The organism is Amycolatopsis sp. NPDC043889 (assembly GCF_056435645.1).
On record NZ_JBWKEC010000016.1, the window covers coordinates 55,710 to 171,052 of the forward strand.

General features: G+C 70.0%; 97 protein-coding genes, 1 pseudogene and 1 riboswitch (2 of these 99 cut by a window edge). Of the genes and pseudogenes, 53 read left to right on the top strand and 45 right to left on the bottom strand.

Annotation, left to right across the window (positions count from 1 at the left end):
- The 3 genes in view from AC0685_RS26495 to AC0685_RS26505 are tightly spaced (at most 9 nt apart) and all read right to left on the bottom strand, a layout consistent with a single transcriptional unit that may run on beyond the window.
- A protein-coding gene (locus AC0685_RS26495) for an ABC transporter substrate-binding protein (RefSeq protein ID WP_478227980.1) crosses the window boundary here: on the bottom strand, window positions 1-695 show its start. Its footprint begins 904 nt before the window's first position; the window shows 695 of its 1,599 coding nt (coding positions 1-695); its start codon is at window positions 693-695; its stop codon lies beyond the left edge, outside the window.
- Window positions 696-704: 9 nt separating this feature from the next.
- Window positions 705-1,607, bottom strand: a complete 903-nt coding sequence (locus AC0685_RS26500; protein ID WP_478227981.1) for a serine hydrolase — start codon at window positions 1,605-1,607, stop codon at window positions 705-707.
- Window positions 1,604-2,995, bottom strand: coding sequence for a serine hydrolase domain-containing protein (locus AC0685_RS26505; RefSeq protein WP_478227982.1), 1,392 nt, complete (start codon window positions 2,993-2,995; stop codon window positions 1,604-1,606). The genes AC0685_RS26500 and AC0685_RS26505 overlap by 4 nt, the downstream gene beginning before the upstream one ends.
- Window positions 2,996-3,323: 328 nt before the next feature.
- Here AC0685_RS26505 and AC0685_RS26510 point away from each other — a divergent pair, with 328 nt between their 5' ends.
- From AC0685_RS26510 to catC, 4 genes are read left to right on the top strand one after another with little or no spacing between them, the layout of a single operon-like run.
- Complete coding sequence (locus tag AC0685_RS26510) at window positions 3,324-4,217, top strand: LysR substrate-binding domain-containing protein (RefSeq protein WP_478227983.1); 894 nt, start codon at window positions 3,324-3,326, stop codon at window positions 4,215-4,217.
- Window positions 4,217-5,320: a mandelate racemase/muconate lactonizing enzyme family protein gene (locus tag AC0685_RS26515; RefSeq protein ID WP_478227984.1), complete on the top strand. Its 1,104-nt coding sequence runs from the start codon at window positions 4,217-4,219 to the stop codon at window positions 5,318-5,320. Before AC0685_RS26510 ends, AC0685_RS26515 begins: the two co-directional genes overlap by 1 nt.
- A 26-nt stretch (window positions 5,321-5,346) precedes the next feature.
- A complete protein-coding gene (gene catA, locus AC0685_RS26520) occupies window positions 5,347-6,198 on the top strand; it encodes a catechol 1,2-dioxygenase (protein WP_478227985.1) in 852 nt (283 codons plus the stop codon).
- Between the two features lie 24 nt (window positions 6,199-6,222).
- Window positions 6,223-6,504: a muconolactone Delta-isomerase gene (gene catC / locus AC0685_RS26525; protein WP_478227986.1), complete on the top strand. Its 282-nt coding sequence runs from the start codon at window positions 6,223-6,225 to the stop codon at window positions 6,502-6,504.
- Window positions 6,505-6,507: 3 nt separating this feature from the next.
- Here catC and AC0685_RS26530 read toward each other — a convergent pair whose 3' ends face one another.
- The 4 genes from AC0685_RS26530 to AC0685_RS26545 are packed head-to-tail and all read right to left on the bottom strand — an operon-like array spanning window position 6,508 to window position 8,657.
- Window positions 6,508-6,813: a hypothetical protein gene (locus tag AC0685_RS26530; RefSeq protein WP_478227987.1), complete on the bottom strand. Its 306-nt coding sequence runs from the start codon at window positions 6,811-6,813 to the stop codon at window positions 6,508-6,510.
- Window positions 6,814-6,826: 13 nt separating this feature from the next.
- Entirely contained in the window at window positions 6,827-7,519 is a 693-nt protein-coding gene (locus AC0685_RS26535) for an ABC transporter permease (protein WP_478227988.1), read from the bottom strand.
- The gene (locus tag AC0685_RS26540) at window positions 7,516-8,328 is read right to left on the bottom strand and encodes an ATP-binding cassette domain-containing protein (protein WP_478227989.1); all 813 of its coding nucleotides are present in this window, start codon (window positions 8,326-8,328) and stop codon (window positions 7,516-7,518) included. Before AC0685_RS26540 ends, AC0685_RS26535 begins: the two co-directional genes overlap by 4 nt.
- A complete protein-coding gene (locus tag AC0685_RS26545; protein ID WP_478227990.1) occupies window positions 8,325-8,657 on the bottom strand; it encodes a PadR family transcriptional regulator in 333 nt (110 codons plus the stop codon). The genes AC0685_RS26540 and AC0685_RS26545 overlap by 4 nt, the downstream gene beginning before the upstream one ends.
- Window positions 8,658-8,997: 340 nt before the next feature.
- Here AC0685_RS26545 and AC0685_RS26550 point away from each other — a divergent pair, with 340 nt between their 5' ends.
- From AC0685_RS26550 to AC0685_RS26565, 4 genes are all read left to right on the top strand, one after another.
- Complete coding sequence (locus AC0685_RS26550; protein WP_478227991.1) at window positions 8,998-9,432, top strand: DUF2243 domain-containing protein; 435 nt, start codon at window positions 8,998-9,000, stop codon at window positions 9,430-9,432.
- A gap of 37 nt (window positions 9,433-9,469) precedes the next feature.
- Entirely contained in the window at window positions 9,470-9,949 is a 480-nt protein-coding gene (locus tag AC0685_RS26555; RefSeq protein WP_340688082.1) for a hypothetical protein, read from the top strand.
- Window positions 9,950-10,132: 183 nt separating this feature from the next.
- Complete coding sequence (locus AC0685_RS26560; protein WP_478228104.1) at window positions 10,133-10,408, top strand: RecQ family zinc-binding domain-containing protein; 276 nt, start codon at window positions 10,133-10,135, stop codon at window positions 10,406-10,408.
- Window positions 10,409-10,510: 102 nt separating this feature from the next.
- Window positions 10,511-11,005, top strand: a complete 495-nt coding sequence (locus AC0685_RS26565; RefSeq protein WP_478227992.1) for an ATP-binding protein — start codon at window positions 10,511-10,513, stop codon at window positions 11,003-11,005.
- A gap of 10 nt (window positions 11,006-11,015) precedes the next feature.
- Here AC0685_RS26565 and AC0685_RS26570 read toward each other — a convergent pair whose 3' ends face one another.
- Window positions 11,016-12,221 carry a PP2C family protein-serine/threonine phosphatase gene (locus tag AC0685_RS26570; RefSeq protein WP_478227993.1) on the bottom strand — a complete coding sequence of 402 codons (1,206 nt, stop codon included), beginning with the start codon at window positions 12,219-12,221 and terminating at the stop codon, window positions 11,016-11,018.
- A gap of 135 nt (window positions 12,222-12,356) precedes the next feature.
- On the opposite strand from AC0685_RS26570, the gene AC0685_RS26575 reads away from it, so the two are divergent.
- From AC0685_RS26575 to AC0685_RS26600, 6 genes are all read left to right on the top strand, one after another.
- Window positions 12,357-12,833 (top strand): MarR family transcriptional regulator, encoded by a 477-nt coding sequence (locus AC0685_RS26575; RefSeq protein WP_478227994.1) that lies wholly within the window; start codon window positions 12,357-12,359, stop codon window positions 12,831-12,833.
- 97 nt (window positions 12,834-12,930) lie between these two features.
- Window positions 12,931-13,800, top strand: a complete 870-nt coding sequence (locus AC0685_RS26580) for an STAS domain-containing protein (protein WP_478227995.1) — start codon at window positions 12,931-12,933, stop codon at window positions 13,798-13,800.
- Window positions 13,797-14,183, top strand: a complete 387-nt coding sequence (locus AC0685_RS26585; RefSeq protein WP_340688076.1) for an STAS domain-containing protein — start codon at window positions 13,797-13,799, stop codon at window positions 14,181-14,183. Before AC0685_RS26580 ends, AC0685_RS26585 begins: the two co-directional genes overlap by 4 nt.
- A complete protein-coding gene (locus AC0685_RS26590) occupies window positions 14,173-14,610 on the top strand; it encodes an anti-sigma regulatory factor (protein WP_340688075.1) in 438 nt (145 codons plus the stop codon). Before AC0685_RS26585 ends, AC0685_RS26590 begins: the two co-directional genes overlap by 11 nt.
- On the top strand, window positions 14,607-15,617 hold the full coding sequence (locus AC0685_RS26595; protein ID WP_478227996.1) for a SpoIIE family protein phosphatase: 1,011 nt from the start codon (window positions 14,607-14,609) through the stop codon (window positions 15,615-15,617). The genes AC0685_RS26590 and AC0685_RS26595 overlap by 4 nt, the downstream gene beginning before the upstream one ends.
- Window positions 15,617-16,831: a PP2C family protein-serine/threonine phosphatase gene (locus tag AC0685_RS26600; protein ID WP_478227997.1), complete on the top strand. Its 1,215-nt coding sequence runs from the start codon at window positions 15,617-15,619 to the stop codon at window positions 16,829-16,831. The genes AC0685_RS26595 and AC0685_RS26600 overlap by 1 nt, the downstream gene beginning before the upstream one ends.
- 596 nt (window positions 16,832-17,427) lie before the next feature.
- On the opposite strand, the gene AC0685_RS26605 is transcribed toward AC0685_RS26600, so the two are convergent.
- Window positions 17,428-17,847 carry a MarR family winged helix-turn-helix transcriptional regulator gene (locus tag AC0685_RS26605; protein ID WP_478227998.1) on the bottom strand — a complete coding sequence of 140 codons (420 nt, stop codon included), beginning with the start codon at window positions 17,845-17,847 and terminating at the stop codon, window positions 17,428-17,430.
- 56 nt (window positions 17,848-17,903) lie between these two features.
- Here AC0685_RS26605 and AC0685_RS26610 point away from each other — a divergent pair, with 56 nt between their 5' ends.
- Together AC0685_RS26610 and AC0685_RS26615 are read left to right on the top strand one after the other, a co-directional pair.
- Window positions 17,904-18,428, top strand: a complete 525-nt coding sequence (locus AC0685_RS26610) for a DUF6790 family protein (protein ID WP_478227999.1) — start codon at window positions 17,904-17,906, stop codon at window positions 18,426-18,428.
- Between the two features lie 19 nt (window positions 18,429-18,447).
- Window positions 18,448-19,080: a TMEM175 family protein gene (locus tag AC0685_RS26615; protein WP_478228000.1), complete on the top strand. Its 633-nt coding sequence runs from the start codon at window positions 18,448-18,450 to the stop codon at window positions 19,078-19,080.
- Window positions 19,081-19,099: 19 nt separating this feature from the next.
- Here the strand turns inward: AC0685_RS26615 and AC0685_RS26620 are convergent, their stop codons facing one another.
- On the bottom strand, window positions 19,100-19,843 hold the full coding sequence (locus AC0685_RS26620; RefSeq protein ID WP_478228001.1) for a class I SAM-dependent methyltransferase: 744 nt from the start codon (window positions 19,841-19,843) through the stop codon (window positions 19,100-19,102).
- 38 nt (window positions 19,844-19,881) lie between these two features.
- A riboswitch (cobalamin riboswitch) is annotated at window positions 19,882-20,033 on the top strand.
- An 80-nt stretch (window positions 20,034-20,113) separates the two neighbouring features.
- On the opposite strand from AC0685_RS26620, the gene AC0685_RS26625 reads away from it, so the two are divergent.
- The 4 genes from AC0685_RS26625 to AC0685_RS26640 are packed head-to-tail and all read left to right on the top strand — an operon-like array spanning window position 20,114 to window position 24,717.
- Window positions 20,114-21,622, top strand: coding sequence for an ABC transporter substrate-binding protein (locus AC0685_RS26625; protein WP_478228002.1), 1,509 nt, complete (start codon window positions 20,114-20,116; stop codon window positions 21,620-21,622).
- Window position 21,623: 1 nt separating this feature from the next.
- Window positions 21,624-22,565 (top strand): ABC transporter permease, encoded by a 942-nt coding sequence (locus tag AC0685_RS26630; protein ID WP_478228003.1) that lies wholly within the window; start codon window positions 21,624-21,626, stop codon window positions 22,563-22,565.
- Entirely contained in the window at window positions 22,559-23,344 is a 786-nt protein-coding gene (locus AC0685_RS26635) for an ABC transporter permease (protein WP_478228004.1), read from the top strand. The genes AC0685_RS26630 and AC0685_RS26635 overlap by 7 nt, the downstream gene beginning before the upstream one ends.
- Window positions 23,341-24,717, top strand: a complete 1,377-nt coding sequence (locus AC0685_RS26640; RefSeq protein WP_478228005.1) for an ABC transporter ATP-binding protein — start codon at window positions 23,341-23,343, stop codon at window positions 24,715-24,717. Before AC0685_RS26635 ends, AC0685_RS26640 begins: the two co-directional genes overlap by 4 nt.
- A gap of 826 nt (window positions 24,718-25,543) precedes the next feature.
- Here AC0685_RS26640 and AC0685_RS26645 read toward each other — a convergent pair.
- From AC0685_RS26645 to AC0685_RS26720, 16 genes are all read right to left on the bottom strand, one after another.
- Window positions 25,544-27,193 carry a polyketide antibiotic transporter gene (locus AC0685_RS26645; RefSeq protein WP_478228006.1) on the bottom strand — a complete coding sequence of 550 codons (1,650 nt, stop codon included), beginning with the start codon at window positions 27,191-27,193 and terminating at the stop codon, window positions 25,544-25,546.
- Window positions 27,190-28,098 carry an ABC transporter ATP-binding protein gene (locus AC0685_RS26650; RefSeq protein WP_478228007.1) on the bottom strand — a complete coding sequence of 303 codons (909 nt, stop codon included), beginning with the start codon at window positions 28,096-28,098 and terminating at the stop codon, window positions 27,190-27,192. Before AC0685_RS26650 ends, AC0685_RS26645 begins: the two co-directional genes overlap by 4 nt.
- 174 nt (window positions 28,099-28,272) lie before the next feature.
- Entirely contained in the window at window positions 28,273-29,310 is a 1,038-nt protein-coding gene (locus AC0685_RS26655; protein WP_478228008.1) for an ion channel, read from the bottom strand.
- A 292-nt stretch (window positions 29,311-29,602) separates the two neighbouring features.
- The gene (locus AC0685_RS26660; protein WP_478228009.1) at window positions 29,603-30,886 is read right to left on the bottom strand and encodes a cation:proton antiporter; all 1,284 of its coding nucleotides are present in this window, start codon (window positions 30,884-30,886) and stop codon (window positions 29,603-29,605) included.
- A 36-nt stretch (window positions 30,887-30,922) separates the two neighbouring features.
- A complete protein-coding gene (gene cysC, locus AC0685_RS26665; RefSeq protein ID WP_478228010.1) occupies window positions 30,923-32,743 on the bottom strand; it encodes an adenylyl-sulfate kinase in 1,821 nt (606 codons plus the stop codon).
- Window positions 32,743-33,657: a sulfate adenylyltransferase subunit CysD gene (gene cysD, locus AC0685_RS26670; protein ID WP_478228011.1), complete on the bottom strand. Its 915-nt coding sequence runs from the start codon at window positions 33,655-33,657 to the stop codon at window positions 32,743-32,745. The genes cysC and cysD overlap by 1 nt, the downstream gene beginning before the upstream one ends.
- Window positions 33,658-33,714: 57 nt before the next feature.
- Window positions 33,715-34,464 (bottom strand): SDR family NAD(P)-dependent oxidoreductase, encoded by a 750-nt coding sequence (locus AC0685_RS26675; RefSeq protein ID WP_478228012.1) that lies wholly within the window; start codon window positions 34,462-34,464, stop codon window positions 33,715-33,717.
- Entirely contained in the window at window positions 34,461-35,840 is a 1,380-nt protein-coding gene (locus tag AC0685_RS26680) for a class-II fumarase/aspartase family protein (protein ID WP_478228013.1), read from the bottom strand. Before AC0685_RS26680 ends, AC0685_RS26675 begins: the two co-directional genes overlap by 4 nt.
- 14 nt (window positions 35,841-35,854) lie before the next feature.
- Window positions 35,855-37,021: a Glu/Leu/Phe/Val dehydrogenase dimerization domain-containing protein gene (locus AC0685_RS26685; protein ID WP_478228014.1), complete on the bottom strand. Its 1,167-nt coding sequence runs from the start codon at window positions 37,019-37,021 to the stop codon at window positions 35,855-35,857.
- Entirely contained in the window at window positions 37,018-38,397 is a 1,380-nt protein-coding gene (locus tag AC0685_RS26690) for a pyridoxal-phosphate dependent enzyme (protein ID WP_478228015.1), read from the bottom strand. Before AC0685_RS26690 ends, AC0685_RS26685 begins: the two co-directional genes overlap by 4 nt.
- A gap of 47 nt (window positions 38,398-38,444) precedes the next feature.
- Window positions 38,445-40,079 carry a thiamine pyrophosphate-binding protein gene (locus AC0685_RS26695; RefSeq protein ID WP_478228016.1) on the bottom strand — a complete coding sequence of 545 codons (1,635 nt, stop codon included), beginning with the start codon at window positions 40,077-40,079 and terminating at the stop codon, window positions 38,445-38,447.
- A complete protein-coding gene (locus AC0685_RS26700; protein ID WP_478228017.1) occupies window positions 40,079-41,272 on the bottom strand; it encodes an ABC transporter substrate-binding protein in 1,194 nt (397 codons plus the stop codon). Before AC0685_RS26700 ends, AC0685_RS26695 begins: the two co-directional genes overlap by 1 nt.
- A gap of 57 nt (window positions 41,273-41,329) precedes the next feature.
- Window positions 41,330-42,484, bottom strand: a complete 1,155-nt coding sequence (locus AC0685_RS26705) for a sulfotransferase family protein (RefSeq protein WP_478228018.1) — start codon at window positions 42,482-42,484, stop codon at window positions 41,330-41,332.
- 596 nt (window positions 42,485-43,080) lie between these two features.
- On the bottom strand, window positions 43,081-43,998 hold the full coding sequence (locus AC0685_RS26710) for an EamA family transporter (RefSeq protein ID WP_478228019.1): 918 nt from the start codon (window positions 43,996-43,998) through the stop codon (window positions 43,081-43,083).
- Between the two features lie 52 nt (window positions 43,999-44,050).
- Complete coding sequence (locus AC0685_RS26715) at window positions 44,051-45,100, bottom strand: L-histidine N(alpha)-methyltransferase (protein ID WP_478228020.1); 1,050 nt, start codon at window positions 45,098-45,100, stop codon at window positions 44,051-44,053.
- 32 nt (window positions 45,101-45,132) lie between these two features.
- Complete coding sequence (locus tag AC0685_RS26720; protein ID WP_478228021.1) at window positions 45,133-45,420, bottom strand: hypothetical protein; 288 nt, start codon at window positions 45,418-45,420, stop codon at window positions 45,133-45,135.
- A 222-nt stretch (window positions 45,421-45,642) separates the two neighbouring features.
- Between AC0685_RS26720 and AC0685_RS26725 the strand changes: the two genes are divergently transcribed.
- From AC0685_RS26725 to AC0685_RS26755, 7 genes are all read left to right on the top strand, one after another.
- A complete protein-coding gene (locus AC0685_RS26725) occupies window positions 45,643-46,122 on the top strand; it encodes a MarR family winged helix-turn-helix transcriptional regulator (RefSeq protein ID WP_478228022.1) in 480 nt (159 codons plus the stop codon).
- Window positions 46,123-46,151: 29 nt separating this feature from the next.
- Window positions 46,152-46,493: a winged helix-turn-helix transcriptional regulator gene (locus AC0685_RS26730; protein WP_478228023.1), complete on the top strand. Its 342-nt coding sequence runs from the start codon at window positions 46,152-46,154 to the stop codon at window positions 46,491-46,493.
- A gap of 62 nt (window positions 46,494-46,555) precedes the next feature.
- Complete coding sequence (locus AC0685_RS26735) at window positions 46,556-46,963, top strand: DUF6924 domain-containing protein (protein ID WP_478228024.1); 408 nt, start codon at window positions 46,556-46,558, stop codon at window positions 46,961-46,963.
- Window positions 46,953-47,105, top strand: a complete 153-nt coding sequence (locus AC0685_RS26740) for a hypothetical protein (protein WP_478228025.1) — start codon at window positions 46,953-46,955, stop codon at window positions 47,103-47,105. Before AC0685_RS26735 ends, AC0685_RS26740 begins: the two co-directional genes overlap by 11 nt.
- Window positions 47,106-47,716: 611 nt before the next feature.
- On the top strand, window positions 47,717-48,022 hold the full coding sequence (locus AC0685_RS26745; protein WP_478228026.1) for a hypothetical protein: 306 nt from the start codon (window positions 47,717-47,719) through the stop codon (window positions 48,020-48,022).
- A gap of 197 nt (window positions 48,023-48,219) precedes the next feature.
- Window positions 48,220-48,678, top strand: coding sequence for an SPW repeat protein (locus AC0685_RS26750; RefSeq protein ID WP_478228027.1), 459 nt, complete (start codon window positions 48,220-48,222; stop codon window positions 48,676-48,678).
- Between the two features lie 94 nt (window positions 48,679-48,772).
- Complete coding sequence (locus tag AC0685_RS26755) at window positions 48,773-49,192, top strand: CBS domain-containing protein (protein WP_478228028.1); 420 nt, start codon at window positions 48,773-48,775, stop codon at window positions 49,190-49,192.
- A 381-nt stretch (window positions 49,193-49,573) separates the two neighbouring features.
- Here AC0685_RS26755 and AC0685_RS26760 read toward each other — a convergent pair whose 3' ends face one another.
- The 11 genes and pseudogenes from AC0685_RS26760 to AC0685_RS26810 all read right to left on the bottom strand — a co-directional run bounded on the left by AC0685_RS26760 (window position 49,574) and on the right by AC0685_RS26810 (window position 61,144).
- Entirely contained in the window at window positions 49,574-50,083 is a 510-nt protein-coding gene (locus AC0685_RS26760) for a phosphatase PAP2 family protein (protein ID WP_478228029.1), read from the bottom strand.
- A gap of 63 nt (window positions 50,084-50,146) precedes the next feature.
- Window positions 50,147-50,661 (bottom strand): annotated as a pseudogene (gene ligD, locus AC0685_RS26765) (non-homologous end-joining DNA ligase LigD); the annotation flags it as partial.
- Window positions 50,662-50,913: 252 nt separating this feature from the next.
- On the bottom strand, window positions 50,914-52,377 hold the full coding sequence (locus tag AC0685_RS26770) for a class I adenylate-forming enzyme family protein (RefSeq protein ID WP_478228030.1): 1,464 nt from the start codon (window positions 52,375-52,377) through the stop codon (window positions 50,914-50,916).
- On the bottom strand, window positions 52,374-53,747 hold the full coding sequence (locus tag AC0685_RS26775) for a CoA transferase (RefSeq protein ID WP_478228031.1): 1,374 nt from the start codon (window positions 53,745-53,747) through the stop codon (window positions 52,374-52,376). The genes AC0685_RS26770 and AC0685_RS26775 overlap by 4 nt, the downstream gene beginning before the upstream one ends.
- Window positions 53,744-54,535, bottom strand: a complete 792-nt coding sequence (locus tag AC0685_RS26780) for a class I SAM-dependent methyltransferase (protein WP_478228032.1) — start codon at window positions 54,533-54,535, stop codon at window positions 53,744-53,746. The genes AC0685_RS26775 and AC0685_RS26780 overlap by 4 nt, the downstream gene beginning before the upstream one ends.
- Window positions 54,526-56,019, bottom strand: coding sequence for a class I adenylate-forming enzyme family protein (locus tag AC0685_RS26785; RefSeq protein WP_478228033.1), 1,494 nt, complete (start codon window positions 56,017-56,019; stop codon window positions 54,526-54,528). Before AC0685_RS26785 ends, AC0685_RS26780 begins: the two co-directional genes overlap by 10 nt.
- Entirely contained in the window at window positions 56,016-57,320 is a 1,305-nt protein-coding gene (locus AC0685_RS26790) for a protoporphyrinogen/coproporphyrinogen oxidase (protein WP_478228034.1), read from the bottom strand. The genes AC0685_RS26785 and AC0685_RS26790 overlap by 4 nt, the downstream gene beginning before the upstream one ends.
- Window positions 57,317-58,240 carry a UbiA family prenyltransferase gene (locus AC0685_RS26795; protein WP_478228035.1) on the bottom strand — a complete coding sequence of 308 codons (924 nt, stop codon included), beginning with the start codon at window positions 58,238-58,240 and terminating at the stop codon, window positions 57,317-57,319. Before AC0685_RS26795 ends, AC0685_RS26790 begins: the two co-directional genes overlap by 4 nt.
- Window positions 58,237-58,878, bottom strand: a complete 642-nt coding sequence (locus tag AC0685_RS26800) for a class I SAM-dependent methyltransferase (RefSeq protein WP_478228036.1) — start codon at window positions 58,876-58,878, stop codon at window positions 58,237-58,239. Before AC0685_RS26800 ends, AC0685_RS26795 begins: the two co-directional genes overlap by 4 nt.
- Window positions 58,878-59,999, bottom strand: coding sequence for a DegT/DnrJ/EryC1/StrS family aminotransferase (locus AC0685_RS26805; protein WP_478228037.1), 1,122 nt, complete (start codon window positions 59,997-59,999; stop codon window positions 58,878-58,880). Before AC0685_RS26805 ends, AC0685_RS26800 begins: the two co-directional genes overlap by 1 nt.
- On the bottom strand, window positions 59,996-61,144 hold the full coding sequence (locus AC0685_RS26810; protein ID WP_478228038.1) for a DegT/DnrJ/EryC1/StrS family aminotransferase: 1,149 nt from the start codon (window positions 61,142-61,144) through the stop codon (window positions 59,996-59,998). Before AC0685_RS26810 ends, AC0685_RS26805 begins: the two co-directional genes overlap by 4 nt.
- A 167-nt stretch (window positions 61,145-61,311) precedes the next feature.
- Here AC0685_RS26810 and AC0685_RS26815 point away from each other — a divergent pair, with 167 nt between their 5' ends.
- Genes AC0685_RS26815 through AC0685_RS26840 form a run of 6 tightly spaced genes read left to right on the top strand, consistent with a single transcriptional unit; the run spans window position 61,312 to window position 66,677 of the window.
- On the top strand, window positions 61,312-62,331 hold the full coding sequence (locus AC0685_RS26815; protein WP_478228039.1) for a Gfo/Idh/MocA family oxidoreductase: 1,020 nt from the start codon (window positions 61,312-61,314) through the stop codon (window positions 62,329-62,331).
- Window positions 62,321-63,139 (top strand): sugar phosphate isomerase/epimerase family protein, encoded by an 819-nt coding sequence (locus tag AC0685_RS26820; protein WP_478228040.1) that lies wholly within the window; start codon window positions 62,321-62,323, stop codon window positions 63,137-63,139. The genes AC0685_RS26815 and AC0685_RS26820 overlap by 11 nt, the downstream gene beginning before the upstream one ends.
- Window positions 63,136-64,356 (top strand): M20/M25/M40 family metallo-hydrolase, encoded by a 1,221-nt coding sequence (locus AC0685_RS26825; protein ID WP_478228041.1) that lies wholly within the window; start codon window positions 63,136-63,138, stop codon window positions 64,354-64,356. The genes AC0685_RS26820 and AC0685_RS26825 overlap by 4 nt, the downstream gene beginning before the upstream one ends.
- Window positions 64,353-65,402, top strand: a complete 1,050-nt coding sequence (locus tag AC0685_RS26830) for an Ldh family oxidoreductase (protein WP_478228042.1) — start codon at window positions 64,353-64,355, stop codon at window positions 65,400-65,402. The genes AC0685_RS26825 and AC0685_RS26830 overlap by 4 nt, the downstream gene beginning before the upstream one ends.
- Window positions 65,399-66,343, top strand: coding sequence for a Gfo/Idh/MocA family protein (locus AC0685_RS26835; protein ID WP_478228043.1), 945 nt, complete (start codon window positions 65,399-65,401; stop codon window positions 66,341-66,343). Before AC0685_RS26830 ends, AC0685_RS26835 begins: the two co-directional genes overlap by 4 nt.
- Window positions 66,276-66,677: a DUF6917 domain-containing protein gene (locus AC0685_RS26840; protein ID WP_478228044.1), complete on the top strand. Its 402-nt coding sequence runs from the start codon at window positions 66,276-66,278 to the stop codon at window positions 66,675-66,677. Before AC0685_RS26835 ends, AC0685_RS26840 begins: the two co-directional genes overlap by 68 nt.
- Window positions 66,678-66,722: 45 nt before the next feature.
- Here AC0685_RS26840 and AC0685_RS26845 read toward each other — a convergent pair whose 3' ends face one another.
- The 3 genes from AC0685_RS26845 to AC0685_RS26855 all read right to left on the bottom strand — a co-directional run bounded on the left by AC0685_RS26845 (window position 66,723) and on the right by AC0685_RS26855 (window position 68,932).
- The gene (locus tag AC0685_RS26845) at window positions 66,723-67,259 is read right to left on the bottom strand and encodes an EF-hand domain-containing protein (RefSeq protein WP_478228045.1); all 537 of its coding nucleotides are present in this window, start codon (window positions 67,257-67,259) and stop codon (window positions 66,723-66,725) included.
- A gap of 81 nt (window positions 67,260-67,340) precedes the next feature.
- On the bottom strand, window positions 67,341-68,588 hold the full coding sequence (locus tag AC0685_RS26850; RefSeq protein ID WP_478228046.1) for a nucleotide sugar dehydrogenase: 1,248 nt from the start codon (window positions 68,586-68,588) through the stop codon (window positions 67,341-67,343).
- 35 nt (window positions 68,589-68,623) lie between these two features.
- Window positions 68,624-68,932 carry a hypothetical protein gene (locus AC0685_RS26855; RefSeq protein WP_478228047.1) on the bottom strand — a complete coding sequence of 103 codons (309 nt, stop codon included), beginning with the start codon at window positions 68,930-68,932 and terminating at the stop codon, window positions 68,624-68,626.
- A 590-nt stretch (window positions 68,933-69,522) separates the two neighbouring features.
- Between AC0685_RS26855 and AC0685_RS26860 the strand changes: the two genes are divergently transcribed.
- The 15 genes from AC0685_RS26860 (at window position 69,523) to AC0685_RS26930 (ending at window position 101,049) form a co-directional block, all read left to right on the top strand.
- Window positions 69,523-69,930 carry a hypothetical protein gene (locus AC0685_RS26860; protein WP_478228048.1) on the top strand — a complete coding sequence of 136 codons (408 nt, stop codon included), beginning with the start codon at window positions 69,523-69,525 and terminating at the stop codon, window positions 69,928-69,930.
- Window positions 69,931-70,249: 319 nt separating this feature from the next.
- A complete protein-coding gene (locus AC0685_RS26865) occupies window positions 70,250-70,561 on the top strand; it encodes a hypothetical protein (RefSeq protein ID WP_478228049.1) in 312 nt (103 codons plus the stop codon).
- A gap of 396 nt (window positions 70,562-70,957) precedes the next feature.
- Complete coding sequence (locus AC0685_RS26870; RefSeq protein ID WP_478228050.1) at window positions 70,958-71,830, top strand: peptidase inhibitor family I36 protein; 873 nt, start codon at window positions 70,958-70,960, stop codon at window positions 71,828-71,830.
- A 165-nt stretch (window positions 71,831-71,995) separates the two neighbouring features.
- Window positions 71,996-72,337 carry a helix-turn-helix domain-containing protein gene (locus tag AC0685_RS26875; RefSeq protein WP_478228051.1) on the top strand — a complete coding sequence of 114 codons (342 nt, stop codon included), beginning with the start codon at window positions 71,996-71,998 and terminating at the stop codon, window positions 72,335-72,337.
- On the top strand, window positions 72,334-72,849 hold the full coding sequence (locus AC0685_RS26880; RefSeq protein WP_478228052.1) for a hypothetical protein: 516 nt from the start codon (window positions 72,334-72,336) through the stop codon (window positions 72,847-72,849). The genes AC0685_RS26875 and AC0685_RS26880 overlap by 4 nt, the downstream gene beginning before the upstream one ends.
- Before the next feature lie 38 nt (window positions 72,850-72,887).
- Window positions 72,888-74,759 (top strand): trypsin-like serine protease, encoded by a 1,872-nt coding sequence (locus AC0685_RS26885; RefSeq protein WP_478228053.1) that lies wholly within the window; start codon window positions 72,888-72,890, stop codon window positions 74,757-74,759.
- A 50-nt stretch (window positions 74,760-74,809) separates the two neighbouring features.
- A complete protein-coding gene (locus AC0685_RS26890) occupies window positions 74,810-78,232 on the top strand; it encodes an ALF repeat-containing protein (protein WP_478228054.1) in 3,423 nt (1,140 codons plus the stop codon).
- Window positions 78,233-78,819: 587 nt separating this feature from the next.
- A complete protein-coding gene (locus tag AC0685_RS26895) occupies window positions 78,820-81,267 on the top strand; it encodes an ATP-binding protein (protein ID WP_478228055.1) in 2,448 nt (815 codons plus the stop codon).
- Between the two features lie 133 nt (window positions 81,268-81,400).
- A complete protein-coding gene (locus AC0685_RS26900; protein WP_478228056.1) occupies window positions 81,401-89,494 on the top strand; it encodes an amino acid adenylation domain-containing protein in 8,094 nt (2,697 codons plus the stop codon).
- Window positions 89,491-96,423, top strand: a complete 6,933-nt coding sequence (locus AC0685_RS26905) for an amino acid adenylation domain-containing protein (protein WP_478228057.1) — start codon at window positions 89,491-89,493, stop codon at window positions 96,421-96,423. The genes AC0685_RS26900 and AC0685_RS26905 overlap by 4 nt, the downstream gene beginning before the upstream one ends.
- A 5-nt stretch (window positions 96,424-96,428) precedes the next feature.
- A complete protein-coding gene (locus AC0685_RS26910) occupies window positions 96,429-97,367 on the top strand; it encodes a threonine ammonia-lyase (RefSeq protein WP_478228058.1) in 939 nt (312 codons plus the stop codon).
- The gene (gene sbnA, locus AC0685_RS26915; protein WP_478228059.1) at window positions 97,354-98,358 is read left to right on the top strand and encodes a 2,3-diaminopropionate biosynthesis protein SbnA; all 1,005 of its coding nucleotides are present in this window, start codon (window positions 97,354-97,356) and stop codon (window positions 98,356-98,358) included. Before AC0685_RS26910 ends, sbnA begins: the two co-directional genes overlap by 14 nt.
- Before the next feature lie 9 nt (window positions 98,359-98,367).
- Window positions 98,368-99,291 carry an ornithine carbamoyltransferase gene (locus AC0685_RS26920; RefSeq protein ID WP_478228060.1) on the top strand — a complete coding sequence of 308 codons (924 nt, stop codon included), beginning with the start codon at window positions 98,368-98,370 and terminating at the stop codon, window positions 99,289-99,291.
- Window positions 99,288-100,334 (top strand): ornithine cyclodeaminase, encoded by a 1,047-nt coding sequence (locus AC0685_RS26925; protein ID WP_478228061.1) that lies wholly within the window; start codon window positions 99,288-99,290, stop codon window positions 100,332-100,334. Before AC0685_RS26920 ends, AC0685_RS26925 begins: the two co-directional genes overlap by 4 nt.
- A gap of 160 nt (window positions 100,335-100,494) precedes the next feature.
- Window positions 100,495-101,049 carry a hypothetical protein gene (locus AC0685_RS26930; RefSeq protein WP_478228062.1) on the top strand — a complete coding sequence of 185 codons (555 nt, stop codon included), beginning with the start codon at window positions 100,495-100,497 and terminating at the stop codon, window positions 101,047-101,049.
- Between the two features lie 72 nt (window positions 101,050-101,121).
- Here AC0685_RS26930 and AC0685_RS26935 read toward each other — a convergent pair whose 3' ends face one another.
- A complete protein-coding gene (locus AC0685_RS26935; RefSeq protein ID WP_478228063.1) occupies window positions 101,122-103,608 on the bottom strand; it encodes a tetratricopeptide repeat protein in 2,487 nt (828 codons plus the stop codon).
- 263 nt (window positions 103,609-103,871) lie between these two features.
- On the opposite strand from AC0685_RS26935, the gene AC0685_RS26940 reads away from it, so the two are divergent.
- Window positions 103,872-106,406, top strand: a complete 2,535-nt coding sequence (locus AC0685_RS26940; protein WP_478228064.1) for an ATP-binding protein — start codon at window positions 103,872-103,874, stop codon at window positions 106,404-106,406.
- A gap of 7 nt (window positions 106,407-106,413) precedes the next feature.
- Here AC0685_RS26940 and AC0685_RS26945 read toward each other — a convergent pair whose 3' ends face one another.
- Genes AC0685_RS26945 through AC0685_RS26955 form a run of 3 tightly spaced genes read right to left on the bottom strand, consistent with a single transcriptional unit; the run spans window position 106,414 to window position 109,489 of the window.
- Window positions 106,414-107,232 (bottom strand): carbohydrate ABC transporter permease, encoded by an 819-nt coding sequence (locus AC0685_RS26945; protein WP_478228065.1) that lies wholly within the window; start codon window positions 107,230-107,232, stop codon window positions 106,414-106,416.
- Window positions 107,232-108,200 carry a carbohydrate ABC transporter permease gene (locus AC0685_RS26950; RefSeq protein ID WP_478228066.1) on the bottom strand — a complete coding sequence of 323 codons (969 nt, stop codon included), beginning with the start codon at window positions 108,198-108,200 and terminating at the stop codon, window positions 107,232-107,234. Before AC0685_RS26950 ends, AC0685_RS26945 begins: the two co-directional genes overlap by 1 nt.
- Entirely contained in the window at window positions 108,197-109,489 is a 1,293-nt protein-coding gene (locus tag AC0685_RS26955; RefSeq protein ID WP_478228067.1) for an ABC transporter substrate-binding protein, read from the bottom strand. The genes AC0685_RS26950 and AC0685_RS26955 overlap by 4 nt, the downstream gene beginning before the upstream one ends.
- A 133-nt stretch (window positions 109,490-109,622) precedes the next feature.
- On the opposite strand from AC0685_RS26955, the gene AC0685_RS26960 reads away from it, so the two are divergent.
- Together AC0685_RS26960 and AC0685_RS26965 are read left to right on the top strand one after the other, a co-directional pair.
- Window positions 109,623-110,657 (top strand): LacI family DNA-binding transcriptional regulator, encoded by a 1,035-nt coding sequence (locus AC0685_RS26960; RefSeq protein ID WP_478228068.1) that lies wholly within the window; start codon window positions 109,623-109,625, stop codon window positions 110,655-110,657.
- Complete coding sequence (locus AC0685_RS26965; RefSeq protein ID WP_478228069.1) at window positions 110,654-112,948, top strand: beta-xylosidase/alpha-l-arabinosidase; 2,295 nt, start codon at window positions 110,654-110,656, stop codon at window positions 112,946-112,948. Before AC0685_RS26960 ends, AC0685_RS26965 begins: the two co-directional genes overlap by 4 nt.
- A gap of 45 nt (window positions 112,949-112,993) precedes the next feature.
- On the opposite strand, the gene AC0685_RS26970 is transcribed toward AC0685_RS26965, so the two are convergent.
- Entirely contained in the window at window positions 112,994-114,292 is a 1,299-nt protein-coding gene (locus AC0685_RS26970) for a phytase (protein WP_478228070.1), read from the bottom strand.
- A 190-nt stretch (window positions 114,293-114,482) separates the two neighbouring features.
- Between AC0685_RS26970 and AC0685_RS26975 the strand changes: the two genes are divergently transcribed.
- Together AC0685_RS26975 and AC0685_RS26980 are read left to right on the top strand one after the other, a co-directional pair.
- The gene (locus AC0685_RS26975) at window positions 114,483-114,926 is read left to right on the top strand and encodes an HIT family protein (protein ID WP_478228071.1); all 444 of its coding nucleotides are present in this window, start codon (window positions 114,483-114,485) and stop codon (window positions 114,924-114,926) included.
- A gap of 170 nt (window positions 114,927-115,096) precedes the next feature.
- A protein-coding gene (locus AC0685_RS26980) for an MFS transporter (protein WP_478228072.1) crosses the window boundary here: on the top strand, window positions 115,097-115,343 show its 5' portion. The gene runs 959 nt beyond the window's last position; the window shows 247 of its 1,206 coding nt (coding positions 1-247); its start codon is at window positions 115,097-115,099; its stop codon lies off the right edge, out of view.

Here is a 115,343-nt window from a genome sequence, read left to right on the forward strand (position 1 = left end):
GGCAGGCCCTGCTGTTCGCTCTTCCAGTCACCGGGGCCCCAGGTGTAGTCCTTGCGCCGGGTGAGGGTGTAGTGGTCGTTCGGCACGATCTCGGTCATGGTGAACATGCCGGTGCCGTGCTGTCCCTTCGCGACGGACGCCCGGTCCGCCATCCCCTTGGCGCAGACGATCGGCACGGCCGCCACGTTGCGCAACAGGAACGAATCCGGTGCCCCGCTGGTGACCGTGACGGTCCTGGCGGAGTCGTCGACGACCGCCTTCGTCCCCGCTTTGACACTGACGCCGGTCAGCGGGGACTTGGTCGCCGGATCGCCGACGTGGTTGATGTTCGCGGCCACGTCCCGTGCGGTCAGCGGTGAACCGTCCGCGCATTTCACCCCGTCGCGCAGGGTGAAGTTCGCCGTGGTCGTCGTGGCCTCCCACTTCTCCGCCAGCCCCGCCACCGGCTTGCCCGCGGAATCGAGGTGGATCAGGCCGTCGTAGAGGAACCGGCCGATCTGCCGGGCGATCGACAGCACGGTGACGGCCGGGTCGAGCGTCCCCGGATCGGTCGGAAGGCCCATCGTGAAGGTCTTGCCGTCGGTCAGTTTCTGGTTCGCGGTCCGGTCCTCCCCGGATTGCGACGTCCCCCCGCACGCGCTCACGGTCAAGGCCACCACGCCCGCCATGGCGGCGGTGAGCCGAGCTGTCTTCATGCGGTTCTCCTACGGTTTGACGGAAAGGGCGCGAAGGTGGTCCACGGCAAGGCGCGCCGCCGTGCCGATCGAGGCGTCGACCGCGGGCAGGCGGTCGGCGAGGGATTCGGCGCGGGTGAACACCGCGACGGCGTACCGACGACCGTCCACATCGGACACGACACCCGCTTCGTTGCGGACGGCGGGAAGCGTCCCGGTCTTGGCCGCGACCGCCACGCCGGCGGGGAATCCGGACGACATCCGGTGCGGCCAGATCTGCTGGGCCATGATCCTCCGCACGCGTTCACAGGCGGCCGGGTCACCCGCGCGGTCGGTCCAGAGCGCGTCCAGCAGCGCGGTGATCTCCCGCGGGGTCGACGACGTCGTGCGTTCCGGGTCGAGTACCGAGAGCTTCCACAGCTGTTCGGGCGTGGCGGCGGCGAAGACGGCTTCCAGATCGTCGTCCGGTTTCGCGCCGAGATCGGCGATCACCGACGCGAAGAGGTCCTCGCAGCAGCCGATCAACCGTGTCCTGGCGAGCCCGAGATCGGCGAGCACTCGGTCGACGGCCTTCTGCCCGACCCGGTGGTAGACGAGGTCGGTCGCGGCGTTGTCGCTCATCGTCAGCATGAAATGGGCCAGGTCGCGCCAGCTCATCTCGACGTCGTCCGCACAGCCCGCGGTGCCGATCCCCCCGATCCGGTACCGGGCGGTGACCCGGGTCCGCTCGGTCTCGTCCAGCCGCCCGGCCACCACTTCCCTGGCGTAGGCGACCGCGACCGGGATCTTGAACACCGACGCGAGCACGACCGGATCGTCCGCGCCCACGGCGACTTCGGGTCCGTCGGAGACGCCGACCTCCCGCGCGTGCACGAATCCCCGCGCCCCGGCGGCCGCGAAGACCGCCTCGATCTCGTCGGCGATCCGGCTCACCGGCTCACCCGCCGGTCGGCGCGCCCGGTGTGGAGGTACAGCGCCCGGCCGTTGCCGTCGTCGCCGACGAACGCGTGCGGCATGTGCAGGCCGGGCAGCGTCTTGTAGGCCGCGACGAGCGTGTCGTCCTTGTAGGCCAGCAACTCCGTCTTCTCGGCTTCCCCGCCCGTAGCGGCCATGACCCCCTTCGGAACACGCTCGATCCACAGCTTGCCCTCGTCGTCCTGGCTGACCACGGTGTCGGCCACCCGCGACGAGTACTCGCCGACGTACCGGGACGGATGGGCCGGGGCCGCCGCCGCGTTCGGCTCCGGCAGGGCGGGGACCTCGACGTCGGCGAGGTCGCCCAGCACCTTCCGGAAGATGTCCGCGTACAGGTGGAGCGGACGGCCGCCGTTGGTCAGCAGGGCGACCGCGACGTTGCGGCCCGGGACCACCCGCAGGAAGGCCGACTGGCCGATGGTGCCGCCGTCGTGGCCGATCACCGGGCCTCCCGGCCAGTCGAAGAGCATCCAGCCGAGACCCCATGCGCCGCCCAGCAGGCCGAGGTCGGGCAGCTCGACCTGGCGCTCCCACATCGATCGCACGGTTTCCGGCCGGAGCACCTGGGTGCCGTCGTCGGCCCTGCCTTCGGACAGGTGCATCCGCGTGAAGGTGAGCAGGTCGCGCGGGCGCATCGAGAGCATCGATCCGGCGGGGGCGTTCGACCGGGCCAGTGCCCAGACTCCGGCGGGCCGCGGTTCGTCGCCGGGCGACGGCGCGAGATGCCCGATCGCGGCGCGGTACCGGATCGCGTCGTACGGCCCGGCGGCCGCGTGCGTCAGTCCCAGCGGGGCGAAGAGATGGTCACGCAGGCAGTCGTCGTAGGACTTGCCCCGCAGCACCTCGACGACGCGGCCGAGCACGCAGTAGGCGGCGTTGTTGTACGAGAACATCTCCCCTGGCGGGAACAACTGGGGCACGTCGGACAGCGTCGCGACCAGCTTCTCCACGCAGTCGTCGCCCACGCCGGTGTCGGTGAAGATGTCGCCTTCGAAACCGGACGTGTGGCAGGTCAGCTGCCGGACGGTGATCCGCGACGCCGCGTCGTCGTCGGCGAGGACGAACTCCGGCAGGTAGCTCCGGACCGGCTTGTCGAGGTCGAGGAGGCCTTCGTCGACGAGCTGCATCGCCAGCGTCGTCGTCCACACCTTCGTGATCGAGCCGATCTGGAACACCGAATCCACTGTGGACTCGACACCGGCGTCCTTGTTCAGCACGCCCGCCGCGTGGTCGATCACCTCGCCGCCGGCGAGGACCGCGACGGCCGCGCCGGGAACCCCGTGTTCGGCCAGCAGGGCGGAAAGGTTCTCTTCCAACCAGGCGTCGATTTCGGAAAGTTTCGCCATGTTCCACCTCGTGTCCGGGAAAGCGTCGGCCGCAGTTCCCGGGATGCTATGCCGGTGACCGGCGTCACCGATTCGTGCGGAACGACGAGAGCGGCGGAAAAGTTCATCCGGGCATACGAATCAATCCGGCCAGGTCCAATGACCGGAACCGCCCCAAGTCCTAAAAGGACGGTTCGCGACGGGCGGCCACTCACGTCCACCCAACCTGACCTATGCTGCGATTGATAACCGCTGTTTATCAATAGACCGGAACCAAGTCTTTGTCTTCGATGAGTCCGCTTCGTACCGTGAACGGATCGGCGGCAGAGGCAACGGAGGGAGGCATCTCATGGAACTTCGTCACCTGCGCTACTTCGTCACCGTCGCCGAGACCTGTCACTTCGGCCGGGCGGCCGAGCGGCTGCACGTCGCGCAGCCCGCGCTCTCGCACACCATCCGTCAGTTGGAGGAGGAACTCGGCGTCGTCCTCCTGGCTCGGACGACCCGGCAGGTCCGCGTGACACCGGCGGGCGAGTTCTTCCTGGCCGAAGCCCGGCGCGTCCTCGCGGGGCTGGACGTGGGAGTGCGCGGTGTCCGCCGGATCGGCGAGGGCAAACGGGGCCTGCTCCGGGTCGGGTTCACCGGTACCGCGGCGTTCTCCCATCTGCCGCGGCTGGCCAGGGCGCTCGCCCAGCGGGTGCCGGACGTGGAGCTGGAGATCCGCGCCGATCTCCTGACCGCCGAGCAGTGCGAGCGCCTGCGCACGGGGACGCTGGGGATCGGGGTGCTCCGCCCGCCGGTCACCGGGGACGACATCGGCTTCCGGGTGATCGAGCGCGAGCCGCTGGTCCTCGCCGTCCCCGCCGACCACCGGCTGGCCGCCGAACCCGTCGTCGCGATGGCGGAGCTGCGGACCGAACCGCTCGTGACCTACGACCGGCGCAACTCCGTCGTGTACGACGCCGTCGCCCGCAGCTGCCGGGAGGCGGGGCTCACGCCCCCTCAGCTGCACGAGGCCTCCGGGACCGCGGTCCTGCTGGCGCTGGTCGCCGGCGGCCTGGGGGTCGGCGTGGTGCCCGCTTCGGCCCGAGCGCTCCCTTTGGCCGGTGTCGTGTTCCGAGACCTCGCCGGAGCGGCGACCGTGGAGCTGGCACTGGCCTGGCACCGCGAAACTCCGTCCCCGCTCGTCACGACCGTCCTCGACGCGCTCAAGGACGTCTTTCCCACCACCGAGGGCACCTGATGAAGATCACGCGAGTCGAGGCGATCCCGTTCGCCATCCCGTACCGGAAGCCGTTGAAATTCGCGTCGGGCGAGGTGCACGTCGCCGAGCACGTCCTCGTGCGGGTGCACGCCGACAACGGCGTCGTCGGCGTGGCCGAAGCGCCCCCGCGGCCGTTCACCTACGGCGAGACCCAGGCGGGGATCGTCGCGGTGATCGACTCCCTGTTCGCCCCGCAGGTGGTCGGCCTCAGCCTGCTCGACCGCGAAACGGTGCACACCCGGCTCGCCCGCACGGTCGGCAATCCGACCGCGAAATCCGCGATCGACATGGCGATCTGGGACGCGCTCGGCCGCAGCCTCGACGTGTCGGTCACCGAACTGCTCGGCGGCTACACCGACCGCATGCGCGTGTCCCACATGCTCGGCTTCGACGAGCCTTCCGCGATGGTCGCCGAGGCCGAGCGGATGCGGGAGACCCACGGCATCACCACCTTCAAGGTCAAGGTCGGCCGTCGTCCGGCATCGCTCGACACCGCCGTCGTGCGCGCGCTGCGGGAGCACTTCGGCGACGCCGTCGACCTCTACGTCGACGGCAACCGCGGCTGGACCGCCGCCGAATCGGCTCGGGCGATGCGGGAGATGGCCGATCTCGGGCTGCTCTTCGCCGAGGAACTGTGCCCCGCCGACGACGTCCTCGGCAGGCGCTGGCTCGTGCGGCAGCTCGACGTGCCGTTCATCGCCGACGAATCCGCGGTGACCCCGGCCGACGTCACCCGCGAGATCCTCGGCGGCTCCGCCACCGCGATCAGCATCAAGACCGCCCGCACCGGCTTCACTCGCTCGCAGCGCACCCACCACCTCGCCGAAGGACTCGGCCTCGAAGTCGTGATGGGCAACCAGATCGACGGCCAGCTCGGTTCACTGTGCACGGTCGCGTTCGGCTCGGCCTACGAGCTGACGTCCCGCCGCCCCGGCGAACTCTCGAACTTCCTCGACATGAGCGACGACCTGCTCACCGAGCCGTTGCGTGTCGTCGATGGCGAACTCACCGTCCGCCCCGGCGCCGGCCTCGGTGCCGAAATCGATCCCGGGAAGCTCCGGAACTACCGCCAGGACCACTGACGCCCACCACGAATCAAGGAGGATTCATGACCGCCATCCCCGAGACGGCCACCGCGGCCGCGTCCGGTGCCAACGCGACCGAACGGTTCAAGAGCGACAAGTTCGCCGGCGTCGCCGGAACGCCGAAGGAGCGGGTCAGCCTGCTGGCCCGCGAGGTGCTGGAAGCCGTGCACGGCACGATCCGGAAGCACAAGGTCACCTACGACGAGTACAACGCGCTCAAGTCGTGGCTGATCGGCGTCGGCGAGGACGGCGAGTGGCCGCTGTTCCTCGACGTCTGGGTGGAGCACGTCGTCGAAGAGGTCGCCACCGAGCACCGTGAGGGCAACAAGGGCACCATCGAGGGGCCGTACTACGTGCCCGGCGCGCCCGAGCAGGGTGCTCACGGTTCGGTCCCGATGCGGGACGACGAACCCGGTACGCCGCTCGTCTGGACCGGTCAGGTCACCTCCACCGACGGCACGGCGCTGGGCGGGGCGAAGGTCGAGCTGTGGCACGCCGACGCGGACGGCTTCTACTCCCAGTTCGCGCCGGGCATCCCGGAGTGGAACCTGCGCGCGAGCTTCACCGCCGACGCCGATGGCAGGTTCGAGATCCACACCGTGCGCCCGGCGCCGTACCAGATCCCGACCGACGGCTCCTGCGGCAAGCTCATCGCCGCGGCGGGCTGGCACGCGTGGCGTCCGGCGCATCTGCACGTCAAGGTCTCGGCCCCGGGGCACGAGCTGCTCACCGCCCAGCTGTACTTCCCCGGCGACGAGCACAACGACGACGACATCGCTTCGGCGGTCAAACCGGAACTGGTGCTCGACCCGCGCCCGTCAGGCCATGGCGAGACCGTCGAGTACGGCTTCGTCCTCGACCCCGAACGTTCCTGACCAGTGTCCCTTTTGGAGTGACCGATGCTCTACCACGTGCGCATGGACGTTCGCCTGCCGCCGGATCTCGATCCGGTGGAGCGGGCCGACCTCGTCACGCGCGAAAAGGCGTACAGCCAAAAGCTTCAGCGCGAAGGCAAGTGGCCGCAGCTGTGGCGGATCGCGGGCGAGTACGCGAACTTTTCGATCCTGGACGTCGCCGACCACGACGAGCTGCACACGCTGCTGTCCGGTCTGCCGTTGTTCCCGTACATGGACATCGCGGTCACGCCGCTGGCTACGCACCCGTCCAAGGTCGGTCTCTGAGGATCACTCGGCTCTCTTCGCGAAGAGGGGCCCCTTCGAAGCGATCATCCCGATGCCGAAGCCCAGCACCGAAATCCCGAACATGATAAGTATGAAGCCGCCGATCTTCGCCTCGGCGTCGGTGTCCGGGCTGCGCGCCGACTTCGAGGAACGGGCGACCACGGCGTCCGGATCGGCGATCGCGTCGACCCCGACGTAGAACAACGCGATCGAGGCGAGGATCAGGAAGATGCCGCCGGCGATGCGCTTGCCGGACCGGCGCGGTGGAGCGGCGCCTTGGCTGTCCTCAGTGGAGTTGGACTCTGACATGGGCTGCAAGATATCAGCGGCCGCCGACGAACGTGAGGTGAGAACGGCGACGCAGGCGGAACCCCGACGCGAGGGCCACCGTGGCGAGCAGGAGCACGAAGGCCGCCACGCCGTGCGCGAAACCTCGGGTCAGGTAGCCGATGTCCGTGTGGTCGATGGCGTAGGTGCCGATCTCACGGCTCGACCAGAACGGCAGCAAGCGCGCGATCAGGCTCGACGGATCGGCCATCATCTGGAGACCGACGACCGCCAGCAGCACGAGCGTGCCTTCGAGTTCCCTGGGCAGCACCGCACTGAGCAAAAGCCCGAACGGCGCCGACACGGCGACCGTCAGCACCATGACCAAGGCGACCGAGCCGTACCGGACGTCGTGCTGGTCGACGAGGATCAGCACGAAGTACGGCGCGGACAACAGGAACCCGACCGTCCACAGTGCACTCAAACGACCGAGGTACAGGTCGTGGGAACGGTAACCCGAAAGCCGCAGCCGAGGCTCCATGGCACGGCTCGCGCTGCCCGCGAACAGCGCGGCGGTGCTCAACGCCCAGCCGAGGCCGAGGCAGACGAAGCGGATCGACTGTCCGAGGTGGTCACCACGCCTGCTCAGATAGAACACCAACGGCAGCAGCAGGAGGATCAGCAGGACCGACCGGCGGCGCAGCAGTTCGCGCAGCGACATCTCGGCGACCGTCAGGATCTTCTTCACGCGACAGCCTTCCTGGCCGGGGAAAGTTCGAGCACGGTGTCGACGCGGTCCAGCTGGTTCAGCAGGTGGGTCACCACCACGATCGCCTTGCCTGCCTCGCGCCACTGCCAGACCTGATGCCAGAAGTCGAGGTACGTGCCCTTGTCGAAACCCTGATAGGGCTCGTCGAGCAGCAGCACGTCCGGGTCGCCGAGCCCGGCGAGCACGAGGTTCAGTTTCTGCCTGGTCCCACCGGAAAGGTGCCGGGCCTGTGTGCCGCGTCCGGGCGTCCAGTCCAGCGCCGCGGCGCGGGCGGCGCCGATCCGTGCCGACTCTTCGCGGGCCATCCCGCGCCCGGCGCCGATCAGCACGAAATGCTCACCCGCGTCGAGGAAATCCGCCGTGCCACCGTCCTGCGGGCAGTAGCCGAGTGAACCGCGCACGCGGACCTCGCCCTTGTCCGGGCCGGTGATCCCGGCGCAGATACTCAGGAACGTGCTCTTGCCACAGCCGTTCGCCCCGATCACCGCGGCGATCTCGCCCGAGCGCACCACGAGGTCGACACCGTCCAGCACCGTCCGCCTGCCGTATTTCTTCGTGATACCCCTGGCTTCCAGCAGCACTTCGCCCGGCCGACGCCGGGGACGTCCCACACTGTCGGCCACGGCCGAGGCGTACGCGGCGGGCGGCCCGAAGACCCGGATCGGGTCTCCGCCGCTTTCCCGCAGATGCACGGCCGCCTCCGCGACCACTTGCCGCGCCGCGTCCCCGCCGACGCCCCGGCGACGCAGTTCGTGCGTCAGCGCGGAAAGCCATCCGTCGTGGTTCATCTTCCCTCCCGCAAGATCGAGGCCACCCCGGCGGAGAACTCCTGCCAGTCGGAGGTGGCGTGCCGCAGTGTTTCCCGGCCTTTCGCGGTGATCCGGTAGTACTTGCGCGCGGGCCCGGCCGTCCCGTCCCGCCAGCTCGCGGTGACCAGGCCGAACCGCTGCAACCGCAGCAGTACCGGATACAGCGTGCCGCCCTGGATGGGGCCCAGCCCGGCGGCGTCGAGCGACTGGGCCAGCTCGTAGCCGTAGGACTCACGCTCGGCGACCAGCGCCAGCACGCACGGCGCCAGCACCCCCCTCAGCCACTGGCCTCGCCGGTCCTGATCCACGTCGAGCAATGTAGCAGTCCTACCTAGATAGCACTACAAGCTAGTTCTGTCTCTGTGCTTGGAGCCGGATCTCGCGTGTCTCGGGACGGATGACACGGAGGGTGCGAGTTCCGCTTCCAAGCACGCGAGATCCGTCTCCAGTCACGCGAGATCCGTCTCCGATCACGCGACTTCGGCCGCGAGGCGAGGCAGTGGTTTCGTTTGCGCGGCACCAAGCCCGGGTATGCGGCGCCATGCCGGAAACCAACGCCGTCGCCGCGGAGATCGACCTCGAAATCATGGGATCCATCCCCGAACCACGCCACCGTCTGCGAGGAAAACGGCCGGAACGAGCGTCGTCGTGAACCGGGCGGCAGTACTGCTGGGGCTGGGTCTCGGCGGCTTCGTCGACGGTATCTTCGCCCATCAGATCCTGGGCTGGCATCACCTGCTCTCGAGCTGGTATCCCCCGGTCACCCCCGCGAACCTGCATCTCAACATGGTGGGTGACGGGTTGTTCCACCTGCTGTGCTTGATCTTCGTGGTCCTCGGTGTGGTGCTGCTGAACCAGGGTGATCGCCTGGCTCCCCGGAGGCTCTGGGGTGGGCTGGCGGTCGGCTGGGGCGTGTTCAACCTCGTCGAGGGCACCGTCGACCATCTGATCCTCGGCGTGCACCACGTCCGCGCCGGTCCCGGCCAGCTGGCGTACGACCTCGGTTTCCTGCTGCTCGGCGTCTTCCTGGTGGTGATCGGTGTACTGCTTTCCCGATCGGCTCCCTCGCTCGCGCGCGACTGATCCGGGTTCGAGCCGTGGGCGCGGGGTACCCGGTGGCATGGACAGATTCCTGAGCATCTACCTCAACGACCAGCTCGCGATGGGCGTCGCCTGGCGGGAACTGGCTCGCCGGTCCCGGAAGGCGAATCAGGGCACCGAAGTCGGTGAGGCACTGACCCGCGTCGCGTCGGGCATCGCCGAAGACGTCGAGACCTTCCGGGACATCATGCGCGAACTGGGAATCCGGCGGAATCCCGTCAAGAGCACGCTGACCGCGCTGGCGGAGCGCGCCGGTCGACTCAAGCCCAACGGACGGCTGAGGAGCTATTCCCCGTTGAGCCGCTTCGAAGAACTCGAATTCCTGATCATGGGTATCGAGGGCAAGAAGCAGTTGTGGGAAACGCTGGACCGCCTCGCGGGACTGCGCTCGCGCCTGCCCGGCGTCGACTTCGCGCGGCTGATCGAGCGGGCGGGGGAACAGCGCGCCCTTCTCGAGCCGCACCGCGTCCGGGCGGGAACCGAGGTCCTCCAAGGCTGAGGTCGCACGCCGGCCACGTTTTCCCGTGCGGAGCGGGTCCGAGCTCACCGGCGAGCGGCCCGGCGGACCAAGGCGGTGAATCTCCTCGAGGAAGCCGGGCGGTCGGTACCACCGCCGACGGACGGCTGGAGTACCTCGATTCCGGCCTCCCGCCCGAGCAGGCGGTTCAGCAGGGGTGTCGAGGTGGCCGAGCGGCATCAGCGCCTGGTCCGCTCGCGTATCGACATGGTCCGCGGCTATGCCGAGACCTTGGGATGCCGTCGCCGGTACCTGCTCGGCTATTTCGGCGCACAGCTGCCCGAGCTCTGCGGGAACATTCGCCGTCCCGCACCCCGAACGGGGGCGAGGCATGGTGATGTCGGTGGACCGGGACCGGCTACAAGACCCTTGCCCGGTCCGCCGTCGACGAGCACGATCTGCTCTCCACCGACGAGACCTCTTGACACACTTCGCGAATAGGAAATGGACATCGTGGGTATTCAGTGCCATGACGCCGGCGGCCATGGGGCGCTGTCGACGAGGAAGGAGTAGATCGTGTATCGACATACTCCAGACCCGAGCATGGAGAGGAGCGACTCCGACGCCGACGTGGCTGATACGGAGTCCGGAGCCGTCCTGGGCGCACCGATCGACACCGCCGTGAGGTCGGCTTTCGAGGAGCTCGTTCCGGCACAGGCAGGCGAAGCCGCCCTGCTCCGCCGGAAACTGAGGGACTGGCTGGACGTGTTGCCCATCGACGCGAACAGCAAGTACGACATCACCATCGCCACGTACGAGGCGATGGCCAACACGGCGGTGCACGCCTACCCCGGCAGGCGAGGCTGGGTCCGCCTTTACGCCGACTGGGCGGGTGACGCGATCACGGTCACGGTGACCGATACGGGGGACGGCATTCCCGCGGCGCGGTCGCGTACGGACAAGCCCGCTTCCGGTGGCCGTGGCCTGAGCCTGATCGACGAGGTCACCGACCAGATGACCATCGACACCGGTGCGCACGGCACGCGGGTGGCCATGGTGTGGCGGCCTGCCGCGCTCCGCCAGAACACGGCGTCCTGACCGGACCGCCCTAGCGCGCCCCCACCGAGACGGCGGGACTCGGACCCGGGCCCGAAAGCGGAGTCGGCCCGAACCAGTCGAGGCACACCACCATCGCGTCGTCTTCGGCCTGCTCGCCGTGGCGGCGGGTGGTGAGTTCCCTCAGCACGGAGCCCGGGACGTGGGCGGCGGGCAGATCGGCGGTCGCGACGACCGCCTCGGCGAGTTCGCGTTCCCCGTAGCGTTCACCGTGTGGCCCGGCCGCGTCGTAGACGCCGTCGCTGACGAACACGAACCGGTCTCCGTCGACGGCCTGGAATCGCTGGGCGGTGTAGAGCGTGTCCTCGAACGTGCCGAGCGGCAGCTGTTCGTCGAAGTGGACCTGCTCGGCTTTTCCGTCCCGCAGCCGCCACAAGCGCGGCGATCCCGCGTCGACGACGTCGGCCGTTCCGGTGGCGAGGTCGAACTCCAGCAGCAACGCCGAGACGTGCTGGGCGCCGCGATAGTGCGCGTAGAGTGCTTGGTCGGCGAGTTCGGCCTGGGCGTCGAGGGCGACTCCGGCGCGGCGGGCGTTGCGCAGCGCGTTGACGGCGAGATTGGTCAGCAGCGCGGCTTCACTGCCCTCCCCCATGCCGTTGATGAGCGTGACGGCGAGTTTGTGGGCGGAGGCGGACCAGTCGAAGCAGTCGCCGTAGATGGCGTACGCGGGTTCGAGCTGGCCGCCCAGCGCGAACTCAGCGCGTGTGCAGGCCCGGCCGGGCAGGAGCTGCCATTGCATCTCCGCGGCCAGCGTCAGCCGGGAGGAACGCCGGGCCTGGATGTAGAGATCGGTGTCGCGGTCGGCGACGAACAGTTCGTGCGCCAGCGCTTCGGCGAACCGCTCGAGTTCGGCCCACACCGGTGGTTCCGGCTCCTCGGGCAGGGTCACCGCGAGGATCCCGAGCCGGTCACCACGGACGCTGACCGGCAGGTACCCGGTCACGCTCGCGCCGTCGTGGCCGAACGTGGCGGCCTGCGTGACGAAGGCCGCCCCCGGCGTCGTGCCCTCGACCGGGATCGGGTCCGACGTGTAGGGCAGCGTGCTCACCCGGCACAGCTCGGTGAGGGCGTAATCGGCCATCAGGAGCTCGACCGCCCGTGCCCCGAAATGCTCGGAAAGCGCCGAGCGCAGGGCGGCGGGCAGGTCGTGAGGAGGGACGTCCCGCAAAAGACGCTCCACCGCCAGGGATCTGTCCAACGCCCCGCCTCCCGCTCACCGGATCGCGCACCGGGCAGGCACACGTTGAGTCTGTTGAGTCTGCGCCGTCCCGGCGTGCCGGTCTACGGCGATTCGCGCGAGCTGTGCTGCAGGAACGAGCATAAGGATGCCAGAGTGGACACCGTGGATCGGTCCCGCGAGCAGCCAACCCCGGACGGGACGGCTGCGGTGTTCGACCTGCCCGGCCTCGTCGAGCTCGTGGTCGAGCGGATGCAGGACGTTTCCCCGCGGCCGCTGTCCACCGCCCAGCTGCGCGCGGTGATCGCCCTGGACCACCACGACGGGCTGAACCTGCGCACCCTGGCCGAGTTGCTCGGCTCGACCCCGCCACTGGTGAGCCGTCTCTGCGACCGGCTCGAAGCGGTCGGTTTCCTCGAACGCCTGCCGAGCACCCGCAGCCGCCGCGAACTCATGTTGCGGTTGAGCGAGCGCGGGCGCGGGTACCTGCGGGAGATCCGCGCCCGGCGGCGGGAGAACGTCGAGGCGGTACTCGACAAGATGACCCCCGCCGGGAGGGCCGCGCTGGCCGCCGGACTGCGGGAATACCACGCCGCCGGCACCGGGGACGAGGTCGGCCGCGGGGCGCCGTGAGGCCCCGCTATTGCGGGGGTACTCTCTCAACTGTTGTCATATGACAATAGTTCACCGGCGTACAGCAGAGCGCGCCCCAAACCGCAGGAGGACAACGGTGCTGGGGACGGACGATGCCCCCGTTCGGGAGCTGCTGACGCGGGCCCTCGACGACGACCACGCCACGCTGGTGGGCGAATGGGTCCATCGGCAGCTCGAGCCGCCCGCCGTGGCGCACACCGAGCAGGATCTCCGCCGCGAGGCCGCCGAACTGCTGGAAGCGCTGCGTGCCGCACTGGGCACGACGATGCCCGCCGACCGGATCGTGGCGCGGGACGGCGCGGTCCGTGACGCGCTGACTTCGCTGTCGGAGCGCCGGGCTCGCGCGGGCGCCGAACCGTCGGCCACCGCCATGGCGATCCTGTCGCTCAAACGCATGATGCTGGCCGCCGTCGAGCGGCACACCGATGACGCGGAACTGCGCTACCGGGCGGCGCTGCTGGTCAGCGAACTGCTCGACAGCGCCGGCATGCTGACCTTCGCGGTCTACGCCACCGGGCGCGAACAGATCATTCGCCAGCAGCACCACCAGATGCTCGAACTGTCCACCCCGGTCGTGCGGCTGTGGCGGCACGTGCTGGCGGTGCCGCTGATCGGCACCCTCGACAGCGCGCGCACGCAGGTCGTGATGAACAACCTCCTCGAGGCGATCCAGACCCACGAAGCCCGGGTCGCGATCATCGACATCACCGGCGTGCCGACCGTCGACACCGCGGTGGCCCAGCACCTGTTGCAGACCGTCAGCGCGGTCCGGCTCATGGGCGCGGAATGCGTCGTCAGCGGCATCCGGCCGTCGATCGCGCAGACCATCACCCAGCTGGGCATCGACCTGTCGCATATCGTCACCCGCGGCTCCCTCGCCGACGCGCTGGCCACCGCGATGCGGCTCATCGGCGACAGCACCCACGCGGGCGCGGTGACGGAGTGAGCGCCGAGGCGGGACTGCCGATCCTGCGGCTCGGCGACATCCTGCTCACCGGCCTGCTCAGCGACCTGGACGACAAGACCGCCCTGCGGTTCACCGAAGAGCTCACCACCCGCATCTCCGACGAAGGCATCCGCGGCGTCATCATCGACATCTCACGGCTGGAGATCATCGACTCCTTCGTCGCGCGGGTCCTGATGCAGCTCGCCGACACCGGACGCCTGCTCGGCGCCACGATGATCGTCGCCGGGATGCGCCCCGCGGTCGCGATCACGCTGTCCGAACTAGGGCTCCAGCTCACCGGCGTCCGGACCGCGCTCAACGCGGAACAGGCGATGGAACTGCTGGGCTGGCGCCGCCCCGCCGAGGCGCCTCATGCTCCCTGACGAACTCACCGACCCCGGACGCGACGTTCCGCCCCTCGAACACGCCGTCCGCGCCGAAGAGGATCTGCTCACCGCCCGGCACGCCGTGCGGTCCAGCGCGGTCGCCGCGGGGTTCTCCATCGTCGACCAGACGAAGATCGTCACCGCGGCCAGCGAACTGGTCCGCAACGCCTACATCCACGGTGGCGGTGGAACCATGACGATCACCGTGCTCCGCGACGACCGCGGCCGGATCGGGTTGCGGCTGCGCGTCCGGGACGACGGGCCCGGCATCGCCGACGTCGACCAGGCGATGACCGACGGCTTCAGCACCGGCGCCGGGCTCGGGCACGGCCTCGGCGGCACACGCCGCCTCGTCGACGAATTCACCATCGACACCGCCCCCGGCCGCGGCACGACCATCACGATCACGCGCTGGAAGCCATGACCGGCATCGTGGTTCCCCCGCCCTCGCGCCACCTGCGCGTCGACCACGCCAGCGCCGTCTACGCCGCCGCACGGACCGCCCGTGAGACCGGGCGGGCAGGCGGGCTGCCCTCGGTGCTCACCGAACGCGCGGCCGTCGTGACCTCCGAGCTGGCGGGGAACCTCGACCGGCACGCGATCAACGGTTCGATCGTCGTGCAGCGGCCCGCGATCGGGCTCGGCATCGACGTCCTTGCCGCCGACGACGGCCCGGGGATGGCCGACGTCGGACATTGGCTGCTCGACGGCAACACCACCACCGGCACGCTCGGCACCGGCCTCGGCGCGGTCGGCAGGATGGCCACCGTCTTCCGGATCCGCTCGGCGCCCCGGTCCGGCACCCTCGCCGCGGCCCGGATCCTCCTCCCCGGGACACCGGCCGGACCCGCCGCCGCGGTCGGGCATTTCTGCCTCCCCCGCGACGGGGAAGACCACTGCGGCGACGCCATCGCCCTCGCCGAACTGACCGGCGGCTGGGCCGCGGTCGTCGTCGACGGCCTCGGGCACGGGCCCGACGCCGCCGAAGCCGCCGACACGGCGATCCGCGTGTTCCGCCAGAACCCCGACCGCCCGTTCCCCCATCAGCTGGCGACCATGCACCGCGCCCTGCGCACCACCCGCGGCGCCGCCGTCGCGCTCGCCCGGATCGCGGCGGGCAGGCTCGAATTCTGCGGAGTCGGCAACGTCAGCGGCACGACGATCAGCGGGGACGGCCGGTCGCGACTGCTGCTCAGCATCCCCGGTGTCGTCGGCTACGCCCTGCCCGCCGCTCAAGTCCGGCACACCGCGCTCACCGCCGGCGACCTCGTCGTGCTGCACACCGACGGCGTCGACCACACCTGGCGCACACCGGCGAGCGCGACGCAGCCGTCGAACGCGCTGCTTCTCGCCGCCGATCTCTCCCACCGTCACCGCAACCCCCGCGACGACGCCGCCATGATCGCCCTCCACCCGGACCAGCTCGGCTGATGCATCCACACCTCGCCCGGCTCCGCCGCCGCCTCCGCGCCGCCTGCGCCGTAGCCGGCGTCCCCGTCGAAGACCGCGCCCGTCTCGTCATGGCCGCGACGCTGCTCGCCGAACCGGCCTTCGGCACGGGCACGGAAGTCACGCTCGAAACCACCACCACCGACGGCCTCCTCGCGGTCACCGTCCGGCTCCCCCACCCGGTCGAACGACCGCGGCGCAACACCCTCCCGCTGCTGCCCGACGCCGAAGACGACACGAGCCTCACCTGGCACCTCCCCACGGGAACCGTCCGGCATCCCGTCCCGGCCGGCGACGACCAGGCCACCGATGAGGAAACCCTCGCGCTCATCGCCCGCGCCGACGCGCTCGCGCAGGAACAGCGGGAGCTCAAGCACGAACTCGCCGAAACCAACAGCGGCGTGCTGGCCATGTACATCGAACTCGAACAGCGCGACGAACAACTCCGCCGCGCGCATTCCGTCATCTTCCGCGAACTCGAAGACGCGCTACGGCCCGGCCCGCCCGCCGTGCCGGGGCTCGAACTGGCCGTCCACTACTCGCCGACCGACCAGGACTCCCCCACCGGCGGCGACCTCTACGACTGGTTCGTCCTTCCCGGCGGTCAGCTGCACATCACCCTCGTCGACGCAGTCGGGCACGGTGTCACCTCTACCCGCCATGCCCTCACCGTCACCCACGCGATCCGCACCCTCGCGCTGGAAGGCCACCCCTTCCGCGACCTCATCGCCCGTACCGCGCGCACCCTCGCCACGATCGAGCCCGACCTCATGGCGACCGTGATCCTCGCCAGGATCGACCCCGCGACCGGCGAACTGACCCTCGCCAACGGCAGCCACCCCGCCCCCGTACTGGCCACTGTGGACGGTCGAGCGCGGCTGCTGCGCTCCCCGGTCGTCGGCCGCGGGATCGGCTTCCCCGATCCCGGCAGCCCCGAACTCCGCCACCACACCCTCGACCACGGGGACACCCTGCTCCTCTACACCGACGGCCTCGTCGAAAGCCGCAAGGACTATCTCGAAGGCCAAGACCGGCTCCTGGATCTCGCCCCCGCGTACGCCACCCTCCCCATCACCGAGCTTCCCCGGGAACTGGCCGGCCGGATGCACGACGTCGTCCTGCACGCCGACGACACCGTCGTCCTCGCCGTCCGACGGCCACTTCCCGGGGGGAGCCTCAGCAGGCAGGCGGAGTGAACGTCCCGTTCTGCGCGACGACGTCACCGATATCCGCGAAGCCCACGTGATTGTTCTGATGGCTGAGGAGAAGAACCCAGTTCCCGCCCCGGGGACTCTTCCATCCCGGGAACTGGCAGATGGCCGCCACGTCGTCGGCGGGCAGGGGAAGCCATCGTTTACTTGAGGGGAAGGTCAAATGTGGCGTGCTGCGTGCTGGAGGCACGGCCTGCCGGGCCGATCGCGACCCCACTGTCCACAAGGGACACAAAGACTCCCCTGAATGCCTGATTTGGGCGTTTTGCGTGGGGGTCGTGAGTGGCAATGATCGTTCTTACCGTCTTTGCCACTCACGACCCGGGCGAGAAGCGGACATCATGACATCAATCGGGCGCACAATCGTCGTGAAGCGTCCCAGGCGTTCTCCTGAACTGCCTTCTCTGCCGGAATCGCACAGCCCCGGGCGGACCGTCCCTGTGCCGCAAGGCACGTCGTGGAAGTCGCCGGCGCCGTTCAGTGACCACAGTGGACAGTGGGTGGCGACGCGGGACATCGTCGTGGCGGCCACGGTGCCGCTCCGCGGAGACGCCGAGGTGCTCGAAAAGACAGGGTAGGGCTCAGTCTGCCGCGAGGATTTCGGCCAGCCGGAGAGTGTCCCGGAGATAGCGCTCGTAAGGAAAGCCGGCCGCGATGAGCCCTTCACGCAACTCGTCATAAAGTGGCTTTCCCGCGGCATGGAAGGCTTTCCGGCCGAGGTCGGTGATCCGGACCAGCCGGCGCCGCGCGTGTTCGGGGTCGACGGTGATCCGCACCAGCCCGTCCGCTTCGAGTGGTCGCAGGGCCCGGCTGATCGCCGGGTCGGAGACCGACAGCGCCTGGGCGAGCCGGTGCTGCGTCGTCGGCTCGATGTCCTCGAGCGTGCCCAAAAGCCGTATCTGGCTGTAAGTCAAACCATCGGGGCCGTCAGCGCGCCGCCGGGCCGCTTCGCCCATCAGCATGACCACCCGGTGCAGCAAGTCCGCGAGTCCGTCGTCCACGATCTCACCATACCAGAGTGTTGACGAGTTAATATTAACTAGGTAAGACTGAAGCCATGGACACCTTCGCTTACCTCGCCCAATCCGCCTTCCCGCTGGTCTGGATCGTCGTGCCCGCCGTCGGAGCCTTCCTCCGTGCCCGCCACGCGACGTCATCTCAGGAACGACTCGAAATCTGGCAGCGCTGGTGGGCCATCGGCGCCTTCGGCTGCGGCAGCCTGTGGATGACGGTCACTTTTCTCGCCTTCCCGGAGGTCATGGCCACGGCGATCGGCTTCGACCGGACGCCGTTCATGTTCGAGATCGCCTTCGCGAACCTCGCGCTGGCCGTGATGGGCTTCCGGGCCGCCTCGGCGTCCGCGCGCGAACGCGTCACCATCGGCATCGGCGGCGGGATGTTCCTCTGGGGAGCCGTGATCGGCCACGTTTACCAGTGGTTCGCCAACGGTGACCACTCCCCCGGCAACACCGGCGGAGTCCTCGTCAACGACATCCTGATCCCGGCGGTCATGATCATCCTTGCCGTGCGATCCCGGCGGCTCGCGACCGTCCCGCGGCCCGCCGCGGAACTCGCCGCTTGAGCCCGCGGGAGCTGTCCTCATGACGACGACACAGACCGACCAAGCGACCGGAAAGGCCGCCGAGCGGCTCAGCGTCTTCGTCGACGCGGTGATCGCGATCGCGCTCACCTTGCTGGCGCTGGATCTCCCGATCCCCCACGGCGACACCACCGGCGCCATGCTGAGCTCGATCTCGGACCACGGCAAGGAATACTTCGCCTTCGCGCTCGGCTTCGCGGTGATCTCCGCCCACTGGCGCGCGCACCACGAGATCTTCCCCTACGTCCGCTCGCTGAGCGGCCGCCTGATCAGCCTCACCCTGGTCTGGCTGTTCATGCAGGTCCTGATGCCGTTCGCGACGCGGGTCATCACCGCCGAGGGAGCGTTCCCGCTCCGGTTCAGCCTGTACGCGATGGTGCAGGTCCTGGCCTCCGCGTCGTTCGCGCTGATCATCAGGGAGATCCGGCGCGAACACCTGTACGTGACCGACGGACCGCCCCGGGTGTTCGCCCAGAGCCTGACGCGCAGCATCTGCTTGGCCGCGGTGTTCGGGATCTCCGTGCCCGTCTCGTTCCTGACGGACGACGCCGTCGCCTACCTGTGCTGGCTCGCGGCGCCTGTCACGCTCGCCGTCGCCCGCCGCGTCCAGGACCGCAGGTCGTCCGGCACCTGAGCGGCCTGACCGGACCGGGTCAGCGCAGCGCCGTCAGGACGTAGTCGTCGCCGGACTGCCACACCGGCGCCACTTCGGCGAAGCCCGCTTCCCGGAGCAGCCTGGTGTGTTCCTGCGGGCTCAGCCGGTTGCCGTAGCCGGTCGAGATGCCGCGCAACTCGTCGGCCGTGAACCGCTCCCGCAGCGCGGGATCGGCGGCGACCGCCGCCCACCAGGCCTTCCATTCCTCGTTGGCGCCGACCCCGGCACGGACCGCCCGCCGGTTCTTGACCACCTCGGCGAGGTCGCGGACACCGGGTTGTTCGTCGTAGAGGTGGTCGCCGTTGACGAGCGCTCCGCCCTCCCTCAGCGCTCCGGCGAGGTCACGGTAGACGTCGGCGAGCCGCTCGGGACGCAGCCAGTGCAACGCGGTCGTCGAGACTGCGGCGTCGACCGGCCCCCATTTCAGCCAGCCGCTCTCGGCGAGGTCGGCTTGGAGGTACTCGATGTCCGCCTGCCGCGGCCGGGTGGCCCGGGCGAGGGCGAGCAGGAACGGGTCGTTGTCCACGCCGATGACCCGTGCGCGAGGCAGCCGCCCGGCGAGCCTCGTGGCCAGCGATCCCGGGCCGCAGCCGAGGTCCAGCACCAGCGGCTCGGCGACGTCACGGCATACGTGCTCGACGACGTCGATCAGCACGGCGAAGCGTTCTTCGCGGTCCGCGACGTAGCGTTCCTGCTGGATGTCCCACCGGCGCACCCAGTCCGCCGCGAGCTTCTCGTCCACCGGCCTCCCCTTCGTGATCTTGATCCTGTGTAGCACACCCCTGGCATGGGTTACCGTGGGCGCCACAACGCAAGAAGGTGCCCGTCGGGGGAAGCCGGTGTGAATCCGGCGCTGACCCGCAACCGTGAACGGCCTGGGAAGACGTCTCAGCGCCGTGAGCCGGACTGCCCGCCGGGTACCGCCAGCCCCAACTGTCGTGGAGTACGGAGCGGGGTCCCGTTCACGTGCGGCCGCGCGCCCGGGACAGTGCTCGATGTCCCGGAGGTTCCTATGACGCGCCATCCGCTCACCCGCCGGCGGCTGCTCGCCCTGGCCGCTCTCACGCCGCTGGCCGCGTGCGGGACCGCGCCGGCGGATACCGGCCGGTTGAGGGTCGCGTTCGCCGCGGGCGGCTCGAAGGAGACCCTGGACCCGTCTCAGGTCTCCCTTTTCGTCGACCAAGCGCGGGCCAAGGCGCTCTTCGACACGCTGGTCGCCTACAACGCCGACACCTCGTTGCGGCCGCGGCTGGCCGAGTCCTGGGAAAGCGACGATTCCGGCACACGCTGGCGGATCCGGCTGCGGCGGGCGGCCTTCCACGACGGCCGTCCGGTCACGGCGGACGACGTGCTCTACACCTTCCGGCGGATCGCCGATCCCGCACTGGCGTCCTCATCACGGCAGTACTTCGCGAAGGTGGACTTCGGCCGCAGCAAAGCGGTTTCCCCTGCCGAAATCGAGCTGACACTGACGGCTTCCGACTTCGAGTTCCCGTCTGGCTGGGGCGCTCCCGGCGCGGAGATCGTGCCCGCCGGGACGACGGATTTCACGGCACCGGTCGGCTCCGGTCCGTTCCGTTTCGTCTCGTTCACCCCCGGCGGGCCGGCGGTGTTCCGCAAGAACGAGTCCCATTGGGACGGCGCGCCGGGCATCGACGAGCTGGAATTCGTACCGGTCAACGAGGAAGCCGCACGCGTCAACGCCTTGCTGTCCGGGCAGGTCGACTACGCCCACGATCTCGCGGCCGGTACCGCGGCCCGCTTGGCCGGTGACGGGCGCGTCTCGTTGCTCGAAGCCAAGGGAACGACGATGCAGGGCATGATGCTGCGCGTGACGCGGCCGCCGTTCGCCGATCCGAGGCTGGTGCGCGCCGTACTGTCCGGAGTGGACAGAGAAGCGCTGAACCGCGTCGCACTGGCCGGACGCGGCGAGATCGGCAACGACCTGTTCGGCAAAGGACTCCGCGGGTACGCCACCGGCATCCCCCAGCGCGGCCGCGATGTCGAGGCGGCCCGCTCACTCGTCCGGGAGGCGGGCGCGGAGGGGCTGGCCTTCGCCGTCGAAACCAGCGACGTCGATCCGGGCTTCGCCACCGCGGCCACCCTGATTTCCCAGCAGCTCGGGGAAATCGGGCTGAAGGTCACACCGAACACTCGCGCGTCGAGCACCTATTTCAGCGAGATCAAGACCAAGGGGGTCGCCGCGCTCACCCGTACGGCGACCCTGCCGGTGCCGACGTTCCTCAATCAGCGCTTCCGGACCGGCGGTTCGAACAACGTCAACGGTTTCGCCTCGCCGGAGTTCGACGCCCTCATGGACCGGGCCGCGGCCACCCCGGACGAGAGTGCCCGGCTGGCGCTGTTCGGTGACGCCCAGCGGATCGTGCACGAATCCGGAGGTCTGCTCGCCTGGGGGTTCAGCACCTGGACGATCGGCGTGTCGAAGCGGGTGTCCGGATTGGTGTCCGCGCCGCCGAACACCTTCGACTGGGCGAGGTTCGACCGCGCCCGGCTGTCCTGACGTGCCGGGTTACGCCGCCCGGCGGCTGGGCTTCGCCGTTCTGCAGGCGATGTTCGTGCTGATCGCGACGTTCGCCGTGACCGCGCTGCTCCCCGGCGACGCGGCGTCGGTCGTGCTCGGCGAGCAGGCCACCGACGAGCAGGTGGCGACCGTGCGCCACCGGCTCGGCCTCGACCAGCCGATCCTCGACCGGTTCGGGCACTGGTTTTCCGGGCTGCTCACCGGTGATCTCGGCCGGTCGCTCGTGACCGGCGCCCCGGTGACCGAGGAGATCGCCCGCCGCTTCGCCGCCACCGCCCTGCTCGCCGGGGTGACCCTGCTCGTGCTCGTACCGCTCGCGCTGGGCATCGGGGTGACCTGTGGGCTGCGCGAAGGGTCGAGGATCGACCGGGTGCTCACCTCGGTCACGCTGTTCCTGCACGCGATTCCCGAGTTCGTCCTCGGTCTGCTGCTGGTCGCCGGATTCGCCGTCTACACCGGTTTGCTCCCGGCGACCGCGGCCGGAACCGAGCCGGCCGCGCGCCCCGAAGTGCTCGTACTGCCGGTGATCGTGCTGGTCGCCCGGCAGCTGTGCGATGTCGCCCGGCAGCTCCGGATCGGGATCGCCGAGCAGACCCGGGGTCAGGTGGCCGGGCATCTGCGCCTGCTCGGCCTGTCCGAACGCACAGTGGTGCTGCGGCATCTCCTGCCCGCCGCCGCGGCCCCCGCCGTGCAGCAACTCGCCCGCGCCGTCGAAGGGCTGCTGACCGGCACGGTGATCGTCGAATCCCTGTTCGCGATCACCGGTCTCGGCACAGGTTTCGTCGAAGCCGTGCAGAACCGGGACATCCCGCAGGTGCAGGGATACGTGCTGACGTTCGCCGTCGTGGTCGTGCTCGGGAACCTGGTCGCCGACCTCGTGGCGCATCGGCTCACGCCGCAGCGGGAGCCCGCGACATGGTGAAGCGGACGTTCGGATGGTCCCTCCTCGCGGTGCCGCTGGTGCTCGCGATGGCCGGGCCGGTGATCGCGGGCCCCGTGGAGTCCGTCGGCGCGCCGTGGCAGGCACCGGACGCCGCTCATCCGCTCGGCACCGACGTCCTCGGCCGCGACGCGCTCACGGTGATCCTCGCGGGCGGGTTCCCCGTGATCGGCATGACGGCCGCCGCACTCGGGCTCGCCTACCTGATCGGGGTGCCGCTCGGTCTCGTCGCGGCCGGGCGGGGACGGCTGGCCGACGAGGCCGTGATGCGGTCCCTCGATCTCGTACTGGCCTTCCCGTCGCTGCTGGTGCTCATGGTGCTCGCCGCGACCGGGCACCGTGGGCCCGGCGTGCTCATTCCCGTCGTCGCCGTACTCCAGTTGCCCGCGATCACCCGCGTGGTGCGGGCCGCGGCCTTGGCGCCTGGCTGCCGCACAGCCGTGGAAGCCCTCACCTTGCAAGGACAACCGTGGTGGCGCGTCCAGCTCGGGTACGTCGCCCGGCACCTCGCCGGCCCCGTCGCGACCGACGCCGGCACACGGCTCGGCGTGGTGCTCTACCTGCTGGCGTCGGCGAACTTCCTCGGACTCGGCCTGCCCGCCGATTCCCCGGACTGGGCCGTGGTCATCGAACGCAACAGCGAAGCCCTCTACACCTCGCCCGCGGTCGTCCTCGTTCCCGCCGCGCTGCTGATGGCGTTGTGCGTCGGCACGAACCTCGTCACCGACCGGCTGCTCGCCGCCCGGCGGGTGATCCCGTGACCGTCCTGGAGATCACCGGCCTGTCCGCCCGCGCCGGCGAGACCGTTCTGCTCGACGACGTCTCACTGTCCCTCGAACCGGGCCGGGTACTCGTCGTGCTCGGCGCGTCCGGCACGGGAAAGACCACTCTGGGTCTCGCCGCGACCGGACAGGCCCGCCCGGGGATCACGCTGTCCGGGTCGGTGATGCTGGCGGGGTCCCCGCTGCTGGGCCGAACCGCTTCCGAACTGCGACGGGCCCGGGCCGGCGTCGTCGGCCACCTGCCGCAGCAGCCGTCGGCGGTACTGGACCCGGTCCGCCGCTGCGGTCCGGTGCTGGCCGAACTCGCCGCCCTCCGCCACCGCGGCCGTGCCGCGCGCCTGGCGGCGGCCCGCACCGCGCTGGCGGAATCGGGACTCGAACAGACGTTGTGGCGCCGGTTCCCGCACCAGCTGTCCGGCGGGCAGCAGCAGCGCATGGCCCTCGCCACCACTCTCGTGAACCGGCCACGGGTGCTGGTCCTCGACGAGCCGACCAGTGGTCTCGACGCGGCGAACAGGGCCGTGCTCACCGCCCGGCTCGCGGAGCTTTCCCAGGCCGGGACGGCATTGCTGATCCTGACCCACGACCTCACGCTGGCCCGTGCCCTGGCCGGCGAAGTCGCCGAACTCCGCGACCACCGCTTGGTGCCGTCCCCGACGGTCCCCGAACCCGTTCGCATCGATGGCCCGCCGCCCCCGTCGCCGTCCTCGCCGGTGCTCGTCGTTCGCGGGCTCACCGTGCGCGCCGGGCGGACGACGCTCGTCGAGGACTTCGACCTGGAGCTGGCGGCGGGCAGCCGGACCACGCTCGCCGGCACGTCGGGCGCGGGCAAGACGACCCTCGCCCGCGCGCTCGCCGGATTGACCCCACCGAGCGCGGGCACGATCGAAATCGACGGTTTCCGGCTTCCCCGCCTCGCCCGTCGTCGCACTCGCGCGCACCTGCGCGCGGTCCAATACGTCCACCAGGACAGCCGCGCGTCCTTCGACGAATTCCGCGACGTGCTCGACCAGGTGGCCGACACCGCCCGTCTCCTTCGCGGCCTCAGCCGCGCGGACGCCCGGCTCGAAGCGACGGAGACCCTGCGCTCCCTCGGTATCGAAGCGGCCGACCGCCGCCCCGGCCTGCTCTCCGGCGGCCAGCTCCAGCGCTGCGCCGTGGCCCGTGCGCTTCTCGCCCATCCCAGGGTGCTGATCTGCGACGAAGTGACCTCGGCGCTCGACGCGGCCAACCGCACGCGGCTGCTGGACGTTCTCGCCGCCGCTGCGAATCGGCACGCCACCGCGCTGCTCATGATCAGCCATGACGACGCCTCGGCTCCGCTCACGATCACAATGAGGGCTATGCCGTGATTCACCGGCTGATCATGGCGCCTCTCGACTGTCCATAAGGGACAGTTTCGGAGCGGCGCACTTTCTCATGTCGCGAAAGCCACTTTCAGGACACCCAGCCCGCCGACCACCCGCCCCCGACGTTGCCGCCCGATTGGCCCTGTTTGAGCGATTTCACTGTTGTGAGCGATAAAGACGGTTATTGAGGGAAGGTCAAATGTGGCGTGCTGCGTACTGAAGGCCCGACCTGCCGGGCTGATCGCGACCCCACTGTCTACAAAGGACATAAAGACACCCCCGCGTGCCCGATTTGGGCGCTTTGCGTGGGGGTCGCGAGTGGCAATGATCGTTCTAACCGTCTTTACCACTCACGACACTTCACGCCGGAGTCGGCCGGCAAGTCAGTCCGGAACCCTGTTGTCCAGGGCGGCGATCTCATCACGAAGTCGGCGAAGACGGCCCGCGTGACAAGGAGTCGATCACGCCACGCTTGCCCTTCCCCTCGATAGAACCACCCTTATCACTCACGACCCGACTTGAAAGCCGTACATATAAGCATCAAGCGGACATCCGGCCGACAAAAGCGTCCTTTGTGGACACTCGGGGAAGGCGGTCGGACGTTCCTGGGCCCTTCGCGAGCGTCGCGGATGTCCGTGAAGGCCTCCTTCCCTACCTTGAGGGTAGGGAAGGAGGCCTTCACGGATCCGCGGGCATAACGGATCGTCCGCAACGACAGCCCGGTGCGTTCGGCCACCTCGCCGATCTGCATCCGCTCGCCCACACCGGTTCCTTCCTCAGCGCACCCACCACCCTCTCACGTAACAGTACTGTCGCCTCTCCCGCCGGATCAGCCGCTCAGGTCCCGGCGGTGATAGCCGAGGACCCCGAGTGCCAACAACGCTCCGGTGATGAGCAGGAGAAGAACGGTCGCGACCCAGTCGGGTGGCACCTCGGGCACGGCGGCCAGGTGGGAGTACGGGGACAAGTACGTGAGCCACTCGGGAGCGTGAGTGCTCTGCAGGATCACGGTGAACAGGAACCCGCCGGCTACGGGAAGCGCCCCCACTGCCGCGACCGCGCGCGGTGCCCAGCCGAGCGCTAGAGCGGCGGCACCGAGCGAGAGCAAGGCGACCGGCGCGGCGTTCCCCGCTCCGGCGAGGGCCGCCGTGACGGACAGCGGTGCATCCACGATGGCCGCACCGCACCAGATCATCGATCCCGCGGCGGCCAGCAGGCCCAGCACACCCAGCCCGGTGACCAGGAGTTCGGTGAGCACGATGCGATGCCGGGAAAGGGACAGAGCCAGCAGCGGGGTCAGCCGCCGATCGGTCTCCGCCGCGGCGAAGGCGGCGATCCGCGTCGCGGCGTAGAGACCGACGGGGATCGTGAGCAGGCTGAACATCGCCGCCGCGAATCCCTCGGCGGTGCCGAGGCCTCCGAACCCCGCGGCCGCCGCCAATTCGGCGAACCGCGGATTCTCCCCCAGGAAGCGCAGAATCGACGCGATGAGCACGCCGACGAGCAGGAAGTAGGCCCCGATCGCCAGCGACCAGGCCGCGATGGGGCGCACCGCGCGCCGGACGGCGAAGCCGGTGACCGAACCCAGCAGCCGTATCCTCGGCCGCCGCCTGCCGCTCGAAGGGTTCAGCACTCCCCGGCCGACGTCCCGGCGCGAGCAGGCGAGCACCGCAGCCGTGGTGAGCAGCACCGGGAGCACGGCGAGGACGAGCAACGGAGTAATCCTGTCGTCCGCGTAGGGCGCGGCCAGAGCGGTCAAGCCGAAGGGCGTGCCCCACGAGGCCCAAGACAGCGCGCCGACCCCGTCAGCGAGCATGCGCAGGAACAAGCCGCCGCCGAGCGCCGCGACAGCGAGCCCGGTGGCGGTGGAGCGGGCGGGCATGAGCTGCGCGGCGAGGACGCCCGCCGCGGCGAAGGTCATGGTCACGCCGAAAAGTCCCGCGGCGTGGATGAGCGCTCCCGCGGGCCGGGTACCGGTGACCAGAAGCGCCAAGGCCACCGCCGCGGCGATCGCGGCCGCCGCGGCACCCAGTACGACCAGAACCCGCCTGACCTGATCGACCGCGCGCAGACGGCCCGCGAGCAGCAGATCAGCGCGGCCGGCATCCTCCTCGCCGCGGGTGAGCCGGGTGGCGGTCAGCAACGCCCACACCCCGGTCAGGATCTGGACGGGTGTGCCCGTGCGCCAGACGGTGAATCCGCCCGGATCGTCCAGTGCGACCGGCGGCCCGAACAGAATCCGGATGGCGGGGTTCTCCGCCAGTGCCCGCAGCGCCGCACCGTTGAGCTCGCCGGCGAAGGTGGCTTGATACTGGCCTGCCACGACGGCCGACATCCCCGCGGCCGCGAGGCCGACGAACAGTGCCCCTCGCCGGGTCCGCCGAGCGAAGTGCCGCGTGACGGCTCCGCCCGCACTCCCCCGTGCCGCGATCTCCCGTTCCGACCGCGGCCTCATCGTTTCCGCTGGTGTCGTGGTCATCGCGCGGTCTCACCGTAGTAGTCGAGGAAGATCTCCTCGAGCGTCGGTTCACGCATCGTGAGCATGGTGACCTCGGCGGCGGCGAGCGCTCGCAAGGCCGGGCCCGGTGGCCCGGACAGGGTGAACCGCAGGCGCCCCTCGTCCAGTCGCTCGATGTCCATCACCCCTGGAACGTCCACAAGAGACGGTTCCGGGCCCCGATGGCCGATCTCTACCGAAGTACGGTGCAGACGGCGCAACTCGGCGATTCCCGAGATCTCCACCAGCCGTCCGGCCCGGAGTATCCCGACCCGGTCACAGACGGCCTCGACCTCGGCGAGCTGATGGGAAGAAAGGAACACCGTCTGCCCCCGCTCTCGCGCCTCGGCCACGCATCGCCGGAAAACCTGTTCCATCAACGGATCGAGTCCGCTGGTCGGCTCGTCCAGCACGAGCAACGGCGCCCGGCGGGCGAAGGCGGCGACCAGAGCAACTTTCCGGCGGTTGCCGGTCGAGTAGGTCTTGGCGGGCTTTCCGAGATCCAACTCGAAGCGGCGCACGAGTTCGGTGCGATAGCCCGGATCGACGCCCGGCCCGACCCTGGCCAGCAATTCGAGGATCTCGCCGCCGGTCAGGTCGGGCCACAACGCGACATCGCCTGGCACGTATCCCAGCAGGCGATGTGCCCGCCGGACATCGGCGGCGGGAACGCCGAACACCGTCGCCGTCCCCGCGGACGGGCGGACCAGGCCGAGCAGCAGCCGGATGGTGGTGGACTTGCCCGCGCCGTTCGGACCGAGGAAGCCGAACACCTCGCCGGGAGGCACGGTCAACGAGAGATCGTCGACGGCGAGCGTGCGGCCGAACCGTTTGGTCAAGCCATCGACGCGGACCGCTGGGGGACGTGACGGTGCGGCGGAAGACATGGGAAGCCTTTCGTGGTCGGCGAATTCCGTTGCCGACCAGACTTCCCGGCGCACCTGCGGGAAATGTACTCCCGCAGGTGCGCGGGCACCAGAGGAGTCGTCAGGCAGTCGTCAGGTTCGGTCCCGCGCGAAACCGGAAGAACGACCGGAGGTCGAGTGCACGGGAGGCATGGATCAACGGCCGAGTCCTCGCAGAGCCGTTTCGATCTCCGCGCCGGTGAGGCGCCGGGGGCTGACGTAGTAGAGCACTGAGCCTGCCGGGAGATCGTCGTCCCACGAAGGGTTGACCACCAGGTCGTCGTCGGTCCGTGCGGCCAGAACCGTGGCACCGAAAGCACGGCCCAGCGCCAGCCGGCATTTCTCGGTGCTCAGCCGCCCCAGCGACTCGGGCAAGACGACCGAGTACGTCCCCGCCCCGCCTGCCGTCATCAGCTCGGAGTAGACCTCGGCGATTCCCGGGGAGGTCAGTTCTTCCGTGACCATCCGCGGTGTGTGCCACTGCACGCACTTGATCCGGGGGTCCACGTAGCGGACCAGCTCGGACTTCTCCATGTCCCGCAACGTCACCACGACATGCGCCGACCGGTTCGCGTGGTCAACGGTCACCGCGACGGCCAAGGCCTCGTTGTCGTCGCCCATGTCGACCAGGATGGTGCCCGCCTGCGCGACGGCGGCCCGAGCGAGCACGTCGGCCGCCGTCGGCTCACCACGGACGAAGTCCACCGGCTGCGACGGCATGGGGTGCACCTGCACTTCGTCGCTCGCGCACAAGACGAGTCCGGTCATGCCGTCGGCGATGAGTTGCGCGACGATGCGCTCGGTGCGGCCTGGTGTATAGCCGATCAGGAGCGTGTGCCCACTCGCCCGCACGGCTTCCATCCCCTGCATCCGCCGTCCCTTCGCCTGTTCGAGCCTGGAAGCGAGCTTGGTGAACACCGTGGTGAGCGTCGCGATCCCGCCGATGATGACATAGGCCCCGACGAAATGCCCCGCGGTCGTCTCCGGCGAAAAGTCGCCGTAGCCGACCGTCGCGGCCGTGACCACGAAGTACCACCAGTAGTTCCCGGGCTGGACGAGTTCACTGCCCGCGGGTTCGGCCAGCACCATCAGCGGCCAGCTGGTCGCGAAGACGAAGATGACCACGACGACAGGAAGCATCCAGCCCTGCTGCAACACCCAGCGGGCCAGCAGCCGCGCCAAGACGAACGACACCCCGCCTCCTCACCGGCCGCGCTCCACCCGACCGCGGATCCCGATACCAGACCACACCGTTCCCATCGGCGCAACGGACGTTACCGGACCGCTACGGCGGATATCACCAGGTGGAAGTATGTGTCTGCAAAGGACTGTCCAAGGGCGACCGGCTGTCGTCGAGCGCGCCGGCCACGGCCGAATGGTCACCGGCCGGAACGGAACCCCCTAGACATCGACCACGGTCGCCACAGATCGGCTGGTTGTCGACCGGAGGTCCGAGACGCGGTCAGGTCCATCCTTTGCCAGGTGGTCAGGACCGGGCGCGGTCATGCTCGGCCTCGGCCGGGTTGCCGCCGGCTCGACCGGCGCCGTGTCGATCCAGGCGGGCGGCAGCGGGTGGATAGACCACGCGGAGCAACGCCCCCGTCATCGCGGTGGTCACCAGGGCCATGACGACCATGAGGGAATAGAGGTTCGCGTCCAGCACGCCGATCTGCACCCCGACGTTCAGCAGGATCAGTTCGGTGAGACCGCGAGTGTTGAGCAGAATGGACATCACGGCCGAATGACGTCGCCGGACGCCGCAGATCCGCGCCCCGACATAGCCGCCGATTCCCTTGCCACCGACGGCGGCGAGCAGGATCAGCCCGAACTCACCAAGCCCGGCTAAGTCCATAGTGGACAGATTGACGCCGATCCCCGCGCTGGCGAAGAAAACCGGGATGAGCAAGGTCTCGGTGCCCCGTTCCACCTTGGGCAGGACGCGCTCGCGCAGGAACGCGGCGCCCCCCTCAGGCATGGCGACGCCGAACATGAACGCGCCGAAGATCAGGTGCAGTCCCATCCAGTCGGTGGCCAGCGAACACGCTGTCGCACCGGCCGCCAGGAACACGAACAGGAGACATCCGGGCAGGATTCCGTCCATGGGGTGCCGTCGCAGCCATCGCTTCGTCAGCGGGCGCACCACCGTGAGAAGTACGACGACCAGTGGCACCACGAGCAGGACCCGCGTGGGATCGGTGCCCGCTCCGGCGATCGCCGCCACCACCGCCAGCAGCGACCAGATCAGGACGTCGTCGAGTGCCGCGCAGGCCAGGGCGAGCCCGCCGATGGGCGTGTCGAGCAGGTGACGGTCGCGGAGGATCCTGGCCAGCACCGGAAACGCGGTGCAGGCGAGCGCGGCCCCCATGAACAGGGTGAACACCAGGCCGCCACCGTCGGCGTGGCGGTCGGCGAGCACCGACGCCAGCAGTACACCGGCGAGGAACGGCACCACGACGGCGCTGATCGAGATGGTCGACATGATGCGGCCGTGCCCGCGCAACAGTCCGCGATCGACGTGCAGGCCGACGAAGACCATGAACACGCAGATGCCCACGTCGGCCAGTACCGTCATCGCCGGGCGCACTTCGAGCGGGAACAGGGCTCTGGTCACCGCTCCGTCGGCCAGAGTGGGACCGAGCAGGATCCCGCCCAAGATCTCCCCGATCACAGGTGGCTGGCCGAGCCGCCGGGCGAGGACGCCGAGCAGCCGCGCCGTCGTCAAGATCGTCACGAGCGCGACGGCCAGCGCCACGAAACCCGGGGCGGTCACCGTTCCCCGCGGGCACCACGAGTGCCGCGCCGTTCCTCACGCACGGGCGCTCCACTGACCGGTCAACGCGAGAATCCGGTCCACCAGCTCGGCGGGCGTCGACCGGTGCGGAAAAAGGGTGAGCTCCGGGTCGGCGGGTGTCTCGTAAGGAGCGTCGATCCCGGTGAATCCGATGATCTCGCGTGCCCGTGCACGGGCATAGAGTCCCTTCGGGTCACGCTGTTCGCACACCCACAGCGGGGTGTCCAGGAAGACTTCGGCGAAGGGCAGCCCGTCGGCCTCGTGCAGCCGCCGGGCGCGGTCCCGGTCGGCCTGGTAGGGGCTGATCAGGGAGACGATGGCGACCAGGCCGGCGTCGGCGAACAGCCGTGCGACCTCGGCGACCCGGCGCACGTTCTCGGCCCGGTCGGCGGCGCCGAACCCGAGATCCCCGGTGAGACCGTGGCGCAGGTTGTCTCCGTCGAGGCGATAGGCGGCCTGGCCCCGGGTGACGAGCCGTCGTTCCAGCTCGGCGGCGACGGTGGACTTCCCGGAGGCGGACAGGCCGGTCAGCCACACGGTTCCCCCGGTGCCCGCCCGGTCCTCCCGGCTCACCGTCGAGGGATGCCACCGGATGTCCGTCGTGCTGCCGACGCCCTCCTGGATCATCCCGGCGGCGACGGTGTTGCCGGTGCTCTCGTCGACGAGGATGAAGCTGCCCGTGTCGCGATTGCTCCGGTAGGCGTCGAAGTCCAACGGCTTCCGTGTCCGGATGGCGACCCGGCCGATGTCGTTGAGCACGAGGCCGGTCGCGGTGGTGTCGTGGTCCAGCGTGTCGATGTCCAGCCGGTAGTCCACCTCCCTCACCTCGGCACGGACCGAGCGGGTCGTATGCCGCAGCCGGTAGCGCGACCCCGGGGTCAGTTCGCCGTCGTCGGTCAGCCAGCAGACCAGTGCGTCGAGATCGTGTCCGGTCGCAGGCCGGTCGCACGGCCCGCACAGCAGATCACCGCGGCCGACGTCCAGTTCGTCGGACAGGCGCACGGCGACGGCATGCGGCGGGAAGGCGGTGGCCAGCTCGGTCCCGCCCGGACCGTGAAGGCTCTCGACGGTGGTGCTCAAGCCGGAGGGCTGGACGACGATCTCGTCACCGGGACGCAGGACTCCCCCGGCCATGGTCCCGGTGTAGCTGCGGCGGCCGTCGGCGTCCCGGATCACGTACTGCACGGGAAGACGCACATCGGCCAGGTTGCGGTCGGAGGCGATGTGCACCTCCTCCAGGTGCTGGAGCAGCGGCACGCCCTCGTACCACGGCATCTCCGTACCGCGGTGGACGACGTTGTCCCCGCGCAGGGCGGAGACGGGGATGACGGTCAGGTCTGGGATTTCGAGCCGCTCGGCCATGCGCAGGAACTCGTCGCGGACCTCCTCGAAGCGTTTCCGGGACCAATCGACGAGGTCCATCTTGTTCACGCACAGCACCAGATGACCGACGCCGAGCAGACCGGCGATCAGCGCGTGCCGCCGGGATTGCGCGAGGACACCGTGTCGCGCGTCGACCAGGGTCAGCGCCAGGTCCGCCGTCGAGGTACCGGTCACCATGTTGCGGGTGTACTGCACGTGTCCCGGCGTATCCGCGATGATGAACTTGCGCTTGTCCGTGACGAAGTACCGGTAGGCGACGTCGATCGTGATCCCCTGTTCGCGTTCCGCGCGCAGGCCGTCGGTGAGCGCGGCGAGGTCCGGTCCGGTGTCCGTTCCGATCGCGGCGAGCTGGTCCTCCAAGACCGCCTTCGAGTCCAGGAGAAGCCTTCCGATCAAGGTGGACTTCCCGTCGTCGACGCTGCCCGCGGTGGCGATTCTCAACAAGGGAGCCATCAGAAATACCCCTCCCGTTTGCGGTCCTCCATGCCTGCCGCCGATATCCGGTCGTCCGCGCGGGTGGCACCGCGTTCGGTCACGGTGCTGGCCGCCACTTCGGCGACGACTTCCGCGGGGGTCGCGGCCACCGACTCGACGCATCCGGTGCAGGTCGCGTCGCCGATGGTGCGGAACCGGACGGACGCCTCGAACGGCTCCTCGCCCGGTAGGGGACGCACGAATTCGTTGTGTGCCATCAACATCCCGTCGCGTTCGAGCACGCTGCGCCGGTGTGCGTAGTACAGGCCGGGCAGTGCGATCCGCTGCTGGTCGATGTACTGCCAGATGTCGAGTTCGGTCCAGTTGGACAGCGGGAATATCCGGATGTGCTCCCCCGGACCGTGCTGCCCGTTGTACTGGCGCCACAGTTCCGGGCGCTGCGCACGCGGATCCCATTGTCCGTATCGGTCCCGGACGCTGAACACCCGTTCTTTCGCGCGGGACTTCTCCTCGTCCCTGCGCGCTCCACCGAACACCGCGTCGAAGCGGTGCTCGGTGATCGAGCGAAGCAGCGTGACCGTCTGCAAACGATTCCTGCTCGCTCGCGGCCCGGTTTCCTCCACGGCCCGGCCGGCGTCGATGTCGTCCTGCACTCGCGCGACCAGAAGGCGCACTCCGAACCGTTCGACCGTCCGGTCGCGGAAAGCGAGGACCTCGGCGAAGTTGTGGCCGGTGTCCACGTGCAGCACCGGGAACGGGACCGGCCCCGGCCAGAAGGCGCGTGCGGCGAGGTGCAGCAGTACCACCGAGTCTTTGCCGCCGGAGAACAACAGCACCGGCCGCTCGAGTGTCGCCACCACCTCCCGGAGGATGTGCACGGACTCGGATTCGAGGTACTGCAGGTAAGTCAGCTCATGGGTTTCGGACGTCACGGGATGACCCTCCGGTGCTCGCTCGATCGCGTCGGCGCGGTGACTTCACCGACGCCGTCAGGTACGGGGCAGCAGCGCACCACCGTTGACGTGCACGATCTGTCCGGTGATGAACCCCGCTTCGGGAGCGGCGAGGTGGCAGACCGTCGCGGCGACCTCGCCGGGGCTCGCCCCGCGGTTCATCGGTGACTGCCGCGCACGGCCGTCGTGGAATTCCTGGGACATGCGCTCGCCGTAGAATTCCGTGTCCGTCACGTACCCCGGGGCGACGACGTTGACGGTGACCTGGTCGCGGGCCAGCCGGACGGCGAGCTCGGTCGACCACGGGTACAGCGCGGCCTTCGCCCCGCCGTAAGTGGCCGGCCCCCGCTCCGCCGCGACCGACCCCACCGTGACGATCCTGCCGCCGGGCCTGCGCAGCAAAGGAAGAAGTGCCTGGGTGAGCAGGACGGCGGGAAGCACGTTGGCGCGCAGGTTCGAGTGCCAGGCTTCGGGCAGTGCGTCCAGTTCCTGCACCCGTTGTGGATCGACGTTGCCACCGGCGTTGTTCACCAGGACGTCGACGACGCGGCCGCCGACCGCGGCCAGCACCGCGCGCGCTCCCCCGGGCTCGCTCAGGTCGGCCGTCACCGGGACGACGTGCGGCCCCAGCTGCTCCGCGACGGCCGCGAGCCTGTCCGCGCGACGCCCGACGATGACGACCTCGCCGATGCCGCGGTGCTCGCCGATCCGCGCGGCGACGGCACGGCCGATCCCGGTCGCGGCGCCGGAGACGACCGCGACGCCGCCCTTCGCCGCGGCCGTCACGAGATGACGGCCCGCGCGCGTTCCACGACCCGCATCGTCAGCTCGGGTGACTCCCCGAGGTAACTCACCGGCTCGAACAGACGCTCCTGTTCGGCGTCGGTGAACCGCTCGGTGATCGCCGGATCCTCGGCCGCGAGTTTCCGGACAGGGATGCCGTCGGTCTGGGCCCGCTGGGTGAGCTTGTAGACGTATTCGTGCGCCTGCTGTTTGCCGATGTGCTCACCGAGGGCGAACATGAGCCGTTCCGACATCACCTGGCCGGTCACCGTCTCCACGTTGGCGCCGAGCCGGTCGGGGTGCACGATCAGCCCGGTGACGACCTCGGTCGCGATCTCCACCGCGGCGAGGCAGTAGTGCGACACGTCCGGGACGCACGCCCACTCCAGTCGCAGCGAGCGCGCGTCGCGCTCGTGGTCGCCCACCATCGCGGTCAGCGCGAGCCCCGACTGCGCCGCGGCGAGCCTGGCCAGGACCACGATCTGTTCACATCGCTCCGGATTGCGCTTGTGCGGCATGGTGCTGCTGCCCACCTTGCCGTCGCGCCATGCTTCCTCGACCTCACCGAACTCCGGACGGGACAACGTGCGGATCTCGTCGGCGATCCTGGCCAGCGTGCCGGTGATCATCGCCAGCGTGCTGACGAATTCGGTCACGCGGTCGCGGGCGACGTGCCACCCGAGTTCGGGGACGACGAGCCCCAGCCGCTCGGCGAACCGTTCCAGCGTCGCCCGGCCGTGTCCGCCGAAGCTCGCCATCGTCCCGGCGCCGCCGAACAGTTGCGCGGTCGGGGTGTGCGCACGGAGGTGGACGAGCCGGTCACGCTGACGGAGCAGTTCGTCGAGCCAGCCCGCCACCTTGAGCCCGAAGGACATCGGCAGGGCGGGCTGCGCGTGCGTGCGGGCGAGCCCGATCGTCCTGGCGTGCAGTTCGGCCGTGTGGGTCAGGCTGCGGATGATCCGGTCGAGCGCGGGCGCCAGGGTGTCGAGTACGTCGCGGACTTCCAACGACTGACCGGTGTCCTGGATGTCCTGGGTCGTAGCGCCGTAATGGATGAACTGTCCCGCGGTGTCCCCGCATGCGGTCTCCAGCGCACGGAGCAGGCCGATGAGCGAGTGCCCGGAGCGTGCGGTCTCGACCCGGACCTGGTCGAGGTCGATGTGATCGAGGTCGGCGACGGCGGCGATCCGCTCGGCGACGTCCGCCGGAATCACCCCGAGCTCTGCCTGGCTCAACGCCAGCGCCGCCTCGATGTCGAGCCAGCGTTGTTTGCGGCAGACATCGCAGAAGATCCCCCTGCTGGCCGCGGTGGCGTATCGGTCACCGTAGAACTGCGAGTCCGTGATGTGACCGCGTTCGTGACGACAGTCTTCTGACATGGCAAACCTCCGGTTCAGCGAGCGGTGGGCACGAAGTCCCGCAGATAAGGACAGCCGCCGTACGGCAGCGCGTCCGGGTCGGCGGTGCCTGTTGCGGCCAGCCGCAACGCGGCTTCGCGGGAACCGACCTTCCCGCGGCGCGATTCCTCGGTTATGTCGGCGAGGAGATCGCTCATCAGACGGGCGAGCGCGTCGAGTACCTGTCTCGGAGCCGGACACTCGCGCGGACCGAACAGTGCTTCCATCGACGCGGACCCGCCGATTCCGCCGATGAAGTCCGGGATGACCACCACGCCCCGCCGCTCCAGGTTCCGCTCGACGCGTTCGGTGAGCCCGCAGTTCGCGCCGACCGTCACCGCCGGGACGGCGACACGCGCGGCCTGCGCGTGGCTCATGGCGTCCGCCGGGCCGGCGAGGATGAGCAGGTCGGCGGGAACGGTGAACAACTCGGCAGGGCGGCCGCCAGACGGCATCGCGGGAACGGGGGTTCCGGCGGGACGGCCGAGCATGGCGGGAACGTCGAGACCGGCGGGCGTGGCGACGGTGCCGTGTTCGTCGCCGATCGCCACCACGCGGGCGCCGTACTCGTACAGGGCACAGGCGGCGCCGCGGGCGAGATTCCCGAAGCCCTGCAACGCCACGGTGAGCGGCCCGGTGCACCGGGCCGCCTTGGCCGCGCCGATACCGGCGTAGGCCAGGGCGTGTCCCGCCCGGCGCGCGGAAACAGGGAGCCCGTCGACAGGCGCTTCGAGCACCGCCATCCGATGCGCGAACTGGTCGGCATCGAGCCGCTGGGCGGTCTTGATCGCGTACTTGATCGACGACAGGCCGACCGCCGCCGCGTGCCGGTTGAGCTCCACCCACCCGGTCCCCATATCCGGCCCCATGCTGTAGCGAGTGGCCAGCTCGTCACGGAGGAACGCGAAGAACCGCCTGAGTATCGCGTCCTTGTCCGGCGAGGACGGGTCGAGGTCGAGCCCGCATTTGGCTCCGGCGACGTTGAGGCCGAGCACTCGTTGCTTGACTGCCATCCGTTCGGCGAGCGTGCTCAGCGTCCGCGCGTCGATCCCGGCCCGCACCCGGCATCCGCCCGCCGCGAGTCTCCGCCGGGCCCCGCGGTATGCGAGGTAGCCCTTGGTGCCGTGGACGGGGTCCACGAACTCGATCACGTTCTTCGTCACAGTGCGCTCCCTGTCCGCGGGTGATCCGGCGCGAGCGCGCTCGCGACGTCGGCGGCGGTGAGGATCGCCGCCGGGACACCGTCCCTCAGCACCACGCACGCGCCGTGTTCGGCGATGAAGGCCGCCGTGGTGTCGAGTTCCTGCCCCCAGCCGACCCGGGGCAGGGAGGTGACGACGACGTGGTCGGCGACCGGGGCGTCCCATCGGGCGCGCCCGGACGCGATGCGCACCGCGATGTCGTGTTCGGCGACGAATCCCGCGATCTCCGGGAGCCGCACCGGCGCGGCGGCGGAACTGACCGCCAGATAACCGATGCGGGTGTCCCGCATGCGTTGCCAAGCGGACGCGAGGCTCTCCTCCGGGGCTATCACGGGCAGGCCGGGCCCGAGGACCGCGGCGGCCACCGGCACCCCCTCGGCGGGGGCGGTGAACCCGTGCACGGCCAGCCAGTCCTCGTCGAAGATCGTGTTCAGGTACCCACGGCCCGAATCGGGGATCAGGACGACGATGACCGCGTCGGGACCCGAACGCTCGGCGACCCGTAACGCCGCGGCGACGGCCATTCCGCCCGAGCCGCCGGTGAGGATCCCCTCCTCCCTGGCGAGGCGCCGGGTCAGCGCGATGGCCTCCGCGTCGCCGACGGTGACGATCTCGTCCGGGACGTCCGGGTCGAAGGCCGCCGGGAGACTCGGCTGGCCGACGCCTTCCAGGTAGTACGGGCGCAACTCGTCGCCGTTGTACACCGAACCGTCCGGGTCGACGCCGACGACACGGACCGTGCCACCGGACACCTCGTGCAGATAGCGGCCGGTCCCGGTGACCGTGCCGCCGGTTCCGAGCCCGGCCACGAAATGCGTGACCCGCCCCGTCGTCTGCTCCCAGATCTCCGGTCCGGTCACGGTGTAGTGGGCCTCGGGGTTGGCGGGGTTGTTGTACTGATCGACGCAGTAGGCGCCGGGGGTCTCCGCGGCCAGCCGGGCGGCCACGTTCCGGTAGAACCGGGGGTCGGTCATGGACACGGTCGCCGGGCAGACCACCACCTCGGCCCCGTAAGCCCGCAGCGCGGCGATCTTGTTGTGCGAGACCTTGTCCGGGCAGGTGAACACGCACCGGTAGCCCCGCTGCGCGGCGACCATGGCCAGCCCGATCCCGGTGTTGCCGGACGTGGGCTCGACGATGGTCCCACCGGGACGCAGCAGGCCGTCTCGTTCGGCCGCCGTGATCATGCCGACCGCGATCCGGTCCTTGGCCGAGCCCCCGGGATTGAACTGCTCCAGTTTGGCCAGCACCAGCGCGCCGGAACGGGCGGCGACCGTTCTCAGCCGTACCAGGGGCGTCGATCCGATCAGGTCGAGCATCGAGTCGTGGAATCGCATGGCTGCCTTCTCCGAGGGTGCGGGTTGACGTCGGCTCGGGGAACGGGTCATCGCGGAACGGCCGCCGGGGTGAGGTACTCGCGACTGGTGCGCACCGCGACGAGCGACGGTCCGGGATGTTCGAGCGCCTTGGCCAGGCAGGTGCGTACCTCGGCGGGAGTGTCGGCGGAAAGCCCGAGCGCGCCGTGTGCCTGGGCGAGCAGCCGGAAGTCGGGATTGGCCAGGTCCGTGGCGATCTCCCGGTCCGGGTAACGCCGCCGCTGGTGCAGCCGGATGGTGCCGAGCGACGCGTTGTCCGACACGACGAACACCACCGGGAGACGACGTTCGCAGATGGTGGCGAGCTCTGCGCCGTTCATGCCGAACCCGCCGTCGCCGATGATCACGACGGTGGGCACCGCAGGGTCCCGCGCGGCCACCGCCAGTGCTGCGCCGGGTCCGAAACCCATGGCGCTGGAATCGATGCCCACCAGCCTGCCGTTGCCGGCGAACCGCAGGTATCGGTACGTCCAGCCGGTGAAGGTGCCGGAATCGACGACGACCGTGACGGCGCCCCCGGTCAGCTCGTCGAGCGCCGCGGCGATGTCCCCGGCCGTGACCACCTCCGGGTCCGACGGCGGATTCCAGCGGGCTCTCTCCTCCTCGATCCGGTGCAGCCGCAGGCACCATTCGTCGCGGCGCGGGCGCTGGACGTCGGTGTCGGCGAACTGCGCGAGGAAGTCCACCGGATCCATCGCGAACCCGGCGGTGACTTGGTGGTATCTGCCGATCCGGGCGGCGTCCGGATGGACGTGGACCAGTGGCTGGCCGGGCTCGGGGCCGCGGGGGAACCGCAGCTGCCTGGTCGTCGTCTGGCCGAGCCGGGTCCCGATCGCGAGGACGAGGTCGGCGCGGTCGAACTCGGCTAGTTGCCCGGGTCCGGTGGCGTTGTGCAGATGACCGGCGTAGCAGGCATGCCGGTTGTCCAGCAGATGCTGGTTCTTGTTGCTGGTGAGCACCGCGACCTCGTGCCGCTCGGCGAACTCGCGGAGCAGGGTACGCCCCCGCGGAGTGTCCAATGTGGATCCGGCCAGGAGCAGCGGACGCCGAGCCGAGCCGAGCATGCCGCGTACCGTGTCGAGCTCACGACCGTCGGCCACCACACGGCCGAGCACGCCCCGTGTCGCGGGGCCGTCCGCACCGTCCCTGTCGAACACGTCCTCCGGTACGAATACCACGACCGGCCCCGGCGTCCCCGATTCCGCGACCCGGAACGCCCGCCGCACGGTCTCCCCGGTCGACGAGGGATCGTGCAGAGTCCACACAGCTTTCGCGCGGTCGCCGAGAGGACGACCGGACTGGAACGTCTCGCGATCGAGATCCGGCAGGGGAACGTCCCCGACGAAGAGCACGAGCGGGGTGGCGTCCTCGGCGGCGGCATGTACCGCGATCGCCGCGTTGGCGGCGCCCGGGGCGCGACTGACCAGGCACACCCCGGCGCGGCGGGTGAGCTTGGCGTCCGCCAGCGCCGCGAACCCGGCCGAGCCCTCGTGACGGCAGCCCACCACGTCGATCTCGGCACAGTCGTACAGCGCGTCCAGCAACGGGAGGTAGCTCTCCCCGGCCACGCAGAAGACACGGTCCACGTCGTGGGCGCGGAGGCTGCGCAGCATGGTGTCGGCGACGGTCGTGACAGCGGGCATCAGACGGTTTCCATGGCGGCAGGCGGCAGGTACTCCGCCGTCACCTTGTCCGGTGGATAGATGATCGCCGACTCGTCGAACCCCTGGTCGCGCTTCTGATACTGCAGCAACACCAGTTCCGGACAGCAGTGGTGCCAATGGGCGGGCCCGCGCTCGTAGCGGATCGGCCCTCGCCAAGTCGGGAACTCCATCGCCTCCAGCGCGTCGATGAGGTCTTCCCGCTCGGCGGACCGTGCCGCACGACTCGCGGCCGCGATGATGGTGACGTCGGTGAAATGGGTCAACGCGGTGTCGGGCGGGAAGTCCCCGTACCGCTCCCGGTACCGTTCGGTGAACCAACGTCCGATGTCGGTCATCCCCGGCCACGACGGGCGGTACTGCATCGCGGGCCACATCGTGCCGACCCCACTGTCCCCTGTGGAGCGCCAGAAGTCTTTGGACCGCAAGGGATAACTGAAAGGGACCATCAACGGCGTACCGGGCAGAAGGCCTGCTTCCGCCGCTGCGCCGAAGATCTGGTAGTTGGTCCGGATGACACCGCCATTGATCAGCAGGTCCGGTCCGTAGTCCCGGATTCTACCGAGCAGGGCGGGGAAGTCCGTCGTGCCGTCCTGTTCGAAGTCGAACCGGCAGAACTCCATGTCGTGTTCGGTGCTGCCATAGCTTTCCAGACTGTTACCCGTGTGCAGACCGAACGCGGTGTCCGCGCACACCATCCCCACTTTGCGGATGCCCAGCTCCGCCGCGAAGTCCAGCATCAGCGGCACCCGGTCCTCCACACTGAAGTAGGACCGGAAGACGTTGCGCCGCTTCTGCGCCGTGATCTCGCTGTATCCGTTCTCGACGAAGATCGGCACGTCGTACTTCGTGGCGATGTCGACCACCCAGGGCGTGGTCCGCAGGTGCCACTGCCCCATCGCGGCCACGACCTCGTCCACCAGTGCGAGCTTGGCCATCTGGCCTGCCGCGGAACGGAACATGCCTTCCGTCCGGGCGGTCGCCTGGTCGTCGTAGAGGACCAGTTCGATCTGCCGGTTGTCACGCGCGCCACCGTGCTCGCGCACGTACTCCACCCCGAGACAGGCGCCGCGAGTGACCAGTTCCCCGGCCGTCGCGTCTCCCGGCTCGCTCAGTGGTGTGATGATGCCGATCCGCAGCGGATCCGTACCCGCGTCCTTGTTCACATCACGCACGAGCGCTTGTGCACGTTCCAGGTGAGTAGGCTCCGGCACCCTGTTGCTCCCCTTCTGTCAGGCTTCCTTCGGGACGGCGAATTCCTCGATGTAGCCAGAGAATCGTCCGGCCAAGGCACCGGCCGACAGCCCGAACCGTTCCGCGCGGTAGGAGTGCCCGCCGGAAGTGCGGTTCGCGGCCAGATAGCGGTCCATGCGCGCACGCACGTCCTTGGTGAGCGGAAGATCCGCGGCCTCGCAGATACGGGTGACGACCTTCATGGGATCGCCGATCAGATCCGCGTAGCGCACATCCAGCAACGGCTGCCGGAACGGCCCGTCCTCCCGGCGAAGACCGTCCAGGACGGGCGCGACCCGGTTCAGCCAGTAGTCCCCGATCTCACGGTCGTCCACGTCCGCGGAGCTGGCCCCACGCACGGCGGACGTCAGGCTGCAGACACTCGCCACCGCCACCGCCGGGGACCGGTGCAGGCGGATGACCAGCGCGTCCGGGTACACCTTGGCGAGGTCGTCCAGATACCACAGGTGAGACGGCCCTTTCAGGAGAATCCGGTCGCCGGGCACGCGGTCCAGCAGGACCGACAGCTGGGTGCGGTGATACCGGTACACCGGGACCATCGACCGGCCGTCCAGCCATTCCGAGTACCGGGGAACGTGGTATCTCAGCGCGAAAATCGGGTCGTGGAAAGTGTTGGCCGTCAACCGATGACACTCTTCGGGCAGCCCGGCACGCAACGGATGGATGCGCTCGAACTCCGGCGCCAGCCGGTGGTACTCCGCGACGTAGGCCTCGCACTGCGCGATCAGGTCATCCGGCGGATCGCGCCGGGCGGGCGCCATCATTTCCCACAGTGCCGGCGCACGAAGCAGAGGGTGTTGCGCGAGCAAGTGCTGCAGGAAGGTGGTTCCCGTACGCAGGAGCCCGGTGATGACGACCGGCCGGATCCGTCTCCGTTCCAGCTCCGGTTTCTCCGCGACCCGGCGAGCCGTCTCGATACGTTCGACGAGCGAGCGCACAAGTGACTTCCTCGCTCTACTGTGTCCCGCGGGACTCAGTCGTCCTTCTTCATCGAGCGAACGCACGAGCTGTTCCAGCGCCGTCGAATGCGGGAGTTCGGCTTCGTCATCACCGGAGACACGCCGCGCGGAATTCGCCAGACCCACTGGATCCAATGATTCCCGCTTGACCGAGACGTCCTGGTTCGACTTCACGCGACCTCCCCGCTCACGGTACGAAGAAATGACGACAGCGTTCACCGGTGCGACTGTGGCAATTCAGTCGACTATGCTGTTTCGGCCGACTGAAGAGGGTTCATCGGCGCACGACAGGCACTCGCTCCACAGTGAAGGCATGAACGAATCACGCCTTCCATTCCCGTGTCATCCGGAACCCCCAGAAGATCCATTGCCTGCGAGTGTAGCAGACAACGGTGCTATTTCGTGAAATTCTGACGCCATCACACCTTGAGCCGAACGAACAAGATCAATATGATGATTTCGCAGTCACTACGTCCGATCACCATTGATTCTATTGCGCTCAACGCAGGCTTGCCATTCCGCAGGGCGCCATGATCGCAATGAGTCATAATCACACCCTCGACGCATTGGCAAAAAGGTGAACACGGCAAAGCGGGAGCCGGCGACGAACACACTCGGCGATCGGATTTATTTCAGCCGCTCGCACGCAATGTCGATGACGGGAGTCCACCATGACGAGCCACTCGCCACATTAAGAGCAAGCGACAGAAAGATGCCCGAGCCAAAGCTTTTGCCGTAACGGCGAGAACATCAGAGCGACAGCTCTGAACTCATCTTCCGCGCAACTCGAGCGCGACCGCGCCCAGCACCAAAGAGCCGCCGACGAAAGCGCCGATCCACAGCGGTTCATCAAGCACGGTCGCACCGATCGCGGCGCCGACAAGCGGCGTGATGTAGGCATAGGTACTCACCAGCGGCGCCGGTGCGCTCTCCAGCAGGCGCGTGTAAAGCATGAAGCCGACAAGCGAATCGAAAACGAGGAGGAAGACCGCCGCACCTGCCGACGTCCAGCTGATATCCGCCCAGCGACCCGGATCGAGCTGACCGAGTGCCAGCGCGACCAGCAACAACACCGTTCCACCGGCCAGCAATTGAACCGCACTCGCGACGACTCGATCGAGCGGACGCTCGACATTGGCCGTCAGAAGACTTCCCGCCGCCCACAGGATCGGTGCGACACAGAACGCCGCCACCGCCCAGGGAGCGCCGCCGATGGCACTGCCCGGTGCCGTCAGCACGACGATCACGATCCCACCGAAGCCTGCCACGAGGCGGATCCAGGACGCGATTGTCGACCGGACCCCGGTCAAACCGCTGAGAAGCACCACCCACAGCGGGATCGCCGCGGCGAGGATCGCACCGAGGCTGGCGGTCACCGCGGTCAGCGCCACGGTGGCGAGCCCCTGCCCGCCCACCAGCAACAGCACCCCGGCGATTGTCAGCGTCCGCACTTGCCGGCGCGTGGGCCGCGGACGCTTGCGTGCCACACCGGCGAGCACGATCCCGGCCAGCAGGAAGACCAGCGCCGCTCCGCCGACCGGCGGGATCGTGTCGACCATCAGCTTCATCGCCGGGATCGCCGAACCCCAGCACACGTAGAGCGCGAGCAGCAGAAGCACGGTGCGATCGGAAGGCACTGCCGCCCTCCGATCGCCGCCCGGACGCCGGGTCGTTCTGCCGGTGATCATCGTGGGATCCTCGTACTCTCTCGATCCGCATCGCCCGCTCGCGCGAGCGACGTCAGGTCATCTCCACCAGCAAGAGGGCGTATTTCACGGACGGTTCCTCGTAGGATTCCATGATACGCATTCCCACCGCATCCAGCAGTTCGTCGAGTTCGTCCTCCTTGAACTTGTGCGAAGTGTCGACGGTGACACGCTCGTCCGCCTTGATCACACCGCGCAGATTCAACTCGGAAAGAGTGAACGTGACGTCCACCTTCGGCCATATCTGCGCTTCCATACGGCAGGCGTCCGTGTTGTAGTTCAGCCTGCTCTGGAAGACGGACGGGTCGAAGTCGCCACCGAAAAGCCGGTTCAAGCAGGCCAGCCTGTTGGTCAGGAAGTGGTGCCACAGGTCGTGACCGGGAGGGTCGTTGTACGCGGTTTCGAGAGCCGGACGCGACTTGTCGAAATCGACGCCGACCATCAGGACGTCGCCGCGGCTGCCTGCCGACCTTATTCCGGTCAGCAGTTCGTGCCGCTTCTGTTCACTCATATTGCCCAGCGAACTGCCCATGAACATGAACAACCGAGATGCTTCAGGCCGCTGCTCCACGACCTTCAAGCCACTGTGGTAGTCGCCGGCCACCGGCCAGACCTCGAGGCCGTCGATGGAACCGGCGAGCCGGGCGGACGTCCTCATCAACATTTCTTCCGAAACGTCGATCGGCACGTACCTCAGCGACTCGGACGGCATGGAAGACATTCGGCGCAGCAGCAATTCGGATTTCGTGGCGGTACCACAACCCAGTTCGACTATCTCGTCTCGTTTCACGAGACCGCAGATCGAGTCGATGTTGCCCGCCAGCAACTCCCACTCGGTGCGATACGGGTAGTAGGTTTCCAGATCACAGATCCGCGCGTACAGGTCGGAGCCTCGCTCGTCATACCCGTACACGGTGGGGATCACGCGCGGAGCTTCCGAAAGGCCCGCTATCAGCTCCTGAATCTCGCTCGTGGCATCGTCGACGCGCACGTCGATCAGATCGTTCACCGCACCCATTCCGCCATCCAATACGTAGATTTTCAAGAACGGACAAGCTTTGTCGATCTCACCGGAGAGCAGCACGGGCCGGCGCCGTCGAACGCCGCATGCCCGCGTCAGCGGGCCGAAGCCAGGCCCGCGGCAGCTATATGCGCGTTTTCGATCGCTTGCCTTCCCGCCACCGAGGCGGCTCGCGCCTGCTCGACCCAAAGCTGCATCGTGGCCAGGGCTTGTGCGGGCTCTCCCGCAAAGGGACCGTCGGCCACTTCGAGCGCGTCCGCCCCGGCTCGTCGCTCCAGTTCCCGGACAAGGACTTCGAGCATTCCGTCGATGGCGCCGAGCGTGTGCCCCAGAAGCCCCAGTTCCTCGACGAGCATCGCCGTGGCGACCCCGTTCGCCGGCATAGCCGCAGCCCGGCGCGTCGCCGTGCGGGCCACCCTGAGCAAATCCCCGTGGTTGCACTGATCCAGAGACTCGGTGCGAAACGGCATAGTCACGGCTCGACCTGTCGCTTCACGGAGCAAGAGCTCTGAAATCGGCAGGTACCCGACCTGTTCACCTCCCCACGACAGTATACTGCCATCGGCGACAACATGCTGTCAACGCGAAGACAAGGTGATGTGACGGTGAGCGGAGCAGTGGAGGCGTACCGGCTGCTGATCGCCGACGTGTACGAACTGGCCGGGCTGAGCCGCAGGATCGGTGAGCGTGAGGCCGTCGGCGAAGGAACCACCGTCGCGCGCTGGCACGTCCTGAGCGTGGTGTCGGAGACACCGTCCGCCGTGCCGGAAATCGCGCGTCGGCTCGGACAGGTACGCCAGGGTGTGCAGCGCGTTGTCGACGACCTCGTCGAGTCGGGACACCTGACTCGGCATCCGAACCCGGGTAACCCCCGGTCGCCCAAGGTCGGCGTCACGCCGGCAGGTCACGCCCTGCTCGAGAAACTCTGGGAAGTCAGCGAACGCTCACGTCAGCGGGTCACCTCGACTGCCGACCTCGACGAGCACACGCTCCAGGAGACGCGCAGCGTCCTGCGCCGGTTGACGCTTTCCCTGAAGGAACTCGAAAGCCTCCAGAACGATGGCCGGACCACCGGACCGTCGTGAGGCATGCCCATACGTTCCGGATGACCAGCGTGACCACGCGTCTGGTGCTCGAACATGTCACCAGCCGCTGGGGCACACTCCTTCTGATCGCACTGCTGGATCGCCCGTACCGCTTCAACGAGCTGCGACGGCAGATCGGCAAGGTCAGCGAGAAAATGCTCGCCCAGACACTCCAAACGCTGGAACGTGACGGACTGGTTCACCGCGACGCCAAGCCGGTGATCCCGCCCAGGACGGACTACTCCCTCACCGAACTCGGCAAGGAAGCCGCGGACCAGGTGAACGGCCTCGCTCACTGGACGGAGCGGCGGAGGACGGCCGTGCAGAAGGCGCGAGCGGATTACGACGCCGCGAAAGCGCGGCTCGGCTGAGCACGTCGCGGCGATTCGTCGAAGCCGTCCGCGTTCGGGCCTGCCGCCGCTAGGGTACGTGCATGGCGGAGTTACCGGTCGGCTCAGTCTTGGTCCGCACTTGGTTCGGTGACGACAGTGCCTGGGATTCTCTGGTCCACGAGGTACGGACACCCAGCGATGAGGAATTCCAGGCGAGTGTCGCAGTGGTGAACGATCCAGCTTTCGCGGGTTTGAGCGCCGAAGCGTTGAAGGCAAAGCAGACGGCTGGAACGATCGTTTCGTTCCTCGCGGACAAGACGACCCTCACGAACGCCGAACATCCCATCCTTGCCGTCTGGGTTCTTCCGCTCCGGGGCGTTGATCATCAGCCGTTCCGGGTGGTGTCCGCCGAGCTGCCGAGCGTGGAGAACAACATCAACCTGGGAAACATGGACTGGGAGGACTTCACGGGTTCGGTGAGCGCCGACGGTGTGTTCCGTGGATTCTGACACCGAGGTGGCGATCACCCGTGTCGACGACTCCGTGTTCGAGGGCACGGGAACCGGGTCGAGCGAGTGCTACACCTGGGTCATCCAGTTCATCCGTCTCGACTGGCGAGGACTGCTGGACCAGCTGAAATCCCTGCCCTGACCCGATCCGTACTCCGTCCAGGTCCTCGTCCCGGGCGATCATCGGAGCAGCACCCCAACGGCCGTCCCGAGCGCGAGGCTCCGCCGGTCGAACGGGGTCGTCATGACCCGGTACCGGCGACCTCCGCCGTGCGGACGGTGAGCGGAGTGCCTTGCATACACGTTGTCGGCGTTCCGGGCCGGAGCGAGCCCCGCACGACGGCCTCCACGCCCGGCTTCAGCTCGGGCACCGGACGCACCAGGAGATACTCGCGGTCAGGTGCGGCGAGTACCAGGCACCCGGGTTCCACGCCGTTTCGCACGGTGCCTCGTACGGTCACTTCCGTTCCCGAAGGCGCAGGCGCTGTGGGTGTTGCCGACACTCCGCCGGGCGGCACCGGAGAGGGCCGGTCCGAAGGCGCACATCCGGTGGCCACGGCCAAGACCACGGCCATCGCCACCACACCGATACGCATTTTTCCTCCTCTGGAAGAGATCGCGGACTCCGCGGGATCAGAGTCCGGTCGTCGCACACCGTCGAGGGGAAGTCGAGGTGTCGTTGCACCGCCCAGATGTCGTCGTGGCGCTCCGGAGGCAGGATCCCGTGCCGGATCGCCCACTGCCACCCATCCGATGGGCACGACCGTGTCGGCGGCGAGCACCGTGTTCGCGTGCACCACGGCGTTGTCGCGCACTTCGACGTGCCCGCCCAAGCGCGCCCCGGGGAAAACCGCGCAACCGGTGGCCGGGAAACAACCGTCGTCGCCGATCCGCGCCGGATACGCGGCCCGTCCCCGCACGAGGGCGTTCTCCCTCACCACCCAGCGCCTGCCGACGCGGACCTCACCGTCCTCCGCCGTGAGCACGGCCCCGAAGAGCACTCTCGCGTCCGCCCCGACCCGCACATTCCCGCACAGCACCGCGGTCGGCGCCACGTAGGCGCTCTGATGGGCCTCCGGGCGACGCCCTCGATGTTCGTACAGCGGCATCGTCGCCTCTTCCTGGTCGCACTTCGAACGTGACGCGTACCCGGCCAGGGCGAGCGGGAAACACGGCCGTCACCCGGATCGGCGGTTTGTCCGCCGAGGTGCCGGGTAGCCGACAAGTTCGGAGAACCGACGCGGAGGTGAACGAGCATGACGATCCGGACCACCACACGCCAGACCGCGCAGGACCCCGCACGGACACAGGAAGGGGCCGTCGGATCCACCGGCTCCTCCGAGGTCTCGATCGGGCTTGTCCTGCTGGCGGGTGTGTACTTGATCTTGTCACCCTGGGTGATCGAGTTCACCGGCACCTTCGGCATGGCCGCGACCAACATGATCAGCGGTATCGTGCTGGCGCTCTTCGCCGCCGGATGCGCCCGCTCCGTCGGCCTGCGCACCGTGGCCTGGGTGATTCCGGTCCTCGGCGTCTGGGTGATCGCCTCGCCATGGGTGATTTCCCGGGGCCGTGGCCTGGTGCCGCTCGACTATCCGGGTATGCCGGAACTGAACACGGCGACCTGGCTGAGCAACGTGATCGCCGGCGTGACCGTGCTGGTCGCCGGAATCGCGCTCGCGCTGTCGGCGCGGCGACGCCCGACCCACCGGTGACGACGGCAAGCACGCATATCCGAAAGCGGATCGGGTACCCCGGAGCCATGGCCTCCGCTGATTCGAATCGGAAAGGGACAGGAAGGAAGCCATCATGGGCCGGCTCGTCCGCGATCTCATGACCACCGCCCCGGTCGCCCTGCCCGCCGACACACCGGTCCGCCGGGCGGCGCAAGCGATGCGCGACAAGGACATCGGCGACGTCCTCGTCCTCGACGGAGACCGGCTCGCCGGGATCGTCACCGACCGCGACATCGTCATCCGTGCCGTCGCCGGCCAGGACGACCTCGCCGATTGCCGCCTCCGGGACGTATGCAGCTCACAGGTCGTCACCGTCTCCCCCGACGAGGACGCCGACACCGCCATCGCCCGGATGGCCGGCAACGCGGTGAGACGCATCCCCGTCGTCGACAACGGCCGCCCGGTCGGCGTGTTGTCCCTCGGCGACGCCGCAATGGAATACGACCCGAACTCCGTGCTCAGCGAAATCAGCGCCGCCGAAGGCAACCGATGAGACCCGGCTTCGCCGAGTCAGCCCGTTCACCGCCCCGGGCTTCCCGCGTCCGCGACGCGGTTCGTCCTGTCTCGCGAACCGCGGAGTACCTGGTGCCCGCTCACACCGCCTGCACGCCTGCGCACAGGCCGCCGTACACGCCTCGAGGGTGTAGCGGATGGTGGCGTACACCGTGTGCCGGGACAATAGACGTCCGGTGGTGTCGCGGAGATCGGCACAGTCGAGAGTGCACCGGACGCACCGGTTCCTCGCCCGGCTCGCGGGGCAGTTGATCCGGTGCGGGCGGCGCGGCCTGCTCGATCTCGGACATCGGCGCTCCTTCCGGCGATTCGCAGGCACTGGTCTTCAGGTGCCCCTGGCCGCTGAGGGCGGTCTGACGTCTCAGTGGCGGCCGCGGAGTCGATACGCCACCGCGAAACCCAAGGCGACCCCACCGAAAACGTCGGTCGGCCAATGAACATGCGTCCTGACCCGGCCGTAGCAGACCACGAACGCGAGCGGAGCGACGGCCACGCCTGCCTTCGGCGAGCGAAGGGCGACCGCGGTGGTGAACGCGGCAGCCGTCACCGCGTGCTTCGACGGGAACGAGGACGAAGTCGGCCGTTCCGGCAGGGATTCGCGGGCGGGCAGGCGACGCGTGGCGGGACGAGGACGGCGGATCAGCGCGCTGAGCAGATGCCCGCTCAACATGCCCGCACCGGCGGCCACCAGCCCGCATACCCCGGCCCGGCGGGAAGATCCCCGGCGCACCGCGAGCAATCCCGCGACGACGAACCACAGCAGGCCCCCTCGCGCCGCGGTCGTCGTCGCGACCACGACCGGATGCGCCCGCGAGGTCGGCAGGCCATGGTCGTCCAGTTTCCGTAGCGCTTCTTCACCTACCGGCCACATCGGTTGTGGACACCTCCTGCCGATGACTTACCCCGAATGGGCGAAGATCATTCGGGGTAAGTCCTAAGGCAGAGACGCCCGTTTGCTGTCGAGATCGGCGAGCAGGTCACCGTATTCGACGGCGCGGTCGCGCACGTCGTCCGCGGTGAACACCAGCTGTGTCGCGCGGCGGCAGGCGCGGACCTCGTCCCAGTTCACCGGGGTCGAGTCGGTGGGACGGTCGCGGCCGCGCAGCGAGTACGGCGCCACCGTGGTCTTGGCGGGGTTGTTCTGGGACCGGTCGATGAACACCCGCCCGGCCCGCTGGGCTTTGGCCATCACGGCGGTCACCCGGTCCGATGTCTCGCGGGCCAGGCGCTGGGCGAGTTTCTTGGCGTAGGCCGACGGGGGGCCGCGGGGTCGTCTGTGGTGATGGCGCAGTAGAGCTGCATGCCTTTCGAACCAGATGTCTTCGCCAGCGGGGAAAGTCCGTCTTCGGCCAGTGCGTCGTGCAGTCGTTCGGCGACGCGACAGCAGTGCACGATCGAGGTTCCCGGACCGGGGTCGAGATCGAACACCAGCCGGTCCGGCGGACGGCGGCCGAGCGCCGCGCCGTTCCGCCGAACTGAGACCGTGCCGGCTACCGATCAACTATGGAGGTCCTTGTGCGAGGGCAAGGACCATCACGCGGTCGGGCGCCCCGAGTGTCCGCCCGCACTCGATCTTCACGCCGCCGCCGCGGCCCGGCGCGATCACGCCGGTAACAGGACCGGGCCAACCGGCTCGTATCGAGAATGTTCGTCAGCGGATTCCTCGCCACGATTCCGCCGGTGAGGCACGTCAGTGTCACCTCAAGACGTACTCCGGTACAAGCGAGCCGCGAGATCGGCCAGCGTGCGGTGGCAGGTCTTACCGGTGCGGCCCAGCGGAAGTTCGGGAAGGGTGACCAGGAACTCCGGCAACTTGCGCACGGCGAGGCCTTGGGCGGTGAGGAACGCCGCGAGTTCGGGCAGCGTCGGCGTGTGGCCGTTCCGGGTCGCCACACAGGCGCAGAGCCGTTCGCCCAGTTCGGTGTCCGGTACCGCGACACAGGCGACCTCCCTGATCGCGGGATGGTCGCCGAGCGTGCGCTCCACCTCCGCCGGGCTGATCGTGTACCCACCGCGGATCACCACGCGTTTGCTCCTGCCGGTGACGTGGAGCCCGCCGCGCTCGTCGAAACGGCCGTTGTCGCCGGTCCGCACCCAGCCACCGTCCGGCCGGTATGCGGCGTCCAGCTCCGGCGCGGCGACGTGGCACAGCGGTGTCATCGGACCTCGGGCGTGGATTTCGCCGTCGGTGATCCGGATCTCGCACACCGCGGGATCCGGTACGCCCACACCGTTCTCCGGTCGCGTCGTATGACAGTTGACACCGTCCGACGAGCCGTAGACGTCGATCATCTCGACGCCGAACCGTTCACGGCACGCGGCCAACGTCGACGGAGGCAACATGTCGCCGCTCGACACGATGGCCGCGAGCCCGGCGGTGTCCACGGTCGCGGGATGGTCGGCCATGCGCCGCCACATCGCGGGTACGGCGAACACGTGGGTCGGGCGGTGCTCGGTGATCAGGCGCAGCGCCGCGCCCGCCTCGAACCGGCGCGTCGAGATCAGCGTGCCACCGAGGCGGCACAGCGTCACCGGCGCCCCGAACGAGCCGAATCCCGACGTCGGCGAGACCAGGACGAGATCGCGGGGAACCTCCGTCCCGCCGTGGACGGCACGGAGGTAGTTCGCCCGTCCGCCGGCGAAGGCGTTGTGCGAGTAAGCGACCATCTTCGGCGCCGACTCCGAACCGGAGGACACCAGAATCCGTGCCGGGGCCTCCGGATTCGGACGGACGATACGCGTCGCACGGCTGGATTCACCCACCACCCGCCCGTTCTCGACGACGAACCGCACACGCGCGCGTTCGAGGAGATCGCCCGAGCCCGGCGGCAACGGCAGCACGACGGCGCCGAGCGCGAACACGGCCAGTTCCGCGACCACCGCCGCTCGTCCGGCTGGTTCCCGCACCCCGACGATGTCGGTCGAGCCGCATCCGGCGGCAGCCAATCGGGCTGCCAGCTCGCGTACGGCGGCGTCCAAGCGCGCGTAATCGAGCGATCCCTCGTCGTCGATCACCGCCGTGCGAAGCGGATGTTCGCGCACCCGGTCGCCGAAGAGCGAGTACAGATCCCTGTCCGGGCAGTGTCCACATCGGACCCATTCGCGGCGGAGCCCGGCCGGCACGAGGTCGCGCAGCACCACCCCGGTCGCGGACACCCAAGTCATGACGTGAATTCCCACGGCGACGCGACGAGTACGCAGTCATCGTGGATCAGCGCGCGGGAAAACCGGGGGTCCGCGGCGAGCGCGGCGAGGTCGTCACACACCGGCACGCTCACCGGACGGGCGCAGCGCCGCCGGGCGCCCGCGTTGAGCCTGCTCGCCGCGGACAGGAGCGACGAGTCGGCCCGCGTGGCGCCGCGGGCCAGGGCCGTCACGATGCCGTGCGCGCAGACGACCCCGCCGAACACGTCGACGATCGTCATCAGCGTCGGCGGAACGCCCGCGTAGGCCTGCACGACGAAATCCGTGCCCACCGGCGGTTCCGGCCCCAGCTCGGCACCCCACCCCGACGCGTGCGCGTACAGGATTCCGGGCCGGGCACGCGCCAGGTCGAGTGCGCTCAACGCCCACTGCCCTGCCTTTCCGGGCGCCCAGTTGTGCAGGAAGACGTCGGCGCCGACGGCGAGGTCGAGCAAATGGCCTCTGCCGTCCCGGGTGCTCAAGTCGATCTCGATGACTTCCTTGCCGTCGTTGAGCGCACGGAACCTGGCCGACGCGTCGCCGGCGATCGGCGGGACCCACCGCAGCGGGTCGCCACCCGGCGGCTCGATCCGCAGCACCGTGGCACCGAGCAGCCGCAGCAGGTGACCGGCCAGCGGGCCCTGTACCCGGCGGCATGATTCGAGGACCACCAAACCGGACAACGGGAGCGGCACCGACGGCCGGGCCTGCCGGTGCCCGCGGCCCAGCCCGCTCACCGCGAAGGCGGGCAGCCGGTCGAGCCTCCGATCCGCCACCCTCACCAGCGTCATCCCGGTACGGACCGCGATCCGCTCCGCCTCCGCGACCGGCCGTGCCGCGAGAGCTTTCACCAGCCCCGGTGGCAGCGGGCAGGTCGCGGTGGCGAACCGGAGCAGGAACGGCCGCCAGGCATTCGAGATCACCCGCCCGTCGATGCCGAGTGTCCTCCAGAACCGTTGCCACACCGCCGGATCGAGTGTCTCGATCTCGTACGCGACACCGTCGGACGAACGGAACGGCGGCCCGCCGGGGAAGAAGTCCTCGGCATGGTCGTCTTCGGCCGTCGCCGCGGCCAGATACTGGGAGACGGCCAGCAAAGCCGCCTGCGCCATCGAGGTGGACACGCCGCGCAGCGGGATCCCGCGATCACGAGCGAGCCCCAATGCGACGCCGCCCAACTCGGCGAGTTCGGCCGCGAGGATGGACGCGTAGTCCAGTCCGAGCGGGGTCGGTTCGCCGAAGCGCCGGCCATGTACGTGCATGATCCCGCAGGCGGCCTGCACGTCGAGCTCACCGGCCAGCGGCAGGTCGATCGGACCCGCGACGGTCACGGTGTCCACCTCGGTGATCATGCGGGGCGCCTCCCGTGCACGGAGTACAGCACGCACGACGAGGCCCGGAACCTCGGATCCGCCATGACCGAACGCACCTCGGCGAGTTCCTCGTCGGTCATCCCCGCGGCGATCAGCCGGTCCCGCAGATGATGGGTGTGGTGGATCAGCAGCCGCAGGCCGGGCGATCCCGCCCGCCACGGGAAGACCAGCGGTACCGGGTCGACGTCGACCAGGCCCGCGTCGGCCATCGACGCGGCGACCCTGCGGCCCCACGTGCCGTCTCCGCCCGCGGTCCTGAACGTCTTTTCCTTGGCCGCCAGGAAAGCCTCGTAGACACCCGCCGCACGGGCGTCGGGTGCGAGCAGCACCGGACCGTAGGAGATGTCGAACTCGTCGATCTGCATCCAGCCACCCGGCTTCAGTGCCTGCGCCAGCTTCCGGAGGACGGCCTCCCGCTCCGGCAGATGCTGCAGGACCAGCCGGGCGTGGACGAGGTCGAACTCGCCACCCGGCAACGGATCGTGGACGACGTCGTGCCGGAGGACGGTCAGCCCCGGCCCGGTTCCGATGTGGTCGGGTTTGATGTCGGTCGCCAGCACCGATCCGGTCGGTGCCACCCTGGCGGCGAGCCACCGCGCGACGCCGCTGCCGCCCGCGCCGACTTCGAGGCAGGACCAGCCCTCCCGCACGCCGGTCCGCTCCAGCCGCGCGAAGGTGGCCGGGTCGTACGCCTCGGAGAGGCACCGATGCTGCTCGGTCGCGTGGTCACTGTGGTTGTCGAAGACGTAGGCCGTCGTCACGTCCACCTTCCCGATCCGTTCGTGGCGGCCGTCCCGGTCAGCCGCTCCAGCAGTTCCAGCCGCCGCACCTTCCCGGTGCCGGTGCGCGGTACCTCGTCCCACGTGAGCGTCACCGGCTCCCCCATCGGCGGCAGATCGGCCACGGCCGCCCGCCACCGCGCCGGCTCCAGTCCGGTGTCGGTCACGACGACCGGGATCGGCGCCCGTCCCGCCGCGGAAAGCACGACGCATTCGGCGATGGCCGGAAGCCGGTCCTCGATCGCGTCCTCCACCGAGAGACAGCTCAGCCCGGGGACGCTGTCGACCTCCCGGTCCAGCAACGTCACCGCGCCGGTCCGGCTCACCACGCCGAGATCGCCGGTGTTCCACCACGATCCGTGTGCCTTGTCCTCCCAGCGGTCCTGTTCGCCCACGTAGGCCACACAGCGAGCACGGGTGCGTGCCAGGAGGAGTCCCGGAGTGCCGCGCGGGACCGGTTCGGCGGTCTCCGGGTCGACGACCCGCAGTCTGGCGAGGCCGGGCAGTGGCCTGCCGATGTCCCGCGTCGCCCGCACGGAGCGCCTGGTGAAGAACCGGAACGAGAGGGGGCCGGTCTCCGATTGACCCCAGCCTTCCATCCACAGTGGACGTTTGCGGCGGGTGGCGTTCAGCATCGTCCTGATCACCGGTGGGTGCACGGCGTCGTAGGTGCTGACGAACCGCCGGACCCGGCGAAACGGGTTCTCCGGCGAGTGCGCGAGTGGCCGCCAGCGCACGAACGTCGACGGGAGGGCTTCGATGACCGTCGGCCGATGCCGTCCGAACACCCGCTCCGCCGAGGTGGGCTCGCTCAGGATCACGATCTCCCGTGGCGCGAGGCACAGCGCCGACGCCGTCCAACAGAAGGTCCGGCCGTGCGCGTAGGCGCTGGCGTTGCCCAGCACGTCGTCGCGCCGGACGCCGAGGACAGGCCAGCGGACCGCCTCCGGCCGGGCCAGCCGGTCGATGATCGTCCGCGTCGTGTGGACCACCAGTTTCGGTGTCCCGGTCGTCCCCGACGTATGGCAGATGAGCAGCGGTTCGTCGGCGTTCCTTCGGTACGGCTCCGGCGATGGGGCGGCGGCGAAACCGTCGATGGGCAAGACCCGGTCTCCGCGCAGGGAAGGCCGATCGGTGACCACGACCGCGGCGTCCAGCCGTTTCAGCAGCACTTCCAGCGTGTCGTCCGGCAGGTGACCGGACAGCTTCGCCGCGACGGCACCGATCCGCACCGCGGCACACGCCAGCAGGTCGTAGTCCCAGTGGTTCCGCTTGACGATGGCGACCCGGTCCCCCGGCCGCACACCGGCTTCGGAGAGCCATCCCGCCACGTCCCGCACCAGCTCGGCGAGCCCGGCGACCGGGTACACGGTTCCGCGCTCGGGCGCGATGTCGAAGGGCCGGTCGAGGCGCACCGTCGTCCGCGTATGCGCGCATTCGTCGAACAACTTTCCCATGTCGTGCGGTTTCATCCGGCTCGTTCCTCCTTCACGGGGCACGCGATCCGATCGGTCAAGCGCCGCGCGGCCCGCACGCCGGAGCGGACGGCCGCTTCGCTGCACGGGCTCAGGAAAACCCAGTCGCCCGCGTAGTCGACAGCGCTCCGGCCGAGGCCTGCCTCGAAGGAAGCACGCAAGGCGAGCGCGCGGGGCGTCGCCTCGGGCGCAGCGTGCCGCACCCGCCGGACCAGTGCGCGGCGGGTCGCCGCCCGCAGGCCGGGGACGAGACGCTCGGCCGCGCCGGTCAAGCGGGTCACCGCGTCCTCGTCGGTGGCGGTCAGCAGCTCCGGCACCGCGTCCGGATGGGCCATGACCGTGACCAGGCCGCGGCCCGCGGGCGCGCGGCCAGGGTGCTTCAGGTGGTCGAAGATGATCGTGGCCACCGTGCCGTTCTCCGCCGTCGGCACGATCAAGGCGTAGTCGGGACCGCCGAGCGGACGATCGAGCAGCAGATGGGCCTTGACCACCGGCGTGAACGAGCAGGCGGCGAGGAAAGCCGACCCGTGCCGCGGATTCAGCTCGGCCGCGGCAGGGGCGGGCACGGCCAGCACCACGGCTTTCGCGCTGATTTCGCGCGTACCACCGATGATCCGCGCCACGGAGCCGTCGTCGACGACCTGATCGACACGAAAGCCGGTGCTGACGTCGACCCTCTCGGCGAGGGCGCGGGCGAAGGTGTCCATTCCGTCGCGGTACGCCCGCCACGTCGGCGGCGGGCCGACCGAGGTGAGCAGGGCGAGCAAGGGCGCGGCCGCCGAACGCGCCGGATCCCAGCCGAAGAACCCGGAGACGACCGGTTGCAGCAGGTAGTCCAGCAGATCCCGGTGGTGGGGCGCGGCGAACTCGGCGACGGTGCGCCCGCCCAGCCGGGAGACCTCCGGCCGCTCGGTGTCGAACTCACCCCGCATCGCCCGTACCCCGGCCAGCCGTGCCCGGAGGGACAACCCCGCTCCGGTGAGCAGCCCCCTCGTCTCCGCGACGCCGGACCTGGGTCTGCCCCGCCACATCGCGATGCCGCGGCCGATCCGGGGAGCGGCGGCGTCGTCGATGCCCAGCTCCGCCAGCAGCCGCCAGGTCTCGCGATAGCCCTGCTCGGCCATCTGTTCGGCGCAGGTGTCGATCAGGAAGCCGTCCTCGCGCAGCGTCGTCATCCGGCCACCGACCACGTCGGCCGCTTCGAACACCCGTACTTCGCGCCCGGACTTGCCGAGCTGGTACGCGGTGGTGAGCCCGGCGACGCCGGCGCCGACCACCGCCACCTCGACATCGGTCACGCGATCACCACCAGGTTCACCACGACCAGGCTCAGCACGGTGATCCGGTGGATACGGATGCCGAGCAGCCGGGCCCGCATGATGTCGCCCAGCGCGAACCCGAGCCAGAGTTGCCAGACCCGCGACACGAGGGTCGGGAGCAACGCGAGGGGGAACCACCACGGGCCACCGAGCGCGGGCACGGCGAAGATCAGGGCGAACTCCGCGGCCGACACGGCGATCACGAAGAACATGTTGCCTCGCGGCGAGGTCAGCGCCGCGACCGTCGGCCTGCCGACCCGCCGGTCACCGTCGACGTCGTTGGTGTTGGAGTACACGCCGAACAGCAGCGGCCCCAGCCCGAAGAGCAACGCCTGGGCGAGCGCGAAACCGGTGAACTCGCCGGACGCGAGGCCGTACGGCGCCAGTACGAGCGCCCAGCCGAGCGCGGCGATGAAGAACTCCTGGAAGCCGTGGTAGCTGAGCTTCACGCCCCAGGAGTACTGCAGCGAGAAGAAATAGGTGACCACGATCAGCACGACAGTCCACACAGGACGGTGCGGCGCGATCGCGATGGCCGTCAGCCAGAGCAGGGCGCCGACGACGGCCGTCGCCCACGCGAACCGCAGCACCTGGCCCTCGTCCAGGGTTCCCGCCACCAGCGGTTTGCGGTACCGCTTGCGCTGGGGGTCGTCCGGTGAGTAGTTCGTGATGTCGCTGCCGTCCCGGTATCCCGTGAGATCGTCGAGGGCGACCATCGCCGCGATCACGAAGACCTCGCCGAGCAGGAACACGCCGACAGAGGCCAGGACTCCGCTGTCGAACCTCACCGCCGGCGCGAGCAGCGTCCACACCACGACCACGCCGAGGTAGTAGTCGACGATGTCGAGTTTCGCGAGCCGGAAATACGCCTTGCCGCGAGTGGCGGCCAGTGTCGTCATCGCCGGTCGTCCAACGCGATCAACGCGGCGAAGGACCGGTCACCGCCGTAATGCAGGTCGTGCCGTTCGAGCAGGCGGGAGCCCGGGAGCAGGGCCAGGTACTCCTCGACGGTCCGCAACCGCGAGAACCTGCCGACAGGGATGTCCGCTTCCTCGTATTCCACGAGAACGAGGTGACGGGCCGCCGCGGCGATCGCCCGGCACGCTTCGACGATCTCGTCGTCGTCCAGTACATGCATCAGCACCCAGACGCAGACGGCGACGTCGAACCGCTTGTCCTGCCACGGCAGCCGCTGGACCGTCGTCCGCACGAATTCCACAGTGGACAGATGTGCGCAGTTCTCCCTTGCCAGCGCGAGCATGCGCGGGGTCATGTCGATCGCCGTCACCGTACGGGCCCGCGCCGCGATCGCCGGGGTGATCCGGCCCATCCCGCAGCCGATCTCCAGCGCGGCCCCGACATCGCCCAGTGAACGCAGAAGGCCGGTGACGAGCCGGATGGTGCGGGTGGTCGTCTCGGCCGCGAGTTCGGCGGGCTGCGAAGCGCGCATGACGCGGGACAGCCCGGCGCGTTCCGCACGCCTGTGCCACTCCTCGGCGACCTCGCTCGGTGCGGGCGTCCGGGTGATCTGCTGCATCACGACTCCTTCGCGAACTCGCACACCGCGTCCGCGATGCGTTCCACCTGTTCGTCCGTCAGATGGGGGTAGATGGGTATGGCGAGAGTGCGCCGCGCGGCCAGGTCCGCCGCGGGCCAGGTGTCCGACGGGCGGGTGTACCGCGCGAACGCGGGTTGCCGCGGCAGCGGGGCCGGGTAGTAGACGTGCGAGCCGATCCCCCGCGCCGCCAGATGGGCACGGAGTTCGTCCCTGCGCTCGGCGAGCAGCGAATAGACGTAGTAGCACCGCCCGTCCTTCGCCGGGGGCGGCGCCAGCACCCCGCAGCCCGCCAGGTCGGCGAAGCGCTCGGTGTAGTACTCCCCGATCCGTGCCCGGCGTGCGAGCCGCCCGGGAAGACCCGGGAACCGGTACAGCTGGAACGCGGCCATGATCTCGTCGAACCGGCTGTTGTAGCCGACCCGGTGGTACAGGAACCGGTTCTTGCCGTCCTGGCCGTGATTGCGCAGCATCCGCACCGCCGAGGCGAGTTCCGGATCGTCGGTCACGACCATGCCGCCCTCACCCGGCATACCGAACGTCTTCACCTGGACGAACGAGTACACACCCGCGTCGCCCCATCTCCCGGCGGGCGTGCCCGCGAGGGTTCCTCCTTGCGCGACCGCGGAATCCTCCAGCAGCCGCACGCCCGCGCCGGACGCGATCCGGCGCAGCGCGGGCATGTCCGCCATGACCGAGAACATATGCGCCGGCATGATCACTTTGGTCCGCGCGGCGACCAGCCGGGCGACCGCTTCGGGATCGACGACCATGGACCACGGGTCGATGTCGGCGAACACCGGCGTCGCGCCGAGCGAGGCGGGCGCGGCCGCGAGCGGTGCGCAGCCGAACGCGGGCACGATCACCTCGTCGCCGTCGCCGACGCCCATCGCGCGCAGCACCAGCGTCAGCGCCGAAGTTCCGCTGCCGCAAGCGATCGCGTCCGCCGCGCCGACCGAGTCACGGATCGCCGCTTCGAAACGGGCCGTCTGGTCGCCGAGGATGAACTTCTGCTCCGCCGCGAGGCCGACGCGGCGGACGATGTCCAGCAGTTCGGCACGGTCCTCGTCGAAGAGATCGGGCGGGAAGAACGGCAGTGTCATCCACGCCGCCCGCGGTAGAACGCGCGGATCGAGTCGCAGACACGGTCACAGTCCCCGGTGGACATGTCCGGATACAGCGGCAGCGCGAGGGTACGACGACAGGCGTTCTCGGCGTTCGGGAAATCGCCCTTCCGGTGGCCGAGCCCGGCGAAGCAGGGTTGCAGAGGCAGCGGCGACGGGTAATAGACCTCGGTCCGCACACCGTCGGCCGACAGATGCGCCGCCAAGTCGTCGCGCGACTCGACCTCCACCACGTAGACGTAGAACACGCTGTCCGGACGCGCCGACGGCAGCTTGCGCACCCCCTCGACGTCCGCGAGCGCCGCCGTGTACCGGGCGGCCAGTTCCGCGCGGCGAACGATGTCGAGATCCAGCCTGGTGAGCTTCGCGAGGAGGACGGCGGCCTGGATGTCGTCCATCTTGCTGTTCACGCCGGGCAGGCCGGTCGCCGTGGCGATGGCGGGGAAATCGGCGATCGTGCCGCCGAACCGGCCGTGGTGGCGGAGCGCGTCGGCGGTCTCGGCGATCCGCCGGTCGTCGGTAAGGACCGCGCCCGCGTCACCGAGCGCGCCCAGCGTCTTGGTCGGGAAGAACGACAGCACCCCGCCCGCCCCGAAAAGCCCGGCGTGCTTGCCACGATGGCGCATGCCGATGGCCTCCGCGCTGTCCTCCACCACGGTGAGCCCGAGCCGCTGAGCCACGGCGAGGACGCCGTCGATGTCCGCGAGCCGCGAGAACAGATGCGTCGGCATGACGAACCGGGAGCGCTCCCCCGCGGCGTCCGCCACCGCGGCGGGGTCGATGCCGTACCCGTCCGGCTCGATGTCGGCGAAGACCGGCCGGCCGCCCGCGAGCACGACCGAGGTGGCCGACGCACCGAAGGAGAAGGCGGGGACGACCACTTCGTCACCCGGCCGCAGACCCGCCGCCCGCAACAGCAGGACCAACGCGTCCGTGCCACTGTTGACCCCGATGACGAACTTCGCGCCGGTGTAGCCGGCCAGCGCGGATTCCAGCTCGGCCACCTTGCGGCCGTGCGAATACTTGCCATTTTCGATGACATCGAGAATATGTCGTCTGGCACTGGGCCACGTTCGCTCGAATGTGCTCGATTGGTTGAAAAATGACACCGACAGCGTACCCACCTCCGATGGCGTTGAGACCCGTTCCCGAGCGTAGGTCAGGAAAACCGGTCACTCGGCAGGTTCGCACTTCCTGGTCAACTCACGCGGAAAGTATTGACACTCGATCATCGCGGATGTCAGTTTTGCGATGTATTCCGAATGGGAAACTCCGAGGAGCAGGCTCACCAGTGCGTTCACTCATTGTGGGACTCGGCCGGGCAGGCGCGGGTCTGCATCTGCCGGTCTTGGCCAAACTCCGTACCCGAACCCCGCAGCTCTTCGACGACGCTCCCATCACCGCGTGCGAATTGCGACCGAACGTCGCCGCACGGGCAGGTCTCGAGGTCATGTCGACCATCGAGGCCGCGGCCGCCGGGCTCGACCCCTCCCGCACCGTCGCGCACGTCTGCACACCGCCGACCGAACGTCTCACCGTGCTCTCCGAACTGGCCACGCTGGGCTTCCGCAAGGTGATCGTCGAGAAGCCGCTCGCCGCCGACATCGACGACCTCGCGCGGATCATCCGCTTGCGCCGCAAGTACAAACTGCATATCGAGGTCGTCGAGCCCTGGCTCGCCAGCACGCTCACCGCGCGGTTGGCCGAGCTGATCCGCAGCGGCCGCTTCGGCGCTCCGAAGTCCATCGGCATCGTGCAGAACAAACCGCGCTTCCGCCGGTCGCTCGTGACGCCGGGACATCCGACCGCCTTCGACGTCGAGCTGCCGCACGGAGTCGCGCTCGCGCTGCGGCTCGCGGGCGCCGCGCGGGTCACCCACGCGTCCGGGACCGATCTCGAGGTCGCCGGGAACGTCGGCCCCCGGATGGGCGGGGCCACCGTCGGTCTCCGGCACAATTCGGGGATCCACACGGAGATTTGTTCGGATCTCACCTCACCGGTACGTGAGCGGCGGGTCACCGTCGACTTCGAAACGGGTACCGCGGTCGGGCATTTCGCGGTGAGCGGCGACGACCACCATTCGCAGCTGACCCTGCGGTCGAGCGGCCGGTCCCAGCACGTCGTGCTGCGCGACGACGCCATGACGGAGTGGATGTCCGTGGCCTACCGGAAGTTCCAGGTGGACGGGGAGCAGACGCAGGGGTTCACCTTCGCCACCGAGGTAGTGCAACTGCTGTCGGTGGCCAAGAACATCTGCGCGGAACCGGTCTCGCGCCCCGAACCCGGCGCGGTGGCGGCCCATGCCGACTGACCCGGTGTTCGCCGGCATCACCGATGAGGCGGCCGACGACCTCGGCGGCCAGATCGCGGCGCTCGACGCACTGGGCTGGCGGATGATGGAGCTGCGCACCCTCGATCGGATCCCCGTCGCCGACCTCACCGACGAGCGGTTCGACGAGGTCGCGACGACGCTGGCGGACAAGGCGATGAGCGTGGTCTGCCTGGCGTCCCGGATCGGTGGCTGGGGCAGGCCGATCACCGGCGACTTCCGGCACGACCTCACGGAACTGGACGTCCTCGCCAGGCGAGCCCGGTCGATCGGCACCCGCTACCTCCGGATCATGTCGTATCCCGATGACGGCCTGAGTGAGCACGACTGGCGTCGCCGGGCCATCGCGAGGATCACCGTTCTCGCCGAACGCGCCGAACACCACGGCGTGACGCTGCTGCACGAGAACTGCTCGGGCTGGGCGGGCACGAGTGCCGAGCGGATGCTCGAACTGCTGGACGAGGTCGCGAGCCCGGCACTGAAGTTGTTGTTCGACACCGGAAACGGCGTAGCCCACGGCTACGATGGATTCGACCTGCTCGCCGATATCGCCGACCATGTCGAGCACGTGCACGTCAAGGACGCGGACGAGCACGGCTTCACCGTCCCCGGCGAGGGTGAAGCACTCGTGGCGGACTGTGTGAAGTTTTTACAGGCCAACGGATACAGCGGCGCGTGGTCGCTGGAGCCGCATCTCGCGATCAAACCCCACGAGCCGGGTGTGCTCGCCAGGGACGCCGCGGCCACGTTCGTCGCCGCGGGCCGGGCGATGGCCGGGCTGTTCCGGTGATCCGCGAGGACCGGGATCTGCTGCTACGGCTGCTCGCCCTGCCGACGGCCGGTCCGCTCGAAACGTCCGGCGAAATCCGCCTCTGGGAGGCGATGCGGGACTACGCCGACGCGGCGGCCGGGATCGGTTTCGAGACGCTGTACCTCGGCAGCCCGGAACCCTCGGTGCTGGACCGGCCCGGTGTCCCGGTCGCGGTCCGCGAAGCCGGACCGGAATTCCTCCCCTGTCAGCCGAGCCTGGTCCTCCGGCTCGGCCCGGCCACTCCCGCCGTGATGTTCAACGTCCACCTCGACACCGTGGCGCCGTTCGAACCGGCGGGTTTCGACGGGGTCCGGTTCACCGGCCGTGGCGCGATCGACGCCAAGGGGCCCGCGGTGGCGCTGCTGGCCGGGGTCCGGGCCGCCGTGGCGGCGGATCCGACGGTGGGCAGGGACGCCGGCGTGCTCATCCAGGCCGTGTCCGGTGAAGAGGGCGGCGCGATGGGCACGTTCGGCACGCGGCCGCTCGTCGAGGCCGGATTCCACGGCGAGCTCAACATCTTCTGCGAGCCGACCGGCCTGCGCTACCTGCCCCGCTGCTCGGCGTCGATGACCGCGTGCGTGCGAGTGCGCGGGGACGACGCGATCGACGACGAACCGCACCGGGGACACAACGCCACCGTCCTGCTCGGCTTCCTCGCTCAGCATCTGGCGCTCGACCTGGCGGAACACGGTCGAGTCTGCCTAGCGGGGCTGCACACCGGCCGCCTGCACAACAGGGTGTACGGCAGCGGAGAGCTTCTGCTCAACATTCCTTACGACAGCCGGGAAGCGGCGTCGAAGATGACCTCCGCGCTGGAGGACGGCCTGCGGTCGGGGCTCGCCGAGTTCGGCACCCGGTTCCGCGAAACACCCGCCTTCGCCCGTACCGCGGCCGACGCCGTGGCGATCACCGAGGTCCGCTGGCTCAAACGCGACCTGCCCGTCCTGACCGCGCGGGACATCCCGCTGCTGGACGGGCTGGCTCCCCGCTGGCCCGACGACGAGCCCGGCTTCACCTGCGACGCCCTCTGGCTCGCCGACGTCCCCGGCACCCGGACGGCCGTCCTCGGCCCCGGTTCCCTGGGCGGCAACAACGCGCACTCCGCCGGGGAGTACGCCGGCGTCGAAGAACTCGACAGGTTCAGTGATCTCGTCCGCGAGATCGTCGTGCGATTCAGCCGGAACGAAGGAGCTTGACCGTGCTGATGCCCTATCCGGAGCTTCTCTCCCTGGTCACCAGGATCTTCGTGGACCGTGGCGTTCCCGGGGACCGGGCGGCGATCGCGGCCACCGCGTTGTGTCATGGTGACCTGACCGGGGTGACCTCACACGGACTGGTCAACCTGAGGCGGCTGTACCTGCCACTGCTCGACGACGGACGCGCCGATCCGGCGGCGGATATGGTGATCCAGACCGATCTCGGGGCCTGCGTCCTCGCCGACGCCCGGCGCACACTGGGGTTGTGGTCGGCGTCGCAGGCCATGGAACTGGCGTGTGCCAGGGCGTCACGGTACGGCATCGGGATGGTGTCCCTGCGGGGCGCCACGCATATCGGCTGCGCCGGTCACCACGCCGCGCGCGCCGTCACCCACGGCATGATCGGCCTCGTCGCGTCGAACTGCGGCGGGCAGCGCATCGCCCCGCCCCCGGGCGGCGCGGCTACGATGCTCGGCACGAACCCGCTCGCGCTGGCCTGCCCCGCCGGTGACGCGCACCCGTTCGTCCTCGACATGAGCACCACCGTCGTGCCGACCGGGCGCGTGCGGGCCGCGGCGAGGGAAGGCCGGGCGATCCCGCCGGGGTGGCTCGCCACCGACGACGGCGCACCGGTGACCGACGCCGCCGCGTTCGACCGAGGGGACGCCCACCTGCTGTGGCTGGGCGGCGACCCTGAAACGGGCGCCTACAAGGGATTCGGGCTGGGCCTGCTCGTCGAAGTGCTCGGCGCGCTGGTCTCCGGCGCCGCGCTCGGCGCGCTGTCCGCCGACGGGAACCGTGACGACGACATCGGCGTCCTGACGCTGGCGATCGCACCGGAACTCCTGCGCGGCGGATTCGCCGCCGACGCGACCGCGCTCTTCGCCGCCGTGCGTGGCTGGCCCGCCCGTGACGCCGCCGTCCCGGTCGTCTATCCCGGCTGGCACGAGGGTGAACGCGCGGCCCGCTTCCGTGCGCACGGAGTGCCGGTGCCCGACGAGGTCTACGCGGAACTGCACGCGGTGCGGGAAAAGGCGGCCGGATGATCCGGGTCGGTGTCGTGGGGCTCGGTGTCATCTCGCGCTTCTACCTCGCCGCGGTGGAAAGGTCCCGGGCGTTCGAGCTCGCCGCGGTCTGCGATCTCGATCCGGCGGCGCTCGCCGGAATCACCGTGCCCGGCTACCGGGATCACCGGGAGATGCTCGCCGCCGGAAGGCTCGACGCGGTGATCGTGACCGCGCCCAACGACGTCCACGCGTCCGTGTGCCGGGAGGTGCTGGACGCCGGCCTGCCGGTGTGTGTGGAGAAACCGCTCGCCACCGGGCTCCTCGACGGCGAGGATCTCGTGGCGAGAGCGGCGCGGCGGGATGTCGCCCTGTTCACCGCGTTCCACCGCAGGTACAACGCCAACGTGCGGACGCTGCACGAGGCCCTGGCGGGCCGGGCACCGATCGCTTCGCTGACGGTGCGCTATCTGGAGCGGATCGAAGAACACGTCGGCGGTGATCGCTGGTACCTCGACACCGCGCGCTGCGGTGGCGGCTGCGTGGCGGACAACGGCCCGAACGCGCTCGATCTCGTCCAGCTGTTCCTCGGATCGGTGGCGCTGCGGAGCGCGCGGATCACGCGGGACGTCAACGGCGTCGACAGGCAGGCGACACTCGTGCTCGAGAACGCGGTCGTGGAACTCGACTGGTCGTTTCCCGGAGAAGTCAAGGACATCGAAGTGACCCTGACCGATGGCACCGTCCTGCGGGCCGACATGCTCGACGGCTTCCCGGAGTTCAAGGAATCGCTCTGGCACGAGTACGACGGGTTGCTGCGGGACTTCGAGGAAGCCGTGCGCAAGGGCGGGGCCTGGCGCGACAGCGGTCTCACCACTCTGTCCATAGTGGACGAGTGCTACCGGAAGGAATGCGATGCGCGAGGACGGGCCGAAGCGGGAGATCACCGGCACGGTGGTGAAGGTGCTGGTGCATCACCGTGACGATCGGGGAATGAGCCTCGAGCCGTTCGCCAGCCGATGCGTTCGCGCCGGTGAGATCCACGAACTCGTCACGACCAGCCACGACGACACGGAGCCCGGAGCGCCGATCGATCGTGTCGGTTTCCTCGGCTTCGCCGAAATAGACCGGGCAGGCGTGCTCGACCGAGGCGACGAGCTGTGGATCGGCGGCGAACTCGTCGGCACCGTGCTCGGCTTCGACGGATGCCATTTTCCCAATCACTACAACATTCTCATCAGCGTCACGCGGCCCGTCACCGGCGAAGAGCTCGGCTTGAAGCCGGAACTGGAAGTGCGTTTCCGCGGCAGGTGGTGAGCGGCCCGGAGCCGGGCCGCTCACCATATCGCCGCTACGTCACCGTCACTTGCCCAGCAAGGGCACGTCCGATTTGCCGAGATGGTAGTCGCGTACCGCGTGCACGAGTTCGTCGACGGTCAGTTTTCCGTTGCCGTTCACGTCGATGGCCCGGAACGCGGGGGCCACGGCCGAGGACTCGACACCGATGGCCGCCAGCCACTTGGCGAACTCCTGCTGGCTGACCTCGCCGTCGCCGTCGGTGTCGCACAAGCCGACGATCGCCGCGATGGTGGGACGGACCACACGATCGAATCCCGAGTCGCCCTCCTGGAAGATCTGCGCCTCGATCACCTCGGTGAACTGCCTCTCGCTCAGAGCGCCGTTCGGGCCGGCACCCGCCTTACCGGCCAGGTACTCGTACATCGCCACGAAAGAGTCTTTCACCGCACGAGCTTGGGGCGACGCCGGGTCTTCGCCGAACGCGGTGATGATCCGGCCGGCTTCGGCCTCGAGATCGGACTTCTCGATCTTGCCGTTACCGTTGACATCCCACTTCTCGAAACGCTTCTTGAGCCTGTCGTTCTTGACCGCCGTGGTCATTCGTGCACACTCCTTTTCGCGTGGACTCGGAAGAATCTGCGGTACGCGTGTGTCGGCCGGCTCTCGACCCGGCGGACACGGTCAAAGACGGACGACCTCCTCTCCGGGAACCTGTCCCGTCACGTCGAACAGCAGCCTGGCCGTCGAGGTCAGCCGGCTGAGGTCGTAGGCGCGGTGCGCCACCAGCAGGACGGTGACGTCCGCGGCGAGGAGCACCTCGTCGAGGTCGGCGGCCGGTGGCCCCAGTTCGGGTACGGCGCCGGCCACCGGATCGTGGTAAGACACGTCCGCACCGAGCGCGCGCAACCGGACGGCGATCCGGATGGCGGCGGACTCGCGGGTGTCCGCCACATCGGCCTTGTACGCGACGCCGAGCAGCAGGACTTTCGCTCCCCGCAACGCTTTCCGCTGTCCGGCGAGCAGGCGCGTCACCCGGTCGACCACGTGCTCCGGCATCCGGTCGTCCACGAGGCGGGCGGCGTGCACGACGCCGAGTGAGGTTCCCTCCCGATCCGCCTTGTCCAGCAGGTATTTGGGGTCGACCGGGATGCAGTGCCCGCCGACACCCGGCCCCGGCACGAAGGGCATGAACCCGAAAGGTTTGGTCGCGGCGCAGTGCACCACGTCCCACACGTCGACCCCGATCCGGTCGCAGAAGATGGAGATCTCGTTGACGAGGGCGATGTTCACGTAGCGATAGGTGTTCTCCAGAAGCTTGGCCATCTCCGCTTCCCTGGTGCCGCGCGCCACCACGACCGTGTCGACGAAGCGCCCGTAGAACGCCGCGCAGTATTTGGCGCACAACGGGGTGTGCCCGCTGATCACTTTCGGCGTGTTCCGGACGCCGAAGCGGCGGTTGCCCGGGTCGACGCGCTCGGGCGAGTAGGCGAGCGCGAAGTCCTCGCCCGCGGTCAGGCCGTACTTCTCCAGGATCGGCCGGACGATTTCGTCGGTGGTGCCGGGAAAACTCGTCGACTCGAGCACCACCAGCGTCCCTGGCCGCAGGTGTTCGGCCACCGTCTCCGCCGCGGAGCGGACCGCGGCGAGATCCGGCCCGCCCGCCGGGTCCAGACCGGTCGGGACGCAGAGCACGATCGTTTCCGCGGTGCCGACTACCTCGGGATCGGTCGTCACCGTGAAACCGCTCGCCCGCATGGCCCGCAAACGGCTCGCGGTCACGTCGGGCACATGCGAACGCCCCTCGGCCACGGCGGCCGCGACCCTCGGCGAGGTGTCGTAGCCGGCGACCGACAACCCCGCCCCGCAGGCGGCTTCGGCCAATGGTAACCCGACGTATCCGACTCCGATTACGACAAGATCGACGGACACGGGACCCCCTCAAGTCTCGATGTCGTGCGAACCGATCAGCTGACCGAGAACGAACCGGTTCCCGCCGGGACGTGAGAACCGAACCCTGCTTGGACCCGTATCCCGGGCATCAAGCAGAGCGGATCGCCGTAGATGACCACTTCGGCCGAGGTCAGATTGGCCAGGACATGGGCAGCGATGGGGAGTTTGTGGCAACCCTCGGGGTTCCGGTAGGTGTCCAGACGCTGGAACTCCGTCGAGAAGACCACCACTTCCCCCGCCGCGGCCTGGGCAGGCGGACTCGCGACGATCAGCAGGGCACCGGCGGATGCCGCGCTCAACGCGGCGATGACAAGACGGTTCATCGAATGCCTCCACATCCAAGATCACGACTTCACTCCGCACGCTAACAGTCACTCTTGGCAAAACCGGTGCCCCGCCGGAACTTCACGCGCGCAGGTTGCGGTCCGTTCGGCCGGATCATTCGGATGGCGGCTTCAAGCACTCTGCGCGTGTTCTTCGAGCGCGGGCGGTTCACATGAACGAGTGGTGCGAGCAATGAAGTCAGGGATGATCGGCGGAGATTCGAGACGCTGAGTGTCCCGGGCCCGTTCGGCCGGAAAGGGCTTGTGCGGCCGGGTGTTCCCGAGTCCGGTCGGGTCGCCGACCGAGTCGGCAGCGCGAGCCACCCCCCGACCGTCCACAAAGGACAATACCCGCGATCGAAGTGCCGGCTCGGTTGCTTTTCGCGACGAGGGGTCGTGAGTGATAAGGACGGTTAGAACCGTCCTTATCACTCACGACCTCAACACAGAACCGTACATACATGCATCAATCGGATATTTCGCCAGGATTCACGGACCGACCGCATCCGGGGACCACTCGGCGAGCGCCCCCGGAAGGTGACCGCGCACCGGGGCGGACCGTTCCAGAAGCCGTCGTCGAACGGGGCCCGATGTCCGCGGACCCGGCCATGCGCGACTCGCACGCGAACACGCCCTGGTCCAGTTCGGCCAGCCGGTCCGCGATCGTCCTGTTCGCGGCCGAGGAGAGCGACCCCGGCATCCTCGCCGCCTGGAAAGCCGAGGCCGAACGGGTCATGGCGGGGCACGGCCAGGTCCTGATCATCACTCGCGGCCATCTGCCGACGAGTCCCACGGACGGCGTCATCGCCGACATACGGAGCGAGGCGCACAACCGCTACGGCGTGCGCCGGCGGGAGAACCCGGACACAGCACCGCGAGTGCGGTCGTCGGCGCCGGCTGACGACCCCGGTCGCCATGGTGCGGCCGACCGCCCGCTCCGTTGGGTAAGCCGACAATGGTCCGGTACTGCTGGAAATGTTCCCTGTCCGCAATCATGATGGAGTTTTGTACGCGTTTACCAGCGCGTCCGGACGCTCAGGGAAATGGGCAAAGAAGGCCTTTCTTTTCGGACCGTCCAGCAGCGGCGGCGGTCATGTTTTGTGGTTCGAATGACCCCTGCGCTCGGTACCAGGCCCTCGTTGGCATCGGTCTGCGGCAGCAGGTTACCGCAGACCGATCCGAAGGGAACGCAATGCGCCGTTTTTCGCGCCTTCTTGCGCCAGTCTCGGCGACAGCGCTGGTTTTCTGTCGCAGGTGTTCGCCACGAACAATATCGCCGCGGCCGACTACACGAGTATCGATGTAGGACCTGTCAGCATGGCCACATCGATGGACTGCCTGGGTGAACGGAAGTCCGTGGGTGACGCCTGGGTCACTCTCGACGGGGACCGAATCACCGTGCGAGACCACTGCGCCGACGGGAATCCGGTCATGGCACGGGTGCAGATGACGGTCAACGGCGCCACCCGGTATTGGATGTGCTACAACAACGCCGGCGCCGGAACCACAAAAGTGTGCAACAACGATTGGCCCGAAGGATTCGCCGGATTCAAGACCGTGATCTTCTTCGCCTGGGACGGTATCCGCGAATACAGAATAGGGACGCTGAGGCACTGGCGGGACGGATAAGCGGTCGACCATCGCCACAACGACACGTGCGGGCCGATGATACCGGGAAAACTTCATGTTCCGCACCGTGAACCCTTCTGACTGCGAATGCGTGGTGCCCCGGTCGAGTGACTCCCTGGACACCACTCTCAGCTCGAGTTCCATCTGGGCCTGACCGTCGCCGACGTCTCGGCCGTATCCGATCCCATGGAGGCAGGCGGGCAATGCTCCCACGCCTGCGCAAACGGTGGCACCGCCGGTGTAGATGTGCTTGTAGTTCGAAGTTCGGGCACGGCGAACTCGCTCCTCCCATCGAATGAGCGGCAGTTTCCCCTTTACGACTTCCCCTGGCGCCCATCACGTCCGTAGCGTCGTGCACTGGCTGATTCGCCGCATTCAAGGAGAAAGGGAACGTCGTTGAGAAGATTGATGGTCGCACTACTCGGCGCGGCACTGGCATTGGGCAGCACTCTCCTGGCCGCCCCCTCGGCGCAGGCCGCGACGGCACGGAACGGCGTCTGCGAGGACGGCGAGTTCTGCTTGTACTACAACAGCAATCAGCAGGGGTCGGTCAGCGATTTCGACGCGTCGGTCGGTAACTACGGCACGGGTTCCGACTGCTATCACTTCCTCGGCGCGGGTGCGGGGAAGGGCCTGTGCGTGAAGAACAACGCGGCCTCGGTGTGGAACCGGAGGGACGCGGTGGTCACCGTGTTCTTCAAGGGTGGCTGGACCGGCCCGATCGACTCGTTCACGCACGGCGCCAAAGGCAACTTGACCTCGACGTACAACGACAACGTCGGGCACCTGCTCGGCCTGGTGGGGAACGACTGGCTGGAAACCGGGCTGTACCACAGCGACTCCGGCCGCATCACCTCCTATTTCGACGGCTACGTGAACACGTCGGGCAGGCACGAGGGGATCGACTTCGCGCGCGGCTTCGGCGTTCCCGTGTACTCCATGACCCAGGGGTCCGTGATCAGGAAGACCGAGGGCAGCAACGGCAGCGGCGGCCTGTCCACGTTGGCGATCTACAACCGGGATCAGGATTTCACGATCATCTACCTGCATCTCAACCCGTCGAACGGGCTCGCGGTCGGTGAGTTCGTCAGCCGCGGCCGGCAGATCGGCACCGAGGAGTATCGCGGCGCCAGCGCCACGCACACGCATGTCGAGTACCGGCCGGGCAGGCACGAGAGCGCGTCGGACAGCACCGGCGACCCGGTTCTCGACAACCCGAGCCCGTCACTGTTCTGGCGGAACCACGGCTACAACATCTGCTGCGGATAAACGTCGTCAAGCCCGCTCTGCTCGCCCGAGCCGAGCGGGCACCCGACGTCCTGACGTCGAACCGGCACTTCTTCGCGGAAGTTTCCGGTTGTCCGCGCCCTGCCGCTTTCCGACCATGATGCGGCATCGGTGACGCGAGTCGCTGAGCGAACGCGGAGGACGCCAGTGACTCAAGGTGTTCACACCATCCTGCCCGGCAGGCAAGCGACCGTGCCGTACGCGCTGGAGGCGACGATCCCGGCGGATGAGAGCCCGGCCCGCTTCGGCAAGTTGCTGCGAAGCCACCGGCACAGTCTCGGCACGACCCAGCGGCTTCTCGCCGCCCGCTCCACCGTCAGCGTCCGAGCGATCAGAGACCTCGAGCACGGCCGGGTCGGCAGGCCCCGCCGCGACACGGTCCGGCTCATCGCGGCCGGGCTCGGCCTGTCCGGCCAGGCTCGCGCCGAATTCGAACGAGCAGCGGTTTCGTATCGACCGACCACCCACCGCAAGAGGAGACCCGTATGAAGCTTCCGTTGAGAGCGGCGATGGCCGCCACGCTCGCCGCTCTCGCCGCCTTCGCCATCGGCGGCGCGCCCGCCGGTGCCGACGTGACCCCGCAGGCCGACGACCTGCCACCGCTCGCGATCGAGGACTTCAACTACCCGCAGGCCGCGCAAATCCAGGCGGAGCGCGGATTTCTGCTCAAACGCGGTGACGGCCACATCGTGCTGCTCGCCACCTGCCCGGCCGACACGACGGATCCGGATCTGCTGCGGATCGCCGAACGGGGTCAGCCCGGCTCCGGTTACGTGTGCTTCCGCGTCTCCGGGAAGACCGGGCACCTGACCGTCGAGATGCCGTCCGTTTACGGCGTGAGCACCGGGAACTTCACCAGCGACGTCGTGCTGACTCCCGACGACGGGGCGACGAAGAAGACGTACAAGGTGCCGCCGAACAGCTACGCGGGCGTCGGCGAGACCGACCCGGAGGGCACCGGCGGCGAGTACATGCTCCTGGAGATCAAGGTTTCCCGTTGACCGGCCCCCGCATCCAGCACCGTGTGAGGAACTCAGTCATGACAAGACCCGTCCGGGCCCGTTCGAGAAGGCTGGCCCTGTTGTCCGGCTTGGCCCTTGCCGCCACCGCGGTGACGACCGCCCCCGCGGCGGCCGTCGTCGGAGGCGACGCCGACCACGCGTTCGTCGTGCGGCTGGACATCGGCGGCGGCGGCCGCGCCTGCACGGGCGCGCTGGTCGCGCCTGGCTGGGTGCTCACCGCCGCGAGCTGCTTCGCGGCCACCCCCGGCACGGGCCTTCCGCCGTCGGGCACCCCGCCCCAGCCCGTCACCGCGACCATCGGCCGCCCCGATCTCACGACCACCGCCGGCGTGGTGCGGAACGTGCTCCGCCTGGTCCCGCACGAGTCGCGGGACCTGATGATGGCCCAGCTCAACCTTTCCGTCCCGGGCGTCACGCCGGTCGCGGTCAGTGCGACCGCACCGACGGCAGGCGAGCAACTGACACTCCCAGCCTACGGCCGGACCGCCACCGAGTGGGCGCCGCTGCGCCAGCACGCGGGCACCTTCACGGTCGACGCGGTCACCGGCGGGAACCTCGCGCTCACCGGGCAGAACGGCGCCGCCGTCTGCGCCGGTGACACCGGCGGTCCCGCGCTGCGCACCACCGGCTCCGGCGTCGAGGTGGCCGCGGTGAACAGCCGCTCCTGGCAAGGCGGCTGTTTCGGCACGCCGTCGACCGAGACCCGGACCGGGGCCGTCGACACCCGCGTCGACGACGTGCGGCCGTGGATCGCGAACGTCGCGCTGGGCGTCCACTGGACCGACGCGGCCACGGTCTCCGGCGACAACCAGACCGACTCGGCGGTCGCGACCTCGCGCAACGGCGCGATGACCGCGGTGGTCTGGGAGGACGACCGGCTGGGCACCAATCCCGCCGACACCGTCGGCACCAACGTCTACCTGCGGCTGTACCAGAACGGGCAGCCCAAGTTCACCCGCGCGGTCACCTCGGCCGGAGCGGCGAACTGGAAGCACATCCAGCCGGACGTCGCGGTCCGTGACGACGGCACGACCATCGTCACCTACGCGGACGACCACGACGGCAACGGGTACTACGACATCAAGGTGAAGACGTTCGACTCCAGCGCGCGCGAGACCGGCGCGGCCACGGTCAACGCGAACGCGGCCGGACAGCAGCAGAACCCCCGGATCGCCGCCGACCCGGACGGCACGGGCTTCGCCATCGCCTTCGAAACCTGGAACGACGCCCCGAAACAGGTGCGCCTGGCCTTCTATTCCGCCATCACCCTCAAGAAGTGGGAACAGATCATCAGCCCCGGCGCCGGTCCCAGCCAGAACCCCGACGTGGCGATGGGCGCGAACGGGAACGCGGTCGTGGTCTGGGAAATGGACACCGGCAGCGGCGCGTTCGCCATCCGCATTCGCGGCTTCGCCCCGGACGGCACGGAGTCACTGGGCTACCGCGCTCCCGGCGGTACCGGGGATCAGCGCGACGCGAGCATCGCCGCCGACTTCGCGGGCAACTTCGTCGTCGGCTGGCAGAACGACAGCACGGGCAACAGGCAGGTCGCGGTCCGGTCGTACACCGCGGCGGGTACCGGGGGCGCCACCAGCTACGGCCCGAACGGGGCGGAACCGAAGGTCGGCATCGACGGCCAGCGGCGCGCCGTCGTCGCCTGGCGGTACGGCGGCGAGGTGTACGTGCGAGGCGTCAACGCGGACGGCACCACCACCGGCAGGCTGCCGACGCTGCGGACCACCACCGTGGCCAACTCCAACCCCGACGTCGAGCCCGCGGTGGCCGTCGATCCGGCCGGTGCGATCACGCTGACCCACACCAAGACGGTCAACACGGCCGGGTTCAACCAGATCCAGTACGGCACCGGCCTGAGCAATTTCGGCTGGTAAGGCACTGCCTCCACTCTGAAGCAAGCTCCGCTCTGGAAAGGAAATCCGTGATGTCCTCGAACGAATGGTCCAGACGCCAAGCGCTTCACGCGCTAGGTGGTGCCGCCGCCCTGACCGTATTGCCTGCCGGGCTCTCACTCGCCACGGCACCTCCGGCACTCGCCGCCGCCGACCCGACGGCGACGGGGCTGCCGGACACCATCCGGGGGCGGGCCGTGTGGCAGTACAAAATCGGCGGCAAGGCGGTGCGCCGCGAGGCGATGGCCGCGCTGGCCGGTTCCGACGCGGACATCACGGATTTCCTGAACAACCGGCTCCAGCCGGCCATCCACGAAGACAACCAGTTCGCCCTGTTCGCCGCGCTGCCCTTCGCGGGCCGCGCGGCCACCAGCGCGATCGGCAACGCCCTGGACGGCGGCGGCGCCGCGATGTCGGGCTTCATGCAGGACGGCTACGCCGCCGCGGTCACCGAGGACAAGCGGGTCGAGGTACTGACCATCAAGAACACGGGTGGGACCTCGGTGCAGCGGGCGGCCACCGAAGCGCTGAACACCAACACCCTCGCCGCGTTCACCGCGTTCATCGACGACGGCCAGTACCCGGCCCACGACGAGGACAACCGGGTCCTTGTCTTCAAAATGCTCGCCACGGCTTCACCGCAGGTGAAGCTCTACGCCCAGCGGGCACTCGACGCCGGTACCCCGGGAGCGATCAACTGGTTCCTGCGCACCGGCCAGTACATCGCGCGTGCCCGCGACGAAGAGGCCGCCACCATCGAGCAGCTGGTCGGGATCGTCGAGCGGGAAGGCCGGATCGCGCAACGGTGCACCGACCAGGCCGTTGCCCTGTCCAACGCCGCGAAAGAGGCGGCGCTCAAAGCGAAACAGGCCGCACTCGCCGCACTGGCCGAGGCCCGCGCCGCGCAGAACGACGTGCGCCGCTCGGCGAAGGCGGCCAACGCCGCCGCCCGCGCGGCGAAGGGCGCGGCCTCCTGCGCGGCCACCGCGATCAGCGCGTCCCGTGCCGCACAGCAAGCCGCGCGCCGCGCCGCTTACGCCTCCCAGGCCGCCGCGCACGCCACGGCCGCGGCGGGCCGGGCGGCCGCTCGCGCGTACAACGCCGCCATCTCCGCGTCCCAGAACGCGAGCGCCGCGGCAGCCGCACGGCAGGCCGCCGTCACCGCCCGCAACGCCGCCGGCCAGGCGCGTAACGCCGCGCGCGCCGCCGAGCAGGCACGAATCGCCAGCTGGAGCGCGGTCTCGGCCGGTACCTCGGCCGCGGCCGCCGCGACCGACGCGGCATCGGCGGCGAACGCGTCGGCCGACGCCGCGGCGGCCGCCGGGGTGGCACAGGCCGAGGCCGCGGAAGCCCGTCAAGCCGCTGCCGTGGCCAACGCCGCGGCGGCGCGCGCCAACCGTGCGGCAGCCGCCGCGCGAGCGTTCGCCAACCAGGCCTCATCGGCGGCCGCCGCCGCGCGCGACGCCGCGAACAGCGCCGCCGACCACGCGGACGCCGCGGCGGCCGCCGCGGAGGAGGCCGCCGACCACGCTGGTCAGGCGATCGACTACGCCAACAGGTCGACGGCCGCCGCCCAGCGCGCCGTCGCGGCCGCCACCCTGGCCATGGACACGGTCAATCAGGCACGAGCCGTCGAGCAGGCGGCCAGGGACGCCGAGACCGCCTCGTTGGCCGAGGAGACGGAACTCGGCGTCGAACTCGCCCAGCGGGACGCACGGGCCGAGGCGGACGGGCGAGCCAGAATCGCCCGGCAGCAAACGCAGAGCGCACTGACCGACGAAGCGACCCGCACCTTGATCGCAAGCGCCGAAACCGCGTTGCGGGAGGGCGACACCGGCCGAGCGGTCACGCTGGGACGGCAGGCCGCACTCAAACTGATCACCAACGGTGTCACCAGGAGCTGGACGAGATCGGCGGCGGAATTCGCCGTCGCGGGCGGCGACGAGGACGTGCTCGCCTGGCTCCGCGCCGACCGGGTGCTGTCACAACGCCAGGACGACAGCGAATCCGTCGCCGCCGTCGCCGCTGTGGCGACCGTCGCGGTCGCCGACGCCGCCACCCGGGCACTGCAGAACGACGATCCCGCCGCAGTCACCGAATTCCTCACGACCGGCGCCATCGAGGCCGCGGCGGAGGACAACAGGGTGGCGATCTTCGACATCCTCGCCGGCAATCCCGGGACGGCGACGCGCACCGCCGCGCAGGAGGCACTGGACGACGGATCGGCCGCGGCGTTGCACCACTTCCTCAAGGTGGCCATCGTCGACGCGGCCGCCGAGGACGACCAGGTCGAGGCTTATCGGCTGCTCAACGTGGGCGGCCCGTACACGAAGGCGGCGGCGCAGATAGCGCTCGCGGGCACCACCAACATGCGCCACAACTTCGTCGTCGGCACCCAGTTCGACACCATTCAGCTCGACCAGGACCGGGCCGCCCACGTCGCCGCGATCCGGGCGGCCATCGCGCACGCGGCCAGGATCGCGTCGAACGCGCTGGCGGACGCGGCGCTGGCGTCCAAGGCCGCGGCGGAGGCGAGGAAGGCCGCCGCCGAAGCGGTCACCTGGGCGAACCGGGCGGCCGGGTACGCGGCGGACGCCCAGCGGTCCGCCACCGAAGCCGCGAACAACGCCGCGGCCGCCGAGCAGTCCGCCGCGGACGCCCGGCGCTCCGCCGAGCAGGCGGCGGCCGCGGCGGCCGTCGCGAACCGGGCACGGCGGGCGGCGAACTACTCGATGTTGCGCGCCATCGACTCCGCCGACCGGGCGGTCGGGTACGCCGGCAGCGCCCAGGTCTCGGCGAACAATGCCCGCGCATCCGCACTCCAGGCAGGCCAGGACGCTGCCACGGCGGCGGAAGCGGCGAGCCGGGCACGGTTCATCGCCACCGAGGCCGCGAAAGCCGAGGCCGCGCTCGCCGCGCAGCGGGCATGGATGAAGGCCCGGGAACACAAGGACGCCGGCAGTGACCTCTGCACCGACGATCCCCACGCGCGCGGCGACTGCTCGATCTTCGCCGTGTGGCCGTTCGAATCCTGGAACAGCAGGGACATCGCCGCACTCATGTCCCGCTATTACAACGGACTTTCCGACATAACCGGCTTGATCGACGGCATCATCGCGGTCGCCACGTTCGGCATGAGCAGGAAGCCCTGGCAGTTGTACGTCGTCAGCGGCGCACTCAAGATCATGTCCATCAACGCCGGATATCTCGCAGCAGGCACGTCCGGCTACGCGTACGGCTGGGAAAGCAAGGAGTTCCACACGGCCCTCGGCAAGGCGATGGTGAACCACGGCCTCACCCTGATCGGATCGATCGAGATCTACGGCCGCAGCCTCCGGGTCGGCACGTCGCCCATCGGGAAGAATTTGCTCGAGCACCGTTACGAAGAGATCGGCGCTTGGGGGGATCACAAGGTGGAGGACGCCATCGGCTGGGTGCACAGGCTCTTCGACTGACCTGGCCTGACCGCGGCCTGGTAGACCACCTCACGCCGGGCGAGCAGGCGCCACCGGGACTCAAGTTGATCTTGAATGCCTCGGGTTGGTCGCGAGTGGCGATCACCACGGTAGTGAAGGCCTCCTTACCAACCCTCAGGGTAGGCAAGGAGGCCTTCACGGACCGGGCCTGGGATCAAGCGCAGCCGGAATCCACATAGGTACCCAAGACACCGTTCGGGTTCTGACCCGAATCGCCACTCACGACCCACGCCACCTTTGCATCACCCCTCCGAAGGGGACTTTCCCATCAGCGTCATGCGATGTGGGGAAAGCTCCCTTCGCCGCATGAGACGAGGGGAAGGTCCCCTTCAGCCCCGACTACCTCACCCTAAAATCAGGCATATCGCCATCAACCGGACATTCCATCTGGCGGAAGTGTCTCCTGTGGACAGTCAGGCAGAATGCACCTCAGCTCCGCCGACCCCCCTCATGGTGTTCCGGTGTGGACTGAGCGTGAGCAGGATCCGGCGTTTTCGACCAATTTCGATCAAAGTCGTCGGCGAACCACGGCTTTTCGTCGTCGCACCCGCTCTAACATCCGCAAAATGGACCGTCGTCCGAGTTCGTTGCTGGGTGAGTCGAGGCGGGAAGCCGGGCTCACCCAGGAGGAGTTGGCGGAACGCACCGGGCTGACGGTGCGCAGCATCAGCAACATCGAGCGCGGCCGGGTCGCCCGGCCGCGGCGCCATTCGGTGGAGGCGCTTGCGGTGGGGCTGGGTCTCCAGGGCGAGCAAGCGAGCCGGTTCGTGCGGCACTACTGCCCGGACGCGGTGTCGGCCCCGAGAACGCCGGTCGCTTCGGTGCCCGCGCAACTGCCGTCGGGCATCACGTCGTTCGTCGGGCGGCAGCGGGAGATCGACGCGCTCGACGCCCTCCTCGGCGAGGGGGACGGCGGGGGTGTCGTCGTGGCGGTACTGGAGGGTATGGCCGGGGTCGGCAAGACCTCCTTGGCCGTGCAGTGGGCGCAGCGGGTCAAACAGGACTTCCCCGACGGGCAGTTGTTCGCGAACCTGCGCGGGTACGGGCCGGGGGCGCCCGCCGACCCGGGCGAGGTGCTGCGGTCGTTCCTGCGGGCGCTCGGCGTGCCCGTGGCGGACGTGCCCGCCGACCTCGACGACCGGGCCGCGTCGCTGCGCAGTGAGCTGGCAGGCCGCTCGGTCCTCATCGTGCTGGACAACGCCCGCTCGGCGGACCAGGTCCGGCCGCTGCTGCCCGGCCACGCGGGCTGCGCGGTGGTGGTGACGAGCCGCTCGGCACTGCACGGGCTGACGATCAGCGCCGACGCGCACCGGGTTCCGGTGCCGCTGCTGACCGAGCAGGAGTCGTTCTCCCTGCTCGACCGGCTGGCGGGCCCCCGACGGAGATTCGCCGACCGCACGGCGCTCGCCGACATGGTGTCGGGGTGCGGCGGCCTGCCACTCGCCCTGCGCATCGTCGGTGAGCGGCTCGCGCACAACCGGAACCTGGCGAACGTGGCGTCCTCGATGCGTCCGGCCGGAAACCGGCTCGCCGCGCTGACGACCGAAGAGAAGACGACCTCACTGCCCTCCGTGCTGTCCTGGTCCTACGACGCGCTGCCCGGCGACGTGGCCTCGGCCCTGCGTCTGCTCGGCCTCCATCCCGGCCCCCATTGGGATAGCACCGCCGCGGCGGCGCTGCTGGGCACGGATCCGCCGGAGACCGGCAGGCTCCTCGACGCGCTCGTCGACAGCCACCTGCTGCTCGCGCACCGCGCGGACGGACGGTTCGAATTCCACGATCTGGTCCGCGACTACGCGCGCGGCCGCGCCGACGAGGAACCGGCGCAGCGCCGGTCGGCGGCCCAGCGCCGCCTCGCCGAGCACTGTGTGGCCGGGGCGGCCGACGCGGCCGGGTCGCTGACGGCGGGCGACCCCAACCGAAGACCGCTGCTCACCCCGATCGCCGGGAACGTCATGTTCACTGGCGCCGACGACGCGGCGACCTGGCTGGCGGCGGAACTGCCCACCTTGATCGCCATCGCGGAACAGTCGTCGGCCACCGGCGACACGTACGCCCGCGACCTCTCGACCGTGCTGTGGCAGGCGTTGCGGGTGCACGGTCACTACGGCGCCCTGCGCACACTGCACCGGCTCGCGCTCGCCGAGGCACAGCGGGCGGGCGACGCCATCGGCACCCAGCAGGCGCTCGTCGATCTGGCCGCGATCTGCGCCAGGCTCGGCCATTTCGACGAGGCGGTGACGCACCTGACCCGCTGCCTCGACGTCGACGGGAGCCCGGTCGTCACCGGCCGCGCGCTGAACACCCTCGGCACCGTGTACGCGCAGCTGGGCCGGTACGCCGACGCGGCGGATCACCTGAGCAAGGCGGTCACGGTTTCCCAGGAGACCGGCGACCGCCTCAACGAAGGACGCTCGCTGTCCAACCTCGGCTTCGTCCACGAACGCCGGGGCGAACTGGTCGCCGCTCTCGACTGCTATCGGCAGTGCCTGACCAATGCCCAAAGCATCGGTGACCGGCTGAGCGAGGCGATCTCGCTGCACAATCTCGGGGACGTGTACCGCGCGCTGGGCCGGTGGTCGGAAGCCCACGACCACCTCGACCGATCGCTGACGGTCAGCAGGGCCGAAGGTCACCGGGAGGCCGAAGGGTACGCACTGGCCTATCTCGGGCTGGTGCATCTCCGGCAGGGCGACGCGGCAGCGGCCCGCCTGCATCAGGAAGCGGCGCTCGACATCGCGATGACAACCGGCATCCGGCCGCTGGAGACCCTCGTGCACAACGGGCTCGCGGACAGCGCGCTGGCGTGCGGCGACCGGTCGGCCGCGCTGGCGCACTACACACGGGCCGCCGAACTCGCCCGGCTCACCCGCGAACCGCACGAGGAGGCCCGCGCGCTGACCGGTATCGCCGCGACCCACGACGACGTAGGGGCTCCGGACAAGGCCAGGCCGTACCGCGAACGCGCGCGGTCGCTTTACGACGCGATGGGCATCGCGATGGTGGCTTCGTGACCGGAACTTGCCGTCCGCATTGTTCCGGTCGGAATTCCTGGACCGGGCGCCGAACCGGAAGTTCAATCTGCCGAGGCCTGTGAAGTCCGGCCGGGTCACGAGGGGGTTCAGCGGGTTGCGGGTAGATCTGGGTGTGTTCGAACGGGTACACGAGGCGTTCGAGGAGCAGGCGAGAAGGACACCCCACCGCTGTGCGCTCGTCGCGGGCGACGAGCGGCTGAGCTACGCCCGGCTGGACGAGGTCGCGAACACGGTCGCGCACGCCCTGCTCCGCCGTGGGGTTGCTCGCGGAGACCTGGTCGGCGTGTGCCTGCGCCGCGGCCGGTGGCTGGTGCCCGCGCTGCTGGGGGTGCTGAAGGCGGGCTGCGCGTACGTCCCGCTGGACCCGTCCGCTCCCCCGGCGCACGGCGCGTCGGTCGTCGCGGACTCCGGACTGTCGCTGGTGGTGGCGGACGAATCGGGTCCGGCCGCGCTCGCGGACGCCGGCGTGCCGGTGCTGGCCGTCGGGGACGTCGCCGCATCGCCCACGACCTCCCCCGGTGTCCCGGGTTCCGGCACGGACCTCGCGTACGTGATCTACACGTCCGGCTCCACCGGCAGGCCGAAAGGTGTCCAGGTCGAGCATCGCAACGTGCTCGCGTTGCTGGCGTGGGCGGCCGCGACCTACGGCGACGACGAACTGCGTGGCGTGCTCGGCGCCGCGTCGGTCTGCTTCGACGCGTCCGTCGCCGAGGTGTTCCCGCCCCTGGTGACCGGCGGGAGCCTGGTGCTCGCCGAGAACCTGCTCGCGCTGCCCGGACTGGCCGCACGGGACGAGGTGACGTTCGTCCAGGGCGTGCCGTCCGTGCTGGCGGTGCTGGCGCGCACACCGCTGCCGCGTTCGGTGCGGACCGTCGCGATCGCGGGCGAGGCACTGCACCGGTCGCTCGTCGACCGCCTCTACGCCAACGAGGGCGTGCGGCGGATCGTGAACTGCTACGGCCCGACCGAGGCGACCGTGAACTGCTCGTGCCACGAGGTCGCCCGGGACGGGATGGACGACCCGCCGATCGGAACCCCGCTTCCCGGCGCCGCGTTCTCGGTGCGGGACGCCGACGGTCGCGCGCTCGGCGACGACGAGGTCGGTGAACTGTGGGTCAGCGGGACGCTCGTGACCCGCGGGTACCTGGGGCAGCCGGAGCTGACGGCCGAGAAGTTCGTGGCCGACTCCCGCGGCGTCCGGCATTACCGCACCGGTGACCTGGTCCGGCGCCGCGACGGCGTGCACCACTTCGTCGGCCGCGCCGACGACCAGGTGAAGGTGCGTGGCTTCCGGATCGAACCGGGACAGGTCCAGGCGGCGCTCCTCACCCATCCGGCCGTCGGCAACGCCGTGGTGCTCGCGCCGGCCGACGAACACGGGGAGCGCAGGCTCGTCGGGTTCGTCGAACCGGCCGCTGACGGGCTGTCCGAGCCGGAGCTGCTGCGCTGGCTGCGGTCGCGGCTGCCCGCACACCTGGTGCCGTCACGGATCGCCGTGCTCGACGCGATCCCGCTCGGCACGACCGGGAAGGCGGACCGGACCGCGCTGGCGGCGTGGGTGTTCGACCGCGGGGACACCGAGTACGCCGCTCCGGGCACCGAGGCCGAGCGGCTGGTCGCCGAGGTGGTCGCGGCCGCGTTCGGGCTGCCGGAAATCGGTGTGCACGACCGGTTCTCCGAGTCGGGCGGGCACTCCCTCGCCGCGGCACGTGCGGTCACGCGGCTGCGGGAGAGCACCGGCCGGGTGGTGACGCTGGCGGAATTCCTCTCCGACGGCACGGTGGCGGCGGTCGCGCGGCGGCTCGCCGACGCCCCGGCCGCGGCGGCCTCGGTGGCGCTGGAGGCACACCCGGACCGGGAGTACTACCCACTGACCGGCACGCAACGGGATCTGTGGACCCTCGCCCAGCTCGGCTCGACCGGCACGGCGACGACCGTCGCGTGGCGGCTGCGGTTGCGTGGGCGGGTTTCGGTGCCCGCGCTGCGGGCCGCCGCGGACGGAATCGTCGCGCGGCACGAGGTGCTGCGCGGCACGATCAGCGACCACGACGGCGAACCGGTCATGGTGGTGGGCCCGCCGGTGCCGGTGCCGGTGGACGTGCACGACCTGCGCGGGCTCGCCGACGCGAACCGCCGTGCCGGGGAACTGGCCGCGGCCGCCGCCCGGCACGCGTTCGACCTCACCCGGGACACGCCGCTCCTGCGGATCACGCTGCTCCGCCTCGCCGACGACGTGGCCGACCTGATCGTCGTGTCCGACCACATCGCCACCGACGGCGCGTCCATCGGCGTGCTCATGGCGGAACTGGCCGGCGCGCCCCTTGCTTCCTTCGCACAGGTCGGTGCGGTGGCGTTGCGGGAACGCGCGCTCGCGGAAGTGCCCGGTGAACGAGACCGGGTGGCGGCGTACTGGTCGGGCGAGCTGGCGGGAGCGATCCCGCCGGACGCCCTGTTCGACCGCGTCGTGCACGGACGGCGGCGTTTCGCCGGGGAGCGGATCAGCACGCCACTGCCCGAGTCGCTGGGGTCGGCGGTGCGCGCGCTCGCCGAAGCGACCGGGGTGACGCCGTTCGCGGTGTACCTGTCGGCGCTGGGGGTGCTGGTCGGCGAGCTGGTACGCGGCCAGGACGTGCTGCTGGGGATGGCGGCCGCGCACCGGGACCGGCCCGAGCTCGAACACACCGTCGGGCCGCTGGTCGACGTCCTGCCGGTCCGGTTACGGATCGAGGCGGGCACGTCGTTCCGCGACCTGCTGCGCGCGGCCATGACCACGGCGGCGCACGCCATCGACCATCGGGGCCTGCCCAGCGGTGAACTCGCCGGACTGTGGGGCGGCGACCGGCCGGCCGGGGTACCGCTCACGCCGGTGTCGATCGCGGTGCAGCCGGACGGCATCCCGCTGTCGGCGCACGGGCCGGACACGCGGCTGGACCTGCTCGGCGAGCTGCCGACCGGCGGCAGCCACACTCCGCTGACGGTGTTCGTGAACGCCACCGTGGGCGGCGCCGAGCTGATCGTCGAGCACGACCCGTCGTGGCTCGCCCCCGACCGCGCCCGCTGGTTCACCCGTTCCCTGCTGCACCTTCTGCACGCCGCGGTGTCCACACCGGACATCGCCCTGTCCGCGCTGTCACTGGCGGCGGACGGGGAACTCGCCGAGCTGACGTGGTGGGGAACCGGCCCCGCGCTGCCCGCCGACGACGCGGGTGGTGTGCCGGACGCGGTGTGGCGCAACGCTTCGAGGACACCGGACGCGGTCGCGGTGTCCGCTGAGGGCGGGCAGCTGACGTACGCGGAACTGGTAGGCCACGCCGACCGGATCGCGCGCGTCCTCGCCGCGGCCGGGGTGGCGGCCGGGGACACGATCGGAGTGTGCCTGCCGCGCGACGAGTTCCTGCCCGCCGCGTTGCTCGCCGTGTGGCGGGCAGGTGCGGGGTATCTGCCGCTCGACACCGAGCAACCCGTCGCGCGGCTGGCCCGGCTCGCGAGTGAGGCCCGCCTGCAGGTCGTCCTCACTCGTGGCGACGCCCAGCCGGTGGCGTCGGAGATCGCCGACGCCGTGCCGGGCCTGTGCGTGGTCAGCGCCGACCGGGCCGACGGAGTGCCCTTCGAGCCGGTGCTGCCGGACGGCGACGCACTCGCCTACGTGCTGTACACGTCGGGGTCGACCGGGCGGCCCAAGGGTGTCGAGATCAGTCACGCGAACCTGCACGCGTTCGTCCGGTCCCGCGGGCTCCGCCCCGGCATGACGCGGGACGACGCGATGCTCGCGCTCGCGCCGCTCGCCTTCGACGTGTCCGCCGAGGAACTGTGGTGGCCGCTCGCCACCGGCGCGCGCTGCGTCGTCGCCGATCGCGACAGCGCCGTCGACGGCCACCTACTCGCGCGGCGGATCGCCGAGGGCGGCGTCACGGTCGTCGATCTGACCCCCACGAGCCTGCGGATGCTGCTCGCCGCGGGCTGGACGGGTGACCCCGCGCTGCGGCTGCTACTCGGCGGCGAGGTACTCGACCCGGACCTCGCCGCGAGGGCCCTGCCGCTGGTCGGCGAGCTGTGGAACGGCTACGGCCCGACGGAGACCACGGTCGCGGCGACCGCGCACCGGGTCACCGGCCACGACCGTGTCCCGATCGGTTCGCCGACGCCGGGCGCCCGGCTGTACGTCATGGACGAGGCGGGCAGGCTCGCTCCGCCCGGCGCGATCGGTGAGCTGTGGATCGGTGGCGCCGGTGTCTCGACCGGCTACCGGGCACGGCCCGAGCTGACCGCGTCCGCGTTCGTCGCCGACCCGGTGCGGCCAGGCGAGCGCTGCTACCGCACCGGCGACCTGGTCCGATGGCGGCCGGACGCGACACCAGTGTCGCGTGACCCTGCTTGCCTTACGCCGCTGCGGCCCACGCGGCCCCTGGCTGCGTCGGAGAAAAGCCCAAGTACGTCCAGTACGAGCGACTTTTCTCCGTCTTGCCAGGAACCACGTGGATCCACAGCGGACGCAAGGCAACAGGATCACGCGACACTGGAGTTCCTCGGCCGCGCCGACGACCAGGTGAAGGTGCGGGGCAACCGGTTCGAGCTCGGCGAGATCGAGTCGGTACTGCGTGGACTGTCCGATGTGGACGACGCGGCGGTGGCGGTGGCCGCGGACGGCGTGGACGCGCACGTGATCGGCTACCTCACCCCCGCGACCGTCGACGCGGCGGCCGTCGAGCGACAGACGCGGCGGTTGCTGCCCGCCTACATGGTGCCGAGTTCATGGCGCACCCTGGACGCGCTCCCCTTGCTGCCCAACGGAAAGCTCGACCGGCGCGCACTTCCGCCGGTGCCCGTCGCCCAACCGGCCGCGGCCGCGCCGCTGTCGGAGGCCGAGGCGGTGGTCGCGCAGGTGTGGCGGGAATGCCTCGAACTCGACGAGAGGATCGGCCCGGACAGCGACTTCTTCGCGCTCGGCGGCCGGTCGCTCGCGGCGACCCGGGTGGTCGGCCTCCTGCACACCCGGCTGAGACGCCGGGTCACCGTCCGCATGGTGTTCGACCACCCGGTGCTCGCCGACTTCACCGCACGGATCGAGCAGGAAGCCGCCTTCGACGACCGCCCGCTCGTCGCCCGCGCGGACCCGGCCGCACCCGCGCCGCTTTCTTCGGCGCAGCGCATGCTGTGGTTCGCGGCGAAGCTCGACCCGGGCAGCGCCGCCTACAACTCCCCCACGGTGCTGCGGATCCGGGGCGCGCTGGACGAGTCGCTGCTGTACCGCGCGATCCGTGCGCTCACGGCGCGCCATCACGTGCTGCGCAGCCGGTTCACCGAGATCGACGGGGAGCCGGTCGCGCTCCTCGGACCGGTCGATGCCATTCCTATGTCCATTGTGGACACTGACGAATCGGAGACGGGCGCGGCGGTGGCGGCCGAGATCCGGCGGCCGTTCGCGCTGGACGCCGCGCCACCGCTGCGCGTGATCCTGTTCCGGCTCGCACCGGACCACCACGTGCTGACCCTTACCTGCCACCACATCGCCACCGACGCGGTCTCCCAACGGCTCCTGCTGTCCGAAGTGGACCAGTTCTACCGCACGGAACCCGACGACTGGCCGTCGCCACCGGCGATCCAGTACGCCGACCACGCCACGTGGGAACGCGAACAGGACCGGTCCGAGGGGCTCGACTGGTGGGAACGGCGGCTGGCGGACTTGCCCGCGTTGCGCCTGCCCGCCGACCGGCCCCGCCCCGCCATCGCCGACTGGACGGCGGACGAGGTCCCGATCCGGCTGTCCCCGGTCGTCACCGGCCGGGTCCGCACCCTGGCGAACGACGCCGGGACCACCCCGTTCACGATCCTGCTCGCGGCCTGGCAGCTGTTGCTCGCCCGGCTGGCCGGAGTACGGGACCTCGCGGTCGCGGTGCCGCACAGCGGCCGCCGCTCCGCCGAACTGGCCAGGATGGTCGGCTTCTTCGTCGACACCGTGGCCGTCCGTGCCGACCTCGGGACCGACGCCCGGTCGGGCCTCGACCTCGTGACCAGGACACGCGACGCGGTACTCGACGCGTTCGCGCACGCCGACGTGCCGTTCGACGAGGTCGTGCGGCGGCTCGCGCCCGAGCGGGACGCGGCGAGCACCCCGGTGTGCCAGGTGATGATGAACGTCCTCGACGAGCAGCCGACCGCGGCGCTCGGCGACCTGGCCGTGACGGTGCTGCCGCAACCGGTCGCCACCGCGCTGTACGACCTGAACCTGGACCTCGCCCGCACCAGCGACGGCTACACGGGCAGGCTCGTGTTCCGCACCGACCTGTTCGACCGGACCACGATCGAACGCTGGGCCCGCTGGTACGGCGCCCTGCTGGACCGGCTCACCGCCGATCCGGGCGCCGCACTGTCCACACTGGACATACTGGACGACGCGGACCGCGCCGAACTGCTCGCCTGGGGCACCGGTAAACCTTTGCCCGCCACGCGAACCGTGGTCGCCGACGTGCTCGCGCAACCACCCGGCGCGGTGGCGACGTCGTCGCCCGCCGGACGACTGTCCTATGCGGACCTGGCCACCTGGTCGGCACAGGGCGCCCGCGGTCTGCTCGCCGCGGGTGTCACCACCGGGGAGGTGGTCGGCGTGTGCCTGCCCCGCGACGAATACCTGCCCGCCGGGCTGCTCGCGGTGTGGCGGGCAGGTGGTGCGTATCTGCCACTGGATCCCGGCCATCCCGCGGACCGGATCGCGGCGCTCGCCGCCGACGCCGGAATCCGGGTCGTCGCCGCCCGCGGCCGTGCACTGGACGTGGCCCGCGCCGCACTTCCGCACCTGACCGTCGTGGACCTCGACTCCCCCGTCACGGACACTCGCCCGCTGCGGGAGCCGGACCAGGACGACCTCGCCTACGTCCTCTACACGTCCGGCTCGACCGGCAGGCCGAAGGGCGTCGCGGTCACGCACGGGAACCTCTCCGCGCTGGTCCACGCCTTCCGCGAAGTCACCGACGTGCGGCCTGCCGACACGTGGCTCGCGGTGGCGCCGCTCGTGTTCGACACGGCCACCGGCGAGATCTGGACGACGCTGACCGCGGGCGCGCACTGCGCGATCGCCGACCGGGACTGTGCCGTCGACGGACACGCGCTGGTACGGCGGCTCGTCGCGACCGGCGCGACCCGGTTCAACCCGACCCCGACCACCTTGCGGATGCTCGTCGCCGCCGGACTTCCCGATCTGCCGGGACTGCACGTGCTCTCCGGCGGTGAAGCCCTCGACGTCGGACTGGCGCGGCAGCTCACCGCCCGGGTCGCGAGCGTGCGCAACTGCTACGGCCCCACGGAGACCACCATCACCGCGACCACCCATCTCGTGACCACCACCGACCTGTCCGCCGACCGGCCGCTACCGATCGGCGGACCGATCGCCGGCACCCTGCTCACGGTCGTCGACCCGTTCGGCCAGGCCGCGCTTCCCGGCGCGGTCGGCGAGTTGTCCATCGGCGGCGCCGGCGTGACATCGGGCTACCGGGACCGCCCGGAGCAGACCGCGGCCGCCTTCGGCATCGACCCGCTGCACGGGGTTCGCTCCTACCGCACCGGCGACCTGGTCCGCTGGCGCGCCGACGGCGTGCTGGAGTTCCACGGCCGCACCGACCACCAGGTGAAGATCCGCGGCAACCGGGTGGAACTCGGCGAGGTGGAGCATGTGCTGCGCACGGTCGCCGGAGTGACCGACGCGGTGGTCGTGGTGCGTGCCGGGGAAGGCGAACCACATCTCGTCGGCTACCTCACTCCGTCCATTGTGGACACCGACGCGGTGGCGGCCGTGCTGCGCGGACGACTCCCCGACTACGCGGTGCCGCACCGGTGGGTACCGCTCGACGCGTTCCCGGCCACGACGACCGGCAAGGTGGACCGCGCCGCGCTGCCCGCACCCACGGCACCGGCGCGACCGGACAGCCCACCGGCCTCGGCGGTCGAGGAGCTCGTCGCGGTGATCTGGGCCGAGGTGCTCGGCCGAGAGCGGGTCGGCGCGCTGGACGACTTCTTCGGCCTCGGCGGACATTCGCTCGCCGCGACCAAGGTCGTCGGCCGCCTCGGCGAGGCGCTCGGTTTCGCGGTCCCGGTGCGGTGTCTGTTCGACCGGCCGGTGCTGCGGGAGTTCGCCGCGGAGCTGGAACGGATCGCGATGACCGCACTGGCGGAGGACGACGCCATCGATGTCCCGACGGGGAGCACGGTATGACCGACTCGCTGGTCACCCCCGCACAGCGGCGCATGCGTGAGCTGCTCGCCGACCGCGCCACCGCCGCACTGCGTGGCGGCGCCCCCGCCGCGGAGCCGGCCATCCCCCGGCTCCCCCGCGACGGGTCGCCGGTGCCGCTGTCGCCCGCGCAGGCCAGGCTGTGGTTCCTGGCCCGCTTCGAACCCGGTGGCCACGCCTACAACCTGCCGCTCGTGCTCGAACTGACGGGACCGGCCGACGAGACCGCGCTGCTCGCCGCGGTCCGCGACGTCGCCGACCGCCACGACGTGCTCCGCGGCGTGTACCGGGAGATAGACGGCGAACCGATGCGGTGCGCCGGACCCACTGTCCCGGTGTCCACTGTGGACGTCACGGCGGCGGAGCTGGACGCCGCGGTGGCCGCCGAGGCCACCCGTCCGTTCGCGCTCGAGGACATGCCACCTATGCGGGCCGTGGTCTTCCGGGTCACCGCCGACCGGCGGGTGCTGGCGTTGACGTTCCACCACATCGCGATGGACGCCCCGTCGGTCGCCGTCGTGCTCGACGACCTCGCCGCCTGCTACACGGCCCGCCTCGGCGGCCGCGACCTGCCGCCGCCACCGGCTCTCCAGTACGCGGACCTGGTGGCGTGGAACGGTTCCAGGCCGGACACCGCCGAGGCCGACCTGGACTGGTGGTCCGAGCGGCTCGCCGGGCTCCCGCCGGTGCTGGAGCTGCCGACCGACCGGCCCCGTCCGGCCGTGGCCGGGGACGAGGGCGCCGAGGTCGAAGTCGAAGTGCCCGCCGCGCTCACCGCGCGACTGCGGGAGATCGGCCGCACCACCGGCGCCACCCCGTTCATGGTGTTCCTGGCGTGCTGGCAGACCCTGCTCGCCAGGCTGGCCGGGACGACCGACGTGCCGGTGGGGGTACCGGAGTCGGGCCGGCGCCATCCGGACGCCGAACGGGTCGTCGGCTGCTTCGTCGACACGCTGGTGCTGCGCACCGACCTGGCCGGGGCGACCGGCCGCGAACTGCTCGCCGCCGCCCGGGACACGGTGCTCGACGCGTTCGCGCATACGGACGTGGCGTTCGAGCGGATCGTGGAGCGGGTCGCGCCCCGGCGCGGGCTCGACGCGTCGCCGGTCTTCCAGGTCATGCTCAACGTGCTCGACGAACCGTCGCGGGCACCCGAGCTGCCCGGTCTGGCCGCCCGGGTCACCGAACCGCCGGTGCGCAGCGTCAAGTACGACCTGAACCTCGCGCTGTCCCGGTCCGGCGATGGCTATTCGGGCGGGCTGGCCTACCGCACCGACCTGTTCGACCGGGGCACCGCGGAACGGATCGCCCGCTGGTTCGTCTCGCTCGTCGACGGGATCACCGCGGACCTCGACCGACACGTGGCCGAGGTGCCCCTCGAAGCCGTCACCGCCCCGTCGCTGGCGGGACCGGAACCGGAGCGGACCGGACTCCGCCCGGTGCACACGCTGATCGAGGACACCGCCGACCGCTGCCCGGACCGGGTCGCCGTGGTCGGCGCGACCGGCACGCTCACCTACCGGCGGCTCGACGAACGCGCCAACCGGATCGCGCACCGGCTGCGAGCGCTCGGCGTCCATGCCGACGAGCCTGTCGGGCTGCTGCTCGAACAGGGCACGGACGTGGCGTGCGCGGTACTGGGCATCATGAAGTCCGGCGGCGCGTACCTGCCGATGGACACCACCTATCCGCAGGCGCGGGTGGCCGCCATCCTCGCCACCGCGGGCGCGCGGATCCTGCTCGCCGAACCCGGCCTCGACATCACCGTTCCCGGGGTCACGGTGCTGACCGTCGACGATGCGGTCGCTGCCCAGCCCAGCACCCGGCCCGGCGTCCCGGTCGCGGGGCACGACCTGATCCACGTGATCTTCACGTCCGGTTCGACCGGTGCGCCGAAGGGGGTCGCGGTCGAGCACCGCAACGTCGCGCACTACCTGTCGGGCATGCTGCCCCGGCTCGGCGACGTGGCGGGCGCGTCGTTCGCGGTCGTCTCCACCCCGGCGGCCGACTTCGGTCTCACCTGCGTGTACGGCGCGCTGACCACCGGCGGCACCGTCCACCTGGTCGACCGGGACACCGCGATGGATCCGGAAGCCTTCGCCGGGTATCTGGCCGAGCATCCGGTCGACGTGCTCAAGTGCGTGCCCAGCCACCTGGAACTCCTTGCCCGGCATGGAGATCTGGCCTCCGTGCTGCCGAGGCGGCTGCTGATCCTCGCCGGCGAGGCGTGCCCGTGGTCGCTCGTCGAGCGGGTCGAGGCGGCCCGTCCCGGTCTGCGGGTGCAGAGCCACTACGGGCACACCGAGAGCACGATGATCTCGATGACGTGCGACGTGGCGGCCGTCCCGCCGCACGAGCGCACCGGATACGTGCCACTCGGCACGCCGCTGCCCGGGGTCGTCGGCCATCTCGTCGACGCGCGCGGCGAGGTCGTGCCCGACGGCATGACCGGCGAACTGGTGATCGGCGGGCCGCAGATCACCCGCGGCTACCTGGGCGACGACACGCAGACCGCGGCCCGGTTCGTACCCGATCCGCTGGGCACCGGCGTGCGGTGCTTCCGCAGCGGCGACCTGTTGCGTGTCCGTGCCGACGGCACCGTGCAGTTCCTCGGCCGCGCCGACGACCAGGTGAAGGTGCGCGGCCACCGGGTGGAACTGGGCGAGGTCACCGCCGCCCTCCGCGACGTCGACGGGGTGGCCGAGGCCGTGGTGCTGCCGGTCGGCGCCGGTCTGGACCGCAGGCTCGCGGCGTGGTTGGTGCCCGCGCCGGGTGCCGATCTCGCGGTCCCGGCCGTGCGGCGGGCGCTGCGTGACCGGTTGCCGGACTACATGGTGCCGGGCTCGCTCTCGATCCTGGACCGCTTGCCGCTCAACGCGAACGGCAAGATCGACCGGGCGGCGCTACCCGACGCGGCCGAGCGGGAGCCTGCCGCGCGGCGGCCGGTGGCGACCCCGGCCGAGCGGCTCGTGGCGCGGGTCTGGGGCGACGTGCTCGGTGTCGCCGACGTCGCCGCTGACGACGACTTCTTCGCCGTGGGCGGTCATTCCTTCGCCGCGGTGCGCGTGGCGGGACGGCTGGGAGAGGCGCTGCGCCGCGACGTCGCCGTGCGCACGGTGTTCGAGCACCCGGTGCTGGCCGACCTCGCCGCCGCGCTGGCCGCCGACCCGGGCGGCGTGTTCGGCGGGGCGCCCATCCCCGTGCGGCCGGACCCCGAAGCACCCGCGCCGCTGTCGTCCGCGCAGGCGCGGCTGTGGTTTCTCGAACTACTCGGCCCGGGGTCGGCCTATCACGCCGATCTCGTGCTGCGGCTGCGCGGGCCGCTGGACGCGACGGCGATGGCGCTCGCGGTCCGGGACGTCGCCGCACGGCACACCGTCCTGCGCAGCGTGATCGAGGAGCGGGACGGCACCCCGGTGGCCGTGCCAGTGCCCGCCGACCGCGTGCCCGTGTCCATTGTGGACATCGCGGCCGACCGGGTGGACGCGGCGTGCCGGGCCGAGCTGGCGCGGCCGTTCGCGCTGGACCGGCAGCCGCCGCTGCGGGCTTCGCTGTTCCGGATCGCCGCCGATGAGCACGTCCTCGCGCTCACCGTGCACCACATCGCGACGGACAACTGGTCGCGCGGCGTCATCGGCAAGGACCTCGCCGACGCGTACGCCGCCCGGCTCGCGGGAGCGGCACCCGACGCGGCCCTGCCCGTCCAGTACGCGGACTACGCCGCCTGGCTGGCCGCCCGCGGGCGCGACGAGGACCTGGACTGGTGGTGCGACCGCCTGTCCGGGCTGCCGCCGCTGCTCGCGTTGCCGACCGACCGGCCCCGCCCGGCGGTGGCCGACTGGTCCGGCGGGCACGTCCGGTTCGCCCTCCCGGCCGCGCTCACCGCACGCGTCCGGCAGGTCGCGGCCGAGGCGGGCGTGACGCCGTTCATGGTGCTGCTGGCCTGCTGGCAGGAACTGCTCGGCCGCCGCGCCGGGACCGACGACGTCGCGGTCGGCGTGCCGGAGTCCGGACGGCATCACCCGGACGTCGAGTCGACGGTGGGCTGTTTCGTGAACACGCTCGTGTTGCGCACGGACCTCGGCGGCGACCCGACCGTGCGGGAGTTGCTCGGCCGGTCCCGCGAGACCGTGCTCGGCGCGTTCGCGCACGCCGAGACGCCCCTCGAAGGGATCATCGAGCGGCTGCGGCCGGAGCGGTCCGTGGCCGCGACGCCGATCTTCCAGGTAGTGCTGAACGTCCTCGACCAGCCGGCGACACCGCCCGCCATCCCGGGTGTCGAAGTGACGGCCGTCCGCGACGCGGGCGAGCAGGTGAAGTTCGACCTCAGCATGGTGCTGGTCAACGACGGCGACACCTACCTCGGTGGCCTCGCCTACCGGGCCGACCTCTTCGACGCCGGCACCGCGGAGGGGATCGTCGCCGACTTCCAGGCACTCCTGACCGGCTTGCTGTCCCATGTGGACCAACCGGTCGCCGCGGTCGGTCCGGCCCGCGCCGGGTCCCGCCCGGTCAGCGAGCCCACCGCCGGACCCCTTGCCGTGCCGGTGACCGGTTCGGGCGCGCCGGAAACGCCGACCGAGCAACGCGTCGCCCAGGTGTGGGCACAGGTGCTCGATGTACCCGTGGTCGGCGCGGACGACGACTTCTTCGCCCTCGGCGGCCATTCGTTCACCGCGGTCCGCGCGGTCCGGCTGATCGACGAGCGGCTTCGGGTCATCGACCTGTTCCTGCACCCGACCGTCCGCGAACTGGCCGCTCATCTCGACGCCGGACAGGAGACCGGCGACGGGCGCCTGCTGCACCGTCTCTCCCCCGCCCGCGCGGGCACACCGGACGTGACGCTCGTCTGCGTGCCCTACGGCGGAGGCTCGGCCGCGGTGTTCCAGCCTCTGGCCACCGAACTCGCCGCCGCCACACCGGACATCGACCTGCTCGCCGTCGAACTGCCCGGACACGACGTGGCCCGGCCCGACGAGGCGTTCCGCACCGTCGACGAGGTCGTGGACCTGCTGGCCGACGAGATCGGCCGGACCGTCACCGGCCCGGTCGCGGTGTACGGGCACTGCGTCGGCTCCGCGGTGGCCACCGCGCTCGCCGCCCGGCTCGAAGCCGACGGCCGCACCGTCGCCGGAGTGGTCGTGGCGGGCAGCTTCCCTTCCGCGCGCCTGCCGGGCAAGCTTTCCGCCTGGCTGCAGCGCCGGTTCCCGCGCGAACGCTGGGTGGCGGACCGGCTCTACCGGGACACGCTGAGGGCCACCGGCGGACTGCTGGACGACATGGACGAGGCCGCGAGCGCGGCGATGCTGCGTGCGCTGCGGCACGACGCCGGACAGGCGCAGGCGTGGTTCGGCGGCGCGCTCGACCCGGACGCCGGGCGGACGCCCCGGCTCACGGCGCCGATCCTGTGCGTGGTCGGGTCGAGCGACCCGGCGACCGAGCTGTACCAGGAGCGGTACCGCGAGTGGGGTGTGTTCGCCGACCGGGTCGAGCTGGCCGTGCTGCCCAGGGCCGGGCACTACTTCCTGCGCCACCAGGCTGCCGACGTCGCCGCACTGCTGCGGGACCGGCTGCCCCGCTGGGCCGCCGGTGACCTGCCGCCGGAAGTCGGCGACGTCCCGGTCGCCGCGACCGCGACCCGGCGCGGGCTCCGCGCGTTCTACACCGTGGCGGGCGGCCAAGCCGTGTCGATGATCGGCAACGAACTGAGCGCGTTCGCGCTCGGCGTGTGGGCCTACCAGCTCAGCGGGCGCGTCATCGATCTCGCGCTGGTCGTGTTGCTCGCCCGCGTGCCGAGCATGCTCCTGACCCCGGTCGGCGGCGCGCTCGCCGACCGGGTGGACCGCAGGCGGATCATGCTGTGCTGCGACCTGACGAGCGGCGCGGCGATGGCCGCGCTCGCCGTGCTGGTCGCCTTGGGACGGCTCGATCTCGTGGCCGTCTGCGTGATCGTCGGGGTCATGTCGGTGGCGTCGGCGTTCCACCGGCCCGCCTACCTGGCGGCGATCGCCCAGCTGGTGCCGAAGCCGTACCTGCCGCAGGCCAACGCGCTCGCCGACATGGGCGCCGGGCTCGGCACGATACTCGGGCCGGTCCTCGGCGGTGTCCTCATGGGACTGTCCGGACTGACCGCGGTCGTCGTGGCCGACGTCGCCACGTTCGCGATCGGGGTGACCACCCTGGTACTGGTGCGGTTCCCGGACCGGATGTTCTTCACCCAGGCCGAACCGTTCGCGAGGGCGGTCACCGGCGGATGGAAGTTCGTGCTGCGCCGCAAACCGCTGCTGGTGATGATCGGCTACTTCGCGGTGGTCAACTACTTCACCGCCGTGATGTGGGTGGGGCTCACCCCGCTGGTCCTGTCGATCGGCTCGACGGGCGAACTGGGTGTGGTCAGTGCCGTCGGCGGGATCGGCGCCGCGGTCGGCGCACTCGTCGTGGTCACCTGGGGCGGCACCACCCGCCGTGCCACCGGCATGATCGCGTTCGTCATCGGCTCCGGGCTCGGGGTGGCGCTGATGGGGGCGTGGCCGTCGGTGTTCGTGGTCGCCGCCGGCCTGTTCGTGCGGCTGGCGTGCATGAGCATCGGCAACGCGCACTGGCTGTCGATCATCCAGACGAAGGTCGGCCAGCAGCTGCAGGGCCGGGTGCTGGCGATCAACGTCATGCTGGCGACCGCCATGCAGCCGCTCGGGTTCCTGACCGCGGGACCGCTCGCCGACCGGCTCGGCGGCTTCGCCACGCTGATGGTGGTCTCCGGTGCCGTGCTGGTGGTGTGGGGTGTGCTGGGGCTGCGGTACCGGCCGCTGCGCGACATCGAGGACCTGCTGCCCGACGCGGCGCCACCGGCGGAGATCGACGCCGATCTCGACCGGGTGCAGGCGCTCGCCGACCGGAATCTGGCGCGGTGACGGCGATGTCCTCTCTCGTCACCCCGGCCGACCTGCGCTCGGCCGCCGAGCGGATCCGGCACGCCGTGCACCGCACTCCCCTGCTCGGCCCGGTCGGCGACCTGTGGCTCAAACCGGAGCACCGGCAGCGCACCGGTTCGTTCAAGGCACGAGGCGCGCTCAACGCGGTCGCCCGGCTCTCCGCGAGCCACGTCCTCGCCCAGTCGTCCGGCAACCACGGTCGTGCGGTGGCCTACGCGGCGGCACAGCACGGCCTGCGCGCCACGGTCGTCCTTCCCGCCACCGCGCCCGCGTTGAAGGTGGACGCGGTGCGCGCGCTCGGCGCGCACGTCGTGGTCGTGCCACCCGCGCTGCGCGAACGGACCACGGCCGATCTGGCGGCGCGGACCGGCGCCACCGTCGTCGGTTCCGCCGACTTCGACGTGATCGCCGGGCACGGCACGGCCGGCACCGAGATCGTGGCGGATCTGCCGGAGGTACGCACCGTCCTGGTGCCGGTGTGCAACGGCGGCCTGCTCGCCGGAGTCGCCGCCGCCGTGAAGGCCGTCTCCCCCGGCACCCGTGTCGTCGGCGTCGAGCCGGCGCTGGCCGGGGACGCGGCCGAGTCGCTGCGACTGGGCAGGCTGGTGCGGTGGCCGGTGGAGCGGACCTACCGCACGATCGCGGACGGGCTGCGCGCGCCGGTGCTCGGCGAGCTCGCCTGGCGGCATATCAAGGTGCTCGTGGACGACATCGTCACCGTCGACGAGGACGGCATCGTCGCCGCGCGGGAGTTCCTGTCCGACCGGTTCGGTGTGCTCGCGGAGCCGAGCGGCGCGGTGGCGACCGCCGCCCACCTGACCGGACGGTGGCGGGGCGCGACCGTGGCGATCGTGTCCGGCGGCAACGTCGCGGCCACGGTTCCGGTGGCCAGGGGAGAGTGGGTGTCCGTTGAGCACGGGTGACTTGAGCGGAGTGCTCGCGACGATCGGCGACACCCCACTGGTCGCACTGGAGCGGGTCGTGCCGATCGCGGACGTCCAGGTGTTCGCGAAGATGGAGAAGTTCAATCCGGGCGGCAGTGTCAAGGACCGCACCGCGCTGCACATGCTGCGCGGCAAGATCCAGGCCGGTGAGCTGGTACCGGGCCGGTCGGTGGTGGTGGAGTCGACCTCCGGCAACCTCGGCGTCGGCCTCGCCCAGCTGTGTGCCTACTTCGGGCTCGAGCTGATCTGTGTGGTCGACACCCGGACGACCGCGCAGTCCGTCGCGCTGTTGCGGGCCTACGGCGCGGCGGTGGAAGTCGTGTCCGCACCGGGCGGCGACCTGCTCGGCGCGCGGATCGCGCGGGTGCGGGAACTGGTGGCGCTGCTGCCGGACGCGTTCTGGCCCAACCAATACGAGAACCCGCTCAACGCGGCCGCGCACGAGCGGACGATGGCCGAGATCGTCACCGCGCTGGACGGACGGGTCGACTACCTGTTCTGCTCGGTCAGCACCGGCGGGACGCTGCGCGGCTGCGCCGACCACATCCGCGACCACGGCCTGGCCACGAAACTGGTCGCGGTCGACGCGGCGGGCAGCGCCATCTTCCACACTCCGACCGAGCACCGGCTGATCCCCGGGCACGGTGCCGGGTGGCGGCCGCCGCTGGTCGGCTCGGTCGATTCCGCCGGTGCGGTCAACGAAATCGTCCACGTGACGGACCTGGAATGCGTGCGTGCCTGCCGGCTGCTGGTGGCGCGTGAAGCGATCCTGGCAGGCGGGTCGTCGGGCGCGACCGTGTCCGCGCTCGGCAAGCTGCGCCACCGCATCCCCGCCGGATCCCGTTGTGTGCTCGTCTTCCCCGACGACGGCAACCGCTACCTCGACACCATCTACTCGGACTCCTGGGTACTCGAGCACTTCGGCGAAGTACCCGAGGTCAAGACCCGGCCGTTGACCGCCGCCCGGTAAGGAGAAACCTTGCGCCACCTCATTTCGCTCGACGACCTCACCGACGAAGACCTGCGTTCCGTCGTCGCCCGGGCGACGCGACTGGCCGACGACCCGCGGCAAGCGGCCACGGCGCTGTCCGGTGAGGTCATCGGCATCTACTTCAGCAAGACCTCCACGCGCACTCGCACGGCGTTCTCGTCGGGCGCGCTGCGGCTCGGCGCGCGCATCGTCTCCTATGGGCCAGGAGATCTGCAGATCAACACCGGGGAGACCATCGCGGACACGGGCCGGGTGCTGTCCACCATGCTCGACGCGCTCGTGGTGCGCACCGCGGGCGATCCGGCGGAACTGCGGGCCATGGCCGACCAGAAGCGGATGTCGGTGGTCAACGCCATGACCGCGGACGAGCACCCCACCCAGGCGCTCGCGGATCTCACCACGCTGGTCCGCCGGTTCGGGCGCGTCGACGGGCTGCGGGTGCTGTATCTCGGCGAGGGCAACAACTCCGCGGCCGCGCTCGCGTTGGCGCTCACCCGTTTCCCCGGCACCGAACTGCACCTGCGCACCCCGCCCGGCTACGGCCTCGACCCCGGAGTGCTGGCACGTGCGCGGTCGCACGCCGCGCGCCATCAAGCGTCCATTGTGGAGCGCCACGACATGGACGACCTGCCGGTGTCCGACGTCGTGTACACCACGCGGTGGGAGACGACGGGTACGACCAAACCGGACCCCGACTGGCGCGAGGTTTTCGCGCCGTTCCAGGTGACGCGGGCGTTGTGGCGGACCAGCCCGGACGCGGTGTTCATGCACGACCTGCCCGCGCACCGCGGCGAGGAGGTCACCGCGGAGGTGCTGGACGGCGGGGACAGCCTCGCGTTCGCCCAGGCGGAGAACAAGATGTACAGCGCGATGGCGGCACTGGAATGGTGCCGCGGCAAGGATTCGGCATGAGCGAGCAATGGTACGACCAGGCGGACACGGGACTGGCGGGCGCAGGCCGGGTGACCGTGCTGTCGCGCGCGGACGTCCGGTGTTGCCTGGGGAGCATCGACCCGGTCGAGGTCGTCCGGCGGACGCTGGCCGACCACGATCGCGGTGAGAGCCTGCTCCCCGCCGAGGCGTACCTGCGGTGGGAGAACTCGCGGGGCGCGTACACCCGGTCGATCGGCATGCCCGGCGCGGTGGGGCCGCACCACGGCATGAAGATCATCAACGCCAGCGTGTCCAATCCGGCGGCGGGCCTGGAACGCGCGGGCGGGCTGGGCCTGTGCTTCGACGCCGAGACCGCCCGGGTCACGTCGATCATGGAGGCGGGCCTGCTGAGCGCGGTGCGCACGGCGGCGGTGAGCGCGGTCGGCGTCGACGCCACGGGTTATGCCGGCGCCGGTTCGCTCGCGATCGTGGGCTGCGGGGCACAAGGACGGATGCACGCGGCGCTGCTGACCCGCAGGTTGACGGCCCTGCGCGCGGTGTCGCTGCACGACCGCGACCCGGCCGTCGCCCACCGTCTCGCGGACCTGCTCTCCCGCGACGGCCTCGATGTGACCGTGCACGGCAGTGCCCGCGACGCGGTCGCGGCCGGCGAGATCGCGGTCTTCACCACCACCGCCGACGAGGGCTACGTGACCCCCGACTGGGCGCGGCCCGGCGCGCTGCTGGTCAACGTGTCCTTGGGCGACCTCGCGGACGAGACGTTCCTCGACGCCGCGGCGCTGTACGTGGACGACCTCGACCTGGTGGCGGACAACCCCCGTCGCCCACTCGGCCGCCTGATGGGCGCCGGGCTGGTCACCCGCCCGTCGGACGGCACGGCGAAACCGATCGACGCCACCTTGGGCGGGCTGCTCACCGGCCGGTACACCGGCCGCGGCACCGCCAGGCCGCACGTCGTGCTCAACCCGTTCGGCATGGGTGTGCTGGACGTGGCGCTCTACGGCGCCATCGCCGCGAAAGCCCGTCACTGGGGCATCGGGTCGCTCGTCGATCTCGGCTGATGGCCGGTTCGGCGTTTTCGAACAACTTCGATCAAGGTCGTCGCCCAAGATCACTAGTCGGCTCCGCGCGGGGCCGATAATATTTGCCGTGACCAGGTAATCGGCTGATGGAAAATCACTTACGCGGCCGACCTATCGAATTACCAGAAAGAGATGAACGTTGAAGAAATGGACGACACGGGTCACGACCGGCCTGGTGGCCGCGGGCATGGTGCTCACCGCGCAGACCGCGCCGGCGGTGGCTGACGAGCAGGCGGACACCACCACGGTCACCGAATCGGAGGTCGACGACAGCACGGCCGCGGTCGAGCTCACCGAAGAGGCCGCGGAGAGCGGCGACGTCACCGCCGCCGACTGCGGCGACTGGCGTCGCGCCTTGGCCGGCTTCGGCGAGTGGAAGGTGAGCAAGGCGAGCTGTGGCTACATCAGCCCGGATTCGAAGAAGAACCCGCAGCACCGCCGCTACACGTGGAAGATCCCGGCAGGCAGCAACGGCCGGGTCTGCGTCCAGGCGGAGGGCCACTACTGGAGCACCAAGAAGAAGAAGAGCGTCACGACCTGGACGACGGCGGGCTGCGGAACCGGCGGCACCGTTGTCGTGCGCTGGTCGGGCCCGCCGAAGAAGGGCGGCGGTTATCTCGGCCTCGCCTCGACCCCCCGGGTGCGGGCGAAGGTCCAGCCGGGCTTCGGCGGCGCCGCGTACGTCTGGAAGTGAGCCGGTCACCACGGATCCGGACATCGCCACTCCCCCCTCGATGGCGGCCCCGGATCCGTGGTGCGGCGGCACCTAGCGCAAGCCGATCTCGGTGAGCAGGGCCCGCGCCTTCCGCCCGTGATCGTCGGCCACGCCGGTGTCGCCGGTGACGGCGGCGCCTTGTTCGATCCCCTTGTGCGCCCGTGCCTGCTCGTAGCGGTCGCCCAGTTTCTCGGCGACCGCAAGCGCTTCCCGGTGCCCGGCGATCGAGCCCGCGGCGTCACCCAGGTCGCCGAGTGCGATGCCGATGCCGTTGAGCGCCTTGATTTCGAACTCGCCCAAGCTGTTCCGGCGCGCGAGGTCCAGCGCCTCGGTCAGATGCGCCAGAGCGTCGTCGTACTCACCCAGCCGCGCGAGCAGCACTCCGATGTGGAGCAACGCCTCGGTCTCCGGGAACGGGTAGCCGAACTCGCGTGCGGTGACGAGCGCCCGCCGGTAGTGGTCGAGTGCCTCGGTGAGGTGCCCCTGCTGCTCGTGCACCGTGCCGAGGTTGCCGTAGGTCAGGCATTCCCCGACCCGGTCCCCCATCTCCAGCATGATCGCCAGTGCCTCGTCCAGGTACGTCGCGGCCTTGTCCCAGTCGCCGACGCGCATCGCGCTGTTCCCGAGGTTGCCCAGCGCGCGGCTCTCGCTGGTGCGGTTGCCGGTCGCCCGGTGCACGAGCAACGCCCGCCGGTAGCAGTCTTCGGCCGCCGCGAAGTCGCTGAGCCGGTCGAACGCGTTGCCAAGGTTGTTCAGCGCCCGCGCCCAGCTGGCCCGGTCCCCGCCCGCGTCGTACCGCGCGAGCGCCTGCTTGAACTGGTCGATGCTCTCCTGGTAGCGGTTGGACCGCAGATAGACCGCACCGAGGCTCATCCGCGCACTCGCCTGGACCAGCGGATCGGCGGCGCGGACCGCGATGCCGTGCACGATCTCCGCGTCGGCGAAGTGCAGCGCGTTGTACAGGTACCGGTTCAAGATCGGCGACATCGTGGCCGCGTCCTCGCGTCCGCCCTGCTCTTCGGCCAGCGCGGTGATGCCGACCAGGTTGTGCCGCTCGGCGTCCAGCCACTCGGTCGCCGCCGCGACGTCACCGAAGTCCGGCGACGGAACGTCCGAAGTGGACACTTCGGGCCGTCGGTCGCGTTCGTGCGGGGCGTAGCGGTCCATGGCGCGGGAGGCGGCGTGCCGGTAGTAGCCGAACAACCGGCCGAGCGCGGCCTGCCGCGCGGAGGCGGCGTCCACGTCCCGCGCCAGCCCCGCCGCGTAGAGGCGGACCACGTCGTGCAGGCCGAACCGATCCCGGACGGGCCGCTGCACCAGGCTGCCCGCGACCAGTTCCCCCAGAAGTGCCTCCGCCGTGCGCAGGTCCACCCCGGCGAGCGCGGCCGCCGCGCGCGTGTCGACGTCGCGGCCGGGATGGATCGCGAGAAGTCGCAGCAGCAGCGCGGCCTCGGCGGGCAGGTCGGCGTAGGACAGGCCGATGGCGTTCTCCAGCTCGTCCTCGACCCGCAGGCTGCCCCGGCGTTCCGCGAGCCGGGCGGCGTGGTCGCGCAACGTCCAGCCGCGCCGGTTCCGGATCCGGCCCGCCACCACCGTCAACGCGAGCGGCAGATGACCGACCAGCTCGGCGATCCTCGTGGCGGCCTCGGTGTCCTCGGCGATCTCGGTCGCGCCGACCAGCCTGCGCAACATGTCGAGTGACTCGGTCCCCTGAAACGCCTCCAAGTGCACGATCCGCGCACCGGCCAGGCCGGTCAGGCGCCGTCTGCTGGTGATCAGCACGACGCCGCCCGGCGAGTCCGGCAGCAGCGGGCGCACCTGGTCGGCGTCTGCCGCGTTGTCCAGCACCACGACCGGGCGCCGGTCCGCGAGCAGTTGCCGGTACGTCGCCAGCCTGCCCGCGGGGCCGAGGCGGTGGATCTCGCCGCCCGGCACCCCGAGCCGCCGGAGGAACTCGTCCAGCACCGCGAGCGGGTCGGCGGGCGCGCGGTCGGCGTCGTAGCCACGCAGGTCCGCCCACAACCGGACCGCGGCGCCGTCCCGCTGTGCCAGCCGGTGCGCGGCCCGGACGGCGAGACTGGTCTTGCCGACACCGGCCATCCCGTCGATCACCACCACCGGTGGCCGCGCCTCGTCGTCCCCGGTGATCGCGGCCAGCTCGGCGTGCCTGCCGACGAACTCCGTGCTGTCGGCGGGCAGCTCACCCGCCACGGTCACCCAGGACGAGTCGGCGGTGAGCCCGGCGATCACCTGGCACACCTGTCGCCACCGCGCCACCACCGCCTCGTCGGCGGTGAGCGCGCGCACGATATCCGCGACGAGATCCGCATCCATCCGCCGTCTGCCCGGCTGCAGACAGCGGTAGACCGTGTTGAACACCGGCAGATCGGAGTTCCCCGCCGTCCGCCTCCCCCGCACGACACGCCGGTGCAGCTCCCGGTAGGACACGCCGTACCGGCCGCGCAGCGCGTTCAGCCGGGCCGCCAGCTCGTCGAACGAACCGGCGCCCAGCGGCTCCGGTGTCCGGTCGGGATCCATGATCGAAAAGGGTAGACCGTTCGGCCGATCGAAATGGTCCGAACAGGAGAAACCGCCGATGCTGGACCTCCGTGAGGGTGAGCCAAGTCCGTGAAGGCCTCCTTGAGGGACTCTGGGTCCCTCAAGGAGGCCTTCACGGACACGGCAATCGCCACGTGCGCCCCACCGGCACCAGCGGTCGCCGAATCTCGTCTAAGGTCGGTCAGCATTCGGTCCGGGAGTCACCGCCGGACGGATCGGTTTCACGTGTCCAGGGGGTTCCCGTGACGGAGGAACAGCCGCCGAGTCCGGTCGGCGCTCGGTCGTACGACGAGCTCTCCCAGCGGCTGAGACAGGCGTTGGCCTGGGCGGGGTTGACCCACCGGGAACTGCACCGGCGGGTGCGGCGCCTGCGCACGGCCCGGGGGTCGGCCGACCTGCCCGCCTACAACACCGTGTATCGCTGCCTCCTGCCAGGACGCAAACGCTTGGACGTCGAACTGGTCGTCGACATCGCGGCCGTGCTGCTCGGCATGGACGTCGCGGCGGAATGGCGGCAGGCGCACCGGGTGATCACCGGACACGCCACCGAGGCGGCCGTGATCAGCGTGGCCGATCACCTGCCCGCCGGGGTCGGCAGGTTCGTCGGCAGGCAGGCGCACTTGCGTCAGGTGCTGGAGGCCGGGCTGGACGACGCCGGGGTGTGGGCGATCTCCGGAATGGCCGGGGTCGGCAAGACCCGGTTCGCCTGCGAGGTCGCGCGGCTGCTGGCCGAGCGGGGCCGGTTCGCGGACGTACGGCTGGTGGTGAATCTCCGCGGCTTCGACGCGGATCGGCCCGCGGCGGACCCGGCCGCGGTTCTCGAAGGCTTCCTGCGCCGGCTCGGGGCGTCCGGCAGCGAGATCGGCTGCCTCACCCTCGCCGACCGGAGCGCGCTCTTCCGCCGTCTGCTGGACGGACGGCGCGCGCTGATCCTGCTGGACAACGCGGAGTCGGTCGACCAGGTGCTGCCGTTGCTGCCCGCCCTTCCGACTTGCCTGGTGCTGGTCACCAGCAGGCGCCGCCTCGCCGGATTGGAGACGGCGCGGCACGTGGCGCTCGACGTGTTCACGCCGGAAGAGTCGGTCGAGTTACTCCGCGACGGGATCGGCGACGAACGCGTCGACGCGGAGCAGGGCGAGGCCGCCGCCATCGTCGAACTGGTCGGACGGCTACCGCTGGCCCTCGCGTTGGTGACCCGCCGGTTGGCCGCCTCGGACGAGTGGACGATGGCCGACCACCGCGACCGCCTCGCCGATCTGCGGACCATGCTGCGGCTGGACGACGGGGTCGAAGTCGCGTTGCGCACGTCGTACGACGAACTGGCCGAACCGGACCGGGTCCTGCTCGGCCTGCTCGCCGCCTATCCCGGTCGGGACATCGACTACCACGCGGCCGCGGCTCTGGCAGGCGTCGAGGTCGACGTCGTCCGTCGCCGGCTCGACGATCTGGTGGCGGCCAACATGGTCACCGCCCGCGGGTCCCGGTTCGAACTGCACGACCTGGTCCGGGTGTTCGCCGAGAAACGTGTCCGGGAGAGCGTCCAGGCCAGGGTGCGCCGGGCCGCGGCCGGCCGGCTGCTCGACTTCCAGCTGGCCACCACCCGTGCCGCGCTCGTCACCTGTTTCCCCCATGAGGCGGACCGGTGGGCGGGCCTGCCCACGCCCGCGGCACGGGCTCTCGTGTTCGACGAGGCGGACGAGGCGATGGCCTGGCTGGACGCCGAGCGGGTCAACCTCGTCGTCGCGTCCGGCTGGGCGCTGGGCGAGGGGCGGGACGAGCACGTGACGCGGCTCGCGTGCGTGATGACGAGCTATTTCGAGGCCCGCGTGCACGTGAGTGACGCACTCGCCCTGTTCGGCAACGCCGTCCGGGTCGCGTCCGGCGCCACCCGAGGGCACGTGCTGAACGGGCTGGCCATGACCCATTGGCAACGGGGGAACGCGGCCGAATCACTCGCCGTCCTGCAGGACGCGATCAAGGAGTTCGACGCCGCCGGTGAATCCGGCTATGTCTTCAACCTGTCGGGGAACGTCGGCCTGTTGCTGGCCGGTCTCGGTGACTATCGCGCCGCGTTGCCTTGTTTCCGGCGGGCCATGGAATTCGCCGTCGCGAGTAACAACGAGTCGTTCCGGGCCCGGCAGTTGTGCAATATCGGCGTCGCCGAAATGCGACTGGGAAATCATTCCGCCGCCGTCGACCATCTGTCCGAGGCCCTTGACGCGACCAGGGCGAGCGGTGACCACCTCTGCGAATGCCGGACGCTCGACGGTCTCGGCACCACGTTCTGGCGCATGGGAAAGGCCAGCGACGCCTGGGCCTGTTACGAACAGGCGCTCGCCGTGGCGAGGCAGGCGCACAACCGGGCCGACGAGGGCAAGGTCCTCAACCATCTCGGTGTCCTGCTCGTCGAGGCAGGACGGTTCGACGAGGCGTTGGCACATCACCGGCAAGCCATCGATCTGGCCAGGGAGATCGGCAGCAGGGAAGGAGTGCTGGCGGCGAACAACGACCTGGCGGCGACCCTGCTCGCCGCCGGGCGGGCGGCCGACGCCGTGCACTGCCTGCGGCAGTCGATCGAGTCGGCGACGGCGGCGGACAGCCGCTACGAACTGGCCAGAGCCCAAAGTGGACTCGGCGACGCGCTGTTCGCCGCCGGGGATCCGGTCACCGCGCGGAAACACTGGCAAACCGCGCACGCCGCGTACACCGAGATGGGGGTGCCGGAGGCCGTCGAGGTCCGCGAGCGTCTCATGTCGGACGCGACGCGAGTTCGATAGCGGGAAGTCAGCCCTTCACGGATCCGGTCAGCCCACCGACGATGCGGCGTTCGGCGAGTACGAAGAACGCGAGGGCGGGGATCATCGACAACGCGGTGAACGCGAGCACGCGTGCGGTGTCCTGGGAGTACTGGGATTGGAAGGTCGCCACGCCGAGCGGCAGCGTGAAGTTCGCGGAGTCGTTGAACACCAGCAGCGGCAGCAGGTAGAAGTTCCAGCTCGTCACGAAAGCGAGCACGGCGACGGTGGTCAGCGCGGGCGCGGACAGCGGCAGCAGGATCCGCCAGAAGAACCCGAGCCTGCTCGCGCCGTCGAGCACGGCGGCGTCCTCGATCTCGCCGGGGATCGCCCGCATGAACGGCCGCAGGATCACGATGGTCACCGGGAGTGAGAACGCCGCTTCGGGGATCGCCACGCCCCAGAAGCTCTCCAGCATCCCCAGCTGACGCAACCACAGGTAGAGCGGCAAAGTCGCCACGCCGAGCGGGAACAGCAGACCGAGCGTGAACAAGGTGTAGAAACCCTCGCGGCCCTTGAAGGTGTAGCGGGACAAGGCATACGCGGCCATCGATCCGAACGCGACGGTCAGCGTCGTGGCGATGACCGCGATCAGCGCGCTGTTTCCCAAGAACGTCCAGAACGACGAGGAGCCGAGGATGGCCGCGTAGTTGTCCCAGACCCACGGGCCGGGCAGGCCGGCGGGCGAGGCGTTGATCTGCGCGGTGGTGCGGAACCCGCCCAGTACCACGAACAACAGCGGCACCACGGTGATCCCGAGGACGGCGATCGCGGCGACGTAACCGATCGGTGTCCCGGCGCGGCGCATCAGTCCACCATCCTGGTCAGCGCGCCGTCGGTGTCCCGGCGCAACGCGAACCGCTGATACAGCAACGCGAACACGAAACAGATCACGAACAGGATGACCGCGACCGCGCTGCCGAAACCGAATTCGTACCGTTTGAACCCGTGGTCGACCAGGTACGTCGCCATCGTCGCCGACGAGTTGGCCGGACCGCCGAGGGTCATGATCCACACCAGGTCGAACAGCTGCAGCGAGCCGATCACCGACAGGAACACCCAGATCCGGATGGTCGGTCCGAGCAAGGGCAGTACGACGTGCCGAGTGGTCTGCCAGGCCGACGCGCCGTCGAGCGCGGCCGCTTCCCGTAGTTCGGCGGGCACGCCCTGGAGCCCGGCGAGCAGCAGGATGATGCCGAAGCCGATGTACTTCCAGGTGATCACCGCGAACAGGGTGTAGAGCACGATCCCCGGGTCGGCGAGCCAGTGCTGGACCAGCCCGCCGAGGCCGACACCGCGCAGTATCTGGTCCACGAAGCCGTTCGGCTGCAACATCAGCAGCCAGATCACCGCGGTGATCGCCTCCGACAGCACGTAGGGCGCGAACACGAGCGCGCGGAGGACGGCGCGCCCGCGCAGTTTGCGATTGAGCAGCAGCGCGAGCCCGATGGACAGCGGCAGCTGGACCACAAGGGACAGTCCCGCGATGATCAGGTTGTGCCCGATGGCGCCCTGGAACACCGAGCCGGACAGGGCGTCGGCGTAGTTGCCGAGGCCGACGAAATCGTCGAGCGGCCCGAAACCGTTCCACTCGTAGAGGCTGTAGAACGCCGCGATCCCGATCGGGACCAGCACGAACCCGGCGAACAGCACCAGCGCCGGGCCGAGCAGGAAGGTCAGTTCCAGCTTCTTGCGCACTCCCGGCGTCCGCCCCCGGACAGCGGTGGGCGCGGACGGCCGCGCCGCCGCCCGCACCCGCGTGGCCGTCGCCGTCACTTGTCGCCCGCCGCGGCCTTGTTCACCGCTTCGACGATGCCTTCCGGCGTGCCTTGCCCGGCGAAGAAGTTCGCGACGGCGTCGTTGAGCGCGGCCCCCACCGCGGTCGGGAACGCCTTGTCGAAGTACATCTGCACGTACGGGGCCTTCTGCCCGTAGTCGAAGACGGTCTTCAGCGACTCGGTCTTGAGGGACTTGGCCGCCGACGCGGTCATCGGCAGCCCGGCGCCCTTCGCCGCGAGCTGGTTCTGCACCGGTTCGCTGCCGAGGTACCGCAGGAAGTCCGCGCACGCCTTGGCCGCGCGAGTGGTGCAGGAGAAGCCGTCGCCGCCGCCGAGCACCGCGGCGGGATCACCTTGACCACCGGGGACCGACGGGAACGGGAACCAGCCGACCTTCGAGTCGAGGTCCTTGTCCTCGGTGAGCGAGGACATCGTGCCGGGCTCCCAGTCGCCCTGCAGTTCCATCGCCGCCTTGCCGTTGGCCACCAGCCCGGCCGAACTGCCCGCGCCCTGTTGGGCGGGAGTGCCGGTGAAGCCGGGCTGGAACGGCTGGGTGGCCAGGAAAGCCTGCAGATCACGCCCGGCCTTGGTCCAGCAAGGATCCTCGAGTTTCACCGCTTTCACCGACTGCTTCAGCGTGTCCGCCGAGCAGGCCCGCAGCGCGAAGTAGTTCCAGTAGAACGCGTCCGGCCAGCGATCCTTGCCACCGACCGCGATCGGCGTGATCCCGGCCTGCTTGAGCTTGGCGACCGCGGCGTTGAGCTCGTCCAAAGTGGACGGCGGAGCGGTGACGCCCGCCTGCGCGAAAAGGTCCTTGCGGTACCAGAAACCGACGAAATGCTGCTCCCACGGGATCCCGTACTGCTTGCCGTCGACCTGCCAGCTCTCGGCGAGTTTGCCCACCGAGGAGAGCCAGTCCTTGACCGCGTCGGTCAGGTCCGCGACCTTGCCCGAGGTGGCCTGCGACGCCAGTTCGCCGCCGCCCCAGGACTGGTAGACGTCCGGCGGCTCGTTCGACTGCAGGGCGAGCGGGACCTTGGTGGTGAACTCCTCGTTCTGCAGCGGCTGCCCCTTGATCGTCACCTCGGGATGCGCCTTCTGGTAGTCGGCGACGACCTGGGCCCAGATCGATTTGATCGGGTCGGTGGTGCCGTTGTGCCACCAGGTGAGGGTGACCGGTCCGTTGGGCTCGGCCGCGGTCTCGGTGCCCCCGGAGCAGCCGGCGAGCGCGAGCGGGACGGCCGCCGCCAGCGCGGCGGCGGCGGGGATTCGGCGGTTCGAAAGCATGGTGAGTCCACTCCTGACGACTTCGGCCGAGTAGGACGGGGCGTGACTGCGCCCGGACTGGCGATGAGTTTGCGCGCCCGAAATTCCGATGTCAATCGTTGTCGATAACGTTTTACATGGCTAGTCTGACCGTATGCAGCCCAGTTCGAGGGTCACTATCCGTGACGTCGCGGCCCGCGCCGGCGTCTCCGTGGCCACGGTTTCCAAAGTGATCAACGACCGCTACGGCGTCGCCGCCGCGACGCTGGCCAAGGTCCGCGCGGTGATCGACGAACTCGGCTACGAGGCGAGCCTGGTCGCCCAGAGCCTGCGCAATCACAAGACCAACGTGATCGGGATCCTGGTCGCCGACCTCGAACCGTTCTCCACCGAATTGCTCAAGGGCGCGGCCGACGCCATCCGCGGCACCGGCTACGAACTCGTCGTCTACTCGGCGGGCGGCCGGGTCGGGGACGCGTCGGGCTGGGAGAAGCGTTATCTCTCAAGGCTTTCCGGCACTCTGGTCGACGGCGCGGTGCTGGTCACGCCGGTGGCTTCGCTGGAGGCCGTCCCCGGAACGCCGGTGGTCGCGGTCGACCCGCACACCGGTCCCTCGACGGTGCCCACCATCGATTCCGACAACCTGCGCGGCGCCCAGCTCGCGACCGAGCATCTGCTGGAGCTCGGTCACCGCCGCATCGGTTTCCTCGCCGGACGGCCCGATCTCGAATCGGCCGAACTGCGCAAGACCGGGTACCTGCGGGCACTCACCGCGGCGGGAGTGCCGATCGACGAGGACCTGATCCGGCTCGGCGCCTACGATCCGGAGATCTCCGCCCGGTCCGCCCGCGAGCTGCTGACCGGCGCGGACCGGCCGACGGCGGTGTTCGCCGCCAACGACATCTCGGCGATCGCGACCGTCGGGGCCGCCGCGGAACTCGGCTTGTCCGTCCCGGACGACCTGTCGGTGGTCGGTTTCGACAACGTCCCCGAATCCGCGCTCTGCACTCCGCCTCTGACGACGGTGGACCAGCCCATCCGCGAAATGGGCCACCGCGCCATCACCCTTCTGATCTCGCTGATCAGCGGGGAACCCGAAAAGGAAACCCACATCACCTTGTCCACGGGTCTCGTGGTGCGCCGCTCGACGCGGGCCCTCGGAGCCACGACGAAGGGCGGACGGCCTTGACCACCCAGCCCAGTGAGTCATCCCGGCCATGGCACGACACCACGGCGGATCCCGCCGATCGCGTCCGCGCGCTGATGGACCGGATGACCCTGCGGGAGAAGCTCGCCCAGCTCTACGGCGTCTGGGTCGGCATCGACTCCGGCGGCGAGATGGCCCCGCACCAGCACGACTTCGCCGACGCGGCACTGGACTGGGACGAACTGGTGCGGCACGGGATCGGCCAGCTGACGAGGGTGTACGGCACCCGGCCCGTCGATCCGGTGATCGGCGCGCACAGCCTGGCGCGCTCCCAGCGGGAGATCGTCGGAAGCGGCCGGTTCGGTATCCCGGCACTGGTCCACGAGGAGACGCTCACCGGTCTCGCCGCCTGGCAGGCCACCGTCTATCCGTCGCCGCTGTGCTGGGGAGCGAGTTTCGACCCGGACCTCGTGTACCGCATGGGCGCGCGGATCGGCGGCACGATGCGACGGCTGGGGGTCCACCAAGGACTCGCGCCGGTGCTGGACGTCGCACGCGACCTGCGTTGGGGCCGGGTCGAGGAGACCATCGGCGAGGATCCGCATCTGGTCGGCACAATCGGCGCGGCCTACGTGGCCGGGCTCGAATCCGCCGGAGTCATCGCGACGCTGAAGCATTTCGCCGGCTACTCGGCCTCACGCGCCGGTCGCAACCTCGCCCCGGTGTCGGTCGGCCCCAGGGAACTGGCCGACGTCCTGCTGCCGCCGTTCGAGATGGCGTTGCGCGCGGGCGCCCGGTCGGTGATGAACGCCTACATCGACAACGACGGCGTCCCCGCCGCCGCGGATCCGGCGTTGCTCACCGATCTGTTGCGTGACACCTACGGCTTCGAGGGAACCCTGGTCGCGGACTACTTCTCCGTGTCGTTCCTGCACACGCTGCACGGCGTCGCGGCCGATCGCGGTGAGGCCGCCGCGCAGGCGCTCGCCGCCGGAATCGACGTGGAACTGCCCACTGTGGACTGCTACGGCGAGCCGCTGCTCGCCGCGGTGGAACAGGGTGCGGTCGACGCCGCCGTCGTCGACCGCGCCCTCGAACGGGTGCTGCGGCAGAAATGCGAACTAGGCCTGCTCGACGAGGACTGGGCACCGGAAGTACCGGACGAGATCGACCTCGACGACCCGGACTCCCGTGCGCTCGCAAGGGAAATCGCCGAACGCTCGATCGTGCTGCTGCGGAACGACGGGGTCCTCCCCCTCTCTCCCGGCCGCCGGATCGCCGTGGTCGGCCCGCGGGCCGACGAACCCGGTGCGATGCTCGGCTGCTACTCGTTCCCGATGCACGTCGGCGTGCACCATCCCGACGTGCCCATCGGGATACCGGTTCCGACGGTGCTCGACGCGCTCGGCGAGGACCACGAGGTCACCTACGCCCTCGGCTGCCCCGTACTCGGCGGCGAGGACGCCGACATCGCCGCCGCCGTCACCGCGGCCGAAGAAGCGGAGATCTGCGTCGCGGTGCTCGGCGACCGCGCCGGCCTGTTCGGCGGTGGCACCTCGGGGGAAGGGTGCGACACTTCGGACCTCAAGTTGCCGGGACGACAGGAAGAACTCCTCGAAGCGCTCCTGTCGACCGGGACACCGGTGGTCCTGATCCTCCTCTGTGGACGCCCGTACGAACTGTCACGACAGGCCGATCGCCTCGCCGCGATCGTGTGCGGTTTCTACCCGGGCGAAGAGGGCGCCGCCGCGCTCGCCGGTGTCCTCAGTGGACGGATCGACCCTTCCGGCAGGCTCCCGGTCGGCTTCCCCGGCGACAAGGCCTCCCAGCCGTCGACCTACCTCACGGCTCCGCTCGGGCAGCGCAGTGAGGTCAGCACGGTCGACCCGACACCGCTTTTCCCGTTCGGGCACGGACTTTCCTACGGCGCCGTCAGCTGGGACGACGTCACGATGCCGGATCCCGCATGGCCCACGGACGGCCGCTGCCGGGTCCGGGTGACGCTGAGCAACACAGGCGATCGCACCACGACGGAGGTCGTCCAGATCTACCTGCACGACCCGGTGGCGGAGGTCGCCCGCCCGGTCCAGCAGCTGATCGCGGCGAAGCGGGTCGACCTGGCGCCCGGCGCGACCCAGGTGATCGAGATCGGGCTGCACGCCGATCTGACGTCCTACACCGGGCGGGCGGGCGAACGGATCGTCCAACCCGGCGACGTCGAACTGCGAATCGGGACGTCGAGCGCCCGGATCGTCACGACCCTCCCCTGCGCGTTGACCGGCCCACGCCGCGAAGTGGGCTTCGACCGCGTGCTGACCCCGGACTTCACGTGAACCGCCCGGCACGCGGATCCAGCCGCGTGCCGGGCGGGTCACCGGTCAGTCGTCGAGGGCGTCGAGTACGCGCTTGAGGTCGACGAACTTGAAGTTCGTGGCGTCCCGGCCCGGCTCCCCCGGCTTGTCGTCACCGTCCTGGACGACGAGCAGGCCGTTCGGGTACTTGCTGCCGAGTGGCTCGTTGAGGACGGCGGCGCCGTCGCTTTCCTCGGTGCCGTCGAGGGTCGCGGACGCGGCGATCACCCGGAAGCCGCCTTCGTACTCGTTGTCGTCACCGAGTTCGCGGTCGTAGGCGGCGAAGCTGTTGTCCCCCTGGCTGGACGCGAGGAGGTAGCCGTCACCGTCTTTCTGCTTGAGCAGGGTGAGACCTTCGACGTCGGCCGACAGGCGCGTGCCGCCGTAGCCCGGGTCGGATCCGGGTACGCACTCTTCGGTCGCCTCGTCGTAGGTCCCGGGGACGCCGTACTCGCGGACCTTGTCGATGAGCTTCGGCGTGCCTTCGAGGTCGGCGTCCACCCGCCAGATGCCCACGTCCTCCTGCCCGGCATAGAGAATGCCGTTCGCAGGATCGACGACCATCCCCTCGACCTGGGGCAATTCGCCCGGCTCGCCGCACGGGGTCCACGACTTGCCGTTCGGCAGCCTGAACTCGGACGGCAACGCGAGAGTGCGCACCTTGCGGTAGGAGACCGTGCCTCCGGCGCCCGCGGTCAGCTCCAGCAGGCTGAGAGCGGTGCGTTCCCGCTGGCTGACCACCGCGAACGAGCGGCCGCTGGAGGGATCGGTCCACGTCGCGAGACCGTAAGCGGTGCGCTGCTCGTTGATCTCCTCCTGCGACGAGGAGAAGATCGCCGGCACCGAGGGATCGGTGACGTCGGTGAGCGGGGCACCCACGTTGCCGCCGTCGATACGGTAGATCCGCAGCCGGTCACGGCCGCGATCACTGGCGACGGCCAGGTCGCTCACCCCGGAGCCGACCTTCATCCGGTGCACGAGGTCGACGTTGTTGAACCGGCCGGGGGCATCGTCCGGGCCGGGCGCTTTCGGCGCCGGTATCGACTGCACTTCGCGGCCGTCGAGGTTGTATACGCGCAGGCCACCTTCCTTGACCGTGGCGACGACGAGGCTGCGATCCGGAGCCGCCGCGTTACGCCAGATCGCCGGGTCGTCGGCGTCCGCGTTGCCGCCTGCTTCGTCGTCGTACACGGCAGGGGTTTCGGTCGTCGGCTTCACGCTCGGCAGTTCGTCGGCCGCGACGGCCGAAGGGGGCAAAGCCGCGACAACCGCCGCGACGAGCACGAGACCGCCGACGGTGACGCGGGCTCTGGAGGCCTGAGCCATCAAGGTGTTCCTTCCTGGAGTGAATCGGACAGCCCACTATGAAGTCACGGCGTGACAAGTTACCCGAAAGTAACGGCACATCCAGATGACCAGGACATGAACACCGCCGACCGTTCCCGGCGATCCGCTCACGCAACACTCCATTGTGGACATTTACCACCGAAGGTCATCTCGCCCTACAGTCGGCGGCATGGATGAAACCGAGACCGCTTGCGTGTTCTGTGAGATCGCGGCCGGCCGAGAGGGCGCCGGGCGCGTGCTGTTCGAGGATGAGCGGACGATCGCATTCCTCGACCACACCGCCGTGATGCCGGGGCACACTCTGGTGATACCGCGGGCCCACGCCGCGGACCTCTGGGAGATCTCCGCCGAGGACGCGGCCGCCGTCATGCGGACCGTCCATTCGATGGCCGCCCGGATCCATGAGGTACTGCGGCCGGACGGACTGACCTTGTTCCAGGCCAACCGATCCGCCGGCTGGCAGGACGTCTTCCACCTGCACGTCCACCTGGTGCCCAGAGCGACGGGTGATCATCTGACCAGACCTTGGGTCGCCGCGGCGAAAGGCGACGAGGAGCTGGCGGCCATGCACGCCCTGCTCGCGGCACCACCCGAACCTCGAGTTTTCCCTTGACAGCGGGACCATCGTGCCTGCATCCTTAATTAGGAAAGTTTCTTTACTATAACCGGCCGCGCCGTCGCGGATCCGGACGAACTGGGGGACAGTTCACGGCTTTGTCCTATATGGACACTGAAGGACTCCTCCTTTGTCATGCCCGCCAGCAGAGAAGGAAGTCCGCCGCTGTGACGCGTTCCGAGACCGCCGTTCGTCGCGCCAGAATGGCCGTGACGGGCGTTTTCGGGCTCTGCGGGCTGATCTGCGCCGTCTGGAGCGCGTCACTGCCGTCGATCAACACCCGGTTCGATCTCGGCGAGAGCCGGATCGGGCTGGTACTGCTGGTCACCGCGCTCGGCTCGATGGCCTGCATGCCGGTGGCCGGGCGGCTGGCCGACGCCTGGTCCAGCCGAGCGGTGTTACGGGTGATCGCGC

Excerpts from the sequence above, each read along its gene's own strand:
- AC0685_RS26505 (WP_478227982.1), bottom strand. The coding sequence starts at position 2,995 with ATGGCGAAACTTTCCGAAATCGACGCCTGGTTGGAAGAGAACCTTTCC.
- AC0685_RS26510 (WP_478227983.1), top strand. The coding sequence starts at position 3,324 with ATGGAACTTCGTCACCTGCGCTACTTCGTCACCGTCGCCGAGACCTGT.
- AC0685_RS26515 (WP_478227984.1), top strand. The coding sequence starts at position 4,217 with ATGAAGATCACGCGAGTCGAGGCGATCCCGTTCGCCATCCCGTACCGG.
- catA (WP_478227985.1), top strand. The coding sequence starts at position 5,347 with ATGACCGCCATCCCCGAGACGGCCACCGCGGCCGCGTCCGGTGCCAAC.
- catC (WP_478227986.1), top strand. The coding sequence starts at position 6,223 with ATGCTCTACCACGTGCGCATGGACGTTCGCCTGCCGCCGGATCTCGAT.
- AC0685_RS26530 (WP_478227987.1), bottom strand. The coding sequence starts at position 6,813 with ATGTCAGAGTCCAACTCCACTGAGGACAGCCAAGGCGCCGCTCCACCG.
- AC0685_RS26540 (WP_478227989.1), bottom strand. The coding sequence starts at position 8,328 with ATGAACCACGACGGATGGCTTTCCGCGCTGACGCACGAACTGCGTCGC.
- AC0685_RS26555 (WP_340688082.1), top strand. The coding sequence starts at position 9,470 with ATGGACAGATTCCTGAGCATCTACCTCAACGACCAGCTCGCGATGGGC.
- AC0685_RS26565 (WP_478227992.1), top strand. The coding sequence starts at position 10,511 with ATGGAGAGGAGCGACTCCGACGCCGACGTGGCTGATACGGAGTCCGGA.
- AC0685_RS26590 (WP_340688075.1), top strand. The coding sequence starts at position 14,173 with ATGCTCCCTGACGAACTCACCGACCCCGGACGCGACGTTCCGCCCCTC.
- AC0685_RS26595 (WP_478227996.1), top strand. The coding sequence starts at position 14,607 with ATGACCGGCATCGTGGTTCCCCCGCCCTCGCGCCACCTGCGCGTCGAC.
- AC0685_RS26600 (WP_478227997.1), top strand. The coding sequence starts at position 15,617 with ATGCATCCACACCTCGCCCGGCTCCGCCGCCGCCTCCGCGCCGCCTGC.
- AC0685_RS26610 (WP_478227999.1), top strand. The coding sequence starts at position 17,904 with ATGGACACCTTCGCTTACCTCGCCCAATCCGCCTTCCCGCTGGTCTGG.
- AC0685_RS26615 (WP_478228000.1), top strand. The coding sequence starts at position 18,448 with ATGACGACGACACAGACCGACCAAGCGACCGGAAAGGCCGCCGAGCGG.
- AC0685_RS26625 (WP_478228002.1), top strand. The coding sequence starts at position 20,114 with ATGACGCGCCATCCGCTCACCCGCCGGCGGCTGCTCGCCCTGGCCGCT.
- AC0685_RS26635 (WP_478228004.1), top strand. The coding sequence starts at position 22,559 with ATGGTGAAGCGGACGTTCGGATGGTCCCTCCTCGCGGTGCCGCTGGTG.
- AC0685_RS26645 (WP_478228006.1), bottom strand. The coding sequence starts at position 27,193 with ATGACCACGACACCAGCGGAAACGATGAGGCCGCGGTCGGAACGGGAG.
- AC0685_RS26650 (WP_478228007.1), bottom strand. The coding sequence starts at position 28,098 with ATGTCTTCCGCCGCACCGTCACGTCCCCCAGCGGTCCGCGTCGATGGC.
- cysC (WP_478228010.1), bottom strand. The coding sequence starts at position 32,743 with ATGGCTCCCTTGTTGAGAATCGCCACCGCGGGCAGCGTCGACGACGGG.
- AC0685_RS26680 (WP_478228013.1), bottom strand. The coding sequence starts at position 35,840 with ATGTCAGAAGACTGTCGTCACGAACGCGGTCACATCACGGACTCGCAG.
- AC0685_RS26690 (WP_478228015.1), bottom strand. The coding sequence starts at position 38,397 with ATGCGATTCCACGACTCGATGCTCGACCTGATCGGATCGACGCCCCTG.
- AC0685_RS26695 (WP_478228016.1), bottom strand. The coding sequence starts at position 40,079 with ATGCCCGCTGTCACGACCGTCGCCGACACCATGCTGCGCAGCCTCCGC.
- AC0685_RS26710 (WP_478228019.1), bottom strand. The coding sequence starts at position 43,998 with ATGATCACCGGCAGAACGACCCGGCGTCCGGGCGGCGATCGGAGGGCG.
- AC0685_RS26720 (WP_478228021.1), bottom strand. The coding sequence starts at position 45,420 with ATGCCGGCGAACGGGGTCGCCACGGCGATGCTCGTCGAGGAACTGGGG.
- AC0685_RS26735 (WP_478228024.1), top strand. The coding sequence starts at position 46,556 with ATGGCGGAGTTACCGGTCGGCTCAGTCTTGGTCCGCACTTGGTTCGGT.
- AC0685_RS26745 (WP_478228026.1), top strand. The coding sequence starts at position 47,717 with ATGGGCACGACCGTGTCGGCGGCGAGCACCGTGTTCGCGTGCACCACG.
- AC0685_RS26750 (WP_478228027.1), top strand. The coding sequence starts at position 48,220 with ATGACGATCCGGACCACCACACGCCAGACCGCGCAGGACCCCGCACGG.
- AC0685_RS26755 (WP_478228028.1), top strand. The coding sequence starts at position 48,773 with ATGGGCCGGCTCGTCCGCGATCTCATGACCACCGCCCCGGTCGCCCTG.
- AC0685_RS26760 (WP_478228029.1), bottom strand. The coding sequence starts at position 50,083 with ATGTGGCCGGTAGGTGAAGAAGCGCTACGGAAACTGGACGACCATGGC.
- AC0685_RS26770 (WP_478228030.1), bottom strand. The coding sequence starts at position 52,377 with ATGACTTGGGTGTCCGCGACCGGGGTGGTGCTGCGCGACCTCGTGCCG.
- AC0685_RS26775 (WP_478228031.1), bottom strand. The coding sequence starts at position 53,747 with ATGATCACCGAGGTGGACACCGTGACCGTCGCGGGTCCGATCGACCTG.
- AC0685_RS26785 (WP_478228033.1), bottom strand. The coding sequence starts at position 56,019 with ATGAAACCGCACGACATGGGAAAGTTGTTCGACGAATGCGCGCATACG.
- AC0685_RS26795 (WP_478228035.1), bottom strand. The coding sequence starts at position 58,240 with ATGACGACACTGGCCGCCACTCGCGGCAAGGCGTATTTCCGGCTCGCG.
- AC0685_RS26800 (WP_478228036.1), bottom strand. The coding sequence starts at position 58,878 with ATGCAGCAGATCACCCGGACGCCCGCACCGAGCGAGGTCGCCGAGGAG.
- AC0685_RS26805 (WP_478228037.1), bottom strand. The coding sequence starts at position 59,999 with ATGACACTGCCGTTCTTCCCGCCCGATCTCTTCGACGAGGACCGTGCC.
- AC0685_RS26820 (WP_478228040.1), top strand. The coding sequence starts at position 62,321 with ATGCCGACTGACCCGGTGTTCGCCGGCATCACCGATGAGGCGGCCGAC.
- AC0685_RS26835 (WP_478228043.1), top strand. The coding sequence starts at position 65,399 with ATGATCCGGGTCGGTGTCGTGGGGCTCGGTGTCATCTCGCGCTTCTAC.
- AC0685_RS26840 (WP_478228044.1), top strand. The coding sequence starts at position 66,276 with ATGCGCGAGGACGGGCCGAAGCGGGAGATCACCGGCACGGTGGTGAAG.
- AC0685_RS26845 (WP_478228045.1), bottom strand. The coding sequence starts at position 67,259 with ATGACCACGGCGGTCAAGAACGACAGGCTCAAGAAGCGTTTCGAGAAG.
- AC0685_RS26855 (WP_478228047.1), bottom strand. The coding sequence starts at position 68,932 with ATGAACCGTCTTGTCATCGCCGCGTTGAGCGCGGCATCCGCCGGTGCC.
- AC0685_RS26860 (WP_478228048.1), top strand. The coding sequence starts at position 69,523 with ATGTCCGCGGACCCGGCCATGCGCGACTCGCACGCGAACACGCCCTGG.
- AC0685_RS26865 (WP_478228049.1), top strand. The coding sequence starts at position 70,250 with ATGGCCACATCGATGGACTGCCTGGGTGAACGGAAGTCCGTGGGTGAC.
- AC0685_RS26880 (WP_478228052.1), top strand. The coding sequence starts at position 72,334 with ATGAAGCTTCCGTTGAGAGCGGCGATGGCCGCCACGCTCGCCGCTCTC.
- AC0685_RS26885 (WP_478228053.1), top strand. The coding sequence starts at position 72,888 with ATGACAAGACCCGTCCGGGCCCGTTCGAGAAGGCTGGCCCTGTTGTCC.
- AC0685_RS26890 (WP_478228054.1), top strand. The coding sequence starts at position 74,810 with ATGTCCTCGAACGAATGGTCCAGACGCCAAGCGCTTCACGCGCTAGGT.
- AC0685_RS26895 (WP_478228055.1), top strand. The coding sequence starts at position 78,820 with ATGGACCGTCGTCCGAGTTCGTTGCTGGGTGAGTCGAGGCGGGAAGCC.
- AC0685_RS26905 (WP_478228057.1), top strand. The coding sequence starts at position 89,491 with ATGACCGACTCGCTGGTCACCCCCGCACAGCGGCGCATGCGTGAGCTG.
- AC0685_RS26910 (WP_478228058.1), top strand. The coding sequence starts at position 96,429 with ATGTCCTCTCTCGTCACCCCGGCCGACCTGCGCTCGGCCGCCGAGCGG.
- AC0685_RS26925 (WP_478228061.1), top strand. The coding sequence starts at position 99,288 with ATGAGCGAGCAATGGTACGACCAGGCGGACACGGGACTGGCGGGCGCA.
- AC0685_RS26935 (WP_478228063.1), bottom strand. The coding sequence starts at position 103,608 with ATGGATCCCGACCGGACACCGGAGCCGCTGGGCGCCGGTTCGTTCGAC.
- AC0685_RS26945 (WP_478228065.1), bottom strand. The coding sequence starts at position 107,232 with ATGCGCCGCGCCGGGACACCGATCGGTTACGTCGCCGCGATCGCCGTC.
- AC0685_RS26955 (WP_478228067.1), bottom strand. The coding sequence starts at position 109,489 with ATGCTTTCGAACCGCCGAATCCCCGCCGCCGCCGCGCTGGCGGCGGCC.
- AC0685_RS26960 (WP_478228068.1), top strand. The coding sequence starts at position 109,623 with ATGCAGCCCAGTTCGAGGGTCACTATCCGTGACGTCGCGGCCCGCGCC.
- AC0685_RS26970 (WP_478228070.1), bottom strand. The coding sequence starts at position 114,292 with ATGGCTCAGGCCTCCAGAGCCCGCGTCACCGTCGGCGGTCTCGTGCTC.
- AC0685_RS26975 (WP_478228071.1), top strand. The coding sequence starts at position 114,483 with ATGGATGAAACCGAGACCGCTTGCGTGTTCTGTGAGATCGCGGCCGGC.